Origin of the sequence: Rhodococcus sp. IEGM 1408, assembly GCF_033142235.1 — a bacterium.
In the GTDB taxonomy this organism is placed as follows: Bacteria; Actinomycetota; Actinomycetes; order Mycobacteriales; family Mycobacteriaceae; genus Dietzia.
Genome location: NZ_JAWLRW010000001.1, coordinates 148,652 through 259,342 on the forward strand (window position 1 = coordinate 148,652; position 110,691 = coordinate 259,342).

Sequence of the window (110,691 nt, forward strand, 5' to 3'; positions counted from 1 at the left end):
CGGGCGCGGAGATCGGCTACGAGGCCATCCTCCCCCGGGTCGACGAGGGGGTCTCCCACCTGCGCCACCTGGTCCGCACACTTAACGAGGCCACCTACGCCGAGGGGCCGTGGGACGAACGCTTCCGGACGAGGTGGTCGGGCGTCGTCCGCGACGCGGGGAACGCGATCGCGGATCCCGCCGCGGAGGTGGAACCCATCCGTGATCGGCTGGTCCGACTAGCCAGGGACATGTCCGACGACGTGGACCTGCCCCGGGACTCGTGGCCCCTCTACGGGGCGCTCCTCACCAGCATGAACCGAATCGCCATGCTGATCGACGATGCGGCCACGGCGAGCGACGCCCAGTCGTCGGGCGAGCCGCAGACCGGGACCTGAGGCGCACGTCGTTACAGGTGCACGTCGTTGTAGGCGCGCTCATCCTCGATCGGCTCGAGATGGGTGGTGATGTGCGAGTGCGGCAGCGCGGCGTGGATCTCCTGCTCGACCGTCTCGACCAGGTCGTGTCCGCGGTCCACGCTCCAGTCCCCGGGGACGAGCGCGTGGAACTCGACGAACCGCCACTTGCCGGACTCCCGCGTCCGCAGCTCGTGGAAGTCGACGCTGCCCGGCTGCCGGTGCCTGTCCAGGACGGCCTCGATCGCCCGGTTGTCCTCCTCGGGCAGCGTCGCGTCCATGAGCCCCATCCCCGATTCGTGGACCAACTTGTAGCCGATGAACAGGATGTTCAGGCCCACCGCCACCGCCACGATCGGGTCGAGGATCTCCCAGCCCGTGATCCAGACCAGCGCCACGCCGATCACCACCCCGACCGAGGTGACGACGTCCGTGAGCAGGTGTTTTCCATCCGCCTTCAGAGTCGGCGACCGGTGCCGGGCCCCGGCCCGCACCAGCAGCGTCCCCACCACGCCGTTGACCACCGCGGCCACCACGGAGATCGCCAGGCCGATGCCGAGCGGACCGAGATCAACGGGGTTGATCATGCGCTCGACACCCGTATAGAGAATGAACGCCGCGGCCACGAAGATCATGGCGCCCTCGACCACGGCGGAGAAGTACTCGGCCTTGGAGTGTCCGTACTGGTGGTCGTCGTCGGCCGGCCGTTCGGCCACGGTGATGGCGATGAGCGCGACGACCGCGGCCACCAGGTTGACGACGGACTCGGCCGCGTCTGCCAGTAGGCCGACCGATCCGGTCACCCACCAGGCCACAACTTTCAGCGCGATGGTGACGATCGCCGTGGCCACGGACAACCACGCGAACTTCTTGAGAGACGACACGACGTGTGAGCGTAGTCCGCCCAGAACACGACAGCCCACTGCCGGACGTCCGATGTCGGTAGGGTCGGAGCCATGCATGTAGGACTTGCCTGGCTCGGGATGGCGGTGTTGCTCGCCGCCGGCGAGGCTGCGGGCGGTGAACTGTTCCTCCTCATGCTCGCCGGCGGCGCACTCGGCGGTTCCGGCGCCGCTTTCCTCGGCGCACCCGTCTGGGGCCAGGCCCTGGCGTTCGCGCTCGTCTCGATCATCCTCGTCGTAGGGGTCCGCCCCCTGGTCCGCCGTCGCCTCCTGTCGGCACTCCCCGAACACGACACCAACACGGCCGCACTCACCGGCCGGCACGGCACCGTGGTCGAGGAGGTGGGCTCCGCCAGTGGCCTCGTCCAGATCGCAGGCGACACGTGGACCGCACGACCGCTCATCGAGGGCGAGACGTTCGAGGCCGGGGACAAGGTCCTCGTGCACGAGATAGAAGGCGCCACCGCGATCGTCGTACGTGGCTACTAGCTAGAAAATCAAAGGAGAACCATGGAGGGCTTGATCTTCCTTGCCGTCATCATCATCCTGATCGCCTCAGTAGTGGCGAGCTCGGTGAAGCTCATCCCCCAGGCAGAGGCCGCGGTCATCGAGCGACTCGGGCGTTACCAACGCACGGTGAGCGGACAGCTCGCGCTGATCATTCCGTTTGTCGACCGGGTCCGCGCCAAGGTGGACCTGCGGGAGCGGGTGGTGACCTTCCCGCCGCAGTCGATGATCACCCAGGACAACCTCACCCTGAGCATCGACACCGTCGTGTTCTTCCAGGTCACGGACCCCAAGGCTGCGGTCTACGAGATCAACAACTACATCGTGGCCGTCGAACAGCTGGCCACCACCACGCTGCGTAACGTGGTCGGCGGGCTCACGCTCGAGCAGACGCTCACCAGTCGCGACATGATTAACAAGCAGCTGCGCGGTGTGCTCGACTCGGAGACCGGCCGCTGGGGGCTGCGCGTCGCCCGCGTCGAGCTCCGCTCGATCGACCCGCCGCTGTCCATCCAGGAGTCGATGGAGAAGCAGATGAAGGCGGACCGCGAGAAGCGGGCCACCATCCTCACCGCCGAGGGGCAGCGCGAGGCCGCCATCACCACCGCGCAGGGCGCCAAGCAGGCCTCCATCCTCGACGCCGAGGGCAACAAGCAGGCCTCGATCCTCAACGCCGAGGCCGACCGCCAGTCGCGCATGCTCCGCGCCCAGGGTGAGCGGGCCGCCCGCTACCTGGTCTCCGAGGGTCAGGCCGCCGCCATCGCCCGCGTCAACGCGGCCGTCAAGGCTTCCAAGCCCACGCCGGAGATGCTGGCCTACCAATATGTCCAGAACCTGCCCGAGATGGCCAAGGGCGAAGCGGCCACCATGTGGATGATCCCCTCACAGTTCGGCGACTCCCTCGAGAACTTTGCCAAGGCGGTCGCCAAGAAGGACGACGACGGGGTGTTCCGCTACGAGCCGTCCGCAACTGACGCCGACGCCGAACTGCCGTCGGCGCCGGAGCACTGGTTCGACACATCGACCGACCCCGAGATCGCCCGATCCGTCGCCGCTGCCGAGGCCGCCGCCCAGGGTGCGTCGTCGTCGATCGCCGATGTGGTCAAGCGCGAGCCCGCGCCCAAGCCGGGAGTGTTCGACATGGTGCCGGAGTCCGAGGGCGGCGTCGCTCCCGACACGCGCGCCATCGGGGGCCCGCAGGGCGCCGAACTGCGCCCGGACCAGGATCAGGGCCGGGGAGCTCACCCCGGCGACGTCGGAGGACAGCACCGCTCCCAGCCCTGACCCGTCAGGGTCCCCGGGCGCCGCCGAGACCGCTGGACGTACCATGACCGTGTGGTTGTCAACAATAGTCGAGGTGGCGCCCAGGCGCCTGACGCCGAGGATATCCGTCTGATCGAGGCGGCGGCTTCGGTTTTCGCCGAACGCGGCATCAAGGGAACGAGCACCGACGACATCGCCAAGGCTGCCGGAGTGACCCGGGTGACGCTCTATCGCCGGTTGGGTCCGCGCGATCAGATCCTCCGCGCGATGTACTCACACGAGGCGCAGCGTCTGATGCTGATGGTCAACGCGCGCTACACACCGTTCGAGTCCCTCGAGTGGGATCCCGTGAAGCACGTGGAGGATCTCCTCGTGAACACCGTGTTCGAGATCCGGGAGAGCGAGCTCCTCCGCCGCCTCGTCGAGGTCGACAAGTTAGAGGCCATGGCCTTTCTCGCAGGCCAGTCCGACTCCGTCCTGGGCGGTATCACCGACATGGTCGCCGGGTTCATCCGCAACACCTGGAACGCAGACGTCCACACCCGGCCGATGGACGCCGACGAGGTGGAGTCGCTGTCCCATGAGGTCGCCAGCGTCGTCGGCCGGTTCCTCCACTCGATCGTCGTCATGCCGGACGGCCCACCAGAGGTGGGCACAGAGGACGAGATCCGCGCGCTCGCCCGCCGGGTCCTGGTCCCGATGATCCTCCAGCGCTGACCGCCTCGACCAGAATGCCTCGGTCGGCGCGGCCGTCAGGGCGCGGCGGTCAGAGAGCCGCGGTCAGAGAGCTGCTGGAAGCGTCTCCGCGCCCAGTTCGTGGTCCAGTGCGGCACGTAGCCCCGGGAATCGGAACTGGTGTCCTGCGCGGCGCAGTGCGCCCGGGTCGACCTTCTGGTCGGCCAACGCCAACTCATCGGATCCACGCCGGCCCAGGATCAGCCCGGGCGCGAACCCGGGCACGGGGACCAGGGTCGGCCGGTGCAGCACCGCACCCAGGACGCGGGTGAACTCGCTGTTGCGTACCGGTTCCGGTGCCACGGCGTTGACGACACCGGTGAGGGCGGGGTCGACGATGGCGCGGAGGTAGATGTCCGTGAGGTCATCGAGCGCGATCCAGGACATCCACTGCCGGCCCGACCCGAGGCGACCGCCCAGGCCGGTCCGGGTGATGGCGGCCAGCGGCGGCAGCATCCCGCCCGCCCCGGACAGGACGATGCCGGTGCGTACGGAGACCAGCCGGGCCCGGGAGCGGCGGGCGGGCTCACAGTCCGCCTCCCACTCGGCCACGATCTCCGCCAGGGGGCCCGACCCCGCGTCGGAGTCCTCGGTCAGGATCTCGTCGCCACGGTCGGCGCCGTAGTAGCCGACCGCCGAGGCGCACACCATGGCGGTGGCACCATCGCGCGCCGCGACCAGTTCGGCGAGTCGGCGGGTGGGCCCGATCCGGCTGCCGGAGACCGTCGCCAGGTGCTGGTCGGTGAACCGGCCGGCGATGGACGCGCCGGCCAGGTGGACCAGCACGTCCACGCCGTCGAGGAGGTCCGCGGCGGGATCGGCGGGGTCCCACTGCCGCTCGTCGGACCGCCTCTCATCGGAACTGGTCGGCGTGCCGCGGACCAGGCGGATGACGCGGTGGCCGGCGACCCCGAGCAGCGCACACAGGGCGGTGCCCACGAGTCCGGAGGCGCCGGTGACGGCGACGGTCAGCGGGCGACCGCCGTCCGGGCCGGTCAGTCGCTGGATCCGGTCGAGGTCCGTCGCCATCTGTCGGTAGCGGTAGGCGAACACCGGGGCGAGCAACCGCCCCGGCACGCGGGCCCGGACCCGATCGCCCAGGAGCGTCGTTCCGTCCGGCCCCGCCGTGACGCTGTGCTCGTGGACCCACCCGGTCAGACCGGCGTAGGGCTGGGAGACGCACCGGTCCACAAAAGCCGCTCCCTCCACGTACCCGGCGGGGTCGTGCTGTGCGCTCCACCGCGGGCCGAACCGCGCCCCCAGGGGCCCCGGGAGCGCGGTCCTCGGTTCGAGAACGGCGACGCCGTCGCGCAAGGAGTCCGCTTCGCTGACAGGCCGCAGCGGCATGAACGGCGGGGAGATCCGGACGAACGCGCCCGGCGCGGCGAGGTAGTCCCACGCCTTGCCCGAATCGGCCGGAATCGAACAGGTGAGGTCGATGCTCATCGGTCGGTCCTCATCGCGGCGGGTATCGCGGCAGCGATCATCACGGCAGCAGACATCAGGGCAGGAGGCACAGCGGCGCGACGTCGCCGCGTCCGCCGACCATGGGCACGGTCAGGAATGCGCACGACCACCATCCGCGCGATTCGATCACCTGGCGCACAGTGGACCACTGGCCGGCGTCGAGTGCGGGCGTCCGGCTCAGGACGAAACCCGAGGACCGGGTCGGGTCGCCGACGATGGCCAGCGAGTAGTCGTCGGCGAGGTAGGTGATCCGGTAGTTGACCGGGCCGTTCTCGTCCTGGAACGGCACCTGGGGGAAGTTCACGCGCAGCGAGGCGTTGGTGCCGGTGTCGCGGATCGTCGCCTCGCCCTCGATCACCGAGTCCGAGCTGATCGCCGAGCCGCAGGTGTTACGCACCGAGATGGTGTCCACCGCGGTGCGCGCGTACTCGGCCTTGGTGTCGTTGGTGCACTGCAGCGTGTACGGCTGCGGGATCGCCGCGACCTGGAACCACTCACCCACGTAGCGGTCGGGGTCGACCGACTGGACCTGGCTCAGCTCGGGGCCGCCGAGCGAACCGAGCGCGACGCCGTCGGGCAGGAGCTGCGAGGACCCACCGCCGAGGCGGCCGCCGTCGGTCAGGTCCTGGGCGCCGGCGGTGGGCGTGGCGCCGAGGCCGGCCGCCAGCAGCGGGGCGACCGCGAGCGCCGTGACGAGTGAGCGGAACCGGGTACGGCGGGAGGCGATCATCGGTGGAGCTCCTTGGGATCGGTGTTGCTGTCGGACGCGGCGCTGTGGGAGACGGGATTGTCGGAGACGGGCCTGCCGGACACAGGTCTGTCGGGTCCGGTGCCCCCGCCAGGTGCCGTGGCATGGGCGGGAGCGGGCTCCGGGGCGACGCCGCGCCGGGGGTCTCCCGGCCACCAGGCCCGGTCCCCGACGAGGGAGAACAGGGCCGGGACCACGAGGGTCCGCACGATGAAGGTGTCGAGGAGCACGCCCAGCGCCACGATCACGCCGACCTGGGTGAGCACGATGAGCGGGAGGACGCCCAGCACCACGAACACGGCGGCGAGCACGATGCCGGCGGAGGTGATCACGCCACCGGTCAGTGCGACCGCGCGGACCATGGCCTCCTTGGTGTCGTGCGTGGCGGCCTCCTCACGCGTGCGGATGGTCAGGAAGATCGAGTAGTCGACGCCCAGAGCCACCAGGAACAGGAAGCTGTACAGCGGGACGGACACGTCCAACCCCGGGAACCCGAGGATCTGGGTGGTGACGAAGGTCCCCATGCCCAGTGCGGCGAGCGAGGACAGGACGGTCGCACCCATCACCAGCAGCGGAGCGATCAGCGACCTGAGCACCAGCACCAGGACCACGAACACCACCAGCAGGATCAACGGGGCGATCAGGGTGAGGTCACGCAGGTTACCGTCCGAGGTGTCGACGGACTCGGCCACCGATCCACCGACGAGGGATTCGGACCCGGGGACCGCGTGGACCGCCTCGCGCAGAGCCACGACGCTGTCCTCGGACCGGTCAGTGGACGGAGCCGCGTCGAGGGTGACGCTGATCTTGCTCCAGCCGGTGCCCGACTCGGTACCGGGCATCGCCGAGACCACGCCCTCCACGCCCTGGACGGCTTCCAGCACCGCGGTTTCGGTCCCGGTCCGCGTGACTACGGTGACCGGGTCGGTGACGCCGGCCGGGAAGTGCTCGGCAGCGGTCTCCAGACCGGCGGCGGCCTCCGAGGGGGTGCGGAACTGCTCGGTCTGGCTCAGACCGATGCGGGTGCCCAGCAGCCCGAACGCGAGGATCACCAGTAGCAGCACGCAGGAGACCAGCACCCGGACGGGGCGCTTGACGACCCCGGCGGCGATGCGACCCCAGACCCCGGGCGGAACCTCGTCGCGGAAGCCCTCGGGCTTGGCCGACGCGGACACACCGGCGCCCACCTCCGCCTCGTGCTCGCCCTCGCCGCGGCGCCCGGCCCGCTTGGTCCGCTTGGCTTCGACCCCACCCGGGCGCGGGATGAAGGGCCAGAACAGGCCGCGACCACACACGGCGAGCGCGGCGGGCAGAGCCACCAGCGCGTACACCAGGGCGACCAGCAGTCCGACGGCGGCCGAGATCCCGAGCGAGCGGTAGTTGGGCAGGGTCGCCAGCAGGAGGGTGAGCAGTGCCAGCACCACGGTGATGTTGCTGGCGAGGATGGCCGGGACCGCGCCCCGGTAGGCGTCCGCCAGTGCCCGTCTGCGGTTCTCGGTCCGGCGTAGTTCCTCCCGGTATCTGGACACAAGGAGCAGCGCGTAGTTGGTGCCGGCACCGAAGACGAGGACGGAGACGATGCCCGAGGTGGACCCGTCGACGGTGATGCCTATCGTCTCGCCGACCAGCGAGACGAGCAGGGCCGCGACCCGGTCGGCCACGGCGACCACCAGGAGCGGGACCAGCCACAGCACCGGCGAGCGGTAAGTGATGATGAGCAGGACCGCGACGACCATCGCCGTGGCGGCCAGGAGGCGGAAGTCCGCGCCCTCGAAGGCCGCGGCGGTGTCGGCGGCGAAGGCGGGGCCCCCCGTGAGCTGCGCGTTCACGCCTGGATCCAGGCCATCGGCGATGGCCGCACGCATCTCCTTGACCAGGTCACCGCTCTCGCCGTTGGAGAGCGTGGCGGCGTCGACGGGAACCAGGACGAGCGCAGCGGCGCCGTCCTCAGCGGGGATCGGGCCCTGCAGTTCGCCGCCCACGACCTCCGCCATGCGCTCGCCGGCACCGACCGCCGAGGCGATCCCCTGCGGGCCCAGCGCGCCGCCGTCCTCGCGGGTGACCACCAGCACCGCCGGCACCGAGCCGGCGTCCGGGAACTCCTGCTGGATCTGGGAGACGAGCGCCGCCTCGGAATCGTCCGGCAGCGTCTGCGGTGCCCCGGAGGACCCCTCCGAGGACGCCAGCGCGAACACCGCACCGGTCACCAACAGCACCGCAGCGAGGATCAACCACGCGGTGAGCTTGCCGGTCAGGGCGCCCAACCAGCCGCCGGCGGGCGCGCTCTTCCCTGCAGCAGGGCTCTCGTCTCTCATCGTCTCCCTCGTCTTCACACGTTGTATTCGGAGAGGAACGTCTCGAGGATGGCGTTGACCTCGTCTGGGCGTTCCATGGTCGGTGAGTGGCCGGCGCCCGGGATCTCATGAAGGCTCGTCATGGAGATCAGGTCGACGATGCGGCGCGACTTCTCCGGGGGCGTGGCCGCGTCCTCCGCGCCCACGACGACCAGTGTCGGAGCGATGATCCGGATGGCCTCGTCCTCGCACGGGTCACGGTCGGCGACCGATTCGATGGCCTTGGCCAGGCCGGCGCGGTCCGTCCGCTCGAGCATCGCCATCCACTCCTCCACCCACGGGGCGGAGATGTTGCGCTCGGCGAGCATGATCGGCGCCACCCGGGACCGCAGCGGCTTGATGCCCGCCACCCGGTACACCTTGGACAGCGTCTTGTACTTGCTGCGATTGGCCGGTTCCTCGGCGGTGGCAGCGGTGTCCATCAGCGTGAGGGAGTGGATGATCTCCGGGTTGCGGGCCGCCAGCCGGATCCCCACGAAGCCGCCCATGGACAGGCCCACGAAGTTGACCACCGGGATCTGCAGGTGCCGCAGTAGCTCGGACACGTCCACGGTGAGCGTGTCCATGTCGTACCCGCCCATCGCCCGGGGCGAGTCGCCCTGGCCGCGGAAGTCGATGGTCACGCACCGGTACTCATCCCGCAGGTGCGCGACCTGGTGCTGGAACATCCAGCCGGAGAAGAGCAGCCCGTGGGCGAAGAACACCACGGGCGCGTCCTCGCGACCCGGTGGCGGCCCGGTATCGGTGTACGCGATGGTCGTGTGTCCGCGCTGGAACGTGGGCATCGGGGCTCCTGGGGGAATCGGACGGCCGCCGGATCCGGCCACTACAGTCGTACGATACGGCGACCGGCTGCCCCATTTGTCGCCTCGAGGCGATCGACTCCTCAGATCACCTCAGGGTGATCAACGCACGCGGGTCGTCCGGACCGGCGGCCCGCTCGAGATGCTGGTGCTCGTTGACGGCGATGCAGGTCATCCCGCCGCGCCCCACCACGACACGGGCGGTTCCCGTGTTGACCGTCACACGCTGGAGCCGACTCCACAACCCCACCACGCCCTCCGGGTCGGCCAACAGACCCGCGACCGCCAACGAGATGGTCCCCGCCGAACTGACGACCACGGTCGTCCGGCCCGACCCGGACCGGGCCGCCGCGGCCGCGATCGCGGAGTTCGTCGTCGTCAGGTAGTCCCGGAACGCCTCGAGCCCGGCCCAGTGTCCGAGAGCGGCGTCGAGCTGGCGCTGGAAGGCCTGTTTGGCCTCATCGGAGGAGCCGGCCGAGTCGAGGGTTCCGTGGTCGGCGGTCACCCCGGCCACCCGGGCGGCGGTGAGGACCGCGTCGGCGTCGTACTCCGCCCAGCGGTCGTCGCACTCGATCGGGCAGTCCCAGTCGGCCGCGCCCGCGAGCAGGCCCTCGGCGGTCTCGCGCTGGCGCCGGAGGCCGCCGTGGATCACCACGTCGGGCCGGAGCCCGCGGGCTGCCATGTCCGCGCCGGTCAGCCGGGCCTGCAGGTGGCCGGTCTCCGAGAGCCGGTCGTAGTCGCCGGTGCCGAACGACGCCTGCCCGTGGCGGACCAGATGAATCGCACCCATCAGTTCTTCCTCCCCAGTCCGGGCAGTCCACCCAGGATCCCGCCGATCCTGGTGCGCGCGTCATGGACCCCGCCGACCAGCATCGGCACGACCACCCGCGGCACCCCGAGCAGCTCGGGGATCACGTCGCCGGGGCCGACTCGCGAGGGCGTCAGTCGGCCGTCGCCAGTGCGGATGATGCGCAGGCAGCGCTGCTCGAGGAACGCCACCGCGGGGCGGAACGCGCGGAACGCCGGGTTGGTGGTCTGCCCGTGGAAGAAGCGGTAGTTGATCTGCTGGGCGATCACGGCCAGCCGGAACAGGCCGAACACCTCGTAGAAGCGCCAGCTCTCCTCGCTGATCTCCAGGCCCGCCCGCTGCGCGTACCGCTCGACCACCTGCCGCCGGGTGAGCATCCCGGGCGCGTGGGTGGGCTGGCGCCGGAACGCCTTGAACACCGGGCCGTCGTCGTCCTGCACCCAGTAGGCCAGGGCGCCGCCCAGGTCCATCAGCGGGTCGCCGACCGTGGCCATCTCCCAGTCCAGGACGCCGATGACGGAGGTGACGTCGCGGGGGTCCAGGACGAGGTTGTCGAACCGGAAGTCGTTGTGGACCAGGCAGTGGCCCACGTCGCCCGGCTGGTTGGCTGCCAGCCACGCCATCACCGGCACGAAGTCGGGCACGTCGGGGGTCCGGGCGCGGCGGTAGCGGGCGGACCAGCCCTCGACCTGGCGGCGCACGTAGCCGTCCCCGCGGTCGAGGTCGCCCAGTCCGGCCGCCTCGACGTCCACGGAGTGCAGCTCGACCAGCGCGTCGACCGCCCGCTCGCACAGGCGGCGGGTGGTGGCGGCGTCCAGGCGGAGTTCGCGCGGGAGGTCCTTGCGCAGGATCGTGCCCTCGAGTCGTTCCATCACGTAGAAGTCGGACCCGATAACCGTCTGGTCGTCGCAGAACCCCACCATCCGGGGGACCAGTGGGTACACCGGCCGCAGCGCCGACTGGACGCGGTACTCCCGCTTCATGTCGTGCGCACCGCGGGCCTTGGTGCCGGCCGGCGGGCGGCGCAGCACCAGGTCAGCGCCGGGGTAGCGCAACACGTAGGTGAGGTTGGACGCGCCTCCGGTGAACTGCCGCACCTCCGGGATGACCGGCTCGTCGTCGTCGCCCAGGTCCACGCCGGCCAGAACCGACGGGTCGTCGGGGGTCACGGACCGGAGCCAGGCGGCGACGGCCTCGACGTCGAACGCGTCCTCGTCGCGGACCGCGCCCGCGCCCGCGATCCGGCGGCTCAGGGGGGAGGCGCCGCTCGGCCTGGTCATCGGTCTGCCTCCGCACTCGGGGTGGTCGCGCTGTTGGTGGTCGCCGCGGCGGCGGCGTCGCGGTAGGGGGCCAGCATCGCGCGGGCGACGACGCCGAGGTGGACCTCGTCCGGGCCGTCGGCCAGTCGCAGCGAGCGCGCGGTGGCATAGGCCCCGGCCAGCGGGAAGTCGTCGCTCATCCCGCCGCCGCCGTGCAGCTGGAGGGCCATGTCGATCACCTGCTGGGCCATGCGGGGCACGGCGGCCTTGATGGCGCTCACCTCCACGGCGGCCGCCCCTTGCGTGTCGAGCTTCCACGCGGCGTGCAGCACCAGCAGCCGGGCCTGGTCGATCGCGATGCGGGCCTCGGCGAGCCGCTCGCGGTTGCCGCCCAGGTTGACGATGGGTTTGCCGAAGGCCACGCGCTCCGAGGCGCGGCGGCAGGCCAGGTCCAGGGCCATCTCCGCCAGGCCGATCAGCCGCATGCAGTGGTGGACGCGGCCGGGGCCGAGCCGGCCCTGCGCGATCTCGGCCGCGCGGCCGGGCCCGGAGATGATGTTCGCCACCGGCAACCGCACACCCCGCAGGGAGACCTCGCCGTGGCCGAGCGGCTCGTCGTAGACCCCCTGCGCGGTGAGCATGCGCTCGACCTTCACTCCGGGGGCGTCCATGGGCACCAGCACCATCGAGTGCCGCAGGTAACGGTGGGCGTCCGGGTCGGACACGCCCATGAAGATGCCGACCTCGCAGTTCGGATGCCCGACGCCCGTGGACCACCACTTGCGCCCGTCCAGCACCACCTCGTCGCCCTCGATCCGCGCGGTGGCGGCCATGTTGGAGGCGTCCGAGGAGGCCACCGCGGGTTCGGTCATGAGGAAGGCGCTGCGGATCCTCCCGTCCAGCAGCGGGTCCAGCCAGCGGTCCTTCTGCTCCTGCGAGCCGTACTTGAGCAGGACCTCCATGTTCCCGGTGTCCGGGGCGTTGCAGTTGAACACCAGCGGGGCCAGGAAGGAGCGGCCCATCTCCTCCGCGACCGGCGCGTAGTCGGTGTTGGTCAGGCCGACGCCGCCGGGGGTGCCGTAACGCTCGGCGTAGGGGCCCTCGTGCCCGGCGGGCAGGAACAGGTTCCACAGCCCCTGCTCGCGGACCCTGGCCTGGAGTTCCCCGATCCGCGGGTCGACGGCCCAGGGGTCCTCGCCGGACAGTCTGCGTCGGGCGATCCCGGCGTGGATCTCGGGCTCGACCGGGGCGATGTGCGTGGCGATGAACTCGCGGACCGCCGCGGTCAGCTCGGCTGCGCGGGGCGAGGGGGAGAAATCCATGCTGTTTATCGTGGCACACCGGGGTGAACGAGTTCCTCCGACGGCGGCTCGCTCCGGGAACCTCTGGCAGGATCGCGGACGTGACCGAGATAGCGCGCACCCCGCTGGCGGACCGGGTCGACCCGGTCCGCGACTGGTCGGCGCGACGCACCTACCTCGCCGGGGACTTCCGCGCCGGGGACCTGGTCGCGGCCAAGGACGGTCGACGGGTGTCCGTGGTGCTGCCGGCCCGGAACGAGGAATCGACGGTCGGGGTGATCGTCGAGGCGCTGCGGGCGGAGCTGGTCGACCGGTTCCCGCTGATCGACGAGCTGGTGGTGATCGACTCCCACAGCACCGACGCCACCGCGGACGTCGCGCGCGCGGCCGGCGCCCGCGTGGTGGCGCAGGGCGACATCCTGCCCGCGCTCGGGGACGCCCCCGGCAAGGGCGAGGCGCTGTGGAAGTCCCTCGCCGCGACCGATGGCGATGTGGTCGCGTTCCTCGACTCCGACCTGCGGGACTTCGACCCCGCGTTCGCGATCGGCCTGCTGGGCCCGCTGCTCACCGAGCCGGGCGTGGTGTTCTGCAAAGGCGCCTTCGAACGACCGCTCGACGACGGCCGCACCATCCTGCCCGCCGGCGGGGGCCGGGTGACCGAGCTCGTCGCGCGACCACTACTGGCCCTGCACTGGCCCGCGCTGGCCGGGTTCGTCCAACCGCTGGCCGGCGAGTACGCCGGGACCCGGGAGGCGCTCGAGTCGATCCCTTTCGCCGGCGCCTACGGGGTGGACATCGGGATCCTGGTGGACCTGCTGGAGTCCTACGGTCTCGACGCGCTCGCCCAGGTGGACCTGGGCCGCCGCACCCACCGCAACTCCCCCGACTCGGCGCTCGCGGTGATGGCGATGCACCAGCATCTCGCCGTCCTCACCCGGCTCCGCCGCCACGGCCGGTCGCCGGACGCGCGGCTTCCCGGCGACACGCTCACGCTGCACCAGCGGGATCCGGTCAGCGGCGACTTCCACGCGGAGGCGGTTCTGGTCTCCCCCGGCGAGCGGCCCCCGATGCGCGACGTGCGGGCGGGGTTGGACTGGTAGCCGAAGCATGACCGACCCGGCCGACTCCTCCCCCTGCCCCACGGCTCTCTCCTGCCGGGCGGCGTCCTGTGGAGCAGACTGGACCGTAGGGCGACGCAGACCACCTGCCTCGACACCGCACCGCCCGTGATTCAGCATCGAAAGGACCGCCACCCGTGGACGCCTCCGCCTGGAACGCCCGCTACCTCGCCCAGCCCGACGCGTGGGGCACCACCCCGGCCGCCCGGATCGTCGCGGAGGTGACGGCCGCCGAGGACGCCGGCCTGGCCGTGGGAACCTCCGTCGACCTGGCCTGCGGTGACGGTCGGCATGCGCGCTGGTTGGCCGCGCACGGGTGGCAGGTGGAGGCGGTCGACTTCTCCGAGATCGCGATCGAGCAGGCGCGGGCCAAGGACTCCGACGACGGCCGCGACGGCAGTGTCGACTGGGTGGTCGGCGACGCCCTGACCTGGACTCCCGACGAGCCCGTGGACCTCGTCGTCATCGGGTTCCTCCACCTCGACCCCGGCAGCCTCGCCCGCGTCCTGCGCAACGCCGGCGGCTGGCTGAAGCCCGGCGGGCACCTGGTGTACCTCGGCCACGCCGCGGAGAACCTGCGCCGCGGCGTCGGCGGACCACAGGACCCGACCGTGCTGCCCGGGATCGCCGACCTGGCCAGCGGAGCCGAGGGCCTCGAGGTGGTCTCGCTGCGTCACGACCTGCGGCCGGCCGGCAAGGCCACCGCCGTCGACGTCCTGCTGCACGCCAGGTCCTGGGTCGAGAGGTGACCGGGTCAGTGCTCCGGGAACGGGAACGGGCGCAGCGGCGCGTTCTCACCATCCTGATCCTGGGCCAGCTGCTCGCCGGTGCCGGGTTGGCCGCCGGCGTGACCGTGGGCGCGCTGCTCGCCGAGGACCTGCTCGGCGGCCCGGGGCTGTCGGGCCTGCCGTCGGCGCTGTTCACCGGCGGCTCGGCGCTCGCCGCGATCCTGGTGGGCAAGCTCTCGCAGGCCCGCGGCCGACGCCCCGGGCTGGCGCTCGGATTCGCGTTCGGTGCGCTCGGTGCGGTCGGCATCGTCGTGGCCACGGCCGTGGAATCGCTGCCCCTGCTGTTCGCCGCGTTCGTGGTCTACGGCTCGGGCACCGCCACCAACTTGCAGGCCCGATATGCCGGAGCCGACCTGGCCTCCCCGGCCAGCCGCGCCCGGTCACTGTCGTACGTCCTGCTCGGCACCACCGCTGGCGCTGTCGCCGGGCCAAACCTGGTCGGGCCGACGGGCGTGGTCGCCGAGTCGATGGGCCTCACCCCCCTGGCCGGACCGTTCCTGCTCGCCGCGGCGGCCTACGCCGGCGCGGCCCTCGTCATCTCGCTGCTGCTGCGGCCCGATCCCCTGCTCGAAGCGCGTCGGTGGGAGGCCGAGGACACGGACGCCGAGGCGGCCTCGTCGTCGACCCCCTCCTCCCCCGGGGACGCAACCGGGCCGGCCGCGCCGACCCGCGTGTGGAACGCGGACGTCATCACCGGCGTGGTGGTGATGGCGCTGACGCAGTTCGTGATGGTCGGGCTGATGACCATGACGCCGGTGCACATGCGCGCGCACGATCACACGGTGACCGTGGTGGGGCTGGTGATCTCGCTGCACATCGCCGCGATGTTCCTGCCGGCGCCGCTGTCGGGTCTGCTGGTGGACAAGTTCGGCACGCGGCGGGTGGCCGTGTCCGCGGGTCTGGTGCTGCTGGCCGCCGGGGTGGTCGCCGCGGTCGCGCCGGCGCAGTCGACGGTGCTGGTGACCCTCGCGCTGATCCTGCTGGGGCTGGGGTGGAGCCTGGGGCTGGTGGCCGGCACGACCGTGCTCACCACGTCCGTGCCGACCTCCGTGCGCGCCACCGTGCAGGGTCAGGCCGACGTGGCCGTGGCGCTGGCCGGAGCGGCGGGCGGCCTGCTCTCCGGTCTGGTGTTCGCGTGGATCGACTTCCGCGGGCTCGGCTTCACGCTCGCGGCGTTGTCGCTGATCGTGGTGGCCGCGGTGCAGCCGCGGGGGGTCAGCCGACCGGAAGGTGCTCCGGCCGCGGCCCGGTAGCCGACGCCTCCACACGCTGGGCCAGATCCACGCGCCACCACACCACGAAACCCCAAATCACAAACACCGCGTACACCAGGTACAACGCCGCCGACGGGTAGTAACCGGCCTTGAGCAGCAGCGGCACCCCCACGATGTCGACCGCGATCCACAACAGCCAGAACTCGGTCCAGCCGCGCGCCATGCCGTACGTCGCCAGGATCGAGCCGGTGAAGATCCACGCGTCCGCCCACGGGCCCCACGAACCCAGCTGCGAGAAGACCCAGCCGAAGACCAGAGTGCCCACGAGCATCCCGACGACGAGTCCCGCCCGCTGCCGGCCGGTGGCCCAGTGCGGGTTGACCGCGACCGCCGGGGCCCCCGCCTGGCCGGGCAGGGCCTGTCCCGCCAGCGCCGCGTTCACGCGCTTGTCCCGCGACCAGCGCCACCAACCGTAAAGTCCCACCGCGAGGAACATGACCTGCCGGCCGGCCTGCCCGTAGAGGTCCACGTCCTGCGGGGTGTGGAAGACACCGCCCAGGAAGACGGTGAGCAGGGTCAGGTTGCCGACGATCCCCACCGGCCACGCCCAGACGACGCGGCGCATGCCACCGATGGCGGCTGCCAGGCCGAAGACGTTGCCGACGATCTCGCGCCACAGGATCGGGATTCCGCCGATCATCAACTGCGCGTCGAGGAATTCCACGAGAAGGCTCATCGTGTGCCCCTTTCACGGGCTCAACACAGACGGCCCAGGGCTTGGGTCACGACGCCCGGCCAGCCACGGTCGTCGTCGACCGAGGCCGCGTCGGGAGACGCGGGGTTCTCTTCCATCCGGACTATGACCGTCGGCCCCGGGATCACACCGGGTCTGCTGACCCCCGCGCGTGCGGTGCGGCCGGAGCTGGTGTCCGGCCCGCCGCGCGTGCGGGGCGCTCGCGGGCTCGTCGCCGACCATGGGGCCGAGGACATCACCGCCGGTGGGGAGTTTCACCCCGCCCTGAGAACGTGTTCCCATCTTTACTCCGAGGCGCGCGCGGCTGCAAGTCGCGGGGCGCGGGGCGCGGGGCGCGGGGCTCAGGGCTCAGGGCTCAGGGCTCATCGAGAAGAGCGTTTCGCACGTTTCCACTCGGGCGATACGGTCGGAACAGCCTTCTCGACGGTGATATGGAAGGGGACGGGGGTCAGCCCAGGGTGAGCTGCCCGCCCGACTCGGTCACCGGCACCACGTCGAGCGGGCGCGGAGCGGGAGCCAGGGTGTTGCGCCCGTCGGTGGCGTCGTACTCCGCACCGTGCAGCGGGCAGCGCAGGTGCAGGTCGCGGACCACCTGAACGGTCCCGCCCTGGTGGGTGCAGCGTGCCGAGAAGGCGACGAACTCCCCCGGCGCGGGCTGCGCGACGATCACGGTCACGTCCCCCGACTTGACCTGCTTGGCGGTCCCGACGGGCACGTCCGCCGCCGGGATCGTGGACTGCGGGACCGAGGTGGTGGACTGCACCGTGGACGCGGGCTGCGGCGGCTCGGTCATCCCGCACGCCGAGGCGATCCCCGGCAGCAGGATGATCCCGGGAAGCGCGGCGAGCACCGTGCGGCGCTGCGTGCAGGGTCCGACGGCCCGGGCTGACCCGGCAGCGGCGGACCCGGCAGCGGCTGAACCAGTGGAGGACTGCGCGGCGGCGAGGGGCTCGATCATGCGCCCATCGTATCGGCCGAGGTCGGCATCGGCGCGGACCGAGCGCCCTAGGCTGCCTGCATGACCGTCCGCAGACTCGCGCCCCACGCCACGACGATCTTCTCCGAGGTCACCCAGCTCGCCGTGCGGTTCGGGGCCGTCAATCTGGGGCAGGGCTTCCCGGACACAGACGGACCGCCGTCGATGATCGAGGCCGCCGCGCGCGCCATGCGCGAGGGCCACAACCAGTACCCACCCGGGACGGGCGTGCCGGAGCTGCGCCACGCGATCGTCGCCCACGAGACCGAGCACACCGGCCTGGTCCACGACCCGGACACCGAGGTGCTGGTGACGGTCGGCGCGACCGAGGCGATCGCCGGTGCGGTGGTGGGTCTGGTGGAGCCCGAGGACGAGGTGGTGGTGATCGAGCCGTATTACGACTCCTACGCCGCCACCGTCGCGATGGCCGGGGCCACCCGTCGCGCCGCGCGGATGGTCCGCTCGGGCGACACCTTCCGACTCGACGTGGACTCCCTGCGTGCGGCGTTCTCCCCGCGGACGCGGGCCGTGCTGGTCAACACCCCGCACAACCCCACCGGGGCCGTGCTGCCGCGGGAGGACCTGGAGCAGATCGCCGCGCTGTGCCGGGAGTTCGACGTCATCGCGATCTCCGACGAGGTGTATGCGCACCTGATCTACGACGACAACGAGCACATCTCGATCGCCACGCTGCCGGGGATGGCCGAGCGGACCCTGCGGATCTCCAGCGCGGGCAAACTGCTCAACTGCACCGGTTGGAAGATCGGATGGGTGACGGGGCCGGCCGAGCTGGTCGCGGGCGTGCGGGCCGCCAAGCAGTACATGAGCTACACCGCCGGCACGCCGCTGCAGCTGGGGGTCGCGCACGCCCTGCGTCACGAGGGGGCGTGGATCTCCTCTCTGCGGGTGGAGATGCAGGCCCGGCGGGACCAATTGGTGGAAATCCTCACGGGCGTCGGGTTCGACCTCGCCGTCGCACAGGGCACCTACTTCCTCACCGCGGACCCGCGCCCGCTCGGGGTGACCGACGCGGCGTCCTGGTGCCTGGAGTTGCCCGAGCGGATCGGGGTGGCGGCGGTACCGTTCGCACCGTTCACCGACACCTACTCGGACGAGTGGTCCCACCTGGTGCGGTTCGCGTTCTGCAAGCGACCCGAGATCCTCGACGAGGCCGGGCGCCGGTTGCGGGCGCTCGCGGGCTGAGCGGGCGCCGGTTGCCGGCGCTCGCCGGCTGAAACCCGGAGCGTGGTCCGGAATTTCACACGGCGAGGCCCTCAGGCTCTACGGTGGATCCCTGGCGCGCCCCACAGCGTGCCGCACCACCGATGAGGAGTCCCCGCGTGTCCCACTACCGCAGCAATCCCCGTGACCTGGAGTTCGTGCTGTTCGACCTGTTCGGCCTGGACGAGGTCCTGGAGCGCGACGAGTCCACCGAGCTCGACGGCGAGACCGTGCGCACCATGCTCCGCGAGGCCGCCGCGCTGGCAGAGGGTCCGATCGCCGCGTCGTTCTCCGTGGCCGACCGCAACCCGCCCACCTTCGACCCCGAGACCCACGAGGTCACTCTCCACCCCGAGTACGTGGCCTCGGTGCGGGCGTGGCAGGAGGCCGGCTGGGGTCTGGTCGGCGTGGACCCGGTGGTCGGCGGCGTGGCAGCACCGCGCATGGTGACGTGGGCGATCAGCGAGTTCCTGGTGGGCGCCAACCCGTCGATCTTCATGTACCTGTCCGGGCCGCTGTTCGCCGGGATCATGCACTCCATCGGCAACGAGCAGCAGAAGAAGTGGGCCACCAAGATCATCGAGCGCAACCACGGCTCGTCCATGATGCTCACCGAGGCCGAGGTCGGTTCCGACGTGGGCGCGGTGCACGCCAAGGCGATCGAGCAGCCCGACGGCACCTGGCACATCGAGGGCACCAAGCGGTTCATCACCGGCGCCGACACCGGTGACCTGTTCGAGAACATCTGGCACCAGGTGCTCGCCCGGCCCGTGGGCGCGGGCCCCGGCACCAAGGGCCTGAGCTACTTCCTGGTCCCCAAGTACATGCCCGACACCGAGACCGCCGCGCCGGGCGCGCGCAACGGCGTCTACGTGACCGGGATCGAGAAGAAGATGGGGCTCGCGGCCTCGGCGACCTGCGAGGTGTCGTTCGGCGCGCACGGCACTCCCGCGGTGGGATTCCTGGCCGGTGACGCCCACCTGGGCATCAAGCAGATGTTCAAGACCATCGAGGCCGCGCGGATGATGGTCGGCACCAAGGCCATCTCCACGCTGTCCACGGGATACCTCAACGCTCTGGAGTTCGCGCGCGAGCGCATCCAGGGCAACGACATGGCGGACGCCGGGAATCCCGGCGCCAGGAAGGTCACCGTCATCCACCACCCCGACGTGCGCCGGTCACTGCTCACGCAGAAGGCCTACGCCGAGGGCTTGCGTGCGGTGTACCTCTACGCCGCCGCGCACCAGGACATCGTGGCGGCCGAGGTGGTCTCGGGTGCCGGCCCCGAACTGGCGCACACGGTCAACGACCTGCTCCTGCCGATCGTCAAGGGCGTGGGCTCCGAGCGCTCCTACCAGTGCCTGGCCGAGTCGCTGCAGTGCTTCGGCGGCTCCGGGTACCTCAAGGACTTCCCCGTGGAGCAGTACATCCGAGACGCCAAGGTCGACTCCCTCTACGAGGGCACCACTGCGATCCAGGCCCAGGACTTCTTCTTCCGCAAGATCATCCGCGATGGCGGCACCGCGCTCGGGCACGTGGCCGGGCGGATCCACGCTTCTGTGGACGAGCCCGGCCCCGCCGAGCTCGAGACCGCGCGCACAGCGGTGGCCACGGCCCTGGCAGACGTCGAGTCCATGGTCGGGACCCTCACCGAGCACCTCATGGGCGCTCAGGAGGATCCCGAGAAGCTGTACCTGATCGGGCTCGGCGCGGTCCCGCTGCTCATGTCCGTCGGCGACCTCATGGTGGGCTGGATGCTGCTGCGGTCGGCCGGCGTGGCACTGGGCAAGCTGCCGGACGCGACCGGCAATGACCACGACTTCTACACCGGCAAGATCGTCGTGGCAGGTCACTTCGCCCGCGCCCACCTGCCGCAGGTGGGCGCCGCCCGCGCGACCATCGAGGCCCTCGATCTGGACGTCATGCACATGCCGGAGGGCGCCTTCTAGCTCGGCTCGCCGGCCCCGTCGAGAAGACGATTTCGCACGCATCAGCCGAGCAGATATGTGCGAAAGGCTCTTCTCGACGGGTCCGGGAGACAGGTCCCGCCGTCAGCGGGTGGTGAGGACGATCTTGCCCACGGCCCCGCGATCGTCCATGAGCTGCAGCGCCCGGGACGCCTCCTCGAGCGGGAACTCGATGCCGACGATCGGGTCGAGCTTGCCGGCGGCGAGCAGCGGCTCGACCGCGGCCCACTGCTCCTGCAGGTAACCCGGGTTGGACATCCAGTACTCGCCCCAGCCCACCCCGATCGCGCTCTTGTTGCCGAGCAGTAGGCGGTTGACCTTGACCGTGGGGATCTCGCCGGCGGTGAACCCGATCACCAGGATCCGCCCCTCCTGGCCCAGGGAGCGGATGGAGTCGGTGAAGCGGTCGCCGCCCACGGGGTCGACGACGATGTCGACACCCTCTCCACCCGTGAGCTCCTTGACCACGTCCTTGAAGCCCTCCGGCGCGATGGCGTCGGACGCACCGGCCTTCAGGGCCAGTGCACGCTTCTCATCGGTGGAGGCCACCGCGATGACGCGGGCCCCCGAGGCGACGGCGAACTGGGTGGCGGCGATCCCGATGCCGCCGCCCGCGCCGTGCACGAGGACGGTCTCCCCCGGCTGCAGGCGGCCGCGGTGAGCCAGCGCGAAGTGGACGGTCAGCACGTTCATGGGGATGGACGCGCCCTGGGCGAAGCTCATGGAATCGGGGAGAGGGAAGACGACGGACGGGTCGGCGGAGACCACCTCGGCGAATCCGCCCAGGCCGGGGAACGCACAGACGCGGTCACCGGCGGCGAAACCCGAGCCCGCGGGTGCCGAACGCACCACGCCTGCGACCTCGGAACCCGGGACGAAGGGCAGCGGCGGCGAGATCTGATACTTCCCGCGGGTCTGCAGCACCTCGGGGAAGGTCACGCCCGAGGCGTGGACATCGATGACGACGGCGCCCGGCTCCGGCTCGGGGAGATCGACCACCTCGAGGGCGGAGGGTCCGTCATGGCTTGAGATCTGAATGGCTCGCATGCGATCCATAGTGTCAGCCACTCAGCTGAGCAGTGCTGCTCTGCTACTCAATTCCACTCGGCGCGCTCGGTATCGCGCCGGAATCTCCGACGACGGAGGAGGTGCAGGACCAACCCGAAGGCCACCACGACCTGCCCCACCTGGAAGGCCAGTGCCATCGCGATGAACTCCCGGCCGAACGCCGGGGGCAACACCAGCAGCAGCGCGCAGATGATGAGCAGGGCCACCGAGAGGATCTGTCCCCCGGCGATGTAGCGACGCGGGTTGGTGGTGAGTTGACGCCTGAAGAGCAGCGACATCGCGTTGAGCGCCACCAACAGACACACCGGCACGCCGATCTGCGCCGGGAACAGGAACAGCACCACGAACAGCGGGTGCGAGCTGAGGATGACGGTCCCGGTGTGCAGGTATTGCGGGACGCTCCAGAGGGCGGTGAGAAGCGCGCAGCACACGGTGACCCAGGAGCCACCCACCAGGATCTTCACTTGTGGAGGATAACCCCGGGCCCCCGGCGCCGCTGAGGTGCTCACCGCGAGCCCCGCGATCGCGCGCGGGATCCCCCGCGGGTCACTCTCTGGTGAGGGCTTCGCCGATCGGGGTGTCGCCGTCGGAGAACCCGATGGTGCGACCGACCGTGTCCGGGCGGCGGAGAACCGCGGCCACCACTGCAGCCACCACGTCGCGGCTGGTGGCGCGGTCCTCGCGCTTGTCACCGCCCACTCCGATCGACTCGCCGCCGGGCTCGTCGGTCAGCATTCCCGGCCCGAGGATGGTCCACTGCAGCTCGGACGCGCGCAGGTGCTCGTCCGCGGCGGCCTTGGCCTGGGCGTAAGGGTAGAACGAGTCATCCTCGGGCACACCGTGGTCGGGCCCGGCGCCGTCGTAGGAGACCATGACGTAGCGCTCGATCCCCTCCTGGACAGAGGCGTCGATCGACCGGATCGCGGCGTCGCGATCCACCGCGTAGGTGCGGTCGGCGCTCCCGCCGCCGGCACCTGCGGCGAACACCACTGAACCGCTGCCGCGCAGCACCTCACGGAGGCCCTCGACGTCCAGGGTCTCGATGTCGGCGACCACCGGGTTCGCGCCCGCCGCCCGGATGTCGTCGGCTTGGTCGGGGTTGCGGATCACCGAGTACACCTCCGCACCGGCCTCCGAGAGGATCTTGGCAGCACGGAGGGCGACCTTGCCGTGGCCCCCGATGATGGTTACTGGACGGTCGATACTCATGGCCTCCGTTGTACCCTTCCGATCCGATCCGTGGGGACACCAGTTCAGCGCTGGCAGACAAGGGTGCGGCCTGCGAACTCCTCTCGGCGATCACCCTCCGGCGGCGTCAGACCACGGGACATGAGACGCCGGTCACACCCCGCTCCCCCTCCGGGGGCCTCGCTGGTCACAAATCTCTAACGACACGCCGAGGGGCCGCGGTTCGATTCGTTGCCTGTCGGACCCCGTGGGCATCATGGGGCCATCAGCCGGTGTTCGCCGGTCGCCCCACATCTCGTTTCGTCTCGGAGTCCCGCATGTCCCTGTCCAGGTCCGGAACCTCGGCGCGCTCGGCGGCGCTGGTCCCACTCGTTCTTCTCGCCGGACTACTCGCGCTCCTGCTGGTCGCCACCGGCTGCACCATCCCCGTTCCGTCCGGTTCGGCGGGCGAGACCACCCCGGTTTCCGCGCCCTCGGAGGCTCCGGCTCCGGCCACTCTCCAGGTCACCCCTGCCGACGGAGCCACGGAGGTCCCCGTGGTCGACGGCGTCCGGGCCGCCGTGGAGAACGGAGTCATCACCGACGTCGTCCTCACGAATGACGCCGGTAAGGAGATCGAGGGCGAGCTGTCCAGGGACGGTTCGTCCTGGGAGCCCGCGGTCACGCTCGGCTACGGACGCACGTACACACTGGCCGTCACCTATTCCGGCGAGGCGGGTGGGCCGAAGACCGACGAGCGCTCGTTCACGATGGCCGATCCGCAGGCCATCGTCACGCCCAGCCTGGTCTCCTCCGGCGGGGGCGCGTTGGAGTCGGGCCGTGAGTACGGGGTCGGCATCATCGTGGCCGCCAAGTTCGACCAACCCGTGACCGACCGCGACGCCGTCGAGAAGTACATGTCGGTCACCACGGAGCCCGCCGTGGAGGGCAACTGGTTCTGGCTCAACGACTCCACCGCGCACTGGCGTCCGCAGGACTACTACGAGACCGGCACGAAGGTCCGGGTGGAACTGGACACCGAGGGTAGGAATCTCGGCGGGGGTCAGTGGGGCGGAGACGACGCCGAGGTCGACTTCACGATCGGCGACCGCCGTATGGCCATCGCGGACGACGCCACCAAGACGGTCTCGGTGTTCCACAACCAGGAGTTGGTCAAGACCATGCCCACGTCGATGGGCAAAGGCGGGTACGCCACGTACAACGGCGTGGACATGCACTTCTGGACCCAGTCGGGCACCTACACGGTCCTCGACAAGGCGAGCTCGGTCCTCATGGACTCCTCGACCTATGGTCTGCCGCTGTCCTCCGGCTACCGGGTGACGGTCGCCGACGCCGTCCGGATCTCCAACGACGGCATCTACTTCCACGCCCTGGCCTCCACGGTGTGGGCGCAGGGGAACACCAACACCTCGCACGGTTGCCTGAACCTGTCGCCCGAGGACGCAGCCTGGTACTTCGAACAGGCCGTGGCCGGTGACGTCGTGGAGGTCCGCGGCACCGGTGGGCCCGAACTCGAGGTCTGGCAGAACGGTGACTGGTCGGTGCCGTGGAGCACCTGGCAGCAGGGCTCCGCAAACTAGGACACGCGGACCAGCAGAACGGCGACCGGGAGGGTCAGCGCACGCCCAGCATCCGCTTCCTGATCCACGGCGCGAGGAGCGCCATGACCACCGCCACGACGATCGAGGCGATGCCGAGGATCAGGAAGTAGGAGCGCTCGGCGCCGGCGTCGTCGGGGTTGTAGTACCCCGCGAGCACGCCGGACAGCGCGCTCCCGATGGAGACGGTGAGGAAGAACAGCGCCACCATCTGGGTCTTGAACGCCTCCGGGGCGAGCTTGGTGGCCAGCGACTGCCCGACGGGCGAGAGCAGCAGTTCCGCCATGGTGAACAGGAACAAGATGCCCACGATCCCTAGCAGCGGGGTGGCCGTGCTGCCCACGAAGAGCAGGAACACCAGGTAGGCCACGCCCATGATGAGGTTGGCCAGCGCGAATTTCATCGGGGTCGAGGGCTGGCGGTTACCGAGCTTGACCCACATCGCGGCGAAGACGGCCGCGAAGATGATGATGAACAGCGGGTTGATGGACTGCACCCAGCTCGCGGGCATCTCCCAGCCGCCGAGGTTCCGGTCCAGACGCTGGTCCGAGTAGATCGCGATCACGGTGAACTGCTGCTGGAACAGTGCCCAGAAGGCGACGGACGCGACGAACATCGGGATGAACGAGATCACCCGGCTGCGCTCGTCAGCCTGGGTCTTGGGGCTCCCGATGAGGATCGCGAACAGGGCGATCGCGCCGATGACCGCGACACCGGTGACGATGTTCGCCAGGGACTCCAGCGGGACCAGCCCGGTGACGAACGCCGCCACCACCAGAACGACCACCACGACGCCGACGGCCAGGTAGCGCACGCGCTGCGGGCGGGGCAGCGGGTCGGGCGCGGCCGCGCCGATGCCCCTGAGGGTGGATCCGCGCATCAACACGTACTGGAGGAGCCCCACGGCCATACCTGCGGCAGCGGCGCCGAAGCCCCAGTGGAAGCCGTGTGATTTCCACAGCGCGCCCGTGATGAGCGGACCGAGGAGTCCGCCGATGTTGACCGCCATGTAGTAGATCGAGAACGCGGCGTCCCGCCGGTCGTCGGCCCGGCGGTACATGTCGCCGACGACGGTGGAGGTGGTGGCCTTGAGGGTTCCGGCGCCCACGCCGACGAATACCAGGCCGAGCCCCAGGCCGACCGCGCCCGGCACGAGCGCCAGCGACAGGTGCCCCAGCATGATCATCACCGCGGCGCCGAAGAGCGTGCGCTCCGCGCCGAACAGGCGGTCGGAGACCCAGCCGCCGAGGATCGCCGAGGCGTAGACCAGGCCGCCGTACGCGCCGACGATCGAGGTGGCGATCTGCTCGGAGTAGCCGAGTCCGCCGTCGCCGACCGCGTAATAGATGTAGTACGCCAGCAGGCCCTGCATGCCGTAGAAGCTGAAGCGCTCCCACAGCTCGATCCCGGACAGGTTGGCCAGGCCGAGGGGGTGGCCGAAGAACCTGCGGTCCGTATCGGCGAGCGCGACCTCGGTGTCACGAGTTGTCATGTCAGACAGTGATACTCCGGTGCAATCGGATCCGACAACTCCGCCCCTCGCCCACCGCCGAACCGGGGTGGGAGTCGACAATCCGCGCGTCGGGCGGGAGAATGGGCAAGTCAGCCCGGGCACCGGACCCGGACCACACACCCCCGACGCACGCGCAGGAGCACCTCCAGTGAGCCGAGCCGATACACCGGCCCGATCTATCAGCCCCCTTCTCGGAAGGGGGTACACCGGATGAGCATCGTGCTCTCGCTGTTGATCGGCGTGGTCGTGGTCCTCGCGATCACCGCGCTCACGGGTTACTTCGTGGCCCAGGAGTTCGCCTTCATGGCGGTCGACCGCTCCCGGATGGGGGCCGCCGCCGAGAGGGGCGACCCGTCCGCGGCGCGCGTCCTCGGCGTCACCAAACGCACGTCCTTCATGTTGTCGGGCGCCCAGCTCGGCATCACCGTCACCACACTCATCGTGGGTTACGTGGCCGAACCCCTCATCGGGCGCTCGCTCGGCGAACTGCTCGGGCTGGCGTCCGTGCCGCAGGCTGTCGGCGTGGGTGTCGGCACGGTCCTGGCGCTACTGTTCTCGACGGTCGTGCAGATGATCTTCGGCGAGCTGGTGCCCAAGAACCTCGCCATCGCCAAACCCGAGCCGGTCGCCCGCTGGCTGGCCCGCTCCACCACGATCTACCTCGGGCTGTTCGGCTGGCTGATCGGCCTGTTCGACAAGTCCTCCGAGGCCCTGCTCAAGGCCGTCGGCATTGAGCCCGTCCACGACAAGGAACACTCCGCCACCGCCCGGGACCTCGAGCACATCGTGGCCGAGTCCAGCGAGACCGGCGAGTTGTCCCCTGAGCTCAGCAGACTGCTGGACCGGATGCTCGACTTCCCCGGGCAACCCGCCGAGCACGCCATGATCCCCAGGTCACGCACCGACGTCGTCCGGGCTGTCGACACCGTTGACGAGGTCTTGTCGAAGATGGCCACCGGCCACACCCGCTACCCGGTCGTCGGCGAGGACTCGGACGACGTGATCGGCATCGTGGACCTCCACGACCTGCTCATGGTGTGCGACGACGAGGGCGCCGATCTCACACCGGTGTCCACCCTGATGCGCGCGCCGATCGTCGTGCCCACGTCCCTCCATCTGCCCGAGGTGGCCAACCGTCTGAGCGCCGAGCGCGCGGAGATGGCGGTGGTCGTGGACGAGTACGGCGGCTTCGCAGGAGTCGTGACCATGGAGGACATGGCAGAGGAGATCGTCGGTGAGATCGCCGACGAGCACGACCCCCAGCTCGCCGTGGGCACCCCGGTCAGCGAGGGCCTGGGCTGGCTCCTCACCGGCGACACGCACCTCGACGAGGTCGAGCGGCTGCTGGACATCACCCTCCCCGAGGTGGACGCCGAGACGCTCGGCGGGCTCGTGATCGAGACCACCGGCGACCTCCCCGAGGTCGGGGACCGGATCGACATCCCCCTTCCCGACACTGACGTGCTCGAGGAGCTGTCCGCCGACCGGGTCTTGAGAACCGAGGTACGCCGGATCGAACGCCGGGTGCCCGCCGAGCTGCACGTCGTGGTCGAGGAGGCCGCGCGATGATCCCCAACCCGATCGAGACCGGAATCGCGGAGACCACCGACATCTACACCGCCGCCGTCCACACCACGCTGCTCGCCGCCGAGGCCCAGGGGGGCCTGATGAGCAACCCGTTGTTCGTCGTGGCCGCGACGATCCTGCTCATCTCGGCGTCCGCCTTCTTCGTGGCGGTCGAGTTCTCCCTCATCTCCGCGCGGCGCCACCGCCTCGAGGACGCGGCGGCCTCGAGCGCGGCGGCCCGGGCCGCCCTGCGGAACGCGTCCGATCTCACGCTCCTGTTGGCGGGCTCCCAGCTCGGCATCACGCTGTGCGCCCTGGCGCTCGGCTCCGTCACCAAGCCCGCCATTCACCACTGGCTCACCCCGCTGTTCGCGGGCATGGGGTTGCCCTACTGGACCGCCGACGTCATCGCCTTCGTCCTGGCGCTGCTCATCGTCACGTTCCTGCACCTGGTCGTGGGCGAGATGGCGCCCAAGTCGTGGTCCATCACGCACCCGGAGTACTCGGCCACACTGTTGGCCATACCGATGCGCGGCTTCCTCTGGCTCACCCGCCCCCTGCTCGTGACGCTCAACTCCATGGCCAACCGGATCCTGCACCGACTCGGTGTGGAGACCCGCGACGAGGTGGCCGCTGGCCAGGATGCCGACTCCCTGCGTGAGCTCGTCCGCTACTCGGGCGAGGCCGGCACCCTCGACAACAGCCACCAACGCCAACTGCTCAGCGCGTTGGAGCTCCAGGAGCTCACCGTGGGCGACCTGCTGGGTGAGCGCGGCGTGGACGCGCCCGCCACCCCGGAGGAGATGTCCTCGGTCCCCGTCGACGCCACCCCGGAGGAGATCCGCGACACGGCCCGCCGCACCGGACACCTGCGTCTGCTCGTGCTCGAGGGCGACGACGCGGTGGGCGTGGTGCACGCCCGGGACTCGATCGACGTGGCGGCCACCGCCACGGCTCGCGAACTCATGCGGCCGAGCCTGTCCCTCGAACACGACCTCTCGGTCGCGGAGGCGTTCCGCAGGATGCGCGAGGCCCGGGCCCACCTCGTCGTCGTCGAACAATCCGGCGACTTCCCGGGCACCCACACCTCCGAGGTCCGCGGCGTCCTCACGCTCGACGACGTGGTCCGGCGGCTACTCCCGGTGACCTTGACGTAGGACGCGGGGCGCGGGGCGCGGGGCGCGCGACGTTGCGCGCAGGCCGGATCAGAACAGGCCGATGACCTTGAGCAGGCCCCAGAGGGCGAGCCCCGCCATGCCGATCAGGATGAGCAGCATGAGCCCGACCGCGCCCACCGCCCGGGCGAGGTAACCGCGGGCGTCGGTGTCGACGCGCTTGCCCTCGGCGATCGTGCGGTCCACCAGTCGCAGGTTCTTGGACGTGGCCTTGTGCGCGATGTCCGCCACGTCGCCGACGAACGGGATCACGCCCAGCACCGCGTCCACCAGGTAGTTCCACCCCATCCGGAAGAGGATGTGGACCGGGACCCGGTTGCGGATCGCCTCGGCGAGGACCGCCGCGGCCACGATGGTCCCGACGGCGTCGCCGACGACGGGCACGAACCCGATCACCGGATCAAGGCCCACCCGGTATCGGGTGCCCGGGATCCGCACGAGGTCGTCCAGGAAGTGGGCGAGCCCGGAGGTGACGGGCGAGGCACCGGTGCCCGCCGCCGGGACGTGTCCGGGCGTGCGCGACGTGGGAGCCTGGTCGGGCTGGCGGGCGGTCATGGCGACCGAGCCTACGTGCCCCGCGGCGCCCCCTTCCCTCTTCGCCCGCGTCGGCCGGCCCGGCGCAGTGCACCCGACCTCGGATTCTGGTTTCGTGGAGTCATGACCCCCTCGCCGCACCGCCGCCGGTATCCCGATAGTGCCCGCCGCCGGTTCCTGCCCACGGCCGGTCTCCTCGCCGCCGCCGTGACCGTGGCGTTGGCGGGCAACGGTTGTGCGGCGCTGACCGGCGACACCGGTGCCGACGAGCTCCAGCAGTTCGTGGACGAGATGGCGCGGGGCGACATCGCGGGTGCCGCGGCACTGACGACCGACCCGGCCGCCGCGGAGGAGCAGATCAACGCCAACCGCACCACACTCGCCGGGAGCATCTCCACTGCGAGCACCACCGGTAGCGACCGGCGGCCCGACAAGGACCCCGTCCCGCTCGAGATCAGGTGGACCCTGCCGCCCGCCACGCAATCCCCTGCGGAGGAGAGCCCCCCGCGCACCGTCATCACCACCGGCGAGGTGCGCACGACCAAGATCGGCGAGGACTGGAAGGTCGCGTGGGCGCCGACCGTCCTCGACACCCGACTCCAGCCCAGCGGTCAGCTGAAGTTCGTCGAGAACCTGGACTGGGACACCGACATCCTGGACCGGACCGGGGCCTCGCTGTTCCAGTGGACACCGGTGACGGGCGTGGCGCTGGCCCCGGAAGCGGTCGGCAGCGCCGACGCTGTCGCGGCCCTGGTGAGCGGCGCCGAACCGGCCATCACCGGTCAGAGCATCCGCGACGGCATGGCCGAGCTCGGCGACCAGACCTATACAGTCGTGTCCCTACGCCCTGCGGACATCGCTCCGATACGCGAGCAGCTTGCCGCGATCCCCGGCGTGACGCTGCCCGAGTCCGGGAGGCTCGTCCAGACCGATCGTTCCCTGCGCTCACCTGCCCTGACAGAGCTGGAGGGCGTATGGATCGACGCCCTCCGAGAGAAGGGCGGCTGGTCGGCGACCATCGACAATCCCGGGGCGGAGCCGATCAGGCTGGGCGGCGCCCCGATGGAGGAGGTCGACGACCTGGTCTCCACCCTCCAACCGTCCATCCAGGCGGAGGCCCAACGGGCGGTCGATGCCTCCGGTCTCGCGGCCTCGATCGTCGCGATCCAACCGTCGACCGGTGGGGTCCTGGCGGTCGCCCAGAACTCGGCCGCCGACCAGCAGGGACCGGTCTCGCTGCAGGGGCTGTTCCCGCCCGGCTCGACTTTCAAGACGGTCACCACGGCCGCCGCCCTGGACGCGAGGGTCGTGGGCCCGGAGGAGATCGTCCCGTGCCCGGCGTCGATCACCGTGTCGGGGCGGACCATCCCCAACGACAGCGATTTCGCGCTCGGTCCCGTCCCGCTGGAGACCGCCTTCGCCCGGTCGTGCAACACCAGCCAGGCCGTGATCAGCGACCGGCTGGCGCCCGAGGCGATGCGGGACACCGCGGCCTCGCTCGGCCTGGGCGTGGACTTCACCACCCCGGGACTGACCACCATCACCGGGCAGGTGCCGGTCACCGAGCAGGGCCCGGCGCGGGTGGAGGCGGCGATCGGGCAGGGCGAGGTGCTGGCCAGCCCGTTCGGCATGGCCGTCCTGGAGGCCTCGCTCGCGAACGGCGGCCGGATGATCCTGCCGTCGGTGATCGCCGGCATGCCCGCGGTCGCCGACCAGTACCCGGAGCCGCTGCCGCCGAGCGTCGTCGACACCGTGCGCCGCTACATGGAACAGACCGTGCGGTCGGGCACCGCCACCGCCGCGTCGTCGATCCCCGGACTGGGCGGCAAGACCGGGACCGCCGAGGTCGGTTCCGGGCCGGCCCACGGCTGGTTTGTGGGCTCGACCGGGGACATCGCCCTGGCCGTCCTCATCGAGGGGGCAGACTCGTCGGGACCGGCCGTGACCATGGCGGCCGACTTCCTCAGGGGCGCCGGGCAACCCGTCCCGCTCCCGGCGCGGTGAGCCGGTAGGTTTCGTTCCATGCGCCTGCCCAGCATCTCCCTGCCCTCTGTGTCACTGCGCGATCTCCCCGTTCCCGGCCTGGACCGCCTGCCGTTCGTCTCATCCCCTCCCCGAGGCGACACCAACCGTCGCGTCCTGGTGACGGGCGGGGCCTCCGGCCTGGGCCTGGCCCTGGCCACCGCGTTCCTCGAGCGCGGCGACCGCGTGATCGTCGCCGACCTCGCCCCCACGGACGCGCGCCCCTCGACCGTACCGTCCGATGCCCTCTACCTCCGGCTCGACGTGCGCTCCGAGGACGAGTGGGCGGCCGCGCGGGAAGAGGTCGAGCAGCTCTGGGGTGGCATCGACGTCGTCGTCAACAACGCCGGCATCGCGCAGGGCGGCCGCATCGAGCTCCTCACGGAGGCGGACTGGCAGCTCATCATCGACATCAACCTCCTGGGCGTGGTCCGCGGCTGCCGCACCTTCGTCCCGATGCTCAAGGAGCAGGGCCACGGGTACATCGTCAACACCGCCTCGCTCGCCGGGCTGGTGCACCCGCCCACCATGTCGTCCTATACAGCTGTCAAGGCGGGGGTCGTGGCGGTCTCCGAGAGCCTGCGCTGGGAGCTGGCCCCGTTCGGGATCGATGTCTCGGTGATCTGCCCGTCGTTCTTCCGCACCAACCTGGCCTCGAGCCTCAACGTGTCCGACCCGGCCGCGAGCGGTTTCGCGGGCAAGCTCATCGACCGCTCCGAGCGCGGGGCGGACGAGATCGCGGCCGAGGTGATCACCGCGATCGACGCCAAGCAGTTCCTCATCCTCCCCGACCCGGAAGCCCGCAAGTCCTACCGCGGCAAGCGCTTCCTGCCCGCGGCCTACGCCAAGACCATGACCGACATGGGACGGAAGTTCGCGCGCGCGACCAGCGGTTCCGGCGCCCGCGAGTAGCCTGCGGGGCATGAGCCCGCGCCCCTCCACAGCCTCATCTCACACCGCCCCATCTCACACGCCCCTGCCCTCCACCGCCCGCCCTTCCACCGCCCGCCCCTCGACACTGCTGTCGCGCGCCGACCTGGACTTCCTCCTCCACGACTGGCTCCGCGTCTCCGAGCTGTGCGGGAGGGAGCGGTACTCGGACCATTCGCGCGAGACCATCGACGCCGTGGTGTCGCTCTCGGCCGAGCTCGCCGAGAAGTACTTCGCGCCCCACAACCGCAAGGCCGACCTCAACGAGCCCAGGCTCGTGGGCGAGGAGGTGGAGCTCATCCCGGAGATCGGTGAGGCGCTCGCGCGCTTCGCCGAGGCCGACCTGGTGGGCGCCGCCATGGACGCGCGGGTCGGCGGGATGCAACTGCCGTACACCGCCTACCTGGCGTGCATGGCGTGGTTCTACGCCGCCAACGTCTCCACCGCCGCGTACCCGCTGTTGACCACCGGCAACGCCAACCTGCTCCTCGCGCACGGCTCGGACGAGCAGATCGAGCGGTACGTCAAACCGATGGTCGAGGGCCGGTTCTCCGGCACCATGTGCCTGTCCGAGCCGCAGGCCGGGTCGAACCTGGCCGACATCACCACCCGCGCCGAGCCGCAGCCTGACGGCACCTACCGGCTGTTCGGGCAGAAGATGTGGATCTCGGGCGGCGAGCATCAGATGAGCGAGAACATCATCCACCTGGTGCTGGCCAAGGTCCCCGGTTCACCGGCGGGCACCCGCGGCATCAGCCTGTTCGTGGTGCCCAAGTTCCTGGTCGAGGACGACGGCTCGGTGGGCGAGCGCAACGACATCGTCATCACCGGCCTCAACCACAAGATGGGCTTCCGGGGCACGGTCAACACCATGCCCACGCTCGGCCAGGGCATGCACACCCCCGGCGGCCGGCCGGGCGCGGTCGGCTATCTGGTGGGCGAGGAGAACACCGGCCTCAGGAAGATGTTCACCATGATGAACGAGGCCCGCCTCGGCGTGGGCCTGGGCGCCACGGCGCTCGGGTACACCGGCTACCTCAAGTCATTGGACTACGCCCGGAACCGGCCACAGGGCCGCCCCGCGGGCGCGGATCCGTCGTCGCCGCAGGTCATGCTCACCGGACACACGGACGTGCGGCGGATGTTGCTGGCCCAGAAGTCGTATGTGGAGGGCGCGCTGGCGCTGGGGTTGTACTGCGCGAGACTTGTCGACGACGAGAAGACCGGTTCCCCGGAGGAATCCGCAGCCGCCACGACGCTCCTGAACGTGCTCACCCCGATCGCCAAATCCTGGCCGTCGCAGTGGTGCCTCAAGGCCAACGAGCTGGCGGTGCAGGTGCTGGGCGGGGCCGGGTACACGATCGACTACGACGTCGAGCAGCACTACCGCGACAACCGCCTCAACCCGATCCACGAGGGCACCCACGGGATCCAGGGCCAGGACCTGCTGGGACGCAAGGTCCTCGCCGGCGGCGGCGCCGGGCTGGCCGCGCTCAGCGAGCGCATCACCGCCACCTGTGACCGGGCGGCGGAGGTCGGTGGACCGGCCCGGGGGTTCGCGGCGCTGTTGCGGCCCCGCGTGACGCGTCTGATCGAGGTGACCACGGCCCTGGCCGGGGTGGGCTCAGTCGATCCCGCGGCCTTCCTCGCCGACGCCACCGAGTACCTCGAGGCCGCCGGCCACATCGTGATCGCGTGGATCTGGCTGGAGCAGGTGCTGGCGCTGGGCGGGCGCGTCGATGACGACTCGGATGCCTTCGCCGCCGGGAAACGGCAGGCCGCGGCGTACTTCCTGCGACGCGAACTCCCCGTCGTCGACGCCAAGTTCGATGTGTTGGCCGCCGGGGACCGCACGACGTTGGACATGCGCGAGGACTGGTTCTGAGGGCTGTTATCGCCGACACCAGAAGGGCCGGGTCGCCGCTCGCGCGGCGACCCGGGCCTTCAGTGATCTGAACGGGTGGGAGGTCAGGGCCTCCCGGGGGGGTTCAGCGGTCCTACTCGGCGGGGACCAGCACCTGGTCGATCAGGTAGACGGTCGCGTTGGCCGTCTCGACGCCGCCACAGATCACGTTGGCACCGTTGACCTTGAGCTCGTCGCCGGAACCGGTGACATCCACGTCCGCGCCGTTCAGCGTGGTCTGCATGCCCTCGATCTCGTCAGGGGTGATCTGCCCCTCGACCACGTGATAGGTCAGGATGCTGGTGAGCAGGTCCGCGTCGGTCTTGAGCGTCTCCATCGTCGCGGCGTCGACCTTCGCGAACGCGTCGTCGACCGGCGCGAAGACGGTGTACTCGCCGTTGTTGAGGGTGTCGACCAGGTCGACGTCCGGGTTGACCCCGCCCGAGAGGGCCTGGACGAGGGTGCCGAGCAGCGGGTTGCCGGAGGCGGCGGTGGCGACCGGCTCCTGAGCCATGCCCTCAACCGAGCCGGGACCCTCCGGGTTGGCCTCGGCGTAGTCGGCACAGCCGGGACCCACGAGCATGCCGGCAGGCTCTGCAGCCATAGAGGAGGTCGCGGACGAGGACATCGCCGAGGACGTGGTGGCGGCGGTCGTGCCCTCGGCCTCGTTCGAGGCGTCGTCGGTGGAGCAGCCTGCGAGGACGAGCCCGCTGACCGCGGCAGCCGCGGCGATCGATGCCATGCGGCGGGAGATCGTGATGCCCATTTTCTTGGTCCTTTCGGTGGAGCCCCGTGTGCTGGGTCTCGTGTACTGGGTCACAGGTACTTCGCCACCGCCGCCGGGGCGGATGGGTGGGGTGGCGAATTCATCCCCGCCGTCCGGTGGCCTGCTCGCTCCGAATCCTTGATGTGAACCAAACACAGCACCGACCCCGCGGGACGGCCCGGCTCGTCGCGGGACTCCTCGCCACCGGCGTCACCCTCGCGGTGGGGCACGCGGTCGCCGGGTTCGTCGCCCCCGGGTCGTCGCCCTTCCTCGCGGTGGCCGACTCGGTGGTCGATCGTGTCCCCGCGCCCGTCCGCGAGGTCACCATCGATGCACTCGGCACCGCCGACAAACCCGCACTACTGATCGGCCTAGCCGCGATCCTCCTGCTGGCCGGCGCGATCGTCGGGTTACTCGAGCGCCCCCGTCGCCCCGCCGGTTCGCTCGTGTTGGTCGTCCTGGCGCTCATCGGTGTTCTCGCGGCGGCGACGAGGCCGTCCGCCGGTCCCGCATGGGTATTGCCGACCCTCCTCGGAGCGCTCGCCGGCGTGGTGGCGCTGCGACTGATGGTGGGGGCGCTGTTCGCCGACGGTGCCCCGGCCTCCGCTCCCGGGGCCGCGTCCACTGCAGCGGCGCCCGCGACACATCCGGGACCTGATCGTCGTCGATTCCTGGTGCTGGCGGGTTCGGCCGTCGCCGTCATCGCCGCGGCGGGGGTGACCGGGGTCGCGCTCACCCGGCGAGCAGCGGACGTTGTCGCCGAGCGCGCAGGGCTGCGACTTCCGCGGGTGCTGAGCGGCAACGCGGCCGCGCCGATTCCGGCCGAGGTCGTGCCCGACGCCCCCGGGGTGACGTCGTTCCTCACCCGGAACGAGGAGTTCTACCGTATCGACACCGCGCTCCGGGTCCCCGCCCTGACGACGACCGACTGGCGCCTCCGGATCCACGGGCTGGTGGAGCGGGAGATCGAACTCGACTGGCAGTCACTGATGAGCAGGGAGACACAGGAGCGGATCGTCACTCTGACGTGCGTGTCCAACGAAGTCGGCGGCGATCTGGCCGGGACCGCGACCTGGATCGGTTTCCCGATCGCCGATCTGCTGGCCGAGGCCGGCATCCTGCCGGAGGCGGACATGCTGCTGTCGACGTCGGTGGACGGTTGGACAGCCGGGACCCCGCTCGACGCGCTGACGGACGGCCGCGATGCGCTGCTGGCCGTCGGGATGAACGGCGAACCCCTGCCCCTCGAGCACGGCTACCCGGTCAGGCAGGTCGTACCGGGCCTGTACGGCTACGTCTCGGCCACCAAGTGGGTGGTGGACTGGGAGGTGACCCGCTTCGACCGCGCCAGCGCCTACTGGACCGACCGGGGCTGGGCTGAGAAGGGGCCGATCCGCACCGCGAGTCGCATCGACCGGCCGGCGCCGCTGGCCGAGCTGACGCCCGGGCCGAACGTGGTGGCCGGTACCGCGTGGGCTCAGCACCGCGGGATCGAGCGAGTGGAGCTGAGGGTCGACGACGGGCCGTGGCAGGATGCCTCGCTCTCCGACGAGTACTCGATCGACACCTGGCGCATGTGGTCCTGGAGCTGGGACGCCCAGCCCGGCCTGCACACGCTGCACGTCCGCGCGACCGATTCGACGGGCGAGGTCCAGACCGAGACCCGACAGGCGCCGATCCCCGGGGGAGCCACCGGCTGGCATAACCGCACTTTCCGGGTGACGGCGTGATGACCGTCATCGACGCGATCCGCCCGGATACGCGCGCGGTGCATGTGCCGCACCCGCTTCGCACTAGAGTGACTCTCGTGTCTGAGCCCATCGCCTCGTCGTTGGCCGACCCGGGGCGTCTGCTCGAGCTCTCGGCGGCGGGCGACCTGGATGCCTTCGCTCGTTTCTACGACCTCATGTCGCCTCGCGTCCACGGTCTCGCGCTCCGGATCCTCCGCGATCCCGGTTATGCGGAGGAGACGGTGCAGGAGGTGTTCCTGCAGGTCTGGAAACAGGCCTCCGGGTACAGCCCCTCGCTCGGGTCAGTCCAGTCCTGGGTGCTGACGATCGCGCACCGCCGCGCGGTGGACCGGGTCCGGTCGGAGAGCTCTGCCACCCGTCGCGACGAGGCCGACGCCGCCACCGGGGTGAACCACCTCGGTGACATCGCCGAGCAGGTGACCGACCAGATCTCCCGGGATGAGGACGCCGCCGGCGTGCGGCGCTGCCTGGGAGAACTCACCGACAACCAACGCCAGTCCATCGAGATGGCGTACTTCACCGGGCTGACCTACCGCGAGGTCGCCGAGCAACTCGATGCCGCGCTACCCACGATCAAGTCCCGTATCCGCGACGGCCTGCGCCGTCTCAAGAGCTGCCTGGGAGGTGAGCTGTCATGAGCGTTGGTCACCACGACCATCCCGAGTCCCCGGACACGGTTCTCCCCGAGAACCTGGATCTCTACGCGCTCGACGCCCTGCCGGAGCAGGAGTCGGAGTCCGTCGAACAAGCCCTGGTGTCCGCGACCCCCGAGCAGCGGACCTCGATGCTCGCGCACATCAGATCCACGCGCGAGCTCGCCGCCGAACTGGTCGCGGTCGCCGATCTGGACGTGCGACCGCCGGCCGCGCTGCGCGCCCGCGTGCTCGACCTGGTCGCCGCAGCAGAGCCCCGTGGGTCCGGTGCCACCGGCACCCCTGCCGATGCCCGGCCGGGCGACGACCTGTCCGGGGGCGGCGGGACCGTCGTCGATCTGAGTGCGGCGCGGGACCGTCGGCGTCCCGGGATGATGACGTTCCTCGCCGCCGCGGCGGCCATCGCGCTCCTGGCCGCCGGCGTGACCATCGGCAGGTTGACCGATGGGGGTGCCGCGGAGGAGAACCTGCCCGTGGCTGCGCCGCCCGCCGCCACGATGCCCGAACAGGTCTCCTCTCTGCTCGCCGCCGAGGACCTCGAGGTGGCCCGCGGCCGGATCGGCGGGACCGGTAACGCGACGGTGCTGGCGTCTCAGGCTGCCGACATGGCGGTCATCTCGATGACCGGAATCCCGGAGCCCGCGAACGGCCGCGCGTACCAGCTCTGGCTGATGGGTCCGGATCACGATCCGATCCCGGCCGGGACCATGGAATCCGGTCAGGTGGGTCCGGCGCCGTCGGCTCAGCTCAGCGGCATCAGGGCGTCCACCCAGATTGGCATCACCGAGGAGCCCGCCGGCGGATCACCGGCGCCCACCGGCGAGGTCCTGCTCGCGATCGACCTCACCTGACCTGACCTCACCTGACCCCGTCCCGCCCATCAGGCGATAGCCCTCAGGCCCGCCACCACTGCCGCAGGGGCACGTCCCAGGTCATGGCGTCGTCCAGCCGCACGGCCAGGATCTGGTGGAGCTGGATCTTGTTGTGCTCGAAGCCGTACTGGCAGGCGCCCATGTAGAGCCCCCACAGCTTGGCCATGGGCTCGCCCACCTCGTCTACGGCCTCGTCCCAGTGCTCGACGAGGTTGGTGCACCAGTCCCGCAGCGTGAACGCGTAGTGCTGGCGGAGGTTCTCCTCGTGCACCACCTCGAACCCGGCGTTCTCGGCTTCCAGGTGCACGGTCCCCGCCCCGGCGAGTTCGCCGTCGGGGAAGATGTACCGGTCGATGAACGCCCCCGCCTTGACGGTGCGCGAGTTGTCGGGCCGGGTGATGCAGTGGTTGAGCAGCCGGCCACCCGGCGTGAGGTAGGTGTGCAGCCGGGTGAAGTAGGCGTGGTAGTTCTTACGGCCGATGTGCTCGGTGATCCCGATCGAGCTGATGGCGTCGAAGTCCCGCTCGGGCACGTCGCGGTAGTCCATCAGCCGTACCTCCGCGAGGTCGCCGAGTCCGTCGGCGGCGATCGCGGCCTGCCCCCACTCGACCTGCTCCTTGGACAGGGTCACGCCGATGACCTTCACGCCCCGGCTGGCGGCGTAGCGCACCATGCCGCCCCAGCCGCAGCCCACGTCCAGCAACCGGTCCCCGGCCTTGAGTCCGAGTTTGTCAAAGACCAGCCGGTACTTGTTCTCCTGCGCGGTCTCGAGCGTGTCCCCGGCGTCCGCGTAGCAGGCGCAGGTGTAGGTCATGGACGGCCCGAGGATCCACGAGTAGAAGAGGTTGGAGACATCGTAGTGATAGCTCACCACCTCCGAGTCCCGCTCCTTGGAGTGCCGGCGCATCCCGGTCATCACCCGGCGCCACGGTGGCGGGACCTCCTGCGCGGGGATCGGCGGCACCTTGAGGTTCTCCAGCCCCACCGAGCGGGCGATGCGCAGCATCGTGCGGGCGTCCGGCGTGCGGGTCATGGTCTTGCGGAACACCTCGAGGGCGCCGAACACGTCGCGCGGGGCGCCCGGGTGGACGCCGTCGACCTCGAGCTCGCCCATCAGGTACGCGCGGGCCAGTCCCAGGTCGCCGGGAGCGGTGACGAAGTACTGCAGCGCGCTCTGGCTCTTCAGGCGTAGCACTAGTTCGCTGTCCGCGGGGCCGACGGACGAGCCGTCGTATGCCTCGATCCGCAGGGGCGGCTCCCCCGTCGCGAAGGCGCGGATGATCTCGCCGATCGTCATCTTCCCCGTGCTGACCATGTTCCCCGTTGTCCCCCTGTTCTCTGTTGTCACCGTGCACCCACCGCCTTGTCGTAGAGGGTCGCGAACCGGCCCTGGGGATCGAAATGCGTCCGCAGCCGGCCCGCGTGCTCACCGCCGTAGAGCTGCGCGAACTCCTCGCGCGAGTAGAACACCTCCGAGTACAGCGACTTGTGGCCGCCGAGCCGGGAGACCTCCTCCTCGATGCGCCGGTTCCACGCCCCCTCGGCCGCGCCCGGCTCGATCGGCGCGGACGACCAGAACCCGATGTTGACGTACGTGGTCCCCGGGGCCAGCGGGTACAGCGGCCATGGCCGGTCGGAGGCCGGGTCGTCGTCCAGCCCGGGCGCGGGTGTGGACTCGCGCAGGCGCAGCGGACACACCCACAGCGGCTCGATGGGCACCTCCCGCAGGAACCACTCCAGGAACTCGGCGGTGTGGTCGATGGACACCTCGACGTCCTGCACGACCCGCTCGCGCGGCCCCTCACCCTTGAGCGCACCGATCTTGTTGCCCAGGTCGAAGCGGTGGTCGAGCCCGATGATCTTCCAATACGCCGACGACCGGAGCAGCCGCTGCGGCCACAGCCGGCGGATGCGCGGGTTCTGCACCCCGAACGCCCGCGAGCACCAGAACCAGTCGGTGTCCCAGCGCCACAGGTAGTCGCGGATGGTCAGCCGGTCGCGGACCACCGAACCGGCTGGCCCGCCGTGCTGGATCGAGCGGTAGAAGATCGCCTGCTTGTCCCGCAGTCCCGTGTAGTCCGAGACCGGCCCGGGCTCATCGGTCCGCCGGCCCAGACACAGGTAGGACTCGTCGGCGGTGAACACGACCCCGTCGAGGAAATCGACCACCTCGTCGTCGTAGACCTTCTCCTCGCTGATCCGCGCCAGCCCCTCCTCGAGCGCGGCGAGGGAGTCGAACCGGACGTGCCGCAGTTCCACGTAGCGCTTGACCGGTTCGAGCGCGATCCGCAGCCGCACCGCGTACCCCAGCGAGCCGTAGGAGTTGGGGAAGCCGCGGTAGAGCGCGCGCTCGCGGTCGGTGCCGTCGGGCCGGGCGGTGACGATCTCGCCGGTGCCGGTGAGCACGTCCATCTCCAGCACCGACTCGTGCGGCAGCCCCAGCCGGAACGAGCTGGACTCGATCCCCAGGCCGGTCACCGCGCCGCCGAGGGTGATGGTCTTGAGCTGCGGCACCACGTACGGCATCAGCCCGTACGGCAGGGTGGCGTCGACCAGGTCCTCGTACGTGCACATGCCCTGGACGTCGGCGGTGCGGGCGTCCGGATCCACGGAGACGACGCGCGTCAGGCCGGTGGTGTCCAGACCGGGCGACGACGACGAGGCGCGCGGCCGAAAGAGGTTGGACGTCTTCTTGGCCAGCCGGACCGGCTGACCGGCCGGTACGCGGCGGAAGCTCTCGACCAGTCGCCGCACGCCCTCCTCATGCTGGGCGTGACCCACGACGAGCGCTCCGGGCAGTCGGGCGGTTTTCCCCATACGCCCCACCCTAGTGCTGCCCGGGGGCCCCCAGGGTTGCTCCTGCGGGGGCAATCCCGGTTTCGGGGGCGGAGCGGCGGGCGGAGCGGCGGGCGGAGCCGCGGGCGGAGCGAGGGGCGGTCGGCCTCCATCCGGGCGGGCCGAACGCGTAGCCGAGGCGGTCGCGCCACGAGCGGGTGGAGCGGACGTCGCGCCAGATCGCCACGTACTCGTGCACCTGCAACCAGAAGGGATTATGGGAGGTCACGGGCACGGTCAGGCCGTAGCGGGGGCGATGCGTCTCGGACCGGAAGGTGCCGAAGAGGCGGTCCCAGATGATGAGGATCCCGCCATAGTTCCGGTCCAGGTACTCGGCGTCGGAGCCGTGGTGGACGCGGTGGTGGGACGGGGTGTTGAAGACGAACTCGATCGGGGCCGGGAGCCGCCCGACCCGCTCGGTGTGGACGAAGAACTGGTAGACCAGCGAGACCGAGAACCCGGTGAAGACCATCCACGGCGGCACTCCGAGGAGCGGCAGCGGGAGCCACGCCACGATCTCCCCCGAGTTGTTCCACTTCTGGCGCAACGCGGTGGCGAAGTTGTAGTACTCGCTCGAGTGGTGAGCCTGGTGGGTGGCCCAGATCAGGCGGATCCGGTGCGCCGAGCGGTGGTACCAGTAGTAGAGGAAGTCGGTGCCGACGATCGCCAGGACCCACGTGTACCAGGCGTTCGAGGGCAGGTGCCAGGGTGCGAGGTACACCCATACCGCGGCGTAGAGGGCCAGCCCGACCAGCTTGCCGGCGAGCCAGAACGCCTGCGAACTCGCGCCCATGAGCAGCGAGGTGACCGCGTCGCGCCGCTCGTAACTGCCCGGTTCACGGGCCTCGAGGACGCGCGCGGAGATCCACTCGATCGCCACGAACAGGACGAATACGGGGATGGCCACGAGCACCGGCTCGCGTAGCGGGTCGGCGAGCGAACCCAGCCCCCTGGCCAACGCCTCTGGATATCCCATCTCGATCACGTCTCGATTGTGACACTGCTCTCACCGACTCGGCTAAACGGTTCCGTCGACCGGCGCGTCCTCGTAGCGTTCCCGGCACACCGACCCCCGGGAGGACCTGACATGGCCGAGCACACCAACCGAGGAATGCACCGACGGCGTGCTGCCGCCGCGGCGTCCGGGCTCGCGGCGTTGGCGCTGATCCTGGGGGCCTGCGGCGAGGAGGGCACCGCAGAGAAAGCGGTCGGCGGCGCCACCAGCGCGGTGGGATCCGTGGCAACCCAGGCGACCTCCGCGGTCGGGGACGCGACCGGCGGCGACGGGGAAGGAGACACCGGCGCGACGACCGGTGAGCAGCCCGCTCCGGGCGGGAGCGCTGAGAACGGCGGCGGTGAGAACGGGAACCAGTCCCAGAACCCCGACCAGGAGTTCCTCGCCGACATCCGGCGCGTGGGGGTGGATGCTCAGGACGAGCAGGGCTACCTCACCCGGGGCCGCGACGCGTGCGCCTCACTCGACGGCGGGACGGGTTACGTCGACGTCCTCAAGCAGTACAACGACGCCCACTCCGAGGCTCCGGTGACGGAGGCCCCGGTGGTGGTGGCCTCTGCGATCAAGGCGTTCTGTTCACAGCACCTGCCGCAGATCGGCCAGAACTAGGGCGATGATCGGGGCAGCGGGGCAGGGCTGAGGGGGCAGAGAGGGCTGAGAGGGTTGAGAGGGTTGAGACGGCCCCGGGATCACAGCCCCTCCCGGTCCAGCGCTTCCGCGGTGAGCCGGCGCCCGAGTTCGATCATCTCCTCCGCCCGGTGGAAGTCGAATGCAGAACACGAGTCGGAGGGCACCTCCACGAGCACATCAGGCCTGTTCCCGGCCATCCGGTAACCGGTGAGGATGCTCTGCATGGCTTCGATCGACTGGGAGACGACGTCGAAGATCCGTAGCGTGCCCGGGAGCGTCTCCAGGCTCCGCTCCTCCGCCTGCGCCCCGGCTCGGACCTCCCGCTCGGCCTCCTCCACCGCCTCCGCGACCTCCGGTGACGGCTGGGTCGACCGGCTGGGGATCGTCGCGTCGATGAGGGCCGGATCGCCTTCACCGACTCCGGCGGTGGCGCCAGGGCTGTCCCCGGCGGGATCCTGACCCGCCGGGTCCTGACCTGCGGGGTCCTGACCGAAACGGGCCGCGACAAGCCGCACCAGGTCAGCGTCACGGACGTCGGCTGCCGCGGTCCGGATACGACCGGAGAGCCGGGCTGCGGTTCCCGCGGTGGCGGACCCGCCCTTCTTTGCGATCCTGGGATCCGCTTCCGCCGATGGCTCCTCGGGGTCCGAGCTCTCCTGGAACGTGGACCCGCGGATCCCGGCCCGTCTCCCGGTCAACGACACGGCGAGGACCAGATCGCTCTCGACCGAGGAGAGCGGCTCCAGCGGAACAGGGTTGGTCACTCCGCCGTCGATCATCAGACGGCCACCCACGATCGCAGGCGTGACCACGCTCGGGATCGCGAACGACGCCCGTACAGCGACGTCGGCCGGGCCGCGGGTGAACCACACCTCCCGGCGCGCTCGCAGGTCTGTCGCCACCGCGGTGTAGGGGATGGCCAGATCCTCGATCCGCACGTCGTCGAGCATCGCGCCGATCACGCCCATGATCCTGTTGGCACGGATCGCTCCCCCACCGGCAAACGAGACGTCGAGCAACCGCAGGACGTCCCGCTGGGTCAGGCCCCGCACCCATTGTTCGAACTGGTCCAACTTGCCGGCCGCGAGAAGCGAACCGACCACGGCGCCCATCGACGCCCCCGCGACCCCGACCACCTCATGGCCCCTGGACTCGAGTTCGCGGATCGCGCCGATGTGCGCATACCCGCGCGCCCCACCGGAACCTAGTGCCAATGCGACCCTCATCCGCTCCCCCTCATGCCACGTCATCCGCCAGATACCCCTGCCAGATCCACCCAGTGTGCCCCGCCCGCACCCGGTCACCGGCGGGACGTCGGCTTTCGTGTCGTAGGCGCGGCCTATCGTCTCCACCGTATCGAGCGCACGTTCGATACGGAACCACCCACACCCAGAATCTGAGGAGATCCCATGACCCACAACGTCGTCCCGTTCCGCGCCGGCCTGGCGAGCAACCGCCGTGCGGGCAACCGCCGTGCGGGCACCGCTCGTTCAGACACCACCCGTTCGAACACCGGCTTCGCCTACACCGGCCGCTCGAGCACCGGGCGGACCAGCAACGGCCGACCACTCAACCGGGCTGAACGGCGGGCCCGATCACGGCGCCCAGATCTGACCCCGGTGCGAGACCCCGAGATGGAACGCGTCGCCGCCAACATCGCGGACCACGGTCTACACCTGGTCCACGTGGGCGAGAGTTGCGACTGCCCGGACTGCCCCGAACCGCCGACCCCGACCGAGGAGCAGTTCGGTTACACGGTCGGTCTCACCGGGCACAACCATCCCGAGCTGCTGGTCCGTGGCCTGGGCGCGCGGGAGACCGCTGAGCTGTTGAACAGGTGGGGCGGCACCGTGCTGGCGGGCGACGCGTTCGAGGAGGGGCACCTGTTGTGCGAGGGCCCCGGCGCTGCCCGCTGGGAACTCATTCCCGTCGCGCGGCCCGCGCAGACTCTCGTGTGGGCGGCCCGCTACTTCGGCCGCGACCGACTCGGTCACCGGCCGGCCCTCGAACTGGTGCCCACCCAGCGGCCCTGTCGGTGCGCTGATTGCGACTGAGCTCGGCTACCCGCCCGGCGGCGTCGTAGGGTCGTACCATGCCCCGCCACCCGTTCGCGCTGGACGCGAGCTCGCCGTCGATCATCGTCCCGCTCACGGCGCACGATCTGCCGCAGCTGGAGGAACAGGTCGCAGCGCTGAGCTCCCGGGCAGCGGAAGTTGTGCATGACGCGGTGGAGTGGCGGGTCGACCTCTTCGCGCCTTTCATCGCCGGGGGCGGGAGCGATCCCGCCCCCGCGGTGTCGGCGCTACATCGCATCGCCGAACTGCTGCCTGAGACGCCGATCCTGGCGACCTTCCGCACGATCGCCGAGGGTGGGGGCGCGGACATCACCCCGGAGGCCTACCTCGGACTCATCGGTGCGCTCGCGTCCACCGGCCTGGCAGCGGCCATCGACGTGGAGTACCGGCACCCGCGCGCAGCGGAGGCGATCGATGTTGCGCACGCACATCACACCCCGGTGGTGGCGTCCAACCACGATTTCCACGGCACTCCGCCCGTCGAGGAGATCGTCGAGCGACTGGAGGCGATGGAACTTGCGGGGGCAGAGGTGGCAAAGATCGCGGTGACGCCCCGGACCCCGGCCGAGGTGCTGATCCTGCTCGACGCCACCGAGCGTCGGCACCGGACGTCGGGGATCCCGCTGATCACCATGTCGATGGGCGCCCTGGGCGCGGTCACCCGTATCTGCGGTGGAACGTTCGGGTCCGCAGCGACCTTCGCCACCGTCGGGTCGGCCTCGGCGCCCGGCCAACTGCCGGCCGCGGGGGTCCGCTCTGCGCTGGACCTGCTGCGGACGCGCGACTGATCGGTTCGGCAGGACCGCAGTCAGTTCAGCTCTGCCGGCGGAGGACCTCGTCCCGCAGCCCCTTGGTGGCCACGTCGGCGATGTGCTTCTGCGCCTTCTTGACCACCATGCCGGGGAGTTTGATCTTGAGGTCCACCTCGAGGTCAAAGACCACCTTGGTCGTGCCGTCACCGTTGTCGGTGAGCTCGTACCGGGCGTTCTGAACCTTCTGGGTCCCGCTCTCCACGAGCGACCAGCTCACCTCGCCGTCGTACCACTCGTACCGCACCACCATCTCGTCGGCGACGCCGTACTGGGAGATCTTCGACCACACGACGATCGGCCAGCCCTCGTCGTCGGCCTCCCGGATCTCCACCGCGCGGTGGGCGTCCGACCAGTCGACGAGCGAGCCGACGTCCGCCAGGACCTCCATGATCTCGGGGATGCCGGCCGGGATATCCGTCACGGATTGCACTGAGACTGCCATGGCCGGAAAGCTACCCCGCAGGGCTGCGCCGGGAGGAAGATCGGGCCATGAGCACGGAACCATCCGGCTACCGGACCGAACCCCAGCGGAAGGTAGTGCTGTTGCGCGGGATCAACGTGGGCAAGGCCGCCAGGATCGCGATGAGCGACCTGAAGGCCTGCACCGAATCCGTGGGCGGCGCCGACGTGAAGACCTTTCTGGCCTCCGGCAACGTGCTCGTCACCGACCCCAGGCCGGTCGCCGACCTCCGCGCGGTTCTCGAGGCCGCGTACGCGGACCGCTTCGGATACGACGCGGTGGTCCAGGTCCTCACCCGGGAGGACCTGGAGGCGGCAGTGCAGTCATACCCCTTTGACACGCTGGAGGAACACCACGACTACGTGGTGTTCTCCGACGACCCGGTGGTGACATCCCGGGTGTCCCACGCGATGCGGACGGGAATCGCCGACACCGGGGGCGCGAGCACCAGCACGGAGGCCGTAGCCGAGGGCCGGGGCTGCGTGTACTGGCGGGTGCCGCGTGGCTCGACGCTCGCCTCCGAGGCCTACAAGGTGCTCGACCGCCGGGAGAACAAGCGACACCTCACCACGAGAAACATCCTGACGTTGCGGAAGATGCTCGCCGCGGGCTGATCTCGCTCACGCTCACGGTCGTCGCTCGCCGGGCCCGGGCCGGTATCGGTGTCAGGGACCCTGGACGGAGGCGCCGACGGTGTCGACCAGGGCCGCGAGGGGTCCGAAGATCGCTGGGAAGATCCCGTCCCACATGGCCTGTAGCTGGGAGAAGTCGAACACGGGCATCAGTCACACTCCTTGTACTGGGGGGCGTGCGGTTTGTCCGCTGGCGCCGATTTCGCGGTAGGAACACAGGATCCCGGCAGGAGCGTGGCGGCGCAACCCCCACGGCCCGGCAGAACCCCGCGCGCCGCGCGTCGTGAGCCAGGCCCCTCGCGCCGTGGCAGACTGCCACGGATGCGCCACCGCACCACCCGGACGCTCACGGCCTCCGCAGCACTGCTCTCGATCGCGGTCGCGACCGGCTGCGCGCAGGACGGGCCCGACCCGGCGGAGGAGACAGTGGACGCGATGGCCACCTCGTCGTCGTCCCAGGTCCCGCCCCCGGCGACGCCCACCAGCCCGCCGCCCGCCACACCGCCCGCCACACCGTCCGCACCCTCGCCGACCGCTTTACCGAACGCCGCCCCTGCGGCCCCGCTCATCGCCGCTGCGACCTGGGCGGATTCGGACTTCGGCGTCACCTTGAAGGTCGCACCCACCCCGGCCGGCCGCGAGGCGTGGGACTCGCTCGCCGCGGCCGAAGCCTGGCAGCAGGTGCTGCGGCTCGCACCGGAGGCGGGATCCCCCGGCATGCGGGAGCAGTTCGACTGCCACTGGACGTGGGCGCGGATTCTCGAACCGGACAAGCCCACCTGGAACATCGAGCCGTGGCGGCCGGTGGTGGGGGCGGACAGGATGCTCGCCGAAGGGTGCAACCCGGGTGGGCCGGAGGTGTGAACGGTCAGGCCGCCGGGCCGGTGATCCGCCGGGCCACGCCCGCCGATGCCGCCGGATGCCTGGATATCTACGCGCCCTTCGTACGCGAGACCACGGTGACGTTCGAGGACGAGGTGCCCTCGGTCCCCGAGTTCGCGGGCCGGATCACCCGGGCGCTCGCGGGTTACGACTGGCTGGTCGCGGAGGTGAACGGCCGTATAGCGGGTTACGCCTATGCGGGCCCGGTCAAGGAGCGCGCGGCGTACCGCTGGTCGTGCGAGGTGAGCGTGTACGTGGACCCGGGTGCGCGCGGTCTCGGTCTGGGCCGGACGCTGTACCGCGCCCTGTTCGTGCGTCTCGAGGAGCTGGGCTTCCGCCGGCTGCTGGCCGTGGTGGCGCTGCCCAACGAGCCGAGCGTGGCCCTGCACCTGGCGATGGGTTTCCGCGACGCCGGGCGGCTGGAGCGGATCGGGTTCAAGCACGGGCGTTGGCTGGACGTGGCGTGGCTGCTGGCCGACCTCGGGCCGGATCCCGCGGCTCCGCCTGGCCATCCGGATCTCGCGGCTCCACCTGGTTGAGCGCCCGCTGCGCGAGCCCCGCGCACAGCTCGTCCAACCAGCCGCCCACCGACTCACGGGCCCGCGCGGTGTCGGGGTAGCGGCAGCGCACGTGCAGCCCGGAGCCGTTGATGACAAACCACACCATCACGCCGGTGGTGCGGATCGCCGCCGACACGTGCTGCGGGTTCAGACTCAGGTTCACCTCGAGCGGCAGTCGCCGGTAGTCCAGCCAGGAGACCGCGAACATCCCCGGCGTGTGGGGCATGCCGCCGTGCGGTTGGAGGATCGGGCCGAGGGCGTGCGAGCCCAGTTCGACCGCGTCGCGCACGGCCGCCCCGCAGGCCCGGGCGTCGGGGTCAACGCACTCGACCACCGAGTTGGTGATGAACCAGCCCACGGAGTCGTGCCACCGCTCGTGGTGCCGCGAGTGCACGGGGAGCACGGCGCGCAGCCCCACCCCGGCCCGGCGCTGGAACACGGCCGTCATCTCCGCCAGCGCCACCGCGATCATCCGCACCCCCTCCGCGGCGGACGCAGTCTCCAGCGCTGCCACGCCGTCCGGGTCCAACACATCGCGGACCTCCACCACCTCGTCCCTTGGCGTCGACACATCGCCCAGGTCGAGCGGGAACACCGGCATCTCCCCGCCGCCGCGCTCGAGGATCGCCGCCCACCGACGGTGGATCTCCGGCGGGGCCGGGGGTCGCGCGGCCAGTTCCCGGGTGTGCTCGGCGAACGGCGCCGCCGGGGGCAGGCACGTGCCCGGCTCGAGGCCGCACGCTAGGTCGTCCAGGCACGAGCAGAAGTCCCGCATCAGGACGAGCAGGGACCACGCGTCGACGTGCGAGTGGTCGAGGCCGATCACCACGACCGGGAGCTCGGGCTGATCGTGCGGGTCCGCCGGTGCGTAGGGCTCGACCAGGCACAGCGCGTGCGCCGGCGTCGCGAACGGGCAGCACGCCTCGTCGAAGACCCGGCGCAGCACCGCTCGGGGGTCCTCGCCCGGCCGGGCCTGCGGGGTCTGCCAGCCGAGTTGCCGCACGGTGACCGGCCGGAGGCGCAGCTCGTCGTCGTCCCGCCTCTCGCCCTCGTCCCGCGTGTCTCCGTCGCCGCCTCCGTCGCCGCCCTCGATCACCGTCCGCAGCGTCCCGTGCCGCGCGATCACCACCGACCACGCCCGCGCCACGTGGTCGCGGTCGGCCGGGAACGGGAGGCGGAACGCCAGCGCCATCCACGAACCGGTGCGACGGCCGAGCGAGGCGTGCCGCGCCTGATCGAACGATAGGGGCGTGCACTCCGCCTGACCTGTGGTGATGTCCGTCGCACACCGGTGAACGACGCCGGCGGGCAACGACATCCGCGTTATCGTGGTGAGTCTCATGGACCGCACGGTAGGGGCGGCGTGTTACGGCGAGAGGCGCGGATTGTGACGACGACGAGACGGCCGCACACCGAGCCATGCGCGGAGGGGCCCGGCGGGAACGGGCCCGGTGGAGATGGGCTCGGCGGGGATGGGCTCGGTGAGGATGGGCCCGGCGGAAACCGACCGGCGCTGGCCCGGGACCTCAGGGGCGGCGGACTCCCGGTGGTGCAGCTGCACGGGCTGTCCTCGAGTCGGCGCCGCGACGAGCTGTTCGGGCTCGATCTGACCGCGGACCGGCCTGGTCTACAGGTGTTGCGATTCGATGCGCGGGGGCACGGCCACTCGACGGGTTCGGCCGACCCGGGCGACTACACGTGGCCGGTCCTGGCCCACGACCTGCTGGCGCTGCTCGACGAGGTGTTCCCGGGCACCGGCGTGCACGGGGTGGGACAGTCGATGGGCGCGGCGACGCTGCTCACCGCTGCCGTCGCCCAGCCGGACCGGTTCGCCTCGCTCACCCTGGGCATTCCGCCGACCGCGTGGGAGTGGCGTCGGGAGCAGTCGCGCGCCTACGAGCTGGCCGCGCGGCAGGTCGAGCGCTGGGGAGGCGCTCGATGGGCCGAACTCACAAGGCAACCGACCACCTCCCCCGCGATCGACCCGGGCCGCCCGGTCACTGCGCCGGACGTGGCCGACGAGTGGCTGCCGGCCGCCTTCCGGGGCGCCGCCGCGACGGACCTGCCGTCGCGGGCGGAAGTGGCCGGCCTCGAGATCCCGGTCTTGATCCTGGCCTGGCCCGACGACGCCTCGCACCCGCTGGAGGTGGCCGAACTGCTGGCAGACCTGCTGCCCGACGCCCGGCTCGAGGTCGCGCGCACCCCCGCCGAGGTGGCCGCCTGGCCGCAGAGGGTGGAGGGCTTCGTGCGGGATCACGCGGCGGAGGGCGCGGCGGAGAGCACCACCTGAGTTCCCCCCGGAACCGGTGGCGCCACCAGGCGACAGCACCACACTGTTCCCATGCGTGAGACACAACGGAAGATCATCGGTGCCCTGGGCGTGCGGCCCGAGGTCGACCCTGCCGCGGAGGTCGAGCGGCGGGTTCGGTTCCTCACCGACTACCTGACCACGAGCAACGCCAAGGGGTACGTGCTGGGGCTCTCGGGCGGCGTGGACTCCACGCTGGCCGGTCGCCTGGCACAGTTGGCGGTCGAGCGGGTCCGCTCAAGCGGCGGTGAGGCGGTGTTCGTGGGGATGCGCCTGCCCTACCGGGTGCAGCACGACGAGCACGACGCCGCCGCGGCCGTTGACTTCGTGGCCGCCGACGAGACGGTCACCGTCGACGTGGCTCCCGGCGTGGACGCCCTGAACGCGGAGATCGCGCGGGCCACCGGCACGGAACTGTCCGACTTCACCAAGGGGAACGCCAAGGCCCGGCACCGGATGGTCACGCAGTACGCGCTGGCCGGGGACCGCCGCCTGCTGGTGATCGGTGCGGATCATGCCTCGGAGAACGTCACCGGGTTCTTCACCAAGTTCGGTGACGGCGCGGCCGACATCCTGCCGTTGTCCGGGCTGAACAAGCGCCAGGGCCGTGCCCTGCTGCGACACCTCGGCGCGCCACAACAGCTGTGGGACAAGGTCCCGACCGCCGACCTGCTGGACGAGGCTGAAGGTCAGACCGACGAGGACGAACTGGGGCTGCGGTACGACGACATCGACGACTACCTCGAGGGCCGCGAGGTCTCGGACGAGGTGGCCGCGAAGCTCGAGCAGGCGTGGCACCGCAACCGCCACAAGCGCACCACCCCGGTCGAGATCACCGACACCTGGTGGCGCCCGGGCCAGCAGGCCGCGCTCGTGGTGATCGACATGCAGAACTCCTACTTCGAGTTCCCCGAGCTCGGAGAGGTCCGGGACGAGCTGGTCGCCTCGATCAACGAGCTCATCCACGCCGCCCATGACGCCGGCAGACCGGTGGTGCTGGTGCGGACCGAGCACACCCGGGACCGGTCCACGTGGACCCTCAACATGCGCGAGGACGGCGAGGGCTTCGCCTACCCCGGCACCGAGCAGGCGGAGTTCCTCGACGGTCTCGCGACCGGCGGGCACGTGGAGGTGGTCAAGACCCGCGACAGCGCGTTCTTCGAGACCGACCTGCGCGCCGAACTCGACCGGCTCGGAGTGGACCACCTTCTCGTGTGCGGGGTGTCGACGCACAGCTGCGTGGCGCAGACCGCGATCGACGGTTTCGCCGAGAACCTCCACGTGGCCGTGGCCCGCGACGCCATCTCCTCCGACAACTCCGCGCTGTCCGAGGCACTGCTGGAGTTCCTGGAGGACCAGATGCGGCAGCCGCTGCTCGACCGGGTGCAGAGCCTGGAGCTGCTGCGCAACGGCCGCTGGCCGGACTGAGCCGGCTCGGGCCGCAGTGGTCAGCCCAGCCCGGGTCAGCCTGTGGTGACGGGCCGCCTCTCCGTGCCGTCAGGGTAGCGGGCGAAGCGGGTCTCCCCGTACCCGTGGACGGGGTCGTTCTGCGGCAGCTCCCAGGTGCCGAAGACGCCCGCGCGGTACTCCTCCATCGCGGTGACGATGTCCTGGCGGGTGTTGCCCACGAACGGGCCCTGCTGGACCACGGGCGCGCCGATCGGCCGGGCCTGCAGCACGAGGAAGGCGGCCCCGGCTTCGCCCGCGGTCACCGTGACGGATTCGGGGGCGAGAACAGCTGCGTCGTAGCCGAGCAGTTGACCGTCGGCGGTCAGCGCGCCCCCGTAGTTGTAGAGGACGCGGGTTGCGGAGGCGTCGAACGCCGGGAGCGCGGTGCTGACGCCGGGGTCGAGCGTGACGATCCAGATGGCCAGGTGGTTCTCCGGGCGTGCGGCCCAGGAGTGGGGCGGCGGGTCGAGGGCGCGAATGCCGTCGACTTCTCCGGCGATCAGGCGGATCCGCGCTGCGGAGCCCTCCTCGCCGCGCACGACGACGGGAGTGTCCTCCGACCAGAACATGTCGAAATGCGGTTCGGCGGACTTGTCCTCGGGGGCGAGGTTCAGCCAGATCTGGAACAGCTCCATGGTGTTGGGGCCGTGGGGATCCAGCAGCGGGAACATCTCCGAGTGGGAGATCCCCGCGCCGGCCGTGAGCCACTGGGTGTCACCGTGGCCGAAGCGGGCAGCGGCGCCCAGGGAGTCGGCGTGGTCCACCACTCCGTCGAGGACCACCGTCACCGTTTCGAAGCCCCGGTGCGGGTGTTGGGGGAAACCGGGGACGTCGGCGCCGTGGTACATGGACCAGCCGTCTTTGCCGGAGAAGTCCTGTCCGATCGACCGACCCTCCAGCGAGGCGGCGGGGCGCATGGTCTGGCCGTCCGCTGCGGGGAACTCGTCCCGGTGGTGGACGGCGAAGAGGAACGGGTCGACACCCGGCCACTGTGCGCCGAGGGGGACGACCTGACGGATGGCGGACATGGGTGCCTCCTACGGCGAAGCGAACTTTGCTGTCACGTCATTCAACTCTCCGGTGTGTGGCTTTGTTCCCCCGCCCCCGGTGTCGCGCAGCCCGCGCCTGCAGGGACCTCCGCACGAGGAACACCACCAGGAGTACCGCGATGACGCCCACCACGGCATTGGAGAACCACCCGGCGACGGACTCGATCCGCTGCCACTGGCCGCCGAGCAGGTACCCGCCCACCACGAAGATCGAGTTCCACACCAGGCTCCCGGCGGTGGTGAGCAGCAGGAACAGCAAGATGTTCATGCGGGCGACGCCTGCCGGGACCGAGATGAGGCTCCGCACCACCGGGACCATCCGGCCGAAGAACACCGATGACTTGCCGTGGCGTTCGAACCAGCCCTCGGCCTTGTCGAAGTCCTCCACCCGCATCAACGGGATGCGGTCGAACAGCGCGCGGACGCGGTCGGCACCCAGCCAGCGCCCCAGCCCGTAGGCCACGAGGGCCCCCACCACCGACCCCAGCGTGGTCCAGCAGATCGCCGCCGCGAGCGAGAACGTCCCCTGGGCCGCACTGAAGCCGGCCAGCGGCAGGAGGACCTCGCTGGGGATAGGCGGGAAGACGTTCTCCAGGCCCACGATGAGGGCCGCGCCCGGACCTCCGAGCGCGGCCATCACGTCGACGGCCCAGCCCGCGATGCCGCCGGGGCCCGTGGCGGACCCTGCGAGGGGAACCGCGTCGAGAGGAGGTGCCGCGATCAGGCTGACGTGAGGAACGCTGATCAGTCCCGCGCCACCACTCCGGTGACCGGGATCCGGCCATCGACTGCCTGCCGGAAATTGAGCACCGCGCGCTGCACATGGTCGCCGGTGGTGACCACGACGGCGCCGGTGGTGCCTCGGTCGCGGAGGATCCGGTCGGTGTACTGCGCGTTCTGCACCGTCGAGGCGGAGTTACCCTCCTCGGTGATGCGGTGCTGCGCGATGCCCGCGCCGCGGAGCCAGTCGCCCATCGCGCGGGCCTCGGTGCGGCCGTTCTGCGGCAACCCACCCGTCACGATGATGCGGGCCGTGGGGTACTCGGTGGCCAACCGGAACCCGGTCCGCAGCCGCTCCTCGAGAACGGGCCGGATCCCGCCATCCGGGAACAGCCCGGCGCCCAGGATCACGATGTCCGTGGTGAACGGGTTGAGGGTGAGCACTGCCGGGTCCTCGACGGTGAGGACCTCGAAGTCGCCACACACGGGCAGCAGTGACTTGTCGACGTTCTGGCAACCCAGCATGGTCAGGCCGCTGTACAGCGCGGCACCCGAGGGGATCTCCGCAGACCCCGCCGACGCAGTTCCGGCCCCTGCCCCCAGCCCCGTGCCCAGTGCCATCGCTGCCGTCGCCGCGACCGCAGCGAGACGCATTCGTGTTCTTCCACCCATTTGCGTACCTCCCCCGAGAGAAATCTGTGACCCGATGGTTATCGCGAGCCACTGTACTGCCGTTACCGCAGGCGCAGGAGACTTGAAAGTGCCCGCGTATCCTGCACTACATGACCGTTGGATACGACAAGGTCACGGCCGTCCGGCACCTCCGAATGGCGGATTCAGACCTCCGCAGGCACATCGACGTGGTGGGACCGTGCACCCTCACCCCAGGTTCAGACCTCGGCCCGCACACCCTGTTCGACCGCCTGGCCTCGTCAATCCTGTCCCAGCAGCTCTCGGTGAAGGCCGCCGCGACGATCGCCGGGAGGCTCAGGGAACGCGCAGCCGGCCCGCTCCAACTCAACCCCGACCGGGTCGCCGCCCTGTCCGACGACGAGCTCCGTGCGTGCGGCATCTCCCGCCCCAAGGTGGCCGCGCTCCGCGACCTGGCCGACGCGGTGCGGACCGCGCGGATCCCCACGTTGCCTGAATTGAGAACCCTCGACGACGACGAGGTGATCACCTCCCTGACCACCGTCCGAGGGGTGGGCCGATGGACCGTGGAGATGCTGCTGATCTTCCTGCTGGACCGACCCGACGTGTTCCCCGTGGCCGACGTCGGGGTCCGCCGCGGCTTCGAGCGCGTCCTGGGACTCGAGGAGACCGCCACCTCCGCCCAGATGTCCACGCACGCGGAGGCCTGGTCGCCGTACCGGTCTGTCGCGTCCTGGTACCTGTGGCGGGCCGTGGATCAGACCGGAGAGGCGGCCCCTCCGCCGCCGGTGCCGACTGTCGGGTAGCACAGACAGTCCGGTAGGCCCCCGATCCCGGCTGTCGGGTAGAACGGACAGTCCGGTAGGCCGCTGGTCCCGGCTGTCGGGTAGAACGGACACATGGCAACCACCGCATTCAAGGGCAACCCCGTCACCACGTCCGGCGAGCTACCCGCCGTCGGCTCGACCGCTCCGGCGTTCGACCTCGTCGGCACCGACCTGGCGCAGGTGACCTCCGAGTCGCTGTCCGGCAAGCGCGTCGTGCTCAACATCTTCCCGAGCGTCGACACCGGCGTCTGCGCCCAGTCGGTCCGCACGTTCAACGAGAAGGCCGCCGGTCTGGAGAACACCACCGTCGTCAACGTCTCGGCTGACCTGCCGTTCGCGCACAAGCGCTTCTGCGCCGCCGAGGGCATCGAGAACGTCTCCGCCGGTTCCACCTTCCGCAGCGACTTCGCCGCGGGCTACGGCGTCACGATGACCGACGGCCCCCTGGCCGGCCTGTGCGCCCGCTCTGTCGTCGTGCTCGACGCAGAGGGCAAGGTCGTCCACACCGAGCTCGTCGACGAGATCACCTCCGAGCCGAACTACGACGCCGCGCTCGCCGCGCTGAACTGACGCTGTACTGAACGAACGCTGCAACTGACACGGCCTCAGGCCACCACACGCAAGACACTGCGGCCCGCCCCACACCGGGGCGGGCCGCAGGCCTTCAGCTGGTTCCACCGTCGGCCCGGCTGGTACTCCCGTCGGCCCGGCTGGTTCTACCGACGGCCGTAGACCGTCACCGATGCCACCGCACACACCCGCCCACGCTCGTCCCGGGTCACCGCCTGCGCGATCCCCCAGCTCCGGCCGTCGTGGATCGCCTCGGCGCGCACGGTCACGGGCCCGACGAGTGGGATCTGTCGCACGTACCTGACATCGAGCGACGACGAACTGACCTCGCGCTCGTGCGGGAAGACCGCGGCCCCCGCGACCTCGGCGACCGCGGCGAACACTCCGCCGTGCAGGTTGCCCAGCGGGTTGGCCAGCGCCGGTTCCGGAGCGATCACGGCCTCCACCGCGCGAGTGCCCGCCGGGCCGTCGTGGCGTTCGTTGAGCGTCAGGCACAGAACCTCGGCCAGCGTTCCCGGCTCGAGTGCGGAGGGCCAGGGCGGCTCGTCGTCGTAGTCGTCCGGATCGACGCCCGCCGAGATCTCCATGGACTTGACCAGTCCCGCGGCGACCACCTCGCCGTCGTCGTCCAGTACTTCCCCGCGCGTGGTGAGGCAGTGACCGTCGTCGCCGAGGTGGTCCGTGCGCACGCCCAGGCCGGTGGAACCCTCGCGCGGAGCCGACAGGAGATCTAGGCGGAGTTCGGTGGTGACGGTCCACATCCCCTTGGGCCGGCGGCGGTGGTTCTCCGCGCCGAACCCCGAGTCGACCAGCACCGCCAGCCCACCGGTGGCAAACCGGCCAGACGGATCCACGAACTGGTCGCCGACCGGCTGGTGCCAGCTCACGGTCCCGTCCTCGGCCTCGCTGAAGACGAGTCCCAGTCGGGGTTCCGGGCCGTGGTGCTGCGATTCCCTCATCTCGCGACGCTAACACGCGTTCTAGTTCTGCCAGCCCAGCACAATGGGCTGGTGCCCCTGAGTAGCGATGTCCTCACGACGCCCCGGCGTTGGCCGATCCGCGTCGCCACCACGGTGATCACGACCGCGATCGTCATCCTGGTGCTGGCGGCCGCGGCGGGTGGCGCGTGGCTGCTCCTGCGCTCCGCAGCGCACAACGCTATCGACTCCGCGGACCGGGACCGCGCGGTCGCCCTGGCGGGAGCGATGTCCGCCCGTGGTCCGCAGGCCGCCCTGGATCTGGTCGCCGAACCGATGTCCGGCGTCGACCTCGTCCGGATCGTGGGGCCCGGGGGCCGGTTGCTCGCCGCCCAGGTCACCCGGGGACTCGAAGACGTACCGCAGTTGCCGGCACCGGCGGTCGGAACGTTGGCCCAGCGCGAGCTGAAGTCGCCGAGCGGGGCGGATCTGCGCGTGACCTCGGTGGGCGTGGACGTGGGCGGAGTGCCGTTCGCCGTGGACGTGGCGACCGACACCGATCGGTATGACACCGTGCTCGCCGCCGGCGCGATCCTGTTCCTGTCGTTCGTGCCCGTGGCCGGCCTGGCGACGGCGGTGTTCGTCCACTACGCGATGGGTCGGGTGCTCCGGCCTGTGGAGTCGATCCGTTCGCGGGTCGCCGAGATCTCCGCCTCTGGCCGCGGCGAGCGGGTCCCGGTGCCCGAGGCGGAGGACGAGATCGCTCGACTGGCCCGGACGATGAACGCCATGCTGGCGCGCCTCGAGGCCACCCGCACCGCCCAGGTGGCCTTTGTCGGCGACGCCTCGCACGAGCTGCGCAGCCCGCTGTCCACGCTGTCGACGCTGCTCGAGCTGTCCTCGACGTCCGGCACCCCCGTGGATGTGGAGACCGTGGACGAACTGCTCCTGCCCGAGGTGCAGCGGATGCGGTCGATCGTCGAGGATCTGCTCCTGCTGGCCAAGAACGACGAGCGGGGCGTGCCGATGCGCTGGGAGGACGTGGACCTCGACGACATCGTCCTGTCCGAGGCCGCACGGCTCCGCGGCCTGGATGGTCAGAGCAGTCAGGGAGGTCAGGGCAGTCAGGGTGATCGGGATGGTTTGGACGTGCTGGGCGCGGTCGAGCCCGCGCGCCTGGTAGGCGATCCGGACGCGCTGCTGCGCGTGGTTCGCAACCTCGTCGACAACGCACGGCGCCACGCGCGGTCGGCCGTGTCCATCGGGCTCACCGTGGATCGGTCGACCCCCGCCGAGCCGCGCGCGGTGATTACCGTCGACGACGACGGCGAGGGTGTTCCCCCTGATCAGCGCGACACGGTGTTCGATCGCTTCGCCCGCCTCGACGCCGACCGCGCGCGGGGCAAGGGCGGGTCCGGCCTCGGACTGGCGATCGTCGCCGAGATCACCCGATCGCACGGTGGGTCGGTCCGGGTCGAGGACGCACCCGCCGGCGGCGCGCGGTTCGTGGTGGAGTTACCCGTCGAGGCCCTGGACGACCTCGGGGACTAGCGCTGGGCCCTGGTGCTGGGGCCGGCGTGCAGGCCAGCTATGCAGGCTGGTTCTGGGGGCTGGCGCTGCGTGGTCGGCCCCCGAAGCGGATTACGTGCCGGCGGCCGTGCTGGCGACTGTGCTGTTCACCAGGCGGTATCCCTGCCCGCGGACCGTCTCGATTGCGCGTGCTCCGAACGGGGTGTCGATCTTCCGTCGCAGGTAGCCCACGTAGACCTCGACGATATTGTCGTCGCCGTCGTACGCCGCATCCCAGACGGCCCGCATGATCTGCGCCTTGGACACCACCTGGTTGCTGTTCCGTATGAGGTATTCCAGAACCGCATATTCCCGGGCGGTCACGGTGATCCGCTGGTCCCCGCGGCGCACCTCCCGCGCGGCGGGGTCCACCTCCAGATCGCCTGCGATGAACGTCGCCGGTCGCTCCGGGGCGCCGCGCCGCACCAACGCCCGGAGCCGCGCCTCGAGAACGATGAAGGAGAACGGTTTGACCAGGTAGTCATCGGCGCCGAGGTCGAACGCGTCCGCCTCGTCGTACTCGCCGTCCTTGGCGGTGAGCATCAGCACGGGAGTCCAGTTCTCGCTCCGGCGCATCTCGCGGACCACCTCGTAGCCGCTGCGTCGAGGCATCATGATGTCGAGCACCACTACGTCGAAGTCCCCGTCGACGACCATGTCGAGGGCGACCTCGCCGTCCGGCGCCGTCTCGACCACCCATCCGCCTGAGACGAGTCCGCGTCGCAGGCTCTCCCGGAGCGCGGGCTCGTCGTCCACCACGAGGACTCGCATTCGGCTCCCTCCGATGGTGTCGCTCAGACCTGTGTCGCCCAGTCCAACGCCACAGTTCAGTGTCATCCGACCGTAGCGCCCCGAAGGCGGTTGCCACCTGGCGGCGCGCCCCTACTACCGGGCCGGGTCGATCTCCTGGTCCATCTGCTCGGCGGGGACGAGCGAGTCCGCGTGCCGCCGGACCACCTTCGCCGGGACCCCGGCGACCGTCGTGTGCGGCGGGACCTCGCGGAGCACCACCGAGCCGGCAGCCACGCGAGAGCAGTCGCCCACGCGAACATTGCCGAGCACGATCGCTCCCGCGGACAGCAGCACACCCGACCCGATCTTGGGGTGACGGTCGCCGTCCTCGTTACCTGTGCCTCCGAGGGTGACGCCCTGGAGGATCGAGACACCGTCGCCGATCACGCAGGTCTCGCCCACCACGATGCCGGTGGCGTGGTCCACGAGGATGCCCGAGCCCACCTGCGCGGCCGGGTGGATGTCCATGGCAAAGACCTCGGAGATCCGGCTCTGGAGGAATGACGCCGCCATGACGCGGCCGGCGTTCCACATCTCGTGGGCCACACGGTGCACCTGGAGCCCGAGGAACCCCTTGGCAAAGAGGTACGGAACCAGATAGTTGGGGTAGGCCGGATTGCGCTCGAAGCTCACCACGAGGTCGGCCGCGACCGCCTCGAGGACGTGCGGGTGCTCGACCAGGACCGCCCGGAGTTCCTTCTCCAGCACATGTCGGCCGATCTCGGGAGTGGCGATGCGCGACGCCGCGAGCCGGGCCAGGGACTCCCCGAGGTCGTCGCAGCCGTCGATGAGGTCTAGGACGAGCCCCGCGATGAGCGGTTCGTTCCTGCTCGAGGTCGCGTCGGCGGACAGCCGGTCCCAGACAGCGCGCACGGAGGAATCGGCCTCCGCCAGCGGGACGCACGGGTTCGCGATGGTCAGCTCGATGGTCACCCGGTCCAGGGTAGGCCCGCCGCGCCTGTCGGGGCGAGTCAAGGCGGACATTGTCGGACTCCGTGCATGCCCGGCGCATGCCCGGCGCACGACCTGACGCACGACCCGGTCCCCCGCCGCGCCGCGAGGTCGACGGACTTGGCCCTGCCCGGCAGGATGGAGCCATGATGCTCATCAACGTTCGTTTCGACGTCAAGCCCGAGTTCGCCGACTCTTGGCTCGAGATCACCCGCGACTTCACCGAGGCCACCAGGGCGGAGAGCGGGAACCTGTGGTTCGACTGGTACCGCTCGCCTGAGACGCCCGCCACGTTCCTCCTCTGCGAGGCGTTCCGTGACGGGGACGCTCCCGCCCAGCACGTGGGGTCCGCCCACTTCACCAAGTTCACGAGTTCTGCGGCGCAGTACCTCGAGCGCACCCCACGAATCATCAACACGACCGCGGACGGCGAGGAGTGGGGCACGATGGGCGAGATCACGGTCGGCTAGCTCGCAGCTCAGAACGGCGGCGGGTCCTCGATCGCACTCGCTCTGTCCTGTTCCCGCTGCGCCTCTCTCCGCGCTCGCCGTTCAAGGATCAAGAGTTGCCGCTCCCCTTGGCGGCGGGCACGACGGCGCCGTTCCCTCGTCGTATACCGCGAGCCGATGAACACCCCACGCGGGGAACCGTCACTGTGAGTGGGTTCGTGGCCGACCTCTCCTGGAGCACTGTCGGCCCCCAGCGTCCCGCAGTCGCACTCGCCCGCGTCGTGCACGACTCCCCCGCCTGGGCAGATCGGTTCCGTGGCGCGGGACCCGGCTCCCGGCCCCGGCCGCTGGCCGGCCTCGGACGCCGAGTCGACCGCTTCCTCGATCCGACGAGCGTGCGCCAGGGGACCTGACGGCCAGGTGCGCAAGGTCCGGCCCGTCTCGGTGGTGATGTCGAGCACGCCGTCTGGATCCACACTGTATTTCCAGCCGGAGAAGGTCTTGAGCCGGTGGTGGGTCCGACATAGGCAGATGAGGTTCCACTCGACGGTCAATCCGCCGGTCTCGGGGTCCTCTTTGATGAAGGGGATCACATGATCCACATCGCAGCGATCGGCGGCGACCGAGCATCCGGGATGCCGGCAGGTCCCGTCGCGGAGCTTGATCCGGCGAGCAAGCCACCCCGGGACCGAATACTTGAACTCCGCAGCCTGATCAGCATTGGTGCGGCCGGTGAAAACGGTCTCGAACGTGGCACCACGGGCTCGGTCGAGCAGATCCTTCAGTGCGGCCAACGAACTCTCGCCGGACCGGCGGAAGAACACCTCGGTCTGTCCGTTGCCGGTCATGATCACGGTGACGTGCGGGCGCAGCGGATCGGGGGTCGTCGGCCGGGCGGTGGCGCGGTCGGCCGGGCCGGAGGCTGAATCCGGGTTCGGCCCGGGCGCAGCAGCAGGGTCCGCGGCGGTGTCGGGCGCCGCGTCCGCGGCCGTATCGGGCGTAGTTGCCTGGCCCGCTGCAGCATCGGGCGCTTCTCCGAGATTCGGGCCGGCGGTCGCGAGATCGACCAGCGCGTCGGCTCGGCGCTCGTCGGGACTGCGGTCGTCGGCGCTGTTGCCCGCCTCGTCGTCGTCCCCGTCGGCACTCTGGTCGGCGCTCTTGCCAGCGGTCGACGTGGAACCGCCGCCAGGCCTGGACCACGTTCCGGTTCCCGCCATCTGGTCGAGTCTCTCGCCGAGGATCTCTGCTCCGGCCGCGGGGAGAGTCGCTGACACGGACGCCATCCCGTCCGGTGCCTTGCGGATCCACACGCCCCGACGGTGGCGGGCTTCGCTCTGGCGCCGGCGCACCCCGTCCGGGTCGACCTGCCGCACGGCACGGTCCATCATCCGCCGGAGCTGGCCCAGACCGGGGCGGCTGCCGGAGTCGAGGGATTCGACGTAACGGCGTACGGCGATCTCGGCGGCGGCACGGCAGAGTTCGTCGTCGGTCACCCCACGGAGGCAGCTGACCATCACGCTCGCAGTCCGCTCGTCGATGCGCCCGGACTCGATCTCCTCGAGTATCGCCGGGCACCGTTCCACCAATTCGACGGACAGGTCCACCATCGCGCCGGCCCGGTTGGCGTGGATCCCGAGCGCGACGGCCAGCTCCGAGCGCGAGAGCTCCCAGGGGTCGACGGCGGCGTACTCGCGGACCGGGAGGTCGGACTCGTGGGCGACGCAGTCGATGGCCCGGACGTGCTCGACGGCGGCGTCGAAGGTCTTGTAGATGGCCCGGATGCGGAGTGCGGCCGCGCGGTTCTCGGCGCCGACGGCGAGGCGGGCCACCTCGGACTCGCACGCGAACACGCGCTCTGTCTCTTTGGCTCTCATCACACCCCCCGGTGTCGCCATTGTGTTCGAGTTTACCCAAACACAGTGGCGAGTCAAGAGCTACGAGGTGCCGACTTGCCCGATCCCTCGATGGAGGTGAACCGCGGGAACCGACCGCGTTCGTAAAGACACCGCCTGAAATGACACCGCCCGATAAAGACACCGCCCGAAATGACGGCGGCCGGCCGGGGAGAACCCCCGACCGGCCGCCGTCGCCTCACAAGCTGAGCCGACGTACCAGCTGAGCTGGATCAGCCGACGCTGCCGGCTGCTGCCGCGGCGAGCGCGGCCAGGTCGATCGGCCACCACTGGCCGAAGTCGAGCGCATAGACGCGGTTGAGGTCGGAGACGACGCCGCCGACCGTCACCTGCTGCCGGACCGGGAGCTGGTGGATCGTCGCGCCCGGGTTGAGGCGCCCGCCCGAACCCCAGTCGTGCTGCCAGAAGTACTCCCCCAGGCCGATCTGGCGGCACCAGTCGATGGTCGGCGCGTTGGCGTACACACCGAGCTTCATGCCCGCGCCGCGCAGGTGGGCGCGCCAGCGCTCGAGGTACGGGCGGATCTGGTTGTCGAACTGCCAGCGTGTGGGGTTGTCGTCGATCGCCACGTACATCGGCACGCCGGACGGGCCACCCGCTGCGCGGTGGATACGGATCCCGATCGGGGCGTGGTGGTCGCCGCCGCCGGCACCGGCCTTCCAATCGGCGGTGGCGTCCCTGCCGAACTGGTAGCAGGAGACCATGTTGAGGCCGTGGGCGCGGAAGTCGTCGACCTCGCGGCGCAGCAGCGGCTTGCCGGTCATCCATCCGGCGTCGGGGCGGCGGTCCGAGCAGTACCGCACGGCACCGATGTGGCCCGCAGCGCGGATCGAGGCCGCAGACGGCGGGCCGGAGGCGTAGTCGAGCAGCGTGCCGATCGGGATCCCCGCGCCCGCGCCCGGGAGCGCGCCGAGCGGGGCGGGGATGCCGGACTGGGCACCGACGGCGGGCGTGAGGCCCGCGGCGAGGGCACCGGCTCCGGCCGCGCCGAGACCGGCGCGGCGGAGGAAGGATCGGCGATCGAACGTCATGGAGGTACTCCGAGATCTCAGTCGTGGTCGAAAGGCGTGTGTGACGCGTGGGATCTCACTCGCCATCAGCGAGTGTGTCACAGCACAGTCGCCGAGTCTCCCCCCGGCGCTACCACACGGATTCATCCCCTCCGCCCAGGCGCGGCTGGTTGACTGGTGTCTATGAATCGGACGCCCAGATGGAACGCCGCAGACGTACCCGACCAGACGGGGCGCACGTTCGTGGTCACCGGAGCCAATTCCGGGATCGGTCTGGCCACCACGGCGACCCTCACCGGCCGAGGCGCCAGGGTCATCATGGCCTGCAGGAACACGGAGAAGGCGGAGGCCGCGCGCGACTCCCTGCCCGCCGGGAGCCGGGACCTCGCGGAGATCCGCCGACTCGACCTGGCGGACCTCGACTCGGTTGACGAGTTCGTCGCCGGTTTCGTCGCCCCCGACGCGGACGCGCACGCGCACGCGGACACGGACGCGGACGCGGACACGGACGCAGACAGTTCCGGCGGCCGCATCGACGTCCTCATCAACAACGCCGGCGTCATGAACCTCCCGCACTCCCGGACCGCCCAGGGCCACGAGATGCAGTTCGGCGTCAACGCCCTCGGCCACCACGCGCTCACCACGGGTCTGGTCCCGCTGCTGACCGACCGCGTGGTCTGGCTGGGCTCGCTCGCCCACCTGCGGGGGCACGTCGACCCCGACGACCTGAGCGCGGAACTGCGCGGCTACCGCCCGATGGCCGCCTACGCCGACTCCAAGCTCGCCTGCATCATGCTCGCCTACGAATGGCAGCGCCGGTTCCAGCGCGAGGGCAGCGGGCTCCGGTCGATGGCCGCGCACCCCGGCTACACGTCGACCGAACTCATCCGGCAGAGCGGCAGACCCCTCGCCGACCGGTTCTTCGCACTGGGCAACTCGATCACCTGGGCCGGTCTGACGCCGGAGTTGGGTGCCCTGTCCGTGCTCTACGCAGCGACAGTGCCCGATCTGCCCGGCGGGAGCTTTGTCGGTCCCGATCGCCTCGGCGGCCTCAAGGGTCATCCCAAGGTCGCCACCTCGAGCCGCCGGTCGCGCGACGCCGCCGTCGCCGCGGCCCTGTGGGAGCGGAGCACGGAGATGGCGGCGTTCCGTTAGCCCCACGAGCGAGAACCCGGGGCGACGACGACGAGGTGCCCGCCAGCCCGGTTGGGACCGTGCTGGGCCGGGTGCCCGGATGAGTCGGGGGAGCCCGTCAGATCAGGAGAGCCCGGCCGCCGCGAGGCCCGCACGGAGCTTGTCGAGGTGCTCGGGCGGCCCCTGGAGCAGGGGCATCCGCAGGCGATCCGAACCGATCAGGCCCTGCATCTTGAGCGCGGCCTTGACCTGGATCGCGCCCTGCGAGGTGTTCATGATCGCGTCGACCGCCGGGATGAGGCGGGTGTGGATCTCGCGGGCCCGGGGCAGATCGCCGGCGTCGACGGCGTCGATCATCGCCCGGTAGTCGTCGCCCGCGACGTGGCCGACCACGGAGACGATGCCCGTGGCACCGAGCGCGAGGAACGCGAGGTTGAGGACGTCGTCCCCGGAGAACCAGAGCAGGTCGGTCTCGGCCATGAGCCGGCTCGCCTCGAACAGGTCAGCCTTGGCGTCCTTGACCGCTCGGAGCCCCGGGATCTCTGCGAGGCGCCGGATGGTGTCCGTGGCGAGGGCGGTCCCGGTCCGGCCCGGGATGTCGTAGGCCATCACGGGTCGCCCCGCGGCCTCGGTGATCATGCGGAAGTGCTCGACGATCCCGTGTTGGGTCGGCTTGTTGTAGTACGGCGTCACCACCAGGAGGGTGTCGGCGCCCCGGGCGACCATCTCTTCCGCCGCCCGAATCGAGTGCAGGGTGTCGTTGGTGCCGCAGCCGGCCATCACCGAAACGCGGTCACCGACGGCCTCGACGACCGCCGCCACGCTGTCGTAGTCCTCCTCGTCGGTGGTCGTGGCGGACTCACCGGTCGTGCCGTTGACCAGCAGACCATCGTGGCCGTGGTCGGCCAGATGGACGGCGAGACGCTGCAGCCCGTCGAAATCGATCGAGCCGTCGTCATGCATGGGGGTCACCATCGCTGTGATGACCCGACCGAAAGGATTGTCCGACATGCGCACCAGAATAGGCGGTCACGGGCCGGGCGTCGGCGGGTGCCACCTCCGGCGGGCCCGATGGCGAGATTGTGACCCGCGATGCCACCAACGAGGGGTTCAACGCGATTAGGGTCGTCAGCACCCAGTCAGCACCCAGCCGGCACGAGCTACCGCCCTGCAGCTCACATCAGGAGGACATCATGACCGAGACGACCCCGTCAGACTCCCCGGAGGGTTACGGCAACACCGTCGACGGCAGTCGGGCCGGTGATGGCAGCGACGACGCTCGCACGACCCCGGGCGACGGGCAGAGTCCCTCCGACAACCTTGCGGAGAGCCCCGAGCAGCCCACCGGGCACCAGCACGGCGACCAACAACGCGCCGAGCAGAAGAAGGTTTATCAGACTCCCGAGCAGACGGATCATGCCCTCGGCGGGAGCGAGGGCACCGCCGACGGGAGCTAGACGGGTTACTCGGCTACCGCACCTTGTCGGGGTTTGTGTTGAGGAACCGACCCACGGTGTTGTCGATGATGATGTGAGCGACCTCGTTGGTCGTCACAACACCCACGCGCAGCGTGGTCGTGAGAGCGTTCTGCAACATCCGTGCCTCCCGGGCAGTCGTTGTGATGTCTATCACCTTACGCCTGCCGGGTGAGGGACGGTTAACCGACCGCGAACATTCTGGACAGGCGTTGTGACACGTCCATCAGGTAGGGGCCAACATGCTCGTTTCCACAGTCGGGATCCACCGCTCGTCGTCACGCTCCCACGACGGCGGCGGCTGGCTGGACTCCCGGCACTCCTTCTCCTTCGGCCACCACCAAGACCCCATGAACACCCACTTCGGGCGCCTGCTGGTGAGCAACGACGACCGCATCGCCGCCGGTAGCGGGTTCGACACCCACGGCCACCGCGACATGGAGATCGTCACGTGGGTGCTGTCCGGCTCGCTGGTCCACCAGGATTCCGAGGGGAACAACGGGATCATCTATCCCGGCCTGGCCCAGCGGATGAGCGCCGGGTCGGGGATCCTGCACTCCGAACGCAACGACGGCTGGCGCGACGGCTCGATCCGGCACGACCAACCCCCCGGGCAGCCCGTGCACCTGGTGCAGATGTGGGTCGTGCCGGACGAGGCAGGCGGCGACCCCGGATACGAACAGCTCGAGATCGCCCCCGGCGAGCTCGAGAACCAGCTCGTCGTCGTCGCCGGGGGTCTTCCCACCTACTCCGACCGGTCCGCCATCCGGATCCGGAACCGCTCCTCCGCGCTGCTCGCCTCGCGCCTCGCGCCCGGCCGGTCGGTCCAGCTCCCGGACGCGCCGTACCTGCACCTCTATATCCCCGTGGGGTCGGCGGCGCTGGAGGGCGAGGGCGTGCTCGAGACCGGCGACGCCGCGCGCCTCACCGCGTCGGGCGGCCGAACGGTCACCGCCGGTGGGGACGGCGCCGAGATCCTGGTCTGGGAGATGCACCAGGCCATGACACTGCGCGACGTGCGCGGGCACTGACCACCCGCCGGCCGGCCGGTTCAGGTCGCGTCCGACGCCAGCGGATTCGGGGCGCCGTCGTCCTGCTCGGGCCCCGGGATCCGGTGCAGCGGCCCGACCGGCTCAGGCGACGGCACGCCCTCGTTCTCCACCAGCGTCTCCGGCGAATACGCCCGCCGCCACTGCCGCGTGACCGTGGGCGACCGTTCCCCCAGGTCGTCGCGGATGCCGCGGACGAGGCTGTACATCATCACGAAGCCCATCACGAAGAACGGCAACCCGATGACGGTGATGACCTCCTGGAGCGCGGTGAGCCCGCCCTCCCCGGTGCCCGCGAGGATCGTCGCGCCGACCGCGCCCATGAGCACGGCCCAGATGACTCGCTGGTGGACGGGCGAGACCTGGACGTCGTCGTCCTTGCCCGAGGCCATCATGTCCACGACCATCGCCGCGGAGTCGACGGACGTGGTGAAGAAGACGACGACGAGGAGGATCGCGACTCCGGAGACGAAGGTGGCCGCCGGGTAGTTCGACAGGAGCGTGAACAGGGCGCCCGGGATGTCGCCGTCGGCCACCACCGCCTGCGCGAGACCGCCGGAGCCGAAGAGTTCGATGTGGAACGAGGCCATGCCGAAGATCCCGAACCACAGGACCGAGAAGCCAACCGGGAGGCAGAGGACACCAAAGACGAACTGGCGGATGGTGCGGCCACGGCTGATGCGGGCGATGAAGATGCCGACGAACGGCGACCACGTGATGGTCCACGCCCAGTAGAAGACGGTCCACGTGTTCTGCCAGGAGGCGAGGTCGTCGCCCGCGGGGAAGACGTTGTTCCACAGCGCCAACTCGGGCAGGGCCGCGAGATAGATGCCCAGCGACTCCACCGTGCCCTTGAGCAGGAAGAGGGTGGGGCCGGTGACGAGGATGAACAGCAGGAGCGCGACGGCCACCGCGATGTTGAGGTTGGACAGCCGCTTGATGCCCTTCTCCAGGCCGAGCGCCACCGAGATACACGCGATGCCCGTGACGACGGTGATGGTGAGGACCTGGACCACCGGGGACATCGAGATGCCGAACAACTGCTCCAGTCCGGCGTTGATCTGCAGGGCGCCGAGGCCGACCGAGGTGGCGACGCCGAAGATGGTGCCGATCAGCGCGACGACGTCGATGGTCTTACCCAAGGGGCCGAAGACCTTCTCGCCGAGGATCGGGGCGAAGATCGAGCTCACCCGCGGCGGCATCTTGCGCTTGTAGATGAAGTAGGCGAACGCCAGCGCGGGCAGGGCGAAGATGGTCCAGGTGTGCAGGCCGAAGTGGTAGAGCGTGAAGGCCATCGCCTCGCGCGCGGCGTCGGCGCTGCCCGGCTCGACCCCTCCCCGCGGTGGGGTGGCGAAGTGGGAGATCGGCTCGGCGACGCCCCAGAACATGAGGATCGAGCCGATGCCGGCGGCGAAGAGCATCCCGAACCAGGCGGCCGTGGAGTGCTCGGGGGTCTCGTCGTCCCCGCCCAGGCGGACGTGTCCGTAGCGATTCATCGCGATCCACAACAGGAACACGAGGAAGCTCGTCACGCCCAGGATGTAGAACCAGCCGAGGTTGGTCATGATCCAGCCGGACGCGGTACCGAACACGCTGCCCACCCAGTCGCCCGCGACGACGGTGATCAGGACGAACGCCAGGACGATGCCCACGGTGGCGAGGAAGATTCCCGGGTCGGTCTTGAGCCTCAGTGCGCGCATGATCCGGTCGGCCATGTCTCCCCCGTCGGTTCGGCATCACTCCGGCGCGACTGCCCCTAGGAGCGATTCAGTACGCGAAGTCGTGCACCACGAAAACTTTGCCACCGGCAGAGTACGCGATCCCCATACCCGCCGACCGGTACCCCGGGTCGACCAGATTGTCGTTGTGACCCGGCGAGTTCTTCCACAGATCCACCAGGCAGACCGCGCCGCAATGCGTCCCGGCGGCGACGATGTTCTCGCCGTGACCACGGCTCAGCAGCGCGGTGTTGTGGTACACCGCGTCCTCGGCCGCCAGTCGATCGGCCCACGTCTGCGCCTCGGCGTCGAGGCCGGCGTTGGGCGCGAGCGTCCCGAGCCCCTTGGCCACCCGGTAGCTGTCGATCTCACGGATGATGCCGTCGCGCAGTCCACCGGAGACGTTCTGGTATCCCATCTCGGTCGACCCGGCCGCCGCCCACACCTCGGCGGGCACGGCCGCACGGGCCTGGGAGAGCAGACCGTCCACCACATGCTGGGGGATCACGTTCTGGGGGATGAACGACGGCAGGGCCTGGGCGGAGGCTGTCGCGGCTCCGCCACCCATCAGGGTGGCGGAGGTGACGGCGATGGTCGCGAGTGACGCGACGAGTCTGGAGCGCATGGTGGTGATCATGCCGTCCCGGTGAGCCTGAAGCTAACCGATTGACGGATGAGGTAGTCGAATCACAACCGCTTTGTGACCTGCGAGTATCAAAGTTATCTATGTGACTGGAGTGACGCAAAGTCGGCGGCCCCCGCGCCCGCCACGCGCGAGGCGATCACCCCGCTCGACTGGCCTCCCGCTACCGTCGGTTGCGAACTTCCCACACCAGCGCGCCGAGCACGTCCGACCTCCGGCGCCAGAAACGAGAACCAGCCGATGCGCAGATCCCGGATCCTGACCCGCACCCTCACCGTGGCCGGCCTGGTTCTCACCGTGGCGGTGACCGTCGCGGTCCTGGCACAGGCCAGGACGGGCTTCATGCTGGATCTCCAGGTGTTCCAGGATGCCGGCCGGGCCCTGCGCGCAGGACAGGACCTGTACTCCCAGGACTTCCCCACCCGCTCCGGGTTCAGGTTCATCTATCCCCCGTTCGGCGCCATGGTCTTCCTCCCCCTGGCCCCCCTGGGCGCCACCTTCGCGCAGGTCGCCTGGTCCGCCGCCACGATCGCGGCGGTCTGGGCGATCCTGGCCATGGCCGCCCACCGCCTGAAGTTGACCGGCGCGAGAACCCTGGCGCTGGCGCTGACCGGTGTGGCCCTGCTGTTCGAGCCGCTCCGGTCCAACCTGGAGTTCGGCCAGGTCAACGTGTTCCTGTTCCTCCTGGTGGCCGCCGACGTCCTGGGGTTCACACCCCGACCTGTTCGCGGCGTCCTACTCGGGCTGGCCGCCGGGATAAAGATCACCCCTGCCGCGTTCGGTCTGCTGTTCCTCGTCCGCAGGGACTGGGCGTCGCTGGGCCGCGCGGTCGCCTCCGTAGCGGTCACGGTCGCTCTGGGTCACCTCGTCCGCCCAGCCGAGTCCCTGCACTTCTGGACCTACGAGTTCTTTGTCACCGACCGCGGCGGCCTGCTCGACTTCGTCCCCAACCAGGCACTGAGCGGGCTCCTCGCCCGCACCAGATTGTTCTCCCCGGAGGCGCTGGATCTGCCGGTCTACGGCTTCTTCCTGCTCGTCGCGACGGCCGCCACCTGGGGGGCGTGGCTGCTGACCCGGGCGGACCGCCCCGTGGACGCCCTGCTCCTGGTCGCGCTCGGTGTCTTCATCGCCTCGCCGGTGGCCGTGACCCACCACTGGTCCGGGGTGATCATCGCGATCCCCCTCCTACTGGCTCCCCGACGGCGACCCGTACAGATCGCCGTGGCGCTCCTGGTTCTCACGCACCTGATCGGCACCCACTACGCCTACGCCCTCACCGCCAGCAGCACCGTCACACACCTGCTGCAGTGGCTGGTGGGCAACGCGCAGGGGTTGACCGGCATCGCCGCGTTCGCCGTCCTGCTGGTCGACTCCGCGCGGCCGACCCAGCCGGTCAGGTCCGCCACCATCCTTGCGCCGCGCTCGATCGCTCTCCGCTGAGTGGCTCTGGCGCCGTCAGCTGAGCTGCTCGGGCGCCTGGAACTCGGCCTCGAACCGCTCGAAGGAGAAGGTGGCGAGCGCGCGCGCCCGGTCGAGTCCGAGTTCGCGGACCGCCTCGGCGAGTCGGGCGATATCCGCGTCGCCGGCGTCCGCCCCGGGAGCGATCGCGATGCGCGCTCCGCCGAGCGGCCGGAACCGCCCGCCCGCGACCTTCGCGCCGGCCTTCACCATGACGGGCGCACCGTCGAGCATCTGCACGCAGTTCATCCCGAGGGAATGGCGGCCCGGCAGCGGGACACCGACGCGGGTGTCCAGCCGAAGGTCGATCCCGCCCGACCCGGAGGAGCCGACTGCGCCCAGACGTGCGTCATCGAGGGCACCGCCGGCCGAGCCCGCCATGTCGCCCTTCCACTTGGGAAAGCCCCACAGTTCATTGCCCGCCGCGAGCGTGAAATCCTGGTCGACGGGGAGCTCGTGGATGTGCTGCAACACCCCGGCTCCCGGCACCTTGAGCTGAAAAGCCAGTCCGACCTCGTGGTATCCGCCGAGGACGTTGCCCGGCACGTCGTGGTAGCGCACGTGGATCATCGTCACCGGGGTGCGACCGCCCGGGAGCGACACCGGCTCGGCGCCCGCGTCCAGAACCCCGGACTGGCCACCGGCGGCGATGAGTCGGCGGGCCACCTCCGTCCGAGCGAGGAACGCGGCCCCGGAGACGGAGGCGGACACCACGGGGACGGGGAAGGTGATCGAACGGCCGGCGACGACACGGGTCGTGGGAGAGCTCATGCCCCCGACGTTAGCTGCTGACGTGGCCGGGTTCACCGCAATCTGAAACCACAGCACCACAACACCACGGCACCACGAGCCGCCGGGCCTCCCCCCGGGGACGGTCGGAGTTCGGCGTGGTCAGCCGGTGGGGCCGGCCGGGTCCTGGGGTGGGATGGCGGTCGCCTCGTCAACGACCGCCGGTTGGGTGACCGACCTGCCCTTGTACCGCGGGCGCAGCAGGTTGGCCGGGGACAGGATGTCGTCGACCTCCTCCGCCGAGAGCAACCCCATCTCCAGCACGACCTCGCGGACCCCCCGTCCCGACCGCGCGCACTCGCGTCCGACGAGGTCGCCGTTGTGGTGGCCGATCACCGGGTTGAGGTAGGTGACGATGCCGATCGAGTTCATGACATTGGTCCGGCACACCTCCTCGTTGGCGGTGATGCCGCGCACGCACTTCTCCGTCAGCGTGTCGATCGCCGCGGTGAGCAACGAGATCGACTCGAACATGGCCTGCGCGATCACCGGTTCCATCACGTTGAGCTGCAGCTGACCCGCCTCGGCGGCCATCGTCACCGTGACGTCGTTGCCGATCACCTTGAAGCACACCTGGTTGACGACCTCCGGGATCACCGGGTTGACCTTGGCCGGCATGATCGACGACCCCGCCTGCAGTTCCGGGAGGTTAATCTCGTTGAATCCGGCCCGCGGGCCGGAGGACAGCAGCCGTAGGTCGTTGCAGATCTTGGAGACCTTGGACGCGGCCCGCTTGAGGGCGGCGTGGACGTTGACGTAGTCGCCGGTGTCGCTGGTGGCCTCGATCAGGTTCATGGCGCCGGTGACCGGAAGCCCGGTCACCTCACGGAGGTGGTGGATCACCGCCCGTCGGTAGTCCGGCGGGGTGTTGACCCCCGTGCCGATCGCCGTCGCGCCCAGGTTGACATCGAGCAGCATCCGCGCGGCCGCGCCCAGTACGTGGAGCTCCTCGTCGAGCGTCACCGCGAACCCGCCGAACTCCTGGCCCATGGACATCGGCACCGCGTCCTGCAACTGGGTGCGGCCCATCTTGAGGACCTCGCGGAACTCCTCCGACTTGTCGTAGAAGGCCTCCCGCAGCGCGACGATCGCCGGTTCGAGGCGTTCCAGCGCATGCCACAGCGCGATCCGGAAGCCGGTGGGGTAGGCGTCGTTGGTGGACTGCGAACGGTTGACGTCGTCATTCGGGCTGATGACCTCGTACGCGCCCCTGGGGTGGCCGATCCGCTCGAGCGCGAGGTTGGCCACCACCTCGTTGGTGTTCATGTTGACCGAGGTGCCGGCCCCGCCCTGATAGACGCACGACGGGAACTGGTCCATGCAGCGGCCGTCGGTCAGGATCTCGTCGCAGGCGCCGACGATCGCCTCGGCCACCTCGGGATGGAGGACCCCCATCTCCAGGTTCGCGAGCGCGGCGGCCTTCTTGACCATGACCATGCCCCGGACGAAGTCGGGGATGTCGCTGATGGTGGTCGGGGCGATCGGGAAGTTCTCGACTGCCCGGACAGTGTGGATCCCGAAATAGGCGTCCGCCGGGACCTCCTTCGCGCCGAGAAGGTCATGTTCCACACGGGTCTGAGTCATTCGTCCTCCGCTGATCGGGTCGACACGGCCCACCCTAACCGCGCGGGCGGGCGGTTCGCGGGGATCGCCCGTAGCCGCAGCGCACTGCCGGGTGACTGCCTAGGGTGGGGGCCATGTCGCGCACGCCGAGCACCCGCCGCGCCCGGATCCTGACCACGGCGCGGGACGTCCTGCGTCAGCTCTACCCGTCGGACGGGATACTCGGCAGCATCGTCGACCGGCGGGAGATGCCGCTCCCCCGCGGGACGTGGACCATCTTCGGGGTGGCCTTCGTCGGATTCGCCACGCCCGTCATCGGATTCGTCGAGCTGGCCGAGCGCATCCGCGGCGATGCGGGCCTGCCCTTCGACCGCCCCGTCATGCTGTGGCTGCAGCGGCGCCACTCGCCCCGGACCACGCGTGTCGTCCGCGCCGTCACCGAACTGGGCGGCGTCACCGCGGTGCCGCTGTTCGCCCTGGCCACCTCCGCCTATCTGGTCTCCGTCCGGGGCAGCCGCCGACCCGCGGCGCTGTTGACGGTGTCCCTGGTGGGCTCGACGATCATCAATTCGGTACTCAAGGCGCTCTACCGACGGGGGCGGCCCACGTTCTTCACCCACATCGTGCAGGAGAAGAGCTACTCCTTCCCGAGCGGTCACGCCATGGCGAGCGCGGCACTCGCCGGGTGTGCCTGCGTCCTGGCCTGGCCCACCGCGTGGCGGTACCCGGTGATCGCGGGATCCTCGGCGTACGTCCCGACGATCGGCGTCACCCGCATGTACCTCGGGGTGCACTTCCCCAGCGACATCCTGGCCGGCTGGTGCGTCAGCCTGGCCTGGGTGGGCGAGGTCGCGACCATCATGTGGTTGATGGACCGCCTCGACGACTCGCCGACACCGATGATCAGGCGGAGGGGGTCGCGCGAGGCCGTCGGGGCCGGGACCGGTTCCGGAACCGCCTGGAGCGAGGTCGTATGACGACGACGAGGCGCGCCCGGATCGAGCTGTGCCACGGCGACATCACGCGGATGCACGTCGACGCGGTGGTCAACGCGGCCAACAGTTCCCTGCTCGGGGGCGGCGGCGTGGACGGGGCGATCCATCGCGCGGGCGGGCCGACGATCCTCGACGAATGCCGCCACCTGCGCGCCTCCCGCTTCCCTGACGGGCTGCCCACCGGACAGGCGGTGGCGACCGGGGCCGGCGACCTGCCCGCCCGCTGGGTCATCCACACCGTGGGTCCGGTCTACGGGCGGGCGGGCAGCGCGGGCTCCGGCGCGGGTAGCGCGGCGGGCAGCGCGGCGGGCAGCGCGCAGGACGACGGAAATTCGCTCCTGGCCGACTGCTACCGCAACTCGCTGGCCGTGGCCGATGCGCTCGGCGCGCGCACCGTGGCGTTCCCGCTCATCTCCGCCGGCGCCTACGGCTGGCCACGCGAGGACGCCGTCCGTACCGCCCTCGACACCCTCGGCAGCACCGCCACCAGCGTCGAGACCGCGACCCTGGTGCTGTTCGACGCGGACACCCTGCGCCTCGCCGAGACCCTGCTCGGCTGACCGCCGGGGCCCGCTCCGCACCCACCTCGCACTCGGTCGACCCTCGACACGAGTCGGTCGACGTCTCGCAGGATTCGAGTGGGATCCTCCTGCGAGACGTCGACCAGCTCATGGGGCACGTCGACTGAACTCGGGTGCCCGTCCCTCAGATGCGGTCGACCAGCAGCTTGGCGAAGGCGGCCGGGTCGGTGAGAGTGCCGCCCTCGGCGAGGACGGCCGCGCCCGCGAGCAGGCGCGCGGTGTCGGCGAGCCCCGGCGCCGACGGGTCCTCGGCGTACTGGGTGCGCAGCCGCTCGACCACCGGGTGCGTGGGGTTGAGCTCGAGGATCCGCTTGCTCGTGGGCATCTCCATCCCCGAAGCCCGATACATGGCCTCGAGCTGCGGGGTCATGTCGAACTCGTCGCCCACCATGCAGGCCGCCGACTCGGTGAGCCGCTGCGACAACCGCACCTGCTTGACCTGGTCGGAAAGCTCCTCGCCCAGCCACTCGAGCAGCCCGGCGAACTCCGCCGCGTCGGCCTCGTCCTCCTTCTCCTGCGTATCGGAGCCGATGCCGGAGAGGTCCACGTCGCCCTTGGCCACCGACCGCAGGCGCTTGCCGTCGACCTGGCCGACCGCGTCCACCCAGACCTCGTCGACGGGGTCGGTGAGGAGGAGCACCTCGACGCCCCGCGCACGGAACGCCTCCAGGTGCGGGGAGTTCTCTACCGCCGCGCGGGAGGTGCCGGTGAGGTAGTAGATCTCCTCCTGCCCGTCGGCCATGCGGGCGACGTACTCGGCGATGGTGGTGCCCACCTCGTCGTCGTTGCCGGTGGTCTCGCCGGACGTGCCAGCGGCCGGGCGCGTGGAGGCGAACGTGCTCACCGCGAGGATCTGCTCGCGGGCGTCGACGTCCGAGATCAGGCCCTCCTTGAGGACGGCGCCGAAGTTGGCCCAGAAGGTGCGGAACTCCTCGGGGCGATCGGTCTTGATCTGGCCGATGGTCTGCAGCACCCGCTTGACCAGTCGCTTGCGGATCGCCCGGATCTGGCGGTCCTGCTGCAGGATCTCCCGCGACACGTTGAGCGACAGGTCCTGGGCGTCGACGATGCCCTTGACGAAGCGCAGGAACGGCGGGACCAGCTCCTCGCAGTCGTCCATGATGAACACCCGACGGACGTAGAGCTGCACGCCCCGCTTGGTGTCCTGGGAGAACAGGTCGAACGGCACCTGCGTGGGCAGGAAGAGCAGCGCCTGGTACTCGAACGTGCCCTCGGCCTTGAGGGTGATGGTCTCCAGCGGCTCGTCCCACGCGTGCGAGACGTGGCGGTAGAACTCGGCGTACTCCTCGTCCGAGACCTCGGAGCGGGGCCGGGTCCACAGCGCCTTCTGCGAGTTGAGGGTGACGGTCTCGGTCAGGGTGGTCTCGGTGCGGGTGCTCTCGGCGGAGGGGTCGCCTGCCTCGTCGTCGTCGTCGCCCGTCACCCCGGTCTCATCGGACGGCGCCGGCGCCGTGCGCTCGACCTCCATGCGGATGGGCCAGGCGATGAAGTCGGAGTACGTACGCACCACCCGGCGCAGCGTGGACTCCTCGGCGTAGTCGGGCAACGCCGCGTCCCCGCCGGCCGGCTTGAGGTGCAGGATGACCGACGTGCCCTGCGGGGCGTCGGGGGCCTCCTCGATCGTGTACGTGCCCTCGCCGCCCGAGACCCAGCGCGTACCCGCGGCCTCGCCGGCCTTGCGCGTGACCAGCGTGACCGTGTCGGCGACCATGAACGTGGAGTAGAAACCGATGCCGAACTGACCGATGAGGTCCGCGGTGGCCTGCTCGCTGACCTCACCCGACTCCTGCGCCGCCCGGGTGGCCGCGAGCGCCTCCCGCATCTGACCGGTGCCCGACTTGGCGAGCGTGCCGATGAGGTCCACGACCTCGTCACGGGACATCCCGATCCCGTTGTCGCGGATCGTCAGCGTGCGGGCCTGCTCGTCCGGGATCAACTCGATGTGCAGGTCCGACGTGTCGACCCCGAGGGTCGAGTCCTGGAGCGCGACCAGTCGCAGCTTGTCCAGGGCGTCGGAGGAGTTGGAGATGACCTCACGCAGGAAGGTGTCCGGGTTCGAGTAGATCGAGTGGATCATCAGATCCAGCAGCTGCCGGGTCTCGGCCTGGAATTCCATGGTCTCGGCGGTACCGGAGGTCTGCGGGCTCATAGCGATGTCGGTCCTTTCTAGGTGGTATCAAGAGGTGCGGTACGGGTGGGGCGCGGGTGTCCGCGGCGCCTGGATCAACCTATTGCCGCCAGGATCAACCTACTGTGGACGCCAGACATTCCGGAGGTGCCCCGTGTCCCCGTCCCCGCTGCCCGCCGACCACCTGACCACGCTCGACGACGCCACCCGCCTGTTCGCGTCCGCGCTCGCCGACCCGCTCGACGGTGACTGCGACGCCTGCCCCGGCTGGACCCGCCGGGACGTTGCCAACCACGTCCTCGGTGGCGGCCTGCGCTACGCCGCCTACTTCCCGCGGCTTCCGGAGTCGGAGATCGGTTGGACGCGGACGGCCGACCACGCGGGCGCCAAACCGGTACCCGCGCTGTACCGCACCGCCGCCGGGCTGCGCCGGGAACTCGCGAAGGCCCCCGATGCCGACGCCCTGGTGGCCCACCGGATGGCCGAGATCCCCGTCCGGGACCTGCTGGCCCTTCGCGTGTTCGAGCTGGTCGTCCACGCCCACGACCTCAGCCCTCGGACGTGGGACTCCCCCGAGGCGGAGGCGCTCGCCGGCTGGGCGCTCGACCATGCCCGGGACGTGGTGGAGCTCATGCGCACGTTCGACGTGTTCGCCGAGGCCAGGCCGGTGGCCATCGGCGCCGACGCCCGCGCCCGGTTATCGGCGCTGTCGGGGCGATCGCCTGAGTGGTCTCGCGGCTGAGTGGGCGCTCGCCTGAGTGGTCTCGCGGCTGATCGGACGAGTGACGTCCGCGGCCACGATCCGGCGCAAATTGTTCGTGACCGCGATCACCTCAGGGGCTAGCGTTGTCGGCGAGGCGGGCGCCGTCGGCGCCGACCGATCCACCCAGAGTGAGAGGAATCGCGATGGCCATCCAGTGCAGCCCGTATATCTCCTTCCCCGGCAATGCCGCCGAGGCGTTCCCGTATTACCACGACCTCTTCGGTGGACAGCTCGAGCTGATGACCTACGACTCGATGCCGCCCATGGAGGGCATGCCGTTCACCCCTCCGCCCGGCGCGGTCGCGCACGCGACCCTGGAGGCCCCCGGCATCACGCTGACCGGCGGGGACAGCATGGGCGAGGGCCTGCCCCAGTTGGCCAACGACGTCTACTCGTTCCTGCTCGCCTTTGACAGCGACGACAAGGCCCGCAGCTTCATCGACAAGGTCAGCAGCGGTGGGGGCGAGATCGCGATGCCGTTCGAGAGGGCCCCGTGGGGTGACGACTACGGCCAGGTGAGGGACCGCTTCGGAATCCGCTGGGACGTCATGGTCCCCGGTACGCCGGGCTGATTTCGCGCTGACCTACCCGTCCCCGCCATATCGATCACCTCCGCTTGTTAACGTTCAGACATGGAGATCATCGGAGCAAGTGCAATCGTCACGGGCGGTGCGTCGGGCATCGGCGCGGCCGTCGTCCGTCAGCTCGCCGCCAAGGGCGCCAAGGTCGTCATCGCGGACCTCAACGCCGAGAAGGGTGAGGCCCTGGCGAACGAGGTCGGCGGCGTGTTCGTCGCCGTCGACGTGACCAAGACCGAGGACAACCAGAAGGCCGTGGAGGCCGCCCTCGAGCTGGGCCCGCTGCGCTACCTGGTCAATTCGGCCGGCATCGGCTGGGCGCAGCGCACCATCGGTCGCGACGGCGAGTTCTCGTCGGCCTTCGACATCAACTCGTTCCGCAAGGTCATCGAGATCAACCTCATCGGTTCCTTTGACATGCTGCGCCTGGCCGCCACGGCCATGACCCGCGGCGAGGCCGACAGCGACAACCAGAAGGGCGCGATCGTCAACATGGCGTCCGTCGCCGCGTTCGACGGCCAGATCGGCCAGGCCGCGTACTCCGCGTCCAAGGGCGGCATCGTGGGCCTGACCCTGCCCGTGGCCCGCGACCTCTCGGCCGCCGGCATCCGCCTCAACACCGTGGCCCCCGGCCTCATCGACACCCCGATCTACGGCGAGGGCCCGGACTCGGAGGCGTTCAAGGCCAAGCTGGGCGAGAGCGTCCTGCACCCCAAGCGCCTCGGCTCGGGCGACGAGCTGGCGTCCATGGTCATGGAGCTGCTCACCAACCCGTACATGAACGCGGAGACCGTCCGCGTCGACGGTGGCATCCGGATGCCACCGAAGTAGTACGCCCCCGCCATCGAAAAGGACGTTCCGCGCACTCCCCTCTCGGGCGATGTGCGCGGAACGTCCTTTTCGATGGTGCGGGTCTTCGACGGTGCGAGACGGTGCGAGTCTTAGACGGTGTGCGGTCAGGCCTTGGCGCGCCGCTTCTTGAGTCGCCCCTCGAGGTACACGGCGAGCTTGGTGAGGGCGTAGTTGATGATCACAAAGAGGACGCCCGCGACGATGTACGCGGGGACCGTGTTGGCGTACGCGGAGCCCAGGGTCTTGGACCAGTTGAGCAGCTCCAGGTAGGTGATGCCGTAGCCGAGGGCCGAGTCCTTGAGGACGACGACGAGTTGGCCGACGAGCGCCGGGAGCATGGCCGTGAGCGCCTGGGGGAGCTGGATCGAGCGCAGCACCTGCCCGGGGGACAGGCCCACCGCGAGTCCCGCCTCGGCCTGCCCCGAGGGCAACCCGTGCACACCGGAGCGGACGAGCTCCGCGATGACCGCGCCGTTGTAGAGGGTGAGAGCGGTGACGACGGCGGCGAGCGGCGCGTGCTGGTTGGGCACGATGTCGGACGTGGCGAAGTAGCCGAAGTACGCGAAGACCATCATCAGCAGCACCGGGACCGAGCGGAAGAACTCCACGATCACACTGCAGAACCACCGCACGGGGGCGAGCGGCGAGAGCCGACCCATTCCGAACAGCAGGCCGAAGACCACCGCGAGGACGATCGAGATCACGGCAGCGGTGAACGTGCCCCGCAGGCCCGGGATCAGGTAGGAGGTCCACACTTCCGGGTCGGTGACGAACGGCTCCCACATGAAGCCCTTGAGCTGGCCGGCCGCCTCGAACTGGACGTAGACCACGTAGACGATGGCAGCGGCGAGCAGGACGCCGACCACCGTGAAGAGCTTGTGACGCAGCCGGGCCTTGGGGCCGGGGGCGTCGAACAGAACCGCCTGGGTACTCATCGCTTCACCGACAGCTTCCGGGAGAGGGAGGTGGTCCACAGCCCGATCGGGAGGGTCAGGATCACGAACACCATGGCGAAGAAGAAGAACGTCGGGAGACTCGCGCCCTCGTTCTCCGTGATGACCTGCAGCAGACCCGCCGACTCGCCGACGCCGATGACCGCCGCGACCGTCGAGTTCTTGATGAGCGCGATGACCACCGAGCCCAGCGGGGCGATCGATCCGCGGAACGCCTGCGGGAGGATCACCTCTCTCAGCGACTGCCCGAACCCGAGTCCGATGGACCGGGCCGCCTCCGCCTGCCCCACCGGCACCGTGTTGACGCCGGAACGCAGGGCCTCGCAGATGTACGCCGCGTGGTAGACGGCCAGCATGATCGCGGCCCACCAGAACGCGTTCCGGGCGAAGTCGTCCGAGACCGACAGCTGGAGGATGAACGACAGCCCGAGGATGCTGAACACCATGAGCAGGGTCAGCGGGATATTGCGGAACGTGTTGACGTAGGAGGTTCCGAGGCCCCTCAGTGCGGCCACCGGCGAGACGCGGAGGATCGCGATGATCGTCCCCAGCACCATCGCGCCGATGGTCCCCAGAACGGATAGCTGGATCGTGACCCAGACCGCCCCCAGGACGTCGTAGTCGGCGAAGATGTCGCCCATGGTCCACCTTCCAGCGTCAGGAGTCCTGCACCTCCGCGCCACCACTGTCCGGTGGCGCGGAGGCTGGTGTCAGTGCGAGCCGTCGTCGCTCTTGACAGTCGGCTAGTCAGATCAGGCAGCGCAGGCGGCCGGGTTGGGCGGGTTGCCCTCGCCCGGGGTGAAGCCGGCCGCGCCGAGGTTCTCCTCGACGGCGGTGTCCCAGCTGCCGTCGGAGATCATCGAGCGGATGGCCTCGTTGATCTGCTCGCACTTCTCCATGTCCCCCTTCTGGATCCCGACGCCGTACAGCTCCTCGCTGAACGGTGCGCCGACCACCTTGAGCTGACCCTGATACTGGTCCTGCGAGGCGTAGCCGGCGAGGATCGTGTCGTCGGTCGTGAGCGCGTCGACCGCGTTGGACACCAGCGCCGAAACGCACTCGGAGTAGGTACCGAACTCCTGGAGGTTGACTCCCGGCACCTCGTCCTTGACGTTCTGGGCCGAGGTCGAGCCGGTGACCGAGCAGAGCCGCTTTCCGTCCAGCGACTCCGGGCCGGTGATGCTGCTGTCGTCCTGGCGGACCAGCAGGTCCTGGCCGGCGATGAAGTACGGTCCGGCAAAGCCGACCTTCTCCTTGCGGGAGTCGGTGATCGAGTAGGTGGCCACGATCATGTCCACCTGACCGGTCTCCAGGAGGGTCTCGCGCTGGGCGCTGGGCGCCTGGACCCACTGGATGTCGTCCTTGGCGGTGCCGAGCTTCTCCGCGATGTACGTCGCCACGGCTACGTCGAAGCCCGTGTACTCGCTACCCTCCTTGAGCCCCAGACCCGGCTGGTCGAACTTGATGCCGATCTTGAGCTTCTCGCCACCGTCGTCAGAGCCTCCGCACGCGGCCAGGCCGAGTGCCAGGGTGATGGCCGCGGCGGCCGATCCGATCCGTCGGATGTTCATGTGTACTCCTGGTGCGTTGAGTGGGTATGGCTCGGATGGTGATCTCTGGTGAGGGACGACTCAGTTGGTCAGGATCTTGGACAGGAAGTCCTTGGCCCGCGCACTCTGCGGGTTGGTGAAGAACTCCTCGGGCGTGGCCTCTTCGACGATCTCCCCCTCCGCCATGAAGATGACGCGGTTGGCGGCCTTGCGCGCGAATCCCATCTCGTGCGTCACGACGACCATGGTCATGCCGGACCTGGCCAGCCCGGTCATCACGTCGAGGACCTCGTTGATCATCTCCGGATCCAGGGCGGAGGTGGGCTCGTCGAAGAGCATCACCTTGGGGTCCATGGCCAGCGACCGGGCGATCGCCACGCGCTGCTGCTGCCCGCCCGAGAGCTGGGCCGGGTACTTGTCCGCCTGTTTGTCCACGCCGACGCGCTCGAGCAGCTCCATCGCCCGCTTCTCCGCCACAGACTTGGACTGCTTGCGCACCTTGATCGGACCGAGGGTGATGTTCTCCAGGATCGTCTTGTGGGCGAACAGGTTGAACGACTGGAACACCATGCCGACGTCGGAACGCAGCTTGGCGAGCTCCTTACCCTCCTCGGGCAGCTCTTTACCGTCGATCGTGATGGATCCCGATTCGAAGGTCTCGAGTCTGTTGATGGTGCGACACAGCGTCGACTTGCCCGAACCCGAGGGCCCGATGACGACGATGACCTCACCCTGCTCGATGGACATCGTGATGTCCTTGAGCGCCTGGAAGTCACCGAAGTGCTTGTTTACGCCTGAGATCTCGACGAGTGCCATGAACGGATCATAAGCCCCTGAGGAAACATTGAATATCAACTCGCCGGAACCACTTACCGGTCGACATCTCGCGGATCACTCCGTACCGTCGGCGCATGGCGATATCAGATGTGAAGGAATACGCCCATCTCTCCGCCGAGGACGTCGAGGCGATCGGCGAGGAGTTGGATGCGATCCGCCAGGAAGTCGTGGACTCCCTGGGTGAAGCCGACCGCCGTTATGTCCAGGACACGATCAGACTCCAGCGCGGCCTCGTGGCCGGAGCCCGCGTGGTGCTGCTGTTCTCCGGGTATCGCCCGGCCTGGGTCGTGGGCACGGGGATGCTGGCGGCCGGCAAGATCATCGAGAACATGGAGCTCGGGCACAACGTCATGCACGGGCAGTGGGACTGGATGAACGACCCGGTGATCCACTCCACCACGTGGGAGTGGGACATCGTGGGCACCTCCGAGCACTGGAAGGCCACCCACAACTACCACCATCACACGTACACCAACATCATCGGCATGGACGATGACGTGGGATACGGGGTCGTCCGCGTGACCCGGGACCAGCCGTGGAACCCGGCGTACTCGCTGAACCTCGTGTGGAACACGATCCTCGCGTTCGCCTTCCAGTGGGGAGTGGGGGTGCAGCACCTCGAGATCGCCCCGGGCACCATCAACTCGTCCGGCCGGGCGGAGCAGAAGCGGCGGATCGGCCAGTTCCTCCGCAAGGCCCGTCGCCAGGTGGGCAAGGACTACGTGTGGTTCCCGGCGCTGTCCGGACCCAACTGGAAGTCCACGATGTCGGCGAACGGCACCGCCAACGTCATCCGCAACCTGTGGTCCAACGCGGTGATCTTCTGTGGGCACTTCCCCGACGGGGCGGACAAGTTCACCCTCGAGGACCTCTCCGAGGAGACGCAGGCGCAGTGGTACCTGCGTCAGATGCTCGGCAGCGCCAACTTCACCGGCAGCAAGCTCACCCACTTCATGTCGGGGAACCTGTCGTACCAGATCGAGCACCACCTCTTCCCCACGATCCCGTCCAACCGGTACGCCGAGATCTCGGTGAAGGTGCAGGACGTCTGCCGCCGCTGGGATCTGCCGTACACGACCGGCCCGCTGTACAAGCAGTACTGGCAGTCCTGGCGCACGATCGCCAAGCTCTCCCTGCCCAACCGCTTCCTCAAGGCGACGCCGGACGACGCTCCGGAGACCCGTTCCGAGAAGATGTTCGCGGGCGAGCCCAAGACTTACGAGGATCATGTCGGCCCGCGCTCCGGACTGGTCACCGCCCTGAAGCACCGGACCGACCCCGACCAGCTCCGGCGACTGACCCGAACGGTCTGATTGTGGCGGACCACCCAGGGGATGTCCCGGCGGACGACGCGGCGGATGCTCCGGCGGCCGTCGGACCAGAGTCCAACGGAGCAGAGTCCGACGGTGCAGCGTCCGACGGGCGGGCGCCGAGCGTCGATGCGGCCCACCGGCGCCCGGCCGGGGTCACCGACGCCGAGGTGGAGGCCGCCGGCACCGTGAGCGAAGCCCAGGAATACGTGGAGCGGGCTCGCGGTCGCCTGTACGACCTGCATCAGCTGATCGGGCGGGCGGACATCCTCTACCAGCAGGCCGCGGACCAGCTGGACGAGGTCGGTCGCACCGAACTCGCCGAGCGCATCCGTTCCGAGATGGTGGGCCTGAACATCCTCCACGGCCGGTGGACGTTCCAGATGGTCGAAGAGTTCGACGACGGCTACTGGGCCACCGCCCACCAGTTGGGCAGGGCGGTGCGTGACGAGATCACCGGCGGCCGCCGGCACGTGTTCGAGGCCGAGCTCAAGGAACGCAGCCGGACCCGCGGCCGCCGAGGGCACGAGGCGACCCCGCACGACCTCGACTAGGGGTCAGCCCGAGCGGGTCAGCCCGTGCGGATCGGCCTGTCCGGATCAGCTTGCGCGGATCAGCCTGTGCGGTGCCGGCCGGCGATCTTGTGCCGGTCCGACTCCGTCAGACCGCCCCACACGCCGTAGAGCTCTTTGGATTCGATGGCGAACTGCCTACAGGTGTCGAACACCTCGCACGTACCGCAGACCCTCTTGGCCTTGTCCTCCTTGCGGCGGCGCTCCCCCTTGGACTCGTCCTCCGCGCTGTAGAAGAGGTCCTCATGTCCCAGGCACGCCCCGTGGTCGCGCCAAGACCAGAAATCCGACGTCGGTTCCAAGTTCCTGAATCTAGGCATAACGACTCCTTCCGCGAGGTCTGAGTGCCCGTAGTGAGCACTTTTTATATCAGTTGGCCCGTGAGGATTCTCATCCTGTCAGCCCACCGCGCCGCGCCCAGCTCAGAGCGGTCCAGATGAACCAGCGACCAGTTACAAACCGGCTGGTAAGCGCGGGATTCCGCCCGATCGGCAGCCAGATGAGAATCTGTTCATATGCACCGGTCGGGGGACCGCATTTCACACGATGAGCGCCGAGCTCGTCGTCGCCTTGATCACCTCGGCCGCACGGGACGCCGCACCGTCCACTCCCCACCACGACCTGATCCCGGCCGACTCCCCGTCGCGGCTGCGGTCGACCTGAAGCTTGACCGCCCGGGCGACGGCCGTCGGCCCGTCGCCGTACCGCATGACCCACGCTCCGGGGTTGGCGTCGAGCGCGTCGGCGGTCGCCTCCTGCTCCCCGTACGGGCGACGCCCCGGGACCACCACGAGAGGCACGTCAGCGCAGGCGGCGTCGGCCACGGACGCCTGACCGGCCCCGGTGATCACCACGTCCGCAGAGCACAGCTCCGGCCACGGGTCCTCGTGCCACGAACCGTCCGGCCCGCCCACCTCGTGCCAGTCGGCCACGCCGAGGCCGTCGACCGTGGTCCGGACCGCCCGCCAGAAGCGGTGGTCCCAGCCGGTTCCGGATCCGTTGAGGTGGACCACCCGGGGACGACGACGTCGCTCCCGCGGTTCGGGGTCACGCTGCTCGAACCGGGAGACCCCACCGATCTCGGACACGCGGTTCTCCGTCCGGGCCAGCGTGGCCTCGTGCACACCCGGCGGCCAGGCCGCGATCAGGCCCTGCGCGGCGCGGACTCGGAGGAGGTGGGGCTCGTCCTCGCGCACCCCGGGTGGGAGGGTGCTGACCATCGGGATGCCGGTCATACGCGCGGCCAGCGACATCGCGGGCGAGGAGTCGACCCAGAACGCCCGCGGTCGAGCGTGGTCGATCCAGGTCACGGCCGCGCGACGGGCGGAGAGGGTGAGTTCGCCCGGGCGCTCCGCGCCCTCGGCGTCGCAGGGGAGATGGATGACCCGGGTGCCCGGGGCGTGAAGGGAATCGTCGAAAGGCCCCGAGACGAGCAGCGTCACGTCGTACCCGCGCTCCCGCAGCGCGTCCGTCACGGGGAGGACCCGGTGGAGATGACCGCGCCCACGATTGTTGACGTAGATGCCGATCAAGTCCCACCTCCTCTCCCGCCGGGTTCGATCCGGGCGCCGGGATCGATCCGGGCGTCGGGATCGATCCGGGCGGTCCGACCCGAACCGGTGGTCTAGTCCGCCCCCCGGATGGCGCCCAGGAGCGCCTCGCAGAAGGCGGGGAGGTCGTCCGGGTTGCGGCTGGTGAACACGCCGTCCGAGCTGACCAGCTCCTCGTCCACCCACTCCGCGCCGGCGTTGACCAGGTCCGTGCGCAGGCTGGGATACGAGGTGACGCGGCGCCCGCGGACCACGTCGGCCTCGATGAGGACCCACGGCGCGTGGCAGATGGCCAGGACGGGCTTGCCCGCCTCAACCATCTCGCGCACCAGGGTCACGGCCAGCGGGTCCTGCCGGAGCGCATCCGGGTTGGCGACGCCGCCGGGCAGGACCAGGACATCGACGTCAGCGGCGGAGATGTCGGCGGTCGTGCGGTCGACCGACTGCGAGCCGGCCGGGGTGAGATGGTCGACCAGGTCGACCTCGCCGTCGTCCGTGCTCACCAGCAATGCGGTGTACCCGGCCTCGGTCACGGCCTCCCACGGCTCGGTGAGCTCGACCCGCTCGATCCCCTCGCCTGCCACGAGGAAGACGACGGTGCTGGTGTCAGTGGATGTGCCCGGTGCCTGAGTCATGACCCCGATCGTGACGCTGGACCCCCCAGGCCCGCAACCGGACCGCCGGTGGCCCCCCGCCCGGTGGTCCGGCACGATAAGGGCATGCGACGACGAGATTCCGACGACCGACGTGGGCGGCGGGGCCGCCGGCGGGGCGGCTGCGGCTGCTCGCTACTGCTGCTACTGCTGCTGCTCGTGGGGCTGGTCGTGGCCGCGGAGTTCGGGGCCCGGTGGTACCTGTCGGACCGAGCAGAACGTGAGGCGTCCGCCGAGCTCGGCGCCCCCGTGTCGGTGGGGTTCGGACGGACCCCGATCCTGTGGGATCTGGCCACCACCCAGGCCGTCGACACCGTCCGGCTGACCTCCCCCGGAGCGGAGACCGTGCCCCGGATCGACGTGACCGGCTCGTCGGTCCGATTGGTCGACGGCGCGATCCTGGCCGCGACGGCGAACGGTACCGCCACGCTCACCGGTGCCCAGCTCGCGGCGGCCGCCGCCGAGGGCAACCCCGCGGCCGACTCCCCGGTCGCCGGCCTGACCGAGGTCCGCTCGGTGCGCCCCGACGCGCAGGCCGGGCTGCTGGTCGCGGACATCGGCGGTATCGCCGAGGTCGGTGTGGCCCCGGGAGTCTCCGACGGCCAGCTCACCCTCACCCCGCAACAGACTGCGCTCCTGGGCTTCCCCCTGCCGGACGGGTTGTTCTCCGGGATCACCGGCACCGTGGACTCGACCGTCGCCTCGCTTCCCGACGGTGTGGTGATCAACGGCGCCCGCGTGGTGCCCGACGGCCTGGAGGTGGCGCTCACCGGCGCGGACGTCGTGCTGCGCTAACGCTCGGCGGCCGGGACACACAGCTCGGTGGGCTCGGACCTGCCCCGCACCACCTCGGATCCGATCCGGTCCCACCGCGCGCTCTCGGCGCCGCCCGCCGCGGTGACCGCGCTGCCGGAGGCCAGGACGAGCCCGGGCTGGGCCTTGGCCAGCTCGCACAGGCGGGCCGCCTCGTTGACCGCGTCGCCGATCACCGTGTACTCGAGGCGGTCGTCGGCGCCGACGTACCCGGCGACGACGTCGCCGAAGGACGCCCCGATCCCCGCCCGACACCCCTGTACCCGGGCCGGTAGCCGCTCGCTGAGGGCGCGGGCGCAGGCCAGTGCCGCGGAGGCCGGGTCGTCCATCGCCCGGGGCGCGCCGAACACCACGAGCGCGGCGTCGCCGAGGAAGCTGTCCACGACGCCGTCGTATTCCTCGACCGTCTCCACCACCACCCGGAAGAACCGGTTGAGGACCTCGACCACCTCGGACGCCTCGGACCGGGCCGCCATCTCCGTGGAGCCGATGATGTCCACGAAGACCACGCCGACGCGCGAGTTGCTGCCGCCCAGTTCGGGATCCCGCTCCTCGGCCGCCTCGGCGACGTCGCGGCCCACATGGCGGCCGAACAGGTCACGCAGGCGTTCGCGTTCCTCCAGCCCGGCGGCCATCTGATTGAAGCCCCGCTGGAGCTCGCCGAGTTCGGTGCCGTCGTAGACCACCACGCGACGGGACAGCGTGCCCGCCGTGACGTCCGCCATCGCCCACCTCACGCTGCGCAGCGGCCCGAGCATCGAGCCCGTGGCCAGGGAGATGAGCAGGAATCCGGCCAGGAGCGAGGTGGCGCCCAGCACGATCACGATGACGGCGAGGCGTTCCAGCGTCAGGGCCCGCCCGGCCAAGGTGTAGATCGCCACGATGATCAGACCCGCGATGGGCACGCCGCTGCCGACCGCCCACGCCACCCGGAGCCGGGTCATCGCGCCAAGGAACCGGGCGCGGGGAGCCGGGCCGCTGGCCAGGGCGACCGCGGCCACCGGGCGCAGGCCGAAGTCGGCGAAGAGGAACGCCGCACCGCAGACGACCATCCCGGCAAAGACGATGGTGAACCCGACCGACGGGATGGCCTGCGGGTCGACGATCCCGAACGCCGGCGTGACGACCGCGGCCCCGAGCAGCCACAGGAAGGCCTGGATCAGGGTGATCCGCCCGGGAACCCGCAGGGTCCGCACCCGCTCGCGGGCGGTGGGCTCGCGGCCGTCCAGGAACCATCGGACCCGGCGATAGACGGCGCTGCGCACCCACACCGCCCCGACGATCGTCGCCAGACCCACGTAGGCGGGCACCACGATCGCCATGGGGACCAGGAATTCCGTGGACGGTAGCGCGGGCCCCGGTAGGACGAAGAGGATCAGCACGGCGGCGATGGCCACGCCGACGAGATTGGAGCCCAGCAGCGTCAGGACGAGCAGCACCCGGACCCGCATGGTCCGCAGGCGGGCCGACTCCTGTTCCCGCCCGAGCAGCACCGAGCCCAGTTCCGGGCGCCGCAGGAGGGACAGGTCGAGTCGCACGGTGAACATCGTGCCATCCGGGGGTGTGCGAGTGATGGCCTCGTCACACTTGCGCCGGGGGACTGGGGTTGAAGGACCCTCGGGGCGTAGAGTGGCCAAGTCGGCCCGTACCACTCTTGCCTCGGGCCGCTTCGGTAGTCGACCTCCCCGTGGTCGCGCACCGGGCGCGTCGCTTCGAGCGACGTGGGATCCCAGGAGCGCGCCGGGCAAGACGCCCCATCTATGTACGGAGTTTCCTCCCTTGTCACGTTCTTTCGCCGATCTCGGCGTTCCTGTTCCCCTTGTCGACGTCCTCACGGGCCTCAGCATCGTCACCCCGACCCCCATCCAGGAGGCCACGCTCCCCGACGCGCTCTCCGGGCGCGACGTCCTGGGCCGCGGCCGCACCGGCTCCGGCAAGACCTACGCGTTCTGCCTCCCGCTGGTCACCCGACTCGCCGCCTCCGGCGGTCGACGCAAGCGCAACTCCCCTCGTGGCCTGATCCTCGCCCCCACCCGCGAGCTCGCCCGTCAGATCGAGGAGACGCTGGCCCCCCTCGCCAAGGCGATGGGTCTGCGGACCACCGTGATCTTCGGCGGCGTGACGCAGGGCCGCCAGGTCTCCGCGCTCGAGCAGGGCGTCGACATCGTGGTGGCCTGCCCGGGCCGGCTCGAGGACCTCATGAAGCAGAAGCACTGCCGCATGGACCAGATCGAGGTCAGCGTCCTCGACGAGGCCGACCACATGGCCGACCTCGGCTTCCTCCCCGGTGTCACCCGCATCCTGGCGGCCACGCCCAAGGGCGCCCAGCGTCTGCTCTTCTCCGCGACCCTCGACCAGGGCGTGGACACGCTGGTCAAGAAGTTCCTCGACAACCCGGTGGTGCACGAGGTCGACGACGGTTCGGCCAACCCGAACCTCACCGCACACCACGTGATCCACGTCGACCCGGACGATCGTGTCCGCGCGCTGGCGGACCTGGCCGTGGCGACCCCGCGGACCGTCATGTTCACCCGCACCAAGCACGGCGCCAAGCGACTGGCCAAGCAGCTCGCCGGCCGCGGCGTGTCGAGCGTGGACCTGCACGGCAACCTCTCCCAGAACGCCCGGGTCCGGAACCTCGAGGCGTTCTCCTCGGGCCAGGCCAAGGTGCTGGTGGCCACCGACATCGCCGCGCGTGGCATCCACGTCGACGACGTCGGGCTGGTCGTCCACGCCGACCCGCCGGCCGAGCACAAGGCGTACGTGCACCGCTCGGGCCGCACCGCGCGTGCGGGCGCCATCGGCACCGTCGTCACCGTCGCCACCTCGGACCAGGTCCGCGAGGTCCGCTCGTTGCTGCGGGCTGCCGGCGTGACCGCGGGTGAGATCGTGCTCCCCGTGGGTGCTGACGCCGGCGCCGCGCTGGCCGACGCCCCCGCGCCGCCCCCGCACGTCCCCGGGAACCACGCCAACGAGCCGAGCCAGGGGCAGAGCCGCCAGAGCCAGAACCGGCAGCGCCAGGGCCGGTCACAGGGTGGCCAGGGTTCGGGTGGCCAGGGTTCGGGCCGTCAGGGCCAGGGCCGTGACGGCGGCGAGCGCGTAAGCCGCGATCAGGATTCGGCCGGTTCGGGCGGCGCTCGTCGTCGTCCCCGTGGTCCCCAGAGCGCCGGCACCCAGGGTGCGGCCCGTCAGGGTTCCGGCCACGGTTCGACCCGCCAGGGTTCCACCGGTCAGGGTGCCGGCGCCCAGCGCGCGGCAGCCCCGCGGTCCGGTGCCTCGCACTCGATCGCCGAGAGCGCCGGTCAGTCCCGCGGTGGCCAGCGCCGCAAGGCCAGCCGCGCGGCCGGCTGAGTCCAGCCCCCCGCTCGGCCGATCAGCCGTCAGTCGTCACCCGAATACGGTGATGGTCTGGCGGCTGATCGCTATCAGTGACCCGTCGGGTCGCCACATCATGGCGTGGGTGTGCGCGTAGCCGTCGCGGGCGGCGTCGGTGGTCGCCTCGTAGGCGAAGACGGACTCCGGAGGGATCGTGTCGGGTCCGACCTCCGCGACCAGCTCGAGCGTCCACGTCAGGCTGCTGGCGGGCGCGAAACCGGAGAGCATCTGGATGGCCGCCGGCGGCCAAGCGTCCGCGAGGACCACCAGGTGTTCCTCGTGGAACTCCTCCGGCGCCTCCCGCAGCGCCGACCAGCCGGAGAGACCTCCGGTCTCGGCCCCGCTGAACGGCAGCGAGCCCCCCGCCTGCCGGAGTTCGACGAAGCGGTAGAACTCCGGCGTGAAGTCCTCGATGTACGGGAAGGCCTCGATCGACTCCGCGGCCGGCATGTCCGGCATGGGGTGCGCCGGGGTCACGGAGATCGACGACTCGCGGTGCCTGCCGAACGCCGCCAGGGCGGTGGCGACGATAGCGCCGTCCTGCCGGAGGGTGGCCTGGCACTGGGTCACGTTGGACCCGACGCGCAGGATCTCGGCGTCGATCTCCACCGGGCCCGTGGTGGCCGGGCCGATGAACGACACGGTCAGTGACCTCAACGGATGTGAAGCAGCGCTGCCGGCGCGGTCTCCGGCCGCCTCGCGCAGGCGCCCCTTGATCGCGGCGAGCAGCAGTCCGCCGGTGAGTCCCCCGTAGATCGCTCTCCCCTGGGTCCACCCGCTCTCGACCTCAACGGTCCCCCCTCGGGCGGCGGCCTCGAACATGCTCGTCAACGACATGCTCGTCAGTCTGCCAAAGCGGGTCAGCGCGCCAGCTGGGCGCGTCCCTTCCGGAATGCGGTCAGCGCGGTCGCCAGACCCGGCATCGGCGCCATCCGCTCGAACAGCTTCTCGCTCCGCGTCTCGGCCGCCTCATCGGCGGTCCGCCGCAGGTACCGGTCGGGCAACGAGAGCCGGGCGATGGTCCGCCACGACTGCAGGTACTGCTTCCACAACGGCCCGCTGACGTAGGGCAGGTCGTAGCGCGCGCACAGTTCCCGCACCCGCAGGGAGATCTCCGAGTACCTGTTGGACGGCAGGTCCGGGAACATGTGGTGCTCGATCTGGAACGACAGGTTGCCCGACATGAGGTTGATGACCGGGCCACCGTCGAGGTTGGCGCTGCCGAGCATCTGCCGCAGGTACCACTCCGCCTGCGTCTCGGTCTCGATGTCCTCGGCGACGAACTTCTCCGCCCCGTCCGGGAAGTGACCGCAGAAGATCACCGCGTTGGTCCAGATGTTGCGGAGGATGTTGGCGGCGATCGCGGAGGTGAACACCTGACGCCCGGCCGGGCCGGCGAGAACCGGGAAGAGGATGAAGTCCTTGAGGACCTGCTGGCCCGCTTTCCGCAGGAACACCTCGGCGGTGCGCCGGTCGGCGGGGGTCGCGCCGGAGCCCGGGAACGCGTCCTGGAACCGGACGTTCTGCAGACCGATCCCCCACTCGAAGCCTGCCATCAGGAGGGCGTTGGTCAGGAGGTTGACCGCGTACTTGGGCTCCCACGGCACGTCGCGGGTGACCCGCAGGACGCCGAACCCCACGTCGTCGTCCAGTCCCACGATGTTGGTGAACTTGTGGTGCATGAAATTGTGGGTGTGCTTCCAGTCCGCGGCGCTGCCCACCATGTCCCACTCCCACGTGGTGGAGTGGATCTCCGGGTCGTTCATCCAGTCCCACTGCCCGTGCAGGACGTTGTGCCCGATCTCCATGTTCTCCAGGATCTTGGCCACGGCCAGCGCACCCGTGCCGAGGACCCAGGCCGTGCGGTTGCGCGCACCGAGGTACAGAACCGCCCGGGCTCCGAGCTCGATCCCGCGCTGCAGGCGGATCACACCGTGGATGTAGCGGAAGTCGCGCTCCCCGCGATCGGCGATGACGTCTGCCCGGATCGCGTCGAGTTCCCGCCCCAACTCCTCGATCTGCTCGGGAGCGAGATGGGCGTACTCGCCTACATCAGAGATTGCCATAGATCAAGTCTATGTCTGCGGGTGAGACGCGGCTACCGTCGTGGCTCACCCGCGGGCATTAGGTGAGCAAGCGCACCCACTTCGGTTACTTCAGACACTCCAGGCCCGGCGCAGCACCTCCAGTGAGCCGTGCACCCGCTCGCGGGTCGAACCGACGGGGGCGATCATGAGCTCGTCCGCGCCCGCCAGCTGCGCAAAATCCTCGAGGTAGCTGCGGGCCGCGGGGCCGTCGCCGACGGCCGAGTAGGTGATCATGTGCAGGATCTGGCGACCGGCGGCCGACTCCATGACCATGTCCAGCTCCTCGTCGGAGAACTCCCGTCCCCGCCCGACCATCAGCTTGACGCGCTGGCGGCGGTAGTGCTGCAACTCCGCGGCGGCACGCTCGGGGTCGTCGTCGGCCACCACGTTGACCGCCGCGATCATGTACGGCTCGGCGAGCTGCTCGCTGGGCTCGAACCTGTCGCGGTACACCGCCGAGGCCTGCTCGAGGGCGTCCGGCGAGAAGTGCGAGGCGAACGCGTAGGGCAAACCGTAGGCGGCCGCGAGCTGGGCGCCGAACAGTGAGGACCCGAGGATGTACAGGGGGATCTTGGTGCCCCGGCCGGGCGTCGCGGTGATCCCGCGGGTCCGGGCGAGATCGGACGGCGAGTCGCCGAGGAACGCCTGCAGCTCGCGGACGTCGCTGGGGAAGTTCTCGGCGGCCGACGGCTCACGCCGCAGCGCCCGGACCGTCTGCTGGTCGGTGCCGGGGGCGCGGCCGAGGCCCAGGTCGATGCGCCCGGGGTGCAGCTCCGCCAGGGTGCCGAACTGCTCGGCGATCACGATCGGCGAGTGGTTGGGCAGCATGACGCCGCCGGAGCCCAGCCGGATCCGCTCGGTCTGCGCGGCGATGTGCGCCATGAGCACCGCCGGAGCCGACGACGCGATGGACGCCATGTTGTGGTGCTCGGAGTACCAGACCCGCTCGTAGTCCAGCTCCTCCGCCTTCTGCGCCAAGGCCACCGAGTCCTGCAGCGCCTCGCCCACGGACTGTCCGGGCTGAACGGACGCGAAGTCGAGAACGGACAGCGGCATCGGGGCGGACGAGGGCTGGCGAGATGAGGGCTGAGGAGACGAGGGCTGAGGACATGAGGGCTGGGGATCCGGGGAGGTCATGCCCCGTCCAACCGGCCCGCCTGCGGCGCTATTCCGACGACCGTCCAGAAGGCCGGGAGCGGGGGCCGCAGCGGGGGCGGCACACTGGGGGCATGTCCTCTGCTGCGAACCGCCCCGTCGACGTCGCTCACCTGGTGTCCGTGATGCGGGAGAAGGCGCCGCTCGTGCACTGCCTGACCAACTCGGTGGTCCGTCAGATCACCGCCGACGTCCTGCTGGCGGCGGGCGCGGCGCCCGCGATGGTGGACCACCCGGACGAGGCCGCCGATTTCGCCGCTATCGCCTCCGGCGTGCTGATCAACGTGGGCAACCCGACCGCCGAGCAGGTCGAGGGCATGCAGGCGGCCATCGCCTCCGCGCGGGAGCACTCGACCCCGTGGGTGCTGGACCCGGTCGCCGTGGGCGGGCTGGTCATGCGCACCCGGCTCGCCACCGACTGGCTGGACCTGGCCCCGGCCGCCATCCGGGCCAACGCCTCCGAGGCTGTCGCTCTGGCGGGCGCGGGTTCGGGGGGCCGCGGCGTGGATTCCACCGATGACGTCGCCGCGGCCGAACCGGCCGCCCGCGACCTCGCCGCGCGCACCGGAGGGGTGGTGGCGGTGACGGGTCCGCGGGACCTCGTCGTCACACAGGGTTCGCCAACGCAGGGTTCTCACACGCAGGGTCCTCACGGGCAGGGCCGCGCCACGTGGATCGAGTCCGGCCACCCGCTGCTGCAGAAGGTCATCGGCACGGGCTGTGCGCTCGGCGCGTTGACGGCCGCGTACCTCGGCGCGGCCCGGTCCGCGGGGATCGCAGACCACGACGCGGTGGTGGCCGCCCACGCCCACACCGGCGCGGCGGGCACGATCGCCGGCCGCGTTGCCGCAGGCCCGGGCAGCTTCTCGGTGGCGTGGTTGGACGCGCTGCACAGCCTCACCCCGGACGAGATCGCGGGCCTGGTCGTGGTGACCGAGGCGTGAGCGCCTCCCCCAGCGCAGGAGTGGACTGGCGGCTGTACCTGGTGACCGACCCGCACCTCGGCGGCGGGCGCGAGAAGGTGCCCGACATCGTGTTCCGGGCCGTGCTCGGCGGTGTGGGCGTGGTCCAGGTGCGGGACAAGGAGTGCGACGACGACGAGTTCGCCACGCGCGCGGCCTCCATCGCCGACGCCGCCCGACGGGCCGGGGCCGAGGTGGGCCGCGACGTGCCGGTGTTCGTCAACGACCGACTGGACGTCGCACGGGAGCTGGGGCTGCACCTGCACATCGGGCAGCGGGACATGCCGTTCGCGCGGGCCCGGGCCGAGCTCCCGGGGCATCTGATGCTGGGCTTGTCGATCGAATCCGACGAGCAACTGGCGGCTGCGTTGGCCGGGCCCGGACCAGCGCCGAGCGTGATCGGGGTGAGCCCGGTGTGGCGGACCGCCACCAAGACCGACACGGCGCCGGCCCTCGGCCCGGACGGCGCCGACCGGATCGCCCGCGCAGCCCATCGCGCGGGAGTCCCGGCCGTGGGGATCGGTGGGGTCTCCGCCGGGACCGTCAGCGAGCTGGCCGCGACCGCGCTGGACGGGGTGTGCGTGGTCTCCGCGATCATGGCCGCACGCGATCCCCGGTCCGCGGCCGCCGACCTCCTCGCGCGGTGGGACGAGGCCCGCGGCTGACTCGGCCGGCGCCGCCGCACCACGGACACATCTCCGCTCCGTACCGTCCGCGCGACGATTTCGGACTTGCCTTTCTCCGGCACGGTGAACAGTGATAATTTTTTCTCATGGTCGGCCGCGAGGCCGCCCCGTCGAAGCAGCTCCCGCGCCAGTACCTCTCCCCCTGTTGCGTCAGCCCCCCTGCGGCTCGAGGTTGGTGGGGTCCGTCGTCTTGCCGCCTTCTGCTGGAATCCGTCCGGGTCCCAGTCTGTCTGGAGAAGGTCACCGCCACGATGTTCACGAATAGCAGGTCCCGGTCCGCCCGGGTTCGTCCGATCGCCGTTATCGCCGCCGTGGCGTGCGCCGCCTCGGTGGCCATGGTCCCGGGTCCGGGTCCCGCGCAAGCGGCCACCCCGGGTTGTCCCGCCCTCCAGATCTGCACGGACACGTTCACGCTCACCAACTCGACCCAGAACTGGGTCGCGCCGGAGGGGGTGACCGAAGCGACGGTGACCCTTTCCGGCTCGCAGGGCGGGACCGGTCACAGCGGGGCCGTCGGTGGCCTCGGCGCCCGGGTCGTCGCCACCGTCCCGGTCGTCCCCGGCCGGTCGTACCCGGTGGAGGTGGGCGGACGAGGATCCGACCTCACCGGGGATCCGGTCGGTCAGACGGGCGGATACGGCGGCGGCGGCGACGCGACGGACTGCACCGATGGCACTGACGCCGGCGCAGGCGGCGGCGGGCGCTCCCAGTTCGGCGCCGCAGGTTCCCCCGTCCACCTCGTCGCCGCAGGGGGCGGAGGTGGCGCAGGCAAGGGCTACGGGAGCAACGGCGGCCACGGTGGCACCGGCGGCAACAGCGGCGCACCGGGCGGCAGCGGCGGAGCAGGCGAGGACGGCGCCGATGGCGGGCTCGGAGGAGGCTCCGGCACCACCGGTGGTGCCGGCGGACGAAGCTTCGACGGATTCACCCAGAGCGGAAGGCCCGGCACCCCGGGGCGGGGCGGCGACGGCTCGTCCGGGCTCGGGTGCGGAAACCTCCACCCCGGGGGCGGCGGAGGTGGCGGCGGCGGATTCCAGGGCGGCGGCGGCGGCGGCGACGGCGAGAACGGCCACACGGCGAACCTGATCACCGCCATGCGGGGCGGTGGTGGCGGTGGCGGTGGCGGCGGCTCGAGCTTCCAGGGGACCGCCGCGACCGGGGTGTCCGTCACCGACGGCGCGACCGCCGGGAGGGGCGACGTCGCCATCTCCTACGTCGTCCGCCTCGATCAGACCATCACGTTCCAGTCCCGGGTTCCTGTCGACGCCGCGTATGGCGGCGAAGTGCGCAATGTGTTCGCCTACGTCGACAACAACGACATGACGGTCGAACTCTCCGCTTCCGGCGCCTGCGAGATGCTCGACTACTACCGGGTCGTCTTCCCCAGCGCCGGGACCTGCACTGTCACCGCAAACCAGCCCGGTGGACAGTTCTACAACGCGGCTACTCCCCAGGTCATGACGTTCCCCGTTGCTCGGGCAGATCGCTATATCTCGTTCTACGACCGCCCGTACTGGCTCCCGTCGGGGACCAGCTACCGCGTCTCGGTGTTGGCGTACGGGGCCGGGCAGAGGTTCGAGGACGACGTCCTGTACGGCACCACGGGGGCGTGCACCAACACCGGCCCGGTTATCCACTTCGCCGGAACCGGTAGTTGCACCGTGACCGCCGACCTGCCCGGGACGGTGAACTTCGCATCTGCTCAGCAGCAGTCCGTCCAGTTCGGGGTCACGACGGGCTCACAGGCAGTGGTGTTCACCTCTACTCCGCCCAGTGCTCCGGCCATCGGCGACACCTATACACCCACCGCCACCGGCGGCCCGTCCGGCGAGCCGGTCACCTTCGGCGTCTCGGGGTCGTGCGCGTCAGATGTCCGTGGGGTCGTCACCTTCACCGGGGGCGGACCCTGCCTGGTGACCGCCGACCAGGCTGGCAACGCGAACTACGGGGCGGCCCCGCAGCAGTCCCAGACCATCACCGTCGCACGGAGGAGTCAGGTTCTGGAGTTCACCTCCACGCCCCCGCCCGCGCCAGTCGTCGGCAGCGTGTACACCGTCACCGTCACCGCCACCGGTGGTCGGTCGGGCGAGCCAGTGGTGGTCGGCGCCTCCGGGGGATGCGACACGACCGGGACCGGGTCGGTGATGTTCGTCCGTACCAGCATGTGTGTGGTGACCATCGACCAGGCCGGGAACGACGACTACACGCCCGCGCCGCAGCGGTCCCAGACGATCTACGCGGGTCGGGGAAGCCAGAGCCTGTATCTGGTCGACGACTACCTGTATGACGAGCGACCCCATTCGGTGAGGGTCGGAGACCTAGGGCTGTTCATCGCGTACGGCGGTCCGTCGAGTTCGCCGGTGGTACTGAGCACCTCCGGGCCATGCACGATCGACCAGAATCTCGTCACCTACACGCGAGTCGGGGAATGTGTGGTGACCGCCAATCAGGCCGGTGACGTCAACTTCGCTCCGGCGCCGTCGAAGTCATTCCACGTCATCACGATCGAGCCGGCGAGGCAGGAGATCTCGTTCACCTCGACTCCGCCGAGTTCGGCGATGGTCGGTGAGACCTACGTCCCCAGCGCTGTCGGTGGTGCTTCAGGGGAGCCGGTGGTGTTCGCCACCACCGGGCCGTGCACGCTGGGCACGGACGGAGTAGTGACGTTCACCGGTCCCGGGCAGTGTGTGGTGACCGCTGATCAGGCCGGGTCAGCCGAATATGAACCGGCGGGGCAACCGTCTCAGGTGATCTCGGTCGGGCAGCTCGCGCAGGTGGTCTCGTTCACCTCGAACCCGCCGAGCACGCCGGTGGTCGGCGATACGTACGCTCCCACCGCCGCCGGGGGCGCGTCGGGTGAGCCCGTGGTGTTCGGCGCCACCGGGCCGTGCACGCTCGGGGCCGACGGGGTGGTGACCCTCACCGGTCCCGGGCAGTGTGTGGTGACCGCTGATCAGGCCGGGTCAGACGACTACGCGGCGGCGCCTCGGCAGACGCAGGTCCTCACCGTCGGGCAGCTCGCGCAGGAGGTCTCGTTCACCTCGAACCCGCCGAGCACGCCGGCGGTCGGCGATACGTACGCCCCCACCGCCGCCGGGGGCCCGTCAGGTGCACCGGTGACGTTCGCGGCCACCGGACCCTGCGCGCTCGCAGAGGGAGTCATCACCTTCACCGGTACCGGGAAGTGTGTGGTCACGGCCGATCAAGCCGGAGACGACGTCTACTCGGCAGCGCCGCAGGAGACCCAGACGGTCGCGGTCGGGCAGGCCGGACAGGTGGTGTCGTTCACCTCGAGCCCGCCTAGCGCGCCGGTGGTCGGGGACACATATACGCCCGCTGCCAACGGTGGCCCCTCCGGCGAGCCCGTGGTCGTCGGCGCCACCGGGCAATGTGAAGCGAGCGACCAAGGAGTCGTGACCTTCACCGGATTCGGGGAGTGTGTGGTCACCATCGATCAGGCCGGGTCGGGCGAATACGCGGCAGCGCCCCAGCAGTCCCAGACGATCACGGTCGGACAGGTGCCACCGACCGTGGCCCCGGGCTTCATCGGCTGGTTGGCGGACTTGGTTCTCTCCAGCAGCTAGCAGTCGACCGGCGGTCCTCACACCAATGCTTACGCTCGCCTGCAGTCGAGGTCGGGAAACGACCAAATTCGGGGCGCCCCACCGAGGGTGGTCGTATCGTTAGCCGCATGGCACAAAGGATTCCGCTCGAGATCACGCTGGTCGAATACCCCAGCTCATCGATGTCGGCGACCACCGATTTCCTCGCCGCCGTCTGCGGTTGGAAGCCGGAGGTGTACGGGAAGTCCTACACGAACCTCGCCGGGGGCGGCATCGACGTGGGCGTCCAGGGCGACGACGACGAGCAGTCCCTCGCTCCGTTGATGGTGATCCGGGTGGCCGACCTGGACGAGGCCCGCAGTCGGGTCGAGGAGGCGGGCGGCGTGGTGACGCTCGAGCCGTTCTCCTTCCCCGACGGACGCCGGTTCCACTTCCGTGAGCCCGGCGGCAACGAGATGGCCATGTGGGTGCCGGCGTAGTCACGGGTCCGGCATAGAAACTGGTCCGCCCAGTCACAGGTCCGGGCGACCGCGAACGCCGCCTCAGCCGCCCGGACCCGGCTCGAACCCCTCCGGGAGTGCGAGCCGCGTGAGCTTGGCCGGGTTGCTGTGGAAGTAGATCCTCGTGACCAGGCCGTCGGCCACACCGAGGTGGGCCACCCGCAGGACCCCGCGTGAGTGGAACGCCAGGGCGAACTCCCCGTTGACCTCGACCGGGGCGATCCTGCCGTCGTCCGCCAACTCCATCGCCTTGACCAGGAAGTACGCGCTCTTGCGGGCCCCCACGATGTCCCGCCTGGCGGCGTTGACCTTGCCGTTGCTGTCGGAGACCACCCGCGCGTCCCCGGTCAGCGCGGCGACGGTCGCGTCGAGGTCGCCGGACATGACCGCCCCCACCAGCTGCTCGATCAGCGCAGGTGACGCGGGTTCGGGCGGACGGAGATCGGTGTCCAGATGATGCCGGGCCCGGCTCACCCACTGCCGCACGGTGGGCGCAGCTGCGCCCAGGATCTCGGCGATCTCCGCGTAGGGCAGGGCGTAGGCCTCCCGGAGGACGAACGCCGCCCGCTCATCGGAGCCGAGCTGCTCATAGGCCAGCAGCACCGCGATCCGCAGGTCATCGCGCTGTTCGGCCAGCGCCTCCGGCAGCAGGGCGGTGTCGACGGGTTCGGGCAGCCACGCCCCGATGTAGTCCTCACGCTTGCGCCGGCGTAGGCGGTCCAGGCAGAGCCGGGTGGTGACGGTGGTGAGCCAGGCCTCGACGTTGTCGGGCGCGGCGCCGGGGTCGAGCGCGACCAGCCGGGCCAGGGCCTCGTCGGCGGCGTCCTCGGCGTCGGCCCACGTCCCGGTGATGCGGTACCCGACGCCGAGCAGCCGCCCCCGGACCCGGTCCAGCGTGGGGCGGTCCAGCGTCAGCCGGTCCGGGGTCAGCCGGTCCGGGGTCAGCCGGTCCGAGGTCAGTGGCCCGGGCGCACCGGGTCGATGTCCTCCCGGTGAACGCCGCGCAGAGACCCCGGGTCCTTCCGGGTGGTCACTGCGATCCGGTTCCATGCGTTGATGGTGACGACCTCCATGAGGAGCTGTCCAGTGCCGGCCTCCCCGCGGTGACGGACGACGTCGTCCCACAGCTCGTCGGAGACCGACTCCTCGCCGTGGATGTGGGTGACCGCGTCGGCGAAACGCAGGACCGTGAGGTCACCCGCCGACAGCTCCCCGGCGTGGGTGGGCCAGTCCTCGGCCGCCGCGATCCGGGCGTCGTCCCAGCCGTCCTTGCGCGCGTCCCGGCGGTGCATGGCGGTGCAGAAACGGCAGCCGTTGACCGCGGAGACGCGGAGCCGGATGAGGTGGCTGTCGGAACGCGAGACCCGGGTCCGGGTGTAGGCCTCGAGGGCCACCATGGGTGCGGTCGCCGCCGCGCTGATCTGTTTACGCTGCCTGTGGGTGTTCTCCTGGGTACTCATGCCCCTTCGACGCACGAGCGCCCCGGAGTGTGACAGACGGCAGAATCATCCCGTGCGAATGGGGACTGTCCCCTATGGCCAGCAGGGTCCGGCGGCCATAGCCTGGGGCCATGACCGAACCCGCCGGGCCCGATGACCTGCTGCTCTCCGACGCCGAGCGGCTGCACGCGCTGACGGTGCTCGGCGACCACTACGCGGCGGGCCGCCTGGACGACCCGGAATTCCACGCCCGCTCCGGCGACGTGGCCGTGGCGCGGACCCTGGCCCAGCTGAGCGGCGCGTTCCGCGACCTGCCCGGTGGCGTGCCGCTGTCCTCGGTCGACGGCATGATCGTCCAGTCCGCCGTCGCGGGGGGCGGGGAGCTGATGCCCTCGTCGTCGTCGACTATCGGGGCCCGGACCCCTGCCACCCGCGACCCCGACGCCGACCTGGAGGACCTGCGCAGGCGCGGCAAGCTGGTGGAGTCGCTCGACGGCGTGGTGCTGGGGCTGACGCTGGTGATCTTCCTGGTGCTGCAGATCATCGTGGACTGGCAGTACGCGTGGATCGTGTGGCCCTCGCTCGCGCTCACGCTGGGGATCCCGCGGCTGATCCTGCGCTACACCGACGCCGACGAGAAGACCTACGAGAAGATCAAGAAGGCCGACCAGAAGGCGCGCGAGGAGCGGCTGCGCGCGGCGGGCGACCGCATCCGTGAGCTGGGCGACGGCCGCGAGAAGCGGGACTGAGCTAGCCGGTCCCGGCCGCGGGTGGGGTCCCGGAGACCGACCCTGATCCGGGTCCGCCGTCGTCCTCGCGCCTGCGCGTGTCGGGTCTGCGGGTGTCAGGTCTGCGGGTGTCGGGTCTGCCGAGCGCCGCAGCGGCCGCGGGGAGCACGCTCATCCCCAGGCCGACCGCCACGATCGTCGCCCCGATCCCCAGCGAGGCCAGCACGGGGACGCGGCGCTGGGCGAGCGCGGCGTCGCACGCCTCCTGCGCCTCGGTGCTGGGCTCGGGGCGCTCCCCGCGGAGCAGGTCCGACCAGCTCAGCGAGGTGAGGGCGTTGTCCTTGACGCGGGCCTCGCGGTAGTCGGGACTGAAGTAGGTGCCGCAGTCGACCCGCTGGATCAGCCCGCCCGTGGCGACCCCGAGGCTGCCCAGCAGGATCCCGCCGAGCACGACGAGCAGGCCGAGCACGGCGACGAGCGCACCGATCACGCGAGTGGTCACCGCGCCATCGTCACATCCCCGGCGCCGGGCCGCATCCGCGCCGCAGTCGGACGTCGCGCGGCGGGCTCACGTCTCCTCGAGTGCGACCCCCTTGCGCTCCGGCAGGGTGAAGGCGGCCAGGGCGGCGACGACGAAGGCCGCCGCGAACACGCCGAAGACCAGCGCCGTGTCGCCCGCGTCGAGCAGGAACGGGACGAGCAGCGGCGCGATGATCGAGGCGATCCGCCCGAACGCCGCGGCCGCGCCGGTGCCGGACCCGCGGGTGGTGGTGGGGTAGAGCTCGGGGCCGATCGCGTACAGCGCGCCCCATGCGCCGAGGTTGAAGAACGACAGCGCCATGCCGGCGGCGATGATCGTGGCCGGGGAGTCGGCGAGACCGAACAGGCCCGCCGCGATCGCCGAGCCGGCCAGGAACACCGCGAGCGTCAACCGGCGGCCCCACACCTCGATGAGCCACGCCGCCACCGCGTAGCCCGGCAGCTGGGCCAGGGTGATGATGAGCGTGTAGCCGAAGGACTTGACCAGGTCGAAGCCCTGCGAGACCAGCAGGCTGGGCAGCCAGATGAACGCGCCGTAGTAGGAGAAGTTGATCCCGAACCAGACGATCCACAGCGCGCCGGTCCGCTTGCGCAGTCGCGGGGACCAGATGGATTCGCGGGGCGCGTCGTCGAGGGCGGCGGGCGCGGGGTCGGACTCGGTGGTGGCCGCGGTCGGGGACTCGGCGCCCGCTGGTTCGACGCCCGCTGGTTCGACACCTGCGGAGGCCTCGTACTCGCGGACGATCCGCTCGGCCTCGTCGTGCCGGCCCCTGGACTCCAGGAACCGCACCGACTCGGGCAGACCGAACCGGATCACCAGCGCGTACGCGGCAGGGATCAGGCCCACGGCGAGCGCCCAGCGCCACCCGTCGTCGCCGGTCGGCACCACGAAGTACCCGATGAGCGCCGCCATGATCCAGCCGACGGCCCAGAACCCCTCGAGGATCACCACCACCCGGCCGCGGATCCGGCGGGGCGCGAACTCACTGACCAACGTCGATGCCACCGGCAGCTCGGCGCCCAGGCCCAGGCCCACGATGAAGCGCAGGACGATGAGCATGGCGATGCCGGTCGACAGCGCCGCCGCGCCCGTCGCCAGCCCGTAGATCAGCAGCGTGGCCGCGAAGACCTGGCGTCGGCCGATGCGGTCGGCGAGCAGCCCGCCGAGCGCGGCACCGATCGCCATGCCGACGAAGCCGATCGACCCGATCCACGACAACTCGGTGGGGTTCAGCGACCAGTGGACCGCCAGCGCCGCCATGACGAAGGAGATGAGGCCGACGTCCATGGCGTCCAGGGCCCAGCCGACGCCGGAGCCGATCAGGAGCTTGCGGTGCTTGCGGGTGAACGGCAGGCCGTCGAGGCGCTCCGTGCGTGTGGTCATGCGCAGAGACGCTACCCCCGGCGCTCAGGGAACCGGACGGTTAACCGGCCCCAAACTGGACTGTCGTCCGGGTAAGGTGAAGGAAATGTGTTCTGGATCACAAGGCCGGGGAGTTCCACGTGGGCATCACTGAATCGGGCAGCACTGAATGGGGCAGCGCCGAACCGGGCAGCGCTGCATCTGCTGACGCTGCGGGCGCGGCCTTCGACGTCGTCATCCGGGGCGGCACGGTCTTCGACGGCACCGGTGCTCCCGGCGTCCGGGCGGATGTCGGCCTCCGGGCCGGAGTGGTCGCCGCCGTGAGCCCGACCCCGCTCCCGGTCTCCGCGGACACGCGCGTCATCGAGGCCGAGGGCCGGTGGGTGACGCCCGGGTTCGTGGACACCCACACCCACTACGACGTCGAGGTGCTCGCCTCCCCCGGGCTGGGCGAGTCGGTGCGCCACGGGGTGACCACCGTGCTGGTGGGCAACTGCTCGATCTCGGGCGTCTACTCGGGCACCGTCGACGTGGCCGACTTGTTCAGCCGCGTCGAGGCGCTGCCGCGGGACTCCGTTCTGGAGGTCCTGGAGGAGAAGAAGACCTGGTCCGACCCGGCGGCGTGGCGGCGCGCGGTGGAGGCCCTCCCGCTCGGGCCCAACGTGGCGAGCTTCCTGGGCCACTCCGACGTCCGCGCCTCGGTGATGGGGCTCGGGCGGGCGACCGACCCCGAGCACTCCCCCAGTCGGGAGGAGCTGCGCGAGATCGACCGCCGGGTCACCGCCGCGCTCGACGAGGGCTTCCTGGGCGTGTCCACCATGACCAACCCCTGGGACAAGATGGACGGCGACCGCTACCGCTCGCGGACCCTGCCCTCCACCCACGCCTCGTGGAAGGAGTTCCGCCGCCTCAGCCGGATCCTGCGCCGACGCGACCGGGTCCTGCAGGGCGTGCCCAACCTCAACACCAAGGTCGACGTGGCCTTCTACGCCGCCACCAGCACCGGGATCTTCCGCAAACCCCTGCGGGTCTCACTCCTCGCCGCCGCGGACACGCTGGCCGAGCCGTGGGTCAACCGCATCTTCCGCCCCATCGCCTGGGCCGCCAACACGGCCGGCCGCGGCAAGTTCGTGTGGCAGCACCTGCCCACCGCGTTCAAGGTGTGGGCGGACGGGATCGACCTGGTGGTCTTCGAGGAGTTCGGGTCGGGGCGCGAGGCCCTGCATCTGGTGGACGAGATGGCCCGCACCGACCTGCTCGACCAGGAGAGCTACCGCCGCTGGTTCCGCCAGGACTTCGAGAAGCGCTTCAGCCCGCGGGTCTGGCACCGGGACTTCGACGACGCCCTGATCGTGGCCTGCCCCGACGAGACGCTGGTCGGGCAGACCGTCGGCGACGTGGCCCGGGCCCGCAAACTGCACCCGGCCGACGCCTTCCTGGACCTGGTGGTGGAGCACGGCGCCGACCTGCGGTGGACCACCACCATCGCCAACTCGCGGGCGAAGGTCGCCGACCGGCTCGCGCGGACGCCGGGCATCACCATCGGCTTCTCCGACGCCGGCGCGCACCTGCGCAACATGGCCTTCTACAACTTCGGCGTCCGCCTGCTCGAGCGGGTGAACGACGCCCAGAAGAGTGCTAAACCGTTCCTGCGCGTGGAGGAGGCCGTGCACAAGCTCACCGGTGAGCTGGCCGATTTCTACCGCCTCGACGCCGGGCGGTTGCAGGTCGGTTGCCGCGCGGACCTGGTGGTGATCGACCCGGCCGGCCTCGACGGCGAGTCGCTCGACTACCACGAGGAGGCGATGGCCGAGTTCGGCGGAATCCGCCGGATGGTCAACCGCAACGACCGGGCCGTCGCGGCCACGATCATCGGCGGCCGCGTGGTCTGGGCGGACGGGGAGTTTGCGCCAGGCTACGGGTCTGAGTTCGGCGCGGGCCGGTTCCTGCCGTCGGGCGAGACCGTGGGGCCCCGGCCGGCGAGAGCACCGCAGCCCGCCGCCGAGGTGCGATAGGCCCCGGCACCGGTGGGGTCTCGTAGTCTCGGGTCCGGCTCATCGGATCCCCGGGAAGGCGGCGCACATGACGTTTCTGGTCACCTGGCGAGGCAAGGTCCGGCCCGAGTGGATCGACGTGAACGGTCACGTGAACTCGACGCACTACAACACGATCGTCTACGAGGCCCAGATCCGGCACACCGCGCACCTCGGGATGGGTGACCCGTACGTCTACACCTCCGGGCTGGGCAAGATGGTGGTCGAACAGCACTTCCACTATCAGCGCGAGCTCCGCGAGACGGACGAGATCAGTGTCCGCTCGTGGGTACTGGGGGTCGACGCCAAGCGGATCCACGTGGCCCACCAGGTCATCCGCGACGCCGACGGCGAGATCGCGGCGACGGTCGAACAGCTCGACCTCTCGGTGGACCTGTCCACCCGGCGAGTGACACCGTTCCCCGCAGACGTCCGGGCCCGGATGGACGAGTTGGTCACCCACGAGCTCCCCGACTCCCTCAGCGTGCTCGGGGTGCCCCGATTTGCCACGCGTCCCTGACTCCCGCCCGGCGCGCAGGGCCGGAGTCCGTCACACTGGACGGACACCACTGAAAGGACAATAACGTGAGCACGACACCCCTGGACGATGAGGTCCGCGAGCTGCTGCTCAAGGCCAACCCGGCCGTCATGGCGACCCTGCGTAAGGACGGCTCCCCGGTGACGGTGCCCACCTGGTACCGGCTGGTCGACGACCGGATCCACCTCAACCTGGACGCGGGCCGGGTGCGGCTCCAGCACCTCCGCCGTGACCCGCGGGTGGCGCTGTCCGTCATCGCCTCCGAGGACTGGTACACCCACGCGAGCATCCAGGGCCGCGTTGTGGAGATCGCCGACGACCCGGACCTGTCCGGCATCGACTCCCTGTCCCGGCACTACACCGGCGAGCCGTACCCGGTGCGCGACCGCGCCCGGGTGGACGCGTGGGTGGAGATCGAGCACGTCCACGTGTGGGGTCAGCTCCGGGAGGACTGACGGGCCGGTGGGTCGCGTGTTCTCCCGCCCGCTCCGTGCGGTCTCCGCCAGCCGGCGGTGCGGACGGGGGCCGTGGCGGACAGCGATCTCTACTCTGAAGTGACCCCTCAACCCTTCACCGACGGAAGGCCTCCAGATGTCTGATCGCTACCCCCTCGCCGAGCTCGCCGATCTGCCCGACGACCTGCGGGACCGCATCCTCGCCGAGCAGGAGAAGGCCGGGTTCGTCCCCGAGGTCTTTCTGATGTTCGGTCGTCGGCCGGCCGAGTCACGGGCGTTCTTCGCCTATCACGACGCGCTGATGGACCGTGAGGGCTCGAATATGAGCAAGGCGGACAAGGAGATGATCGTCGTGACCGTCTCCGGGCAGAACAACTGCCTGTTCTGCGTGGTGGCGCACGGCGCGATCCTGCGGATCGTCAAGAAGGACCCGTACATCGCCGACCAGCTGGCTGTCAGCCATCACAAGGCCTCGCTCACTCCCCGCGAGCGGGCGATCTGCGACTTCGCCACCAAGGTCAACCTGCGCTCGGATGAGCTGGGTGACGCCGATTTCGCGGCGCTCCGCGAGCACGGGCTCGACGACGAGGACGCCTGGGACATCGCCTCCATCGCCGCGCTGTTCGGGCTGAGCAACCGGGTGGCCAATGCCACCGACATGCGCCCGAACCCCGAGTTCTATCTCATGGGCCGGGTGCCGCGGGCGAAGGCGGAGTGATGCGGCTCCACGGCGAGAGGAGCCAGCTATGAGTCACGGCGCATGGGCTCGCGCTCGCCTGGGCAAGCTCATCCGGGCCGCCTCACCTACCCGGACGACCCCGGAACCTCCGCGATCCACCGGGGTTCCAGCGTGCCGATGCGACGTCGAGGACGTGCGACGGTACGCCGCCGCGCACGAGCGACTCCTGACCGACCGCGACGACTTCGGCTGGGCGACCCTCAGCACGTTTCGCCGGAAGGACGCGGAGATCATGGCGCTCGCGGACGAGAAGGTCCGCGCTGGAATGTGCGAGGTGACGGTCTTCCTCGTGCGGGCCGGAGTACTCACCGTCGAAGCGATGAAACAGGTCGACAGGTGGAACTTCACCATGGATTCGTCGTCGCCGCCGAACTACTGAGGCGGTAGGTGCTCTCGGCTCGATCGAGGCCACAGCGGGATCGACGCCGGCTCAGCGCTGCTCGATGACGACCCCGCACGCGGCGCGGCTCCCGCCGTCGCCGGCCTTCCGGGTGTCCTCGTCGGGTCCCTCCGGCGCGTAGCGCTCCGGGATGTTGGCCAGGTTGTCCGAGTCCTCGTGGATCATCGCGGCTGAACCGTCCGCGTCCAGGAGCAGGTCGCGGTCCAGCCGATCCGTGAGCGCGACGATCCGCCCGGTTCCGTCGTCGGTCACGTAGAGCGGCGGCAGGTCCCCAGCGTGCTCCGGATGACCGGCTTTCCCATCGGGTCCTGCAAGGTGGCCGCCGGCAGAGAGAAACGCCCCGCGCTCGCCGGGCTCGGTGGGGTTAGCGCTGTCGGGCTCACAGAGGCCGGACGTGTGGATATGGAGGCCATGAAAGCCGGGCGGGAGGCCGGTGGCCTCGACCGTCACCAGGGTGCCGCCCTCAGCCTCGGCGAGCTCCACGGTGCCGCGCGGCTCTCCCGCCGGGTCCGCGAGCTCGGCGGTGGCGAATGCCTGGGCGGCCGCGCCTGCTTGCTGGGCATCTGCCGTAGTGCTGGCCGCGGTCTCCTCGGCGGGCGTGGCAGCCCGGTCCACGTTCTCGGAGACCTCTGAGGTGCCACAGGAGGCGAGCAAAAGGATGCCGACCGAGAGTGCAGCGATCGCGGTTTCCCTCCTGAACGATCGGACGGTGGGCGCGGTGTGTGTGGGCATCAGGGTCTCCTCGCGACGACGTGGCCGACAACGTACCCGGACTGCTCTTGCTCGCAACCGTAGTTTCGTACGACCTTGACCTAGCCACCCCTAATGCACTGACTGATTCAGAAAATATTATTTGCGCTGGCCACCGTCGTAAATTGGCTGATCAGACACCAAACAGACTCGTGTCCAGACAATCGGGTGTCCAGATGCGCGTTCGACAACACCCTCACCTGCAAGGTCGTCATTCCCATATCAGGTCATCCTTAGTTGGCAGCGACAACAATCAGGCTCCATCGATTTTTGTTACCAACGTCACGAATTCCGCTTGCGCGCCGAGTTGGTTACTGCAATACTCCTCTCAGCCCCGACTCAGCTAGCCGGGACCATCCCCCTCGAGCCGATCGGCTCACTCCCCCGCAAGAAAGGGTTCACAATGAACCAGGTCTACGCCCTCATGGTTACCTTCCAGGCATTCATGGATGACCGCTTCGAGAACCGCAAGGACCGCGGCGCTACGGCCGTCGAGTACGGCCTGATGGTCGGCCTGATCGCCGTCGTGATCATCGCGGCAGTCGTCCTGCTGGGTGGTCGCCTCAACGAAATGTTCGAGACGGTCGTGACGGAGCTCGGCGGAACCGTTCCTGAGGGTGACGCCTAAGTCTTCGCGAACTCCGGCGCAGCGCCCAACTGGGCTCTGCGCCGGAGTTTGTTAGGCCCCTCCTCTGGCCAGACCGTTTCCCTTCTCCCACTCCCCCCCGGCAGGCCCGCAATGTCCACGCCCTCACGTGACCGCGGAGCAGCATCAGTTGAGTTCGCGCTCGTACTCCCCATACTCTTGCTTCTCTTGTTCGGAATCCTCGAATTCGGCCGTGCGTACCACGTCCAGACCACTCTTTCGAACGCTGCACGCGATGGCGTCCGAGTCATGGCGCTGCAGGACAGCGCGACCGCCGCCATCGCAGCCGCTGAGGTGTCCGCTCAATCCCTCGACCTCTCCGACGCCGACATCACGGTCACCCCGACCGCCGGCTGCTCCTCTGCCCTGACGGGTGCGGGTCTCGCCTCGGTGACGATCGAGTACCCGTTCTCCCTGGTCTCGGGACTTCTTCCCATTGACGACTTCATCCTCACCGGGAAGGGGACAATGCGATGCTTCGGATAGACGATGATCGCGGGGCGATCGCAGTGATCATCGCGGTTCTAATGGTCCCGCTTCTCGGGTTCGCAGCCCTCTCCCTCGACATCGCGGCCACCCATGCCGAAAAGCAGCAGCTCCAGACCGGTGCCGATGCAGCCGCGCTCGCCATCGCCCAGGACTGCGCGCGAAAAGACTGCGGTACCCCGGCCGACACCGCGCAATCACTTGCCACGCTCAACAGCAATTCGGGGGCCGCGGTAGCGGACGTCGACCCGGTTCCTACCGAACTGTCCGGGCGTGTCACCGTTCGCACCTCGGCGGTCCGACAGCATCTGTTCGCTCCCGTCCTGGGCGTGGACTCGACCGAACTCACGACTTCGGCCACCGCGGGCTGGGGTTCCCCGACCGGTGGGACATCAGCATTGCCGATGATCTTCTCTCTCTGCGATTTCAACAAATACTCCGTGGACGGCCGCCCATCGGGGAGAGAGCAGGTCATCGTCACGACGCCGGCGGGGAATTGCTCCGGCTCGGTTGACCATTCCCCCACGTACCTTCCGGGCGGCTTCGGCTGGTTGCAGACCGACCTCAAGAAGAGCTGCAACGCCACGACGCGAATCGGAACCAAGGCATCAAGCGAGCCAGGCAATACAGCCAAGCACTGCGACCTCTCCACCATCCGGAACAGAACTATCCTCGTGCCCATCTTCGACGACGCCGACCCGGCCGAGACGGGCGGTCAAGGTAGAGGCGCCTGGTACAAGGTCTACGGCTATGCGGCTTTCACGGTGACCGGGTACAACTTCTCCGGTCAGAGTTGGGAGCCACCGTGCGCCAAGAACCTGCGATGCATCAGCGGCTACTTCACCACCATCCTCCAGGCTGACCCCGACTTCGACTACGGACCCGGCGGGCCTGATCTCGGCGCCGCTGCCGTTGTCCTCCTACCCGATTAGCGAGAACCGATGAATCGACGAATCCTCTCAGCAATCGCTGCCGGTGTACTCGCCGTCCTAGGCGCCGTCCTGCTCGTCAGCTACGTCAACAACGCGGACAGCCGCGCGATGGCGAACATGGACCCGATCGAGGT

Annotated in this window: 110 protein-coding genes, 2 pseudogenes and 1 riboswitch (2 of these 113 only partly in view); of the genes and pseudogenes, 59 read left to right on the forward strand and 53 right to left on the reverse strand. The window is 70.2% G+C overall.

The genetic code is table 11. From position 1 onward, the window contains the following. Positions 1-377, forward strand: partial view of an FUSC family protein gene (locus tag R4P08_RS00710; RefSeq protein WP_317811829.1) — the 3' end only. It extends 778 nt beyond the left edge of the window; 377 of the gene's 1,155 nt are visible here — the last part of the coding sequence; its start codon lies beyond the left edge, outside the window; it ends in the stop codon at positions 375-377. 11 nt (positions 378-388) lie between these two features. Here R4P08_RS00710 and R4P08_RS00715 read toward each other — a convergent pair whose 3' ends face one another. After that, on the reverse strand, positions 389-1,279 hold the full coding sequence (locus tag R4P08_RS00715) for a cation diffusion facilitator family transporter (RefSeq protein WP_317811830.1): 891 nt from the start codon (positions 1,277-1,279) through the stop codon (positions 389-391). Positions 1,280-1,351: 72 nt separating this feature from the next. Here R4P08_RS00715 and R4P08_RS00720 point away from each other — a divergent pair, with 72 nt between their 5' ends. The 3 genes from R4P08_RS00720 to R4P08_RS00730 are packed head-to-tail and all read left to right on the forward strand — an operon-like array spanning position 1,352 to position 3,784. Beyond that, positions 1,352-1,786: an NfeD family protein gene (locus R4P08_RS00720; protein WP_317811831.1), complete on the forward strand. Its 435-nt coding sequence runs from the start codon at positions 1,352-1,354 to the stop codon at positions 1,784-1,786. Between the two features lie 21 nt (positions 1,787-1,807). After that, positions 1,808-3,088: an SPFH domain-containing protein gene (locus R4P08_RS00725; protein ID WP_317811832.1), complete on the forward strand. Its 1,281-nt coding sequence runs from the start codon at positions 1,808-1,810 to the stop codon at positions 3,086-3,088. A 51-nt stretch (positions 3,089-3,139) separates the two neighbouring features. Beyond that, positions 3,140-3,784, forward strand: a complete 645-nt coding sequence (locus R4P08_RS00730) for a helix-turn-helix domain-containing protein (protein WP_317811833.1) — start codon at positions 3,140-3,142, stop codon at positions 3,782-3,784. A 63-nt stretch (positions 3,785-3,847) separates the two neighbouring features. Here the strand turns inward: R4P08_RS00730 and R4P08_RS00735 are convergent, their stop codons facing one another. The 7 genes from R4P08_RS00735 to R4P08_RS00765 all read right to left on the reverse strand — a co-directional run bounded on the left by R4P08_RS00735 (position 3,848) and on the right by R4P08_RS00765 (position 12,563). Continuing rightward, positions 3,848-5,248 (reverse strand): TIGR01777 family oxidoreductase, encoded by a 1,401-nt coding sequence (locus R4P08_RS00735; RefSeq protein ID WP_317811834.1) that lies wholly within the window; start codon positions 5,246-5,248, stop codon positions 3,848-3,850. Positions 5,249-5,303: 55 nt separating this feature from the next. Continuing rightward, entirely contained in the window at positions 5,304-5,999 is a 696-nt protein-coding gene (locus R4P08_RS00740) for a lipocalin family protein (RefSeq protein WP_317811835.1), read from the reverse strand. Beyond that, the gene (locus R4P08_RS00745) at positions 5,996-8,332 is read right to left on the reverse strand and encodes an MMPL family transporter (protein WP_317811836.1); all 2,337 of its coding nucleotides are present in this window, start codon (positions 8,330-8,332) and stop codon (positions 5,996-5,998) included. The genes R4P08_RS00740 and R4P08_RS00745 overlap by 4 nt, the downstream gene beginning before the upstream one ends. 14 nt (positions 8,333-8,346) lie before the next feature. Further along, the gene (locus R4P08_RS00750) at positions 8,347-9,156 is read right to left on the reverse strand and encodes an alpha/beta fold hydrolase (RefSeq protein WP_317811837.1); all 810 of its coding nucleotides are present in this window, start codon (positions 9,154-9,156) and stop codon (positions 8,347-8,349) included. Positions 9,157-9,262: 106 nt separating this feature from the next. Next, positions 9,263-9,964 carry a histidine phosphatase family protein gene (locus tag R4P08_RS00755; protein ID WP_317811838.1) on the reverse strand — a complete coding sequence of 234 codons (702 nt, stop codon included), beginning with the start codon at positions 9,962-9,964 and terminating at the stop codon, positions 9,263-9,265. Further along, positions 9,964-11,262: a phosphotransferase family protein gene (locus tag R4P08_RS00760; protein WP_317811839.1), complete on the reverse strand. Its 1,299-nt coding sequence runs from the start codon at positions 11,260-11,262 to the stop codon at positions 9,964-9,966. Before R4P08_RS00760 ends, R4P08_RS00755 begins: the two co-directional genes overlap by 1 nt. Next, the gene (locus tag R4P08_RS00765; RefSeq protein WP_317811840.1) at positions 11,259-12,563 is read right to left on the reverse strand and encodes an acyl-CoA dehydrogenase family protein; all 1,305 of its coding nucleotides are present in this window, start codon (positions 12,561-12,563) and stop codon (positions 11,259-11,261) included. Before R4P08_RS00765 ends, R4P08_RS00760 begins: the two co-directional genes overlap by 4 nt. Positions 12,564-12,643: 80 nt before the next feature. Between R4P08_RS00765 and R4P08_RS00770 the strand changes: the two genes are divergently transcribed. The 3 genes from R4P08_RS00770 to R4P08_RS00780 all read left to right on the forward strand — a co-directional run bounded on the left by R4P08_RS00770 (position 12,644) and on the right by R4P08_RS00780 (position 15,701). Next, positions 12,644-13,642, forward strand: coding sequence for a glucosyl-3-phosphoglycerate synthase (locus tag R4P08_RS00770; RefSeq protein WP_317811841.1), 999 nt, complete (start codon positions 12,644-12,646; stop codon positions 13,640-13,642). Positions 13,643-13,797: 155 nt separating this feature from the next. Further along, positions 13,798-14,409, forward strand: coding sequence for a class I SAM-dependent methyltransferase (locus R4P08_RS00775; RefSeq protein ID WP_317811842.1), 612 nt, complete (start codon positions 13,798-13,800; stop codon positions 14,407-14,409). A gap of 8 nt (positions 14,410-14,417) precedes the next feature. Beyond that, complete coding sequence (locus R4P08_RS00780; RefSeq protein ID WP_317811843.1) at positions 14,418-15,701, forward strand: MFS transporter; 1,284 nt, start codon at positions 14,418-14,420, stop codon at positions 15,699-15,701. Here R4P08_RS00780 and R4P08_RS00785 read toward each other — a convergent pair. After that, on the reverse strand, positions 15,664-16,398 hold the full coding sequence (locus R4P08_RS00785; protein ID WP_317811844.1) for a nicotinamide mononucleotide transporter family protein: 735 nt from the start codon (positions 16,396-16,398) through the stop codon (positions 15,664-15,666). The genes R4P08_RS00780 and R4P08_RS00785 overlap by 38 nt on opposite strands. A gap of 100 nt (positions 16,399-16,498) precedes the next feature. Beyond that, positions 16,499-16,692: riboswitch (FMN riboswitch) on the reverse strand. Positions 16,693-16,864: 172 nt separating this feature from the next. Further along, entirely contained in the window at positions 16,865-17,374 is a 510-nt protein-coding gene (locus R4P08_RS00790) for a Rieske (2Fe-2S) protein (RefSeq protein WP_317811845.1), read from the reverse strand. Positions 17,375-17,434: 60 nt separating this feature from the next. Between R4P08_RS00790 and R4P08_RS00795 the strand changes: the two genes are divergently transcribed. Continuing rightward, positions 17,435-18,595 carry a pyridoxal phosphate-dependent aminotransferase gene (locus tag R4P08_RS00795; protein ID WP_317811846.1) on the forward strand — a complete coding sequence of 387 codons (1,161 nt, stop codon included), beginning with the start codon at positions 17,435-17,437 and terminating at the stop codon, positions 18,593-18,595. Positions 18,596-18,732: 137 nt separating this feature from the next. Beyond that, a complete protein-coding gene (locus R4P08_RS00800) occupies positions 18,733-20,562 on the forward strand; it encodes an acyl-CoA dehydrogenase (protein ID WP_317811847.1) in 1,830 nt (609 codons plus the stop codon). 102 nt (positions 20,563-20,664) lie between these two features. On the opposite strand, the gene R4P08_RS00805 is transcribed toward R4P08_RS00800, so the two are convergent. From R4P08_RS00805 to R4P08_RS00815, 3 genes are all read right to left on the reverse strand, one after another. Beyond that, positions 20,665-21,627 (reverse strand): NADPH:quinone oxidoreductase family protein, encoded by a 963-nt coding sequence (locus tag R4P08_RS00805; protein ID WP_317811848.1) that lies wholly within the window; start codon positions 21,625-21,627, stop codon positions 20,665-20,667. A 47-nt stretch (positions 21,628-21,674) separates the two neighbouring features. Continuing rightward, positions 21,675-22,112 carry a hypothetical protein gene (locus R4P08_RS00810; RefSeq protein ID WP_317811849.1) on the reverse strand — a complete coding sequence of 146 codons (438 nt, stop codon included), beginning with the start codon at positions 22,110-22,112 and terminating at the stop codon, positions 21,675-21,677. Positions 22,113-22,194: 82 nt separating this feature from the next. Further along, entirely contained in the window at positions 22,195-22,857 is a 663-nt protein-coding gene (locus tag R4P08_RS00815; RefSeq protein WP_317811850.1) for an NAD(P)H-binding protein, read from the reverse strand. A gap of 296 nt (positions 22,858-23,153) precedes the next feature. On the opposite strand from R4P08_RS00815, the gene R4P08_RS00820 reads away from it, so the two are divergent. Next, a complete protein-coding gene (locus tag R4P08_RS00820; protein WP_317811851.1) occupies positions 23,154-24,416 on the forward strand; it encodes an Ig-like domain-containing protein in 1,263 nt (420 codons plus the stop codon). A 34-nt stretch (positions 24,417-24,450) separates the two neighbouring features. Here R4P08_RS00820 and R4P08_RS00825 read toward each other — a convergent pair whose 3' ends face one another. Beyond that, positions 24,451-25,926 (reverse strand): oligopeptide:H+ symporter, encoded by a 1,476-nt coding sequence (locus R4P08_RS00825; RefSeq protein ID WP_317811852.1) that lies wholly within the window; start codon positions 25,924-25,926, stop codon positions 24,451-24,453. Between the two features lie 231 nt (positions 25,927-26,157). Here R4P08_RS00825 and R4P08_RS00830 point away from each other — a divergent pair, with 231 nt between their 5' ends. Together R4P08_RS00830 and R4P08_RS00835 are read left to right on the forward strand one after the other, a co-directional pair. Further along, on the forward strand, positions 26,158-27,516 hold the full coding sequence (locus tag R4P08_RS00830; protein WP_317811853.1) for a hemolysin family protein: 1,359 nt from the start codon (positions 26,158-26,160) through the stop codon (positions 27,514-27,516). A 98-nt stretch (positions 27,517-27,614) separates the two neighbouring features. Further along, a complete protein-coding gene (locus R4P08_RS00835) occupies positions 27,615-28,670 on the forward strand; it encodes a hemolysin family protein (RefSeq protein ID WP_317812234.1) in 1,056 nt (351 codons plus the stop codon). 48 nt (positions 28,671-28,718) lie between these two features. Here R4P08_RS00835 and R4P08_RS00840 read toward each other — a convergent pair whose 3' ends face one another. Then, positions 28,719-29,243, reverse strand: coding sequence for a DUF4112 domain-containing protein (locus R4P08_RS00840; protein ID WP_317811854.1), 525 nt, complete (start codon positions 29,241-29,243; stop codon positions 28,719-28,721). A 102-nt stretch (positions 29,244-29,345) separates the two neighbouring features. Here R4P08_RS00840 and R4P08_RS00845 point away from each other — a divergent pair, with 102 nt between their 5' ends. The 3 genes from R4P08_RS00845 to R4P08_RS00855 are packed head-to-tail and all read left to right on the forward strand — an operon-like array spanning position 29,346 to position 34,059. Further along, positions 29,346-31,226: a penicillin-binding transpeptidase domain-containing protein gene (locus tag R4P08_RS00845; protein ID WP_317811855.1), complete on the forward strand. Its 1,881-nt coding sequence runs from the start codon at positions 29,346-29,348 to the stop codon at positions 31,224-31,226. 18 nt (positions 31,227-31,244) lie between these two features. Next, complete coding sequence (locus R4P08_RS00850; RefSeq protein ID WP_317811856.1) at positions 31,245-32,156, forward strand: SDR family NAD(P)-dependent oxidoreductase; 912 nt, start codon at positions 31,245-31,247, stop codon at positions 32,154-32,156. A 10-nt stretch (positions 32,157-32,166) separates the two neighbouring features. Further along, positions 32,167-34,059 (forward strand): acyl-CoA dehydrogenase, encoded by a 1,893-nt coding sequence (locus R4P08_RS00855; protein WP_317811857.1) that lies wholly within the window; start codon positions 32,167-32,169, stop codon positions 34,057-34,059. Between the two features lie 112 nt (positions 34,060-34,171). On the opposite strand, the gene R4P08_RS00860 is transcribed toward R4P08_RS00855, so the two are convergent. Then, the gene (locus R4P08_RS00860; protein ID WP_317811858.1) at positions 34,172-34,843 is read right to left on the reverse strand and encodes a fasciclin domain-containing protein; all 672 of its coding nucleotides are present in this window, start codon (positions 34,841-34,843) and stop codon (positions 34,172-34,174) included. A 143-nt stretch (positions 34,844-34,986) separates the two neighbouring features. On the opposite strand from R4P08_RS00860, the gene R4P08_RS00865 reads away from it, so the two are divergent. From R4P08_RS00865 to R4P08_RS00875, 3 genes are all read left to right on the forward strand, one after another. Continuing rightward, on the forward strand, positions 34,987-36,573 hold the full coding sequence (locus R4P08_RS00865; protein WP_317811859.1) for a molybdopterin-dependent oxidoreductase: 1,587 nt from the start codon (positions 34,987-34,989) through the stop codon (positions 36,571-36,573). Between the two features lie 77 nt (positions 36,574-36,650). Next, positions 36,651-37,232, forward strand: a complete 582-nt coding sequence (sigK, locus tag R4P08_RS00870; protein ID WP_317811860.1) for an ECF RNA polymerase sigma factor SigK — start codon at positions 36,651-36,653, stop codon at positions 37,230-37,232. Then, complete coding sequence (locus tag R4P08_RS00875; RefSeq protein ID WP_317811861.1) at positions 37,229-38,098, forward strand: anti-sigma factor; 870 nt, start codon at positions 37,229-37,231, stop codon at positions 38,096-38,098. Before sigK ends, R4P08_RS00875 begins: the two co-directional genes overlap by 4 nt. A gap of 43 nt (positions 38,099-38,141) precedes the next feature. Here R4P08_RS00875 and R4P08_RS00880 read toward each other — a convergent pair whose 3' ends face one another. Genes R4P08_RS00880 through R4P08_RS00890 form a run of 3 tightly spaced genes read right to left on the reverse strand, consistent with a single transcriptional unit; the run spans position 38,142 to position 41,930 of the window. Continuing rightward, complete coding sequence (locus R4P08_RS00880) at positions 38,142-39,434, reverse strand: class I SAM-dependent methyltransferase (RefSeq protein ID WP_317811862.1); 1,293 nt, start codon at positions 39,432-39,434, stop codon at positions 38,142-38,144. A gap of 29 nt (positions 39,435-39,463) precedes the next feature. Beyond that, entirely contained in the window at positions 39,464-40,936 is a 1,473-nt protein-coding gene (locus R4P08_RS00885; RefSeq protein WP_317811863.1) for an FAD-binding oxidoreductase, read from the reverse strand. 10 nt (positions 40,937-40,946) lie between these two features. After that, positions 40,947-41,930 carry a sterol desaturase family protein gene (locus R4P08_RS00890; RefSeq protein WP_317812235.1) on the reverse strand — a complete coding sequence of 328 codons (984 nt, stop codon included), beginning with the start codon at positions 41,928-41,930 and terminating at the stop codon, positions 40,947-40,949. Positions 41,931-42,041: 111 nt separating this feature from the next. On the opposite strand from R4P08_RS00890, the gene R4P08_RS00895 reads away from it, so the two are divergent. Then, entirely contained in the window at positions 42,042-42,578 is a 537-nt protein-coding gene (locus tag R4P08_RS00895; RefSeq protein WP_317811864.1) for a DUF732 domain-containing protein, read from the forward strand. 80 nt (positions 42,579-42,658) lie between these two features. Here the strand turns inward: R4P08_RS00895 and R4P08_RS00900 are convergent, their stop codons facing one another. Beyond that, positions 42,659-43,825, reverse strand: coding sequence for a patatin-like phospholipase family protein (locus tag R4P08_RS00900; protein ID WP_317811865.1), 1,167 nt, complete (start codon positions 43,823-43,825; stop codon positions 42,659-42,661). A gap of 183 nt (positions 43,826-44,008) precedes the next feature. On the opposite strand from R4P08_RS00900, the gene R4P08_RS00905 reads away from it, so the two are divergent. Together R4P08_RS00905 and aroD are read left to right on the forward strand one after the other, a co-directional pair. Next, a complete protein-coding gene (locus R4P08_RS00905; RefSeq protein WP_317811866.1) occupies positions 44,009-44,653 on the forward strand; it encodes a DUF4262 domain-containing protein in 645 nt (214 codons plus the stop codon). Positions 44,654-44,691: 38 nt separating this feature from the next. Next, positions 44,692-45,462: a type I 3-dehydroquinate dehydratase gene (aroD, locus tag R4P08_RS00910; protein ID WP_317811867.1), complete on the forward strand. Its 771-nt coding sequence runs from the start codon at positions 44,692-44,694 to the stop codon at positions 45,460-45,462. Between the two features lie 25 nt (positions 45,463-45,487). On the opposite strand, the gene R4P08_RS00915 is transcribed toward aroD, so the two are convergent. Next, a complete protein-coding gene (locus R4P08_RS00915; RefSeq protein WP_317811868.1) occupies positions 45,488-45,928 on the reverse strand; it encodes an SRPBCC family protein in 441 nt (146 codons plus the stop codon). Positions 45,929-45,975: 47 nt separating this feature from the next. Between R4P08_RS00915 and R4P08_RS00920 the strand changes: the two genes are divergently transcribed. From R4P08_RS00920 to R4P08_RS00930, 3 genes are all read left to right on the forward strand, one after another. After that, on the forward strand, positions 45,976-46,560 hold the full coding sequence (locus tag R4P08_RS00920) for a DUF1697 domain-containing protein (protein WP_317811869.1): 585 nt from the start codon (positions 45,976-45,978) through the stop codon (positions 46,558-46,560). 339 nt (positions 46,561-46,899) lie between these two features. Beyond that, on the forward strand, positions 46,900-47,442 hold the full coding sequence (locus tag R4P08_RS00925) for a DUF2599 domain-containing protein (protein WP_317811870.1): 543 nt from the start codon (positions 46,900-46,902) through the stop codon (positions 47,440-47,442). Continuing rightward, entirely contained in the window at positions 47,439-47,999 is a 561-nt protein-coding gene (locus tag R4P08_RS00930; protein ID WP_317811871.1) for a GNAT family N-acetyltransferase, read from the forward strand. Before R4P08_RS00925 ends, R4P08_RS00930 begins: the two co-directional genes overlap by 4 nt. Here the strand turns inward: R4P08_RS00930 and R4P08_RS00935 are convergent. Continuing rightward, positions 47,896-49,362 (reverse strand): hypothetical protein, encoded by a 1,467-nt coding sequence (locus R4P08_RS00935; RefSeq protein WP_317811872.1) that lies wholly within the window; start codon positions 49,360-49,362, stop codon positions 47,896-47,898. The two genes, R4P08_RS00930 and R4P08_RS00935, sit on opposite strands and share 104 nt — an antisense overlap. Positions 49,363-49,566: 204 nt before the next feature. Here R4P08_RS00935 and R4P08_RS00940 point away from each other — a divergent pair, with 204 nt between their 5' ends. The 3 genes and pseudogenes from R4P08_RS00940 to R4P08_RS00950 all read left to right on the forward strand — a co-directional run bounded on the left by R4P08_RS00940 (position 49,567) and on the right by R4P08_RS00950 (position 51,756). Continuing rightward, positions 49,567-50,310: an alpha/beta fold hydrolase gene (locus R4P08_RS00940; RefSeq protein ID WP_317811873.1), complete on the forward strand. Its 744-nt coding sequence runs from the start codon at positions 49,567-49,569 to the stop codon at positions 50,308-50,310. 51 nt (positions 50,311-50,361) lie between these two features. Then, positions 50,362-51,180: pseudogene (gene nadE / locus R4P08_RS00945) on the forward strand (ammonia-dependent NAD(+) synthetase); the annotation flags it as partial. A 24-nt stretch (positions 51,181-51,204) separates the two neighbouring features. Beyond that, on the forward strand, positions 51,205-51,756 hold the full coding sequence (locus R4P08_RS00950; protein WP_317812236.1) for an isochorismatase family cysteine hydrolase: 552 nt from the start codon (positions 51,205-51,207) through the stop codon (positions 51,754-51,756). A gap of 35 nt (positions 51,757-51,791) precedes the next feature. On the opposite strand, the gene R4P08_RS00955 is transcribed toward R4P08_RS00950, so the two are convergent. From R4P08_RS00955 to R4P08_RS00965, 3 genes are all read right to left on the reverse strand, one after another. Further along, positions 51,792-52,805 (reverse strand): pirin family protein, encoded by a 1,014-nt coding sequence (locus R4P08_RS00955; protein WP_317811874.1) that lies wholly within the window; start codon positions 52,803-52,805, stop codon positions 51,792-51,794. Positions 52,806-52,842: 37 nt separating this feature from the next. Next, positions 52,843-53,463, reverse strand: coding sequence for a DedA family protein (locus R4P08_RS00960; protein ID WP_317811875.1), 621 nt, complete (start codon positions 53,461-53,463; stop codon positions 52,843-52,845). Between the two features lie 107 nt (positions 53,464-53,570). After that, a complete protein-coding gene (locus tag R4P08_RS00965) occupies positions 53,571-54,200 on the reverse strand; it encodes a YdcF family protein (RefSeq protein WP_317811876.1) in 630 nt (209 codons plus the stop codon). Between the two features lie 128 nt (positions 54,201-54,328). On the opposite strand from R4P08_RS00965, the gene R4P08_RS00970 reads away from it, so the two are divergent. Both R4P08_RS00970 and tpx read left to right on the forward strand, forming a co-directional pair. Further along, positions 54,329-55,003, forward strand: a complete 675-nt coding sequence (locus R4P08_RS00970; RefSeq protein WP_317811877.1) for a DNA-3-methyladenine glycosylase — start codon at positions 54,329-54,331, stop codon at positions 55,001-55,003. Between the two features lie 93 nt (positions 55,004-55,096). Then, on the forward strand, positions 55,097-55,594 hold the full coding sequence (tpx, locus tag R4P08_RS00975) for a thiol peroxidase (protein ID WP_317811878.1): 498 nt from the start codon (positions 55,097-55,099) through the stop codon (positions 55,592-55,594). Positions 55,595-55,740: 146 nt separating this feature from the next. Here tpx and R4P08_RS00980 read toward each other — a convergent pair whose 3' ends face one another. Further along, a complete protein-coding gene (locus R4P08_RS00980) occupies positions 55,741-56,553 on the reverse strand; it encodes a hotdog fold thioesterase (protein ID WP_317811879.1) in 813 nt (270 codons plus the stop codon). 51 nt (positions 56,554-56,604) lie between these two features. On the opposite strand from R4P08_RS00980, the gene R4P08_RS00985 reads away from it, so the two are divergent. Beyond that, positions 56,605-58,062 (forward strand): HAMP domain-containing sensor histidine kinase, encoded by a 1,458-nt coding sequence (locus R4P08_RS00985; RefSeq protein ID WP_317811880.1) that lies wholly within the window; start codon positions 56,605-56,607, stop codon positions 58,060-58,062. A gap of 90 nt (positions 58,063-58,152) precedes the next feature. Here the strand turns inward: R4P08_RS00985 and R4P08_RS00990 are convergent, their stop codons facing one another. Both R4P08_RS00990 and epsC read right to left on the reverse strand, forming a co-directional pair. Then, entirely contained in the window at positions 58,153-58,851 is a 699-nt protein-coding gene (locus R4P08_RS00990; protein WP_317811881.1) for a response regulator transcription factor, read from the reverse strand. A 114-nt stretch (positions 58,852-58,965) separates the two neighbouring features. Then, positions 58,966-59,805, reverse strand: coding sequence for a serine O-acetyltransferase EpsC (epsC, locus tag R4P08_RS00995; RefSeq protein WP_317811882.1), 840 nt, complete (start codon positions 59,803-59,805; stop codon positions 58,966-58,968). 164 nt (positions 59,806-59,969) lie between these two features. Between epsC and R4P08_RS01000 the strand changes: the two genes are divergently transcribed. Continuing rightward, on the forward strand, positions 59,970-60,293 hold the full coding sequence (locus R4P08_RS01000) for a putative quinol monooxygenase (RefSeq protein ID WP_317811883.1): 324 nt from the start codon (positions 59,970-59,972) through the stop codon (positions 60,291-60,293). 8 nt (positions 60,294-60,301) lie between these two features. Here the strand turns inward: R4P08_RS01000 and R4P08_RS01005 are convergent, their stop codons facing one another. Continuing rightward, positions 60,302-62,146, reverse strand: coding sequence for an HNH endonuclease signature motif containing protein (locus R4P08_RS01005; protein ID WP_317811884.1), 1,845 nt, complete (start codon positions 62,144-62,146; stop codon positions 60,302-60,304). Positions 62,147-62,397: 251 nt separating this feature from the next. Beyond that, positions 62,398-63,216 carry a DUF1906 domain-containing protein gene (locus tag R4P08_RS01010; protein ID WP_317811885.1) on the reverse strand — a complete coding sequence of 273 codons (819 nt, stop codon included), beginning with the start codon at positions 63,214-63,216 and terminating at the stop codon, positions 62,398-62,400. Between the two features lie 162 nt (positions 63,217-63,378). Here R4P08_RS01010 and R4P08_RS01015 point away from each other — a divergent pair, with 162 nt between their 5' ends. Then, positions 63,379-64,350, forward strand: a complete 972-nt coding sequence (locus tag R4P08_RS01015; protein ID WP_317811886.1) for an SDR family NAD(P)-dependent oxidoreductase — start codon at positions 63,379-63,381, stop codon at positions 64,348-64,350. Positions 64,351-64,452: 102 nt separating this feature from the next. Here R4P08_RS01015 and dapA read toward each other — a convergent pair whose 3' ends face one another. Further along, positions 64,453-65,340, reverse strand: a complete 888-nt coding sequence (gene dapA / locus R4P08_RS01020; RefSeq protein WP_317811887.1) for a 4-hydroxy-tetrahydrodipicolinate synthase — start codon at positions 65,338-65,340, stop codon at positions 64,453-64,455. Positions 65,341-65,522: 182 nt separating this feature from the next. On the opposite strand from dapA, the gene R4P08_RS01025 reads away from it, so the two are divergent. Next, positions 65,523-65,786, forward strand: a complete 264-nt coding sequence (locus R4P08_RS01025; protein WP_317811888.1) for a hypothetical protein — start codon at positions 65,523-65,525, stop codon at positions 65,784-65,786. A gap of 13 nt (positions 65,787-65,799) precedes the next feature. Here the strand turns inward: R4P08_RS01025 and R4P08_RS01030 are convergent, their stop codons facing one another. Continuing rightward, positions 65,800-65,925 carry a hypothetical protein gene (locus tag R4P08_RS01030; protein ID WP_317811889.1) on the reverse strand — a complete coding sequence of 42 codons (126 nt, stop codon included), beginning with the start codon at positions 65,923-65,925 and terminating at the stop codon, positions 65,800-65,802. Between the two features lie 121 nt (positions 65,926-66,046). Here R4P08_RS01030 and R4P08_RS01035 point away from each other — a divergent pair, with 121 nt between their 5' ends. Continuing rightward, positions 66,047-66,835 (forward strand): pirin family protein, encoded by a 789-nt coding sequence (locus R4P08_RS01035; protein WP_317811890.1) that lies wholly within the window; start codon positions 66,047-66,049, stop codon positions 66,833-66,835. A gap of 20 nt (positions 66,836-66,855) precedes the next feature. Here R4P08_RS01035 and R4P08_RS01040 read toward each other — a convergent pair whose 3' ends face one another. Next, positions 66,856-68,568, reverse strand: a complete 1,713-nt coding sequence (locus tag R4P08_RS01040; protein WP_317811891.1) for a BCCT family transporter — start codon at positions 68,566-68,568, stop codon at positions 66,856-66,858. A gap of 52 nt (positions 68,569-68,620) precedes the next feature. Further along, entirely contained in the window at positions 68,621-69,208 is a 588-nt protein-coding gene (locus R4P08_RS01045; protein WP_317811892.1) for a CAP domain-containing protein, read from the reverse strand. Between the two features lie 246 nt (positions 69,209-69,454). Here R4P08_RS01045 and R4P08_RS01050 point away from each other — a divergent pair, with 246 nt between their 5' ends. Continuing rightward, on the forward strand, positions 69,455-70,654 hold the full coding sequence (locus tag R4P08_RS01050; RefSeq protein WP_317811893.1) for a glycosyltransferase 87 family protein: 1,200 nt from the start codon (positions 69,455-69,457) through the stop codon (positions 70,652-70,654). 15 nt (positions 70,655-70,669) lie between these two features. Here R4P08_RS01050 and R4P08_RS01055 read toward each other — a convergent pair whose 3' ends face one another. Together R4P08_RS01055 and aspA are read right to left on the reverse strand one after the other, a co-directional pair. Next, positions 70,670-71,443, reverse strand: a complete 774-nt coding sequence (locus tag R4P08_RS01055) for an acetoacetate decarboxylase family protein (RefSeq protein WP_317811894.1) — start codon at positions 71,441-71,443, stop codon at positions 70,670-70,672. A 120-nt stretch (positions 71,444-71,563) separates the two neighbouring features. Continuing rightward, entirely contained in the window at positions 71,564-73,045 is a 1,482-nt protein-coding gene (gene aspA / locus R4P08_RS01060; RefSeq protein WP_317811895.1) for an aspartate ammonia-lyase, read from the reverse strand. Positions 73,046-73,158: 113 nt separating this feature from the next. Here aspA and R4P08_RS01065 point away from each other — a divergent pair, with 113 nt between their 5' ends. Further along, positions 73,159-74,001, forward strand: coding sequence for a phosphatase PAP2 family protein (locus R4P08_RS01065; protein WP_317811896.1), 843 nt, complete (start codon positions 73,159-73,161; stop codon positions 73,999-74,001). Continuing rightward, positions 73,998-74,579, forward strand: coding sequence for a macro domain-containing protein (locus R4P08_RS01070; RefSeq protein WP_317811897.1), 582 nt, complete (start codon positions 73,998-74,000; stop codon positions 74,577-74,579). The genes R4P08_RS01065 and R4P08_RS01070 overlap by 4 nt, the downstream gene beginning before the upstream one ends. Before the next feature lie 145 nt (positions 74,580-74,724). Here the strand turns inward: R4P08_RS01070 and htpG are convergent, their stop codons facing one another. After that, positions 74,725-76,770 carry a molecular chaperone HtpG gene (htpG, locus tag R4P08_RS01075; RefSeq protein ID WP_317811898.1) on the reverse strand — a complete coding sequence of 682 codons (2,046 nt, stop codon included), beginning with the start codon at positions 76,768-76,770 and terminating at the stop codon, positions 74,725-74,727. Positions 76,771-76,903: 133 nt separating this feature from the next. Here htpG and R4P08_RS01080 point away from each other — a divergent pair, with 133 nt between their 5' ends. The 3 genes from R4P08_RS01080 to R4P08_RS01090 all read left to right on the forward strand — a co-directional run bounded on the left by R4P08_RS01080 (position 76,904) and on the right by R4P08_RS01090 (position 78,921). Then, on the forward strand, positions 76,904-77,491 hold the full coding sequence (locus R4P08_RS01080) for a maleylpyruvate isomerase N-terminal domain-containing protein (protein ID WP_317811899.1): 588 nt from the start codon (positions 76,904-76,906) through the stop codon (positions 77,489-77,491). A gap of 164 nt (positions 77,492-77,655) precedes the next feature. Then, positions 77,656-78,084 (forward strand): VOC family protein, encoded by a 429-nt coding sequence (locus R4P08_RS01085; protein WP_317811900.1) that lies wholly within the window; start codon positions 77,656-77,658, stop codon positions 78,082-78,084. Between the two features lie 60 nt (positions 78,085-78,144). Then, the gene (locus tag R4P08_RS01090) at positions 78,145-78,921 is read left to right on the forward strand and encodes an SDR family NAD(P)-dependent oxidoreductase (protein ID WP_317811901.1); all 777 of its coding nucleotides are present in this window, start codon (positions 78,145-78,147) and stop codon (positions 78,919-78,921) included. A gap of 125 nt (positions 78,922-79,046) precedes the next feature. Here R4P08_RS01090 and R4P08_RS01095 read toward each other — a convergent pair whose 3' ends face one another. The 4 genes from R4P08_RS01095 to R4P08_RS01110 all read right to left on the reverse strand — a co-directional run bounded on the left by R4P08_RS01095 (position 79,047) and on the right by R4P08_RS01110 (position 82,261). Beyond that, positions 79,047-79,877: an amino acid ABC transporter permease gene (locus R4P08_RS01095; protein ID WP_317811902.1), complete on the reverse strand. Its 831-nt coding sequence runs from the start codon at positions 79,875-79,877 to the stop codon at positions 79,047-79,049. Further along, the gene (locus R4P08_RS01100; protein ID WP_317811903.1) at positions 79,874-80,536 is read right to left on the reverse strand and encodes an amino acid ABC transporter permease; all 663 of its coding nucleotides are present in this window, start codon (positions 80,534-80,536) and stop codon (positions 79,874-79,876) included. The genes R4P08_RS01095 and R4P08_RS01100 overlap by 4 nt, the downstream gene beginning before the upstream one ends. Positions 80,537-80,647: 111 nt before the next feature. Then, positions 80,648-81,466, reverse strand: coding sequence for a glutamate ABC transporter substrate-binding protein (locus R4P08_RS01105; RefSeq protein WP_317811904.1), 819 nt, complete (start codon positions 81,464-81,466; stop codon positions 80,648-80,650). Positions 81,467-81,526: 60 nt separating this feature from the next. Next, on the reverse strand, positions 81,527-82,261 hold the full coding sequence (locus R4P08_RS01110) for an amino acid ABC transporter ATP-binding protein (RefSeq protein WP_317811905.1): 735 nt from the start codon (positions 82,259-82,261) through the stop codon (positions 81,527-81,529). A gap of 95 nt (positions 82,262-82,356) precedes the next feature. Here R4P08_RS01110 and R4P08_RS01115 point away from each other — a divergent pair, with 95 nt between their 5' ends. Together R4P08_RS01115 and R4P08_RS01120 are read left to right on the forward strand one after the other, a co-directional pair. Next, positions 82,357-83,595 (forward strand): fatty acid desaturase, encoded by a 1,239-nt coding sequence (locus R4P08_RS01115; protein WP_317811906.1) that lies wholly within the window; start codon positions 82,357-82,359, stop codon positions 83,593-83,595. 167 nt (positions 83,596-83,762) lie between these two features. Beyond that, positions 83,763-84,146, forward strand: coding sequence for a hypothetical protein (locus tag R4P08_RS01120; RefSeq protein WP_317812237.1), 384 nt, complete (start codon positions 83,763-83,765; stop codon positions 84,144-84,146). 59 nt (positions 84,147-84,205) lie between these two features. On the opposite strand, the gene R4P08_RS01125 is transcribed toward R4P08_RS01120, so the two are convergent. The 3 genes from R4P08_RS01125 to R4P08_RS01135 form a co-directional block, all read right to left on the reverse strand. Then, positions 84,206-84,484, reverse strand: a complete 279-nt coding sequence (locus R4P08_RS01125; RefSeq protein ID WP_317811907.1) for a WhiB family transcriptional regulator — start codon at positions 84,482-84,484, stop codon at positions 84,206-84,208. A gap of 219 nt (positions 84,485-84,703) precedes the next feature. Continuing rightward, a complete protein-coding gene (locus R4P08_RS01130; protein WP_317811908.1) occupies positions 84,704-85,696 on the reverse strand; it encodes a glycosyltransferase in 993 nt (330 codons plus the stop codon). Positions 85,697-85,788: 92 nt separating this feature from the next. Continuing rightward, positions 85,789-86,349 carry a type 1 glutamine amidotransferase domain-containing protein gene (locus R4P08_RS01135; protein WP_317811909.1) on the reverse strand — a complete coding sequence of 187 codons (561 nt, stop codon included), beginning with the start codon at positions 86,347-86,349 and terminating at the stop codon, positions 85,789-85,791. Positions 86,350-86,433: 84 nt separating this feature from the next. On the opposite strand from R4P08_RS01135, the gene R4P08_RS01140 reads away from it, so the two are divergent. Beyond that, positions 86,434-87,162 carry an LmeA family phospholipid-binding protein gene (locus R4P08_RS01140; RefSeq protein ID WP_317811910.1) on the forward strand — a complete coding sequence of 243 codons (729 nt, stop codon included), beginning with the start codon at positions 86,434-86,436 and terminating at the stop codon, positions 87,160-87,162. On the opposite strand, the gene R4P08_RS01145 is transcribed toward R4P08_RS01140, so the two are convergent. Continuing rightward, positions 87,159-88,727 carry an adenylate/guanylate cyclase domain-containing protein gene (locus R4P08_RS01145; RefSeq protein WP_317811911.1) on the reverse strand — a complete coding sequence of 523 codons (1,569 nt, stop codon included), beginning with the start codon at positions 88,725-88,727 and terminating at the stop codon, positions 87,159-87,161. The two genes, R4P08_RS01140 and R4P08_RS01145, sit on opposite strands and share 4 nt — an antisense overlap. 232 nt (positions 88,728-88,959) lie before the next feature. On the opposite strand from R4P08_RS01145, the gene R4P08_RS01150 reads away from it, so the two are divergent. Then, positions 88,960-90,531: a DEAD/DEAH box helicase gene (locus R4P08_RS01150; protein WP_317811912.1), complete on the forward strand. Its 1,572-nt coding sequence runs from the start codon at positions 88,960-88,962 to the stop codon at positions 90,529-90,531. Between the two features lie 36 nt (positions 90,532-90,567). Here R4P08_RS01150 and R4P08_RS01155 read toward each other — a convergent pair whose 3' ends face one another. From R4P08_RS01155 to R4P08_RS01165, 3 genes are all read right to left on the reverse strand, one after another. Beyond that, complete coding sequence (locus R4P08_RS01155; protein ID WP_317811913.1) at positions 90,568-91,392, reverse strand: thioesterase family protein; 825 nt, start codon at positions 91,390-91,392, stop codon at positions 90,568-90,570. Positions 91,393-91,415: 23 nt separating this feature from the next. After that, a complete protein-coding gene (locus R4P08_RS01160) occupies positions 91,416-92,621 on the reverse strand; it encodes a fatty acid desaturase (RefSeq protein ID WP_317811914.1) in 1,206 nt (401 codons plus the stop codon). Positions 92,622-92,711: 90 nt separating this feature from the next. Next, complete coding sequence (locus R4P08_RS01165; protein WP_317811915.1) at positions 92,712-93,698, reverse strand: LLM class flavin-dependent oxidoreductase; 987 nt, start codon at positions 93,696-93,698, stop codon at positions 92,712-92,714. 173 nt (positions 93,699-93,871) lie between these two features. Between R4P08_RS01165 and thiM the strand changes: the two genes are divergently transcribed. The 4 genes from thiM (at position 93,872) to R4P08_RS01185 (ending at position 99,487) form a co-directional block, all read left to right on the forward strand. Further along, entirely contained in the window at positions 93,872-94,741 is an 870-nt protein-coding gene (thiM, locus tag R4P08_RS01170) for a hydroxyethylthiazole kinase (protein ID WP_317811916.1), read from the forward strand. After that, positions 94,738-95,424 (forward strand): thiamine phosphate synthase, encoded by a 687-nt coding sequence (gene thiE, locus R4P08_RS01175; protein ID WP_317811917.1) that lies wholly within the window; start codon positions 94,738-94,740, stop codon positions 95,422-95,424. Before thiM ends, thiE begins: the two co-directional genes overlap by 4 nt. Before the next feature lie 272 nt (positions 95,425-95,696). Further along, positions 95,697-99,029, forward strand: coding sequence for a hypothetical protein (locus tag R4P08_RS01180; protein ID WP_317811918.1), 3,333 nt, complete (start codon positions 95,697-95,699; stop codon positions 99,027-99,029). Positions 99,030-99,136: 107 nt separating this feature from the next. Continuing rightward, positions 99,137-99,487: a VOC family protein gene (locus R4P08_RS01185; protein WP_317811919.1), complete on the forward strand. Its 351-nt coding sequence runs from the start codon at positions 99,137-99,139 to the stop codon at positions 99,485-99,487. Positions 99,488-99,550: 63 nt separating this feature from the next. On the opposite strand, the gene R4P08_RS01190 is transcribed toward R4P08_RS01185, so the two are convergent. Together R4P08_RS01190 and R4P08_RS01195 are read right to left on the reverse strand one after the other, a co-directional pair. Further along, positions 99,551-100,558 (reverse strand): sigma-70 family RNA polymerase sigma factor, encoded by a 1,008-nt coding sequence (locus R4P08_RS01190; RefSeq protein WP_317811920.1) that lies wholly within the window; start codon positions 100,556-100,558, stop codon positions 99,551-99,553. After that, entirely contained in the window at positions 100,465-100,968 is a 504-nt protein-coding gene (locus R4P08_RS01195) for a carboxymuconolactone decarboxylase family protein (protein ID WP_317811921.1), read from the reverse strand. The genes R4P08_RS01190 and R4P08_RS01195 overlap by 94 nt, the downstream gene beginning before the upstream one ends. Positions 100,969-101,078: 110 nt before the next feature. Between R4P08_RS01195 and R4P08_RS01200 the strand changes: the two genes are divergently transcribed. Beyond that, on the forward strand, positions 101,079-101,696 hold the full coding sequence (locus tag R4P08_RS01200; protein WP_317811922.1) for a DUF1707 domain-containing protein: 618 nt from the start codon (positions 101,079-101,081) through the stop codon (positions 101,694-101,696). 1 nt (position 101,697) lies between these two features. On the opposite strand, the gene R4P08_RS01205 is transcribed toward R4P08_RS01200, so the two are convergent. After that, complete coding sequence (locus R4P08_RS01205; RefSeq protein ID WP_317811923.1) at positions 101,698-102,177, reverse strand: hypothetical protein; 480 nt, start codon at positions 102,175-102,177, stop codon at positions 101,698-101,700. A 66-nt stretch (positions 102,178-102,243) separates the two neighbouring features. Then, on the reverse strand, positions 102,244-103,599 hold the full coding sequence (locus R4P08_RS01210; protein WP_317811924.1) for an MFS transporter: 1,356 nt from the start codon (positions 103,597-103,599) through the stop codon (positions 102,244-102,246). 215 nt (positions 103,600-103,814) lie between these two features. Here R4P08_RS01210 and R4P08_RS01215 point away from each other — a divergent pair, with 215 nt between their 5' ends. The 5 genes from R4P08_RS01215 to R4P08_RS01235 all read left to right on the forward strand — a co-directional run bounded on the left by R4P08_RS01215 (position 103,815) and on the right by R4P08_RS01235 (position 107,722). Continuing rightward, on the forward strand, positions 103,815-105,593 hold the full coding sequence (locus R4P08_RS01215; protein ID WP_317812238.1) for an N-acyl-D-amino-acid deacylase family protein: 1,779 nt from the start codon (positions 103,815-103,817) through the stop codon (positions 105,591-105,593). A 67-nt stretch (positions 105,594-105,660) separates the two neighbouring features. Then, the gene (locus R4P08_RS01220; RefSeq protein WP_317811925.1) at positions 105,661-106,131 is read left to right on the forward strand and encodes a thioesterase family protein; all 471 of its coding nucleotides are present in this window, start codon (positions 105,661-105,663) and stop codon (positions 106,129-106,131) included. Between the two features lie 65 nt (positions 106,132-106,196). Further along, positions 106,197-106,604 (forward strand): PPOX class F420-dependent oxidoreductase, encoded by a 408-nt coding sequence (locus R4P08_RS01225; RefSeq protein ID WP_317811926.1) that lies wholly within the window; start codon positions 106,197-106,199, stop codon positions 106,602-106,604. A gap of 136 nt (positions 106,605-106,740) precedes the next feature. After that, a complete protein-coding gene (locus tag R4P08_RS01230) occupies positions 106,741-107,322 on the forward strand; it encodes a peroxidase-related enzyme (RefSeq protein WP_317811927.1) in 582 nt (193 codons plus the stop codon). 154 nt (positions 107,323-107,476) lie between these two features. Then, positions 107,477-107,722 (forward strand): hypothetical protein, encoded by a 246-nt coding sequence (locus tag R4P08_RS01235; protein ID WP_317811928.1) that lies wholly within the window; start codon positions 107,477-107,479, stop codon positions 107,720-107,722. 51 nt (positions 107,723-107,773) lie between these two features. Here the strand turns inward: R4P08_RS01235 and R4P08_RS01240 are convergent, their stop codons facing one another. Continuing rightward, positions 107,774-108,475, reverse strand: a complete 702-nt coding sequence (locus R4P08_RS01240) for a superoxide dismutase family protein (protein WP_317811929.1) — start codon at positions 108,473-108,475, stop codon at positions 107,774-107,776. 421 nt (positions 108,476-108,896) lie between these two features. Here R4P08_RS01240 and R4P08_RS01245 point away from each other — a divergent pair, with 421 nt between their 5' ends. The 5 genes and pseudogenes from R4P08_RS01245 to R4P08_RS01265 all read left to right on the forward strand — a co-directional run. After that, on the forward strand, positions 108,897-109,121 hold the full coding sequence (locus R4P08_RS01245) for a Flp family type IVb pilin (protein WP_317811930.1): 225 nt from the start codon (positions 108,897-108,899) through the stop codon (positions 109,119-109,121). Between the two features lie 111 nt (positions 109,122-109,232). Then, positions 109,233-109,373 (forward strand): annotated as a pseudogene (locus R4P08_RS01250) (TadE/TadG family type IV pilus assembly protein); the annotation flags it as partial. Between the two features lie 15 nt (positions 109,374-109,388). Then, positions 109,389-109,625, forward strand: coding sequence for a hypothetical protein (locus tag R4P08_RS01255; protein WP_317812257.1), 237 nt, complete (start codon positions 109,389-109,391; stop codon positions 109,623-109,625). A 23-nt stretch (positions 109,626-109,648) separates the two neighbouring features. Beyond that, positions 109,649-110,557 carry a pilus assembly protein TadG-related protein gene (locus R4P08_RS01260; RefSeq protein ID WP_317811931.1) on the forward strand — a complete coding sequence of 303 codons (909 nt, stop codon included), beginning with the start codon at positions 109,649-109,651 and terminating at the stop codon, positions 110,555-110,557. Between the two features lie 9 nt (positions 110,558-110,566). Continuing rightward, a protein-coding gene (locus R4P08_RS01265; protein WP_317811932.1) for a Flp pilus assembly protein CpaB crosses the window boundary here: on the forward strand, positions 110,567-110,691 show its beginning. It continues 595 nt past the right edge of the window; the window shows 125 of its 720 coding nt (coding positions 1-125); it begins with the start codon at positions 110,567-110,569; its stop codon lies off the right edge, out of view.

Excerpts from the sequence above, each read along its gene's own strand:
- R4P08_RS00915 (WP_317811868.1), bottom strand. The coding sequence starts at position 45,928 with ATGGCAGTCTCAGTGCAATCCGTGACGGATATCCCGGCCGGCATCCCC.
- R4P08_RS00840 (WP_317811854.1), bottom strand. The coding sequence starts at position 29,243 with ATGACCGCCCGCCAGCCCGACCAGGCTCCCACGTCGCGCACGCCCGGA.
- R4P08_RS00920 (WP_317811869.1), top strand. The coding sequence starts at position 45,976 with ATGAGCACGGAACCATCCGGCTACCGGACCGAACCCCAGCGGAAGGTA.
- R4P08_RS01110 (WP_317811905.1), bottom strand. The coding sequence starts at position 82,261 with ATGGCACTCGTCGAGATCTCAGGCGTAAACAAGCACTTCGGTGACTTC.
- R4P08_RS00970 (WP_317811877.1), top strand. The coding sequence starts at position 54,329 with ATGACCGTTGGATACGACAAGGTCACGGCCGTCCGGCACCTCCGAATG.
- R4P08_RS01065 (WP_317811896.1), top strand. The coding sequence starts at position 73,159 with ATGTCGCGCACGCCGAGCACCCGCCGCGCCCGGATCCTGACCACGGCG.
- R4P08_RS01055 (WP_317811894.1), bottom strand. The coding sequence starts at position 71,443 with ATGAGCTCTCCCACGACCCGTGTCGTCGCCGGCCGTTCGATCACCTTC.
- R4P08_RS01050 (WP_317811893.1), top strand. The coding sequence starts at position 69,455 with ATGCGCAGATCCCGGATCCTGACCCGCACCCTCACCGTGGCCGGCCTG.
- R4P08_RS01200 (WP_317811922.1), top strand. The coding sequence starts at position 101,079 with ATGACCGAACCCGCCGGGCCCGATGACCTGCTGCTCTCCGACGCCGAG.
- R4P08_RS00795 (WP_317811846.1), top strand. The coding sequence starts at position 17,435 with ATGACCGTCCGCAGACTCGCGCCCCACGCCACGACGATCTTCTCCGAG.
- R4P08_RS00885 (WP_317811863.1), bottom strand. The coding sequence starts at position 40,936 with ATGGGGAAAACCGCCCGACTGCCCGGAGCGCTCGTCGTGGGTCACGCC.
- R4P08_RS00860 (WP_317811858.1), bottom strand. The coding sequence starts at position 34,843 with ATGGGCATCACGATCTCCCGCCGCATGGCATCGATCGCCGCGGCTGCC.
- R4P08_RS00890 (WP_317812235.1), bottom strand. The coding sequence starts at position 41,930 with ATGGGATATCCAGAGGCGTTGGCCAGGGGGCTGGGTTCGCTCGCCGAC.
- R4P08_RS01190 (WP_317811920.1), bottom strand. The coding sequence starts at position 100,558 with ATGGAACCGGATCGCAGTGACCACCCGGAAGGACCCGGGGTCTCTGCG.
- R4P08_RS00765 (WP_317811840.1), bottom strand. The coding sequence starts at position 12,563 with ATGGATTTCTCCCCCTCGCCCCGCGCAGCCGAGCTGACCGCGGCGGTC.
- R4P08_RS01135 (WP_317811909.1), bottom strand. The coding sequence starts at position 86,349 with ATGACTCAGGCACCGGGCACATCCACTGACACCAGCACCGTCGTCTTC.
- R4P08_RS01185 (WP_317811919.1), top strand. The coding sequence starts at position 99,137 with ATGGCACAAAGGATTCCGCTCGAGATCACGCTGGTCGAATACCCCAGC.
- R4P08_RS01160 (WP_317811914.1), bottom strand. The coding sequence starts at position 92,621 with ATGGCAATCTCTGATGTAGGCGAGTACGCCCATCTCGCTCCCGAGCAG.
- R4P08_RS00760 (WP_317811839.1), bottom strand. The coding sequence starts at position 11,262 with ATGACCAGGCCGAGCGGCGCCTCCCCCCTGAGCCGCCGGATCGCGGGC.
- htpG (WP_317811898.1), bottom strand. The coding sequence starts at position 76,770 with ATGAGCCCGCAGACCTCCGGTACCGCCGAGACCATGGAATTCCAGGCC.
- R4P08_RS00875 (WP_317811861.1), top strand. The coding sequence starts at position 37,229 with ATGAGCGTTGGTCACCACGACCATCCCGAGTCCCCGGACACGGTTCTC.
- R4P08_RS01140 (WP_317811910.1), top strand. The coding sequence starts at position 86,434 with ATGCGACGACGAGATTCCGACGACCGACGTGGGCGGCGGGGCCGCCGG.
- R4P08_RS01230 (WP_317811927.1), top strand. The coding sequence starts at position 106,741 with ATGTCTGATCGCTACCCCCTCGCCGAGCTCGCCGATCTGCCCGACGAC.
- R4P08_RS00735 (WP_317811834.1), bottom strand. The coding sequence starts at position 5,248 with ATGAGCATCGACCTCACCTGTTCGATTCCGGCCGATTCGGGCAAGGCG.
- R4P08_RS01165 (WP_317811915.1), bottom strand. The coding sequence starts at position 93,698 with ATGCCGCTGTCCGTTCTCGACTTCGCGTCCGTTCAGCCCGGACAGTCC.
- R4P08_RS01115 (WP_317811906.1), top strand. The coding sequence starts at position 82,357 with ATGGCGATATCAGATGTGAAGGAATACGCCCATCTCTCCGCCGAGGAC.
- R4P08_RS00980 (WP_317811879.1), bottom strand. The coding sequence starts at position 56,553 with ATGAGGGAATCGCAGCACCACGGCCCGGAACCCCGACTGGGACTCGTC.
- R4P08_RS01155 (WP_317811913.1), bottom strand. The coding sequence starts at position 91,392 with ATGTCGTTGACGAGCATGTTCGAGGCCGCCGCCCGAGGGGGGACCGTT.
- R4P08_RS01095 (WP_317811902.1), bottom strand. The coding sequence starts at position 79,877 with ATGAGTACCCAGGCGGTTCTGTTCGACGCCCCCGGCCCCAAGGCCCGG.
- R4P08_RS01030 (WP_317811889.1), bottom strand. The coding sequence starts at position 65,925 with ATGTTGCAGAACGCTCTCACGACCACGCTGCGCGTGGGTGTTGTGACG.
- R4P08_RS00855 (WP_317811857.1), top strand. The coding sequence starts at position 32,167 with ATGAGCCCGCGCCCCTCCACAGCCTCATCTCACACCGCCCCATCTCAC.
- R4P08_RS00750 (WP_317811837.1), bottom strand. The coding sequence starts at position 9,156 with ATGCCCACGTTCCAGCGCGGACACACGACCATCGCGTACACCGATACC.
- R4P08_RS01180 (WP_317811918.1), top strand. The coding sequence starts at position 95,697 with ATGTTCACGAATAGCAGGTCCCGGTCCGCCCGGGTTCGTCCGATCGCC.
- R4P08_RS01005 (WP_317811884.1), bottom strand. The coding sequence starts at position 62,146 with ATGAGAGCCAAAGAGACAGAGCGCGTGTTCGCGTGCGAGTCCGAGGTG.
- R4P08_RS00880 (WP_317811862.1), bottom strand. The coding sequence starts at position 39,434 with ATGGTCAGCACGGGGAAGATGACGATCGGCGAGATCATCCGCGCCTTC.
- R4P08_RS00925 (WP_317811870.1), top strand. The coding sequence starts at position 46,900 with ATGCGCCACCGCACCACCCGGACGCTCACGGCCTCCGCAGCACTGCTC.
- aspA (WP_317811895.1), bottom strand. The coding sequence starts at position 73,045 with ATGACTCAGACCCGTGTGGAACATGACCTTCTCGGCGCGAAGGAGGTC.
- R4P08_RS00830 (WP_317811853.1), top strand. The coding sequence starts at position 26,158 with ATGAGCATCGTGCTCTCGCTGTTGATCGGCGTGGTCGTGGTCCTCGCG.
- thiM (WP_317811916.1), top strand. The coding sequence starts at position 93,872 with ATGTCCTCTGCTGCGAACCGCCCCGTCGACGTCGCTCACCTGGTGTCC.
- R4P08_RS00990 (WP_317811881.1), bottom strand. The coding sequence starts at position 58,851 with ATGCGAGTCCTCGTGGTGGACGACGAGCCCGCGCTCCGGGAGAGCCTG.
- R4P08_RS00835 (WP_317812234.1), top strand. The coding sequence starts at position 27,615 with ATGAGCAACCCGTTGTTCGTCGTGGCCGCGACGATCCTGCTCATCTCG.
- R4P08_RS00745 (WP_317811836.1), bottom strand. The coding sequence starts at position 8,332 with ATGAGAGACGAGAGCCCTGCTGCAGGGAAGAGCGCGCCCGCCGGCGGC.
- R4P08_RS00790 (WP_317811845.1), bottom strand. The coding sequence starts at position 17,374 with ATGATCGAGCCCCTCGCCGCCGCGCAGTCCTCCACTGGTTCAGCCGCT.
- R4P08_RS01090 (WP_317811901.1), top strand. The coding sequence starts at position 78,145 with ATGGAGATCATCGGAGCAAGTGCAATCGTCACGGGCGGTGCGTCGGGC.
- dapA (WP_317811887.1), bottom strand. The coding sequence starts at position 65,340 with ATGTCGGACAATCCTTTCGGTCGGGTCATCACAGCGATGGTGACCCCC.
- R4P08_RS01000 (WP_317811883.1), top strand. The coding sequence starts at position 59,970 with ATGATGCTCATCAACGTTCGTTTCGACGTCAAGCCCGAGTTCGCCGAC.
- R4P08_RS01035 (WP_317811890.1), top strand. The coding sequence starts at position 66,047 with ATGCTCGTTTCCACAGTCGGGATCCACCGCTCGTCGTCACGCTCCCAC.
- R4P08_RS01100 (WP_317811903.1), bottom strand. The coding sequence starts at position 80,536 with ATGGGCGACATCTTCGCCGACTACGACGTCCTGGGGGCGGTCTGGGTC.
- R4P08_RS00740 (WP_317811835.1), bottom strand. The coding sequence starts at position 5,999 with ATGATCGCCTCCCGCCGTACCCGGTTCCGCTCACTCGTCACGGCGCTC.
- R4P08_RS00820 (WP_317811851.1), top strand. The coding sequence starts at position 23,154 with ATGTCCCTGTCCAGGTCCGGAACCTCGGCGCGCTCGGCGGCGCTGGTC.
- R4P08_RS01255 (WP_317812257.1), top strand. The coding sequence starts at position 109,389 with ATGGCGCTGCAGGACAGCGCGACCGCCGCCATCGCAGCCGCTGAGGTG.
- R4P08_RS01240 (WP_317811929.1), bottom strand. The coding sequence starts at position 108,475 with ATGCCCACACACACCGCGCCCACCGTCCGATCGTTCAGGAGGGAAACC.
- R4P08_RS00785 (WP_317811844.1), bottom strand. The coding sequence starts at position 16,398 with ATGAGCCTTCTCGTGGAATTCCTCGACGCGCAGTTGATGATCGGCGGA.
- R4P08_RS01010 (WP_317811885.1), bottom strand. The coding sequence starts at position 63,216 with ATGACGTTCGATCGCCGATCCTTCCTCCGCCGCGCCGGTCTCGGCGCG.
- R4P08_RS01145 (WP_317811911.1), bottom strand. The coding sequence starts at position 88,727 with ATGTTCACCGTGCGACTCGACCTGTCCCTCCTGCGGCGCCCGGAACTG.
- R4P08_RS00965 (WP_317811876.1), bottom strand. The coding sequence starts at position 54,200 with ATGCGTCTCGCTGCGGTCGCGGCGACGGCAGCGATGGCACTGGGCACG.
- R4P08_RS00755 (WP_317811838.1), bottom strand. The coding sequence starts at position 9,964 with ATGGGTGCGATTCATCTGGTCCGCCACGGGCAGGCGTCGTTCGGCACC.
- R4P08_RS00935 (WP_317811872.1), bottom strand. The coding sequence starts at position 49,362 with ATGAGACTCACCACGATAACGCGGATGTCGTTGCCCGCCGGCGTCGTT.
- R4P08_RS00960 (WP_317811875.1), bottom strand. The coding sequence starts at position 53,463 with ATGGCCGCGCTCGGAGGTCCGGGCGCGGCCCTCATCGTGGGCCTGGAG.
- R4P08_RS00905 (WP_317811866.1), top strand. The coding sequence starts at position 44,009 with ATGACCCACAACGTCGTCCCGTTCCGCGCCGGCCTGGCGAGCAACCGC.
- R4P08_RS00815 (WP_317811850.1), bottom strand. The coding sequence starts at position 22,857 with ATGAGTATCGACCGTCCAGTAACCATCATCGGGGGCCACGGCAAGGTC.
- R4P08_RS01025 (WP_317811888.1), top strand. The coding sequence starts at position 65,523 with ATGACCGAGACGACCCCGTCAGACTCCCCGGAGGGTTACGGCAACACC.
- R4P08_RS00720 (WP_317811831.1), top strand. The coding sequence starts at position 1,352 with ATGCATGTAGGACTTGCCTGGCTCGGGATGGCGGTGTTGCTCGCCGCC.
- aroD (WP_317811867.1), top strand. The coding sequence starts at position 44,692 with ATGCCCCGCCACCCGTTCGCGCTGGACGCGAGCTCGCCGTCGATCATC.
- R4P08_RS01045 (WP_317811892.1), bottom strand. The coding sequence starts at position 69,208 with ATGATCACCACCATGCGCTCCAGACTCGTCGCGTCACTCGCGACCATC.
- R4P08_RS00805 (WP_317811848.1), bottom strand. The coding sequence starts at position 21,627 with ATGCGAGCCATTCAGATCTCAAGCCATGACGGACCCTCCGCCCTCGAG.
- R4P08_RS01125 (WP_317811907.1), bottom strand. The coding sequence starts at position 84,484 with ATGCCTAGATTCAGGAACTTGGAACCGACGTCGGATTTCTGGTCTTGG.
- R4P08_RS01210 (WP_317811924.1), bottom strand. The coding sequence starts at position 103,599 with ATGACCACACGCACGGAGCGCCTCGACGGCCTGCCGTTCACCCGCAAG.
- R4P08_RS00725 (WP_317811832.1), top strand. The coding sequence starts at position 1,808 with ATGGAGGGCTTGATCTTCCTTGCCGTCATCATCATCCTGATCGCCTCA.
- R4P08_RS01220 (WP_317811925.1), top strand. The coding sequence starts at position 105,661 with ATGACGTTTCTGGTCACCTGGCGAGGCAAGGTCCGGCCCGAGTGGATC.
- R4P08_RS01085 (WP_317811900.1), top strand. The coding sequence starts at position 77,656 with ATGGCCATCCAGTGCAGCCCGTATATCTCCTTCCCCGGCAATGCCGCC.
- R4P08_RS00955 (WP_317811874.1), bottom strand. The coding sequence starts at position 52,805 with ATGTCCGCCATCCGTCAGGTCGTCCCCCTCGGCGCACAGTGGCCGGGT.
- R4P08_RS00895 (WP_317811864.1), top strand. The coding sequence starts at position 42,042 with ATGGCCGAGCACACCAACCGAGGAATGCACCGACGGCGTGCTGCCGCC.
- R4P08_RS01245 (WP_317811930.1), top strand. The coding sequence starts at position 108,897 with ATGAACCAGGTCTACGCCCTCATGGTTACCTTCCAGGCATTCATGGAT.
- R4P08_RS00900 (WP_317811865.1), bottom strand. The coding sequence starts at position 43,825 with ATGAGGGTCGCATTGGCACTAGGTTCCGGTGGGGCGCGCGGGTATGCG.
- R4P08_RS01105 (WP_317811904.1), bottom strand. The coding sequence starts at position 81,466 with ATGAACATCCGACGGATCGGATCGGCCGCCGCGGCCATCACCCTGGCA.
- R4P08_RS00825 (WP_317811852.1), bottom strand. The coding sequence starts at position 25,926 with ATGACAACTCGTGACACCGAGGTCGCGCTCGCCGATACGGACCGCAGG.
- R4P08_RS00845 (WP_317811855.1), top strand. The coding sequence starts at position 29,346 with ATGACCCCCTCGCCGCACCGCCGCCGGTATCCCGATAGTGCCCGCCGC.
- R4P08_RS01070 (WP_317811897.1), top strand. The coding sequence starts at position 73,998 with ATGACGACGACGAGGCGCGCCCGGATCGAGCTGTGCCACGGCGACATC.
- tpx (WP_317811878.1), top strand. The coding sequence starts at position 55,097 with ATGGCAACCACCGCATTCAAGGGCAACCCCGTCACCACGTCCGGCGAG.
- R4P08_RS01015 (WP_317811886.1), top strand. The coding sequence starts at position 63,379 with ATGAATCGGACGCCCAGATGGAACGCCGCAGACGTACCCGACCAGACG.
- R4P08_RS00850 (WP_317811856.1), top strand. The coding sequence starts at position 31,245 with ATGCGCCTGCCCAGCATCTCCCTGCCCTCTGTGTCACTGCGCGATCTC.
- R4P08_RS01195 (WP_317811921.1), bottom strand. The coding sequence starts at position 100,968 with ATGAGTACCCAGGAGAACACCCACAGGCAGCGTAAACAGATCAGCGCG.
- R4P08_RS01040 (WP_317811891.1), bottom strand. The coding sequence starts at position 68,568 with ATGGCCGACCGGATCATGCGCGCACTGAGGCTCAAGACCGACCCGGGA.